At 72.8% G+C, this 115,343-nt stretch carries 92 protein-coding genes (2 of these 92 running past the window's edge); 54 read left to right on the plus strand and 38 right to left on the minus strand.

Translation table 11 applies throughout. From position 1 onward, the window contains the following. From EV372_RS17650 to aceB, 6 genes are all read right to left on the minus strand, one after another. A protein-coding gene (locus EV372_RS17650; RefSeq protein WP_130396871.1) for a CU044_5270 family protein crosses the window boundary here: on the minus strand, positions 1 to 652 show its 5' portion. Its footprint begins 431 nt before the window's first position; 652 of the gene's 1,083 nt are visible here — the first part of the coding sequence; its start codon is at positions 650 to 652; its stop codon lies off the left edge, out of view. After that, entirely contained in the window at positions 619 to 1,188 is a 570-nt protein-coding gene (locus EV372_RS17655; protein WP_013151731.1) for an RNA polymerase sigma factor, read from the minus strand. The genes EV372_RS17650 and EV372_RS17655 overlap by 34 nt, the downstream gene beginning before the upstream one ends. Before the next feature lie 111 nt (positions 1,189 to 1,299). After that, complete coding sequence (locus EV372_RS17660; RefSeq protein WP_130396872.1) at positions 1,300 to 2,622, minus strand: (Fe-S)-binding protein; 1,323 nt, start codon at positions 2,620 to 2,622, stop codon at positions 1,300 to 1,302. 27 nt (positions 2,623 to 2,649) lie between these two features. Next, positions 2,650 to 3,849 (minus strand): FAD-binding oxidoreductase, encoded by a 1,200-nt coding sequence (locus EV372_RS17665; protein WP_130396873.1) that lies wholly within the window; start codon positions 3,847 to 3,849, stop codon positions 2,650 to 2,652. A 34-nt stretch (positions 3,850 to 3,883) separates the two neighbouring features. After that, the gene (locus EV372_RS17670; protein ID WP_130396874.1) at positions 3,884 to 5,365 is read right to left on the minus strand and encodes an FAD-linked oxidase C-terminal domain-containing protein; all 1,482 of its coding nucleotides are present in this window, start codon (positions 5,363 to 5,365) and stop codon (positions 3,884 to 3,886) included. A 147-nt stretch (positions 5,366 to 5,512) separates the two neighbouring features. After that, positions 5,513 to 7,117: a malate synthase A gene (gene aceB, locus EV372_RS17675; protein ID WP_130396875.1), complete on the minus strand. Its 1,605-nt coding sequence runs from the start codon at positions 7,115 to 7,117 to the stop codon at positions 5,513 to 5,515. 330 nt (positions 7,118 to 7,447) lie between these two features. Between aceB and hflX the strand changes: the two genes are divergently transcribed. Together hflX and EV372_RS17685 are read left to right on the plus strand one after the other, a co-directional pair. Then, the gene (gene hflX / locus EV372_RS17680; RefSeq protein ID WP_013151736.1) at positions 7,448 to 8,986 is read left to right on the plus strand and encodes a GTPase HflX; all 1,539 of its coding nucleotides are present in this window, start codon (positions 7,448 to 7,450) and stop codon (positions 8,984 to 8,986) included. A gap of 445 nt (positions 8,987 to 9,431) precedes the next feature. Further along, positions 9,432 to 10,640: an amidohydrolase family protein gene (locus tag EV372_RS17685; RefSeq protein WP_130396876.1), complete on the plus strand. Its 1,209-nt coding sequence runs from the start codon at positions 9,432 to 9,434 to the stop codon at positions 10,638 to 10,640. A gap of 42 nt (positions 10,641 to 10,682) precedes the next feature. Here EV372_RS17685 and holA read toward each other — a convergent pair whose 3' ends face one another. The 5 genes from holA to EV372_RS17710 form a co-directional block, all read right to left on the minus strand. Then, positions 10,683 to 11,645 (minus strand): DNA polymerase III subunit delta, encoded by a 963-nt coding sequence (gene holA / locus EV372_RS17690; protein WP_130396877.1) that lies wholly within the window; start codon positions 11,643 to 11,645, stop codon positions 10,683 to 10,685. A 172-nt stretch (positions 11,646 to 11,817) separates the two neighbouring features. Beyond that, positions 11,818 to 14,163, minus strand: a complete 2,346-nt coding sequence (locus EV372_RS17695; RefSeq protein WP_130396878.1) for a ComEC/Rec2 family competence protein — start codon at positions 14,161 to 14,163, stop codon at positions 11,818 to 11,820. 6 nt (positions 14,164 to 14,169) lie between these two features. Then, positions 14,170 to 15,096: a ComEA family DNA-binding protein gene (locus EV372_RS17700; protein ID WP_486483993.1), complete on the minus strand. Its 927-nt coding sequence runs from the start codon at positions 15,094 to 15,096 to the stop codon at positions 14,170 to 14,172. Positions 15,097 to 16,062: 966 nt separating this feature from the next. Beyond that, positions 16,063 to 16,332, minus strand: a complete 270-nt coding sequence (gene rpsT / locus EV372_RS17705; RefSeq protein ID WP_013151741.1) for a 30S ribosomal protein S20 — start codon at positions 16,330 to 16,332, stop codon at positions 16,063 to 16,065. 337 nt (positions 16,333 to 16,669) lie between these two features. After that, complete coding sequence (locus tag EV372_RS17710; RefSeq protein ID WP_130396880.1) at positions 16,670 to 17,644, minus strand: hypothetical protein; 975 nt, start codon at positions 17,642 to 17,644, stop codon at positions 16,670 to 16,672. 293 nt (positions 17,645 to 17,937) lie between these two features. Here EV372_RS17710 and lepA point away from each other — a divergent pair, with 293 nt between their 5' ends. Next, on the plus strand, positions 17,938 to 19,779 hold the full coding sequence (gene lepA, locus EV372_RS17715) for a translation elongation factor 4 (RefSeq protein ID WP_130396881.1): 1,842 nt from the start codon (positions 17,938 to 17,940) through the stop codon (positions 19,777 to 19,779). Between the two features lie 93 nt (positions 19,780 to 19,872). Here the strand turns inward: lepA and EV372_RS17720 are convergent, their stop codons facing one another. The 4 genes from EV372_RS17720 to EV372_RS17735 all read right to left on the minus strand — a co-directional run bounded on the left by EV372_RS17720 (position 19,873) and on the right by EV372_RS17735 (position 25,874). Continuing rightward, the gene (locus EV372_RS17720; protein WP_130396882.1) at positions 19,873 to 20,778 is read right to left on the minus strand and encodes a sugar ABC transporter permease; all 906 of its coding nucleotides are present in this window, start codon (positions 20,776 to 20,778) and stop codon (positions 19,873 to 19,875) included. Next, a complete protein-coding gene (locus EV372_RS17725; protein WP_130396883.1) occupies positions 20,778 to 22,385 on the minus strand; it encodes an ABC transporter permease subunit in 1,608 nt (535 codons plus the stop codon). Before EV372_RS17725 ends, EV372_RS17720 begins: the two co-directional genes overlap by 1 nt. Before the next feature lie 2 nt (positions 22,386 to 22,387). Further along, entirely contained in the window at positions 22,388 to 23,629 is a 1,242-nt protein-coding gene (locus EV372_RS17730; protein ID WP_130396884.1) for a sugar ABC transporter substrate-binding protein, read from the minus strand. Between the two features lie 643 nt (positions 23,630 to 24,272). After that, positions 24,273 to 25,874 carry a glycoside hydrolase family 13 protein gene (locus EV372_RS17735; protein WP_130396885.1) on the minus strand — a complete coding sequence of 534 codons (1,602 nt, stop codon included), beginning with the start codon at positions 25,872 to 25,874 and terminating at the stop codon, positions 24,273 to 24,275. Positions 25,875 to 25,970: 96 nt separating this feature from the next. On the opposite strand from EV372_RS17735, the gene EV372_RS17740 reads away from it, so the two are divergent. After that, positions 25,971 to 27,041, plus strand: coding sequence for a LacI family DNA-binding transcriptional regulator (locus EV372_RS17740; protein WP_130396886.1), 1,071 nt, complete (start codon positions 25,971 to 25,973; stop codon positions 27,039 to 27,041). 192 nt (positions 27,042 to 27,233) lie between these two features. Continuing rightward, on the plus strand, positions 27,234 to 28,466 hold the full coding sequence (gene hemW / locus EV372_RS17745; RefSeq protein ID WP_130396887.1) for a radical SAM family heme chaperone HemW: 1,233 nt from the start codon (positions 27,234 to 27,236) through the stop codon (positions 28,464 to 28,466). A gap of 79 nt (positions 28,467 to 28,545) precedes the next feature. Here hemW and EV372_RS17750 read toward each other — a convergent pair whose 3' ends face one another. The 3 genes from EV372_RS17750 to EV372_RS17760 form a co-directional block, all read right to left on the minus strand. Next, positions 28,546 to 29,181, minus strand: a complete 636-nt coding sequence (locus EV372_RS17750) for a DUF4870 domain-containing protein (RefSeq protein WP_026337907.1) — start codon at positions 29,179 to 29,181, stop codon at positions 28,546 to 28,548. Positions 29,182 to 29,228: 47 nt separating this feature from the next. Continuing rightward, entirely contained in the window at positions 29,229 to 29,558 is a 330-nt protein-coding gene (locus EV372_RS17755; protein WP_130398975.1) for a DUF4870 domain-containing protein, read from the minus strand. 1,216 nt (positions 29,559 to 30,774) lie between these two features. Then, positions 30,775 to 31,614 (minus strand): DUF3097 domain-containing protein, encoded by an 840-nt coding sequence (locus tag EV372_RS17760; protein ID WP_130396888.1) that lies wholly within the window; start codon positions 31,612 to 31,614, stop codon positions 30,775 to 30,777. Between the two features lie 180 nt (positions 31,615 to 31,794). Between EV372_RS17760 and hrcA the strand changes: the two genes are divergently transcribed. The 3 genes from hrcA to EV372_RS17775 are packed head-to-tail and all read left to right on the plus strand — an operon-like array spanning position 31,795 to position 34,686. Then, on the plus strand, positions 31,795 to 32,808 hold the full coding sequence (hrcA, locus tag EV372_RS17765) for a heat-inducible transcriptional repressor HrcA (protein WP_013151753.1): 1,014 nt from the start codon (positions 31,795 to 31,797) through the stop codon (positions 32,806 to 32,808). Between the two features lie 4 nt (positions 32,809 to 32,812). Then, positions 32,813 to 33,952, plus strand: a complete 1,140-nt coding sequence (dnaJ, locus tag EV372_RS17770; protein ID WP_013151754.1) for a molecular chaperone DnaJ — start codon at positions 32,813 to 32,815, stop codon at positions 33,950 to 33,952. Then, complete coding sequence (locus EV372_RS17775; protein WP_130396889.1) at positions 33,949 to 34,686, plus strand: 16S rRNA (uracil(1498)-N(3))-methyltransferase; 738 nt, start codon at positions 33,949 to 33,951, stop codon at positions 34,684 to 34,686. The genes dnaJ and EV372_RS17775 overlap by 4 nt, the downstream gene beginning before the upstream one ends. 131 nt (positions 34,687 to 34,817) lie before the next feature. On the opposite strand, the gene EV372_RS17780 is transcribed toward EV372_RS17775, so the two are convergent. Beyond that, complete coding sequence (locus tag EV372_RS17780) at positions 34,818 to 35,585, minus strand: hypothetical protein (RefSeq protein WP_130396890.1); 768 nt, start codon at positions 35,583 to 35,585, stop codon at positions 34,818 to 34,820. After that, entirely contained in the window at positions 35,582 to 36,112 is a 531-nt protein-coding gene (locus EV372_RS17785) for a SigE family RNA polymerase sigma factor (RefSeq protein WP_013151757.1), read from the minus strand. The genes EV372_RS17780 and EV372_RS17785 overlap by 4 nt, the downstream gene beginning before the upstream one ends. 324 nt (positions 36,113 to 36,436) lie before the next feature. Here EV372_RS17785 and EV372_RS17790 point away from each other — a divergent pair, with 324 nt between their 5' ends. From EV372_RS17790 to era, 6 genes are all read left to right on the plus strand, one after another. Further along, positions 36,437 to 36,787 (plus strand): histidine triad nucleotide-binding protein, encoded by a 351-nt coding sequence (locus EV372_RS17790; protein WP_013151758.1) that lies wholly within the window; start codon positions 36,437 to 36,439, stop codon positions 36,785 to 36,787. A 281-nt stretch (positions 36,788 to 37,068) separates the two neighbouring features. Next, entirely contained in the window at positions 37,069 to 38,178 is a 1,110-nt protein-coding gene (locus EV372_RS17795) for a PhoH family protein (protein WP_130396891.1), read from the plus strand. A gap of 194 nt (positions 38,179 to 38,372) precedes the next feature. Further along, positions 38,373 to 38,861, plus strand: coding sequence for an rRNA maturation RNase YbeY (ybeY, locus tag EV372_RS17800; protein ID WP_130396892.1), 489 nt, complete (start codon positions 38,373 to 38,375; stop codon positions 38,859 to 38,861). After that, a complete protein-coding gene (locus EV372_RS17805; protein WP_130396893.1) occupies positions 38,858 to 40,255 on the plus strand; it encodes a hemolysin family protein in 1,398 nt (465 codons plus the stop codon). The genes ybeY and EV372_RS17805 overlap by 4 nt, the downstream gene beginning before the upstream one ends. Next, positions 40,252 to 40,596 carry a hypothetical protein gene (locus EV372_RS17810; protein ID WP_013151762.1) on the plus strand — a complete coding sequence of 115 codons (345 nt, stop codon included), beginning with the start codon at positions 40,252 to 40,254 and terminating at the stop codon, positions 40,594 to 40,596. Before EV372_RS17805 ends, EV372_RS17810 begins: the two co-directional genes overlap by 4 nt. 9 nt (positions 40,597 to 40,605) lie before the next feature. Continuing rightward, positions 40,606 to 41,574 (plus strand): GTPase Era, encoded by a 969-nt coding sequence (gene era, locus EV372_RS17815; protein WP_130396894.1) that lies wholly within the window; start codon positions 40,606 to 40,608, stop codon positions 41,572 to 41,574. Positions 41,575 to 41,713: 139 nt separating this feature from the next. Here the strand turns inward: era and EV372_RS17820 are convergent, their stop codons facing one another. Then, on the minus strand, positions 41,714 to 42,448 hold the full coding sequence (locus EV372_RS17820; protein ID WP_130396895.1) for an IclR family transcriptional regulator: 735 nt from the start codon (positions 42,446 to 42,448) through the stop codon (positions 41,714 to 41,716). 285 nt (positions 42,449 to 42,733) lie between these two features. Between EV372_RS17820 and EV372_RS17825 the strand changes: the two genes are divergently transcribed. Continuing rightward, complete coding sequence (locus EV372_RS17825; RefSeq protein WP_130396896.1) at positions 42,734 to 44,038, plus strand: DUF6986 family protein; 1,305 nt, start codon at positions 42,734 to 42,736, stop codon at positions 44,036 to 44,038. Between the two features lie 5 nt (positions 44,039 to 44,043). Further along, the gene (allB, locus tag EV372_RS17830; protein ID WP_130396897.1) at positions 44,044 to 45,393 is read left to right on the plus strand and encodes an allantoinase AllB; all 1,350 of its coding nucleotides are present in this window, start codon (positions 44,044 to 44,046) and stop codon (positions 45,391 to 45,393) included. A gap of 60 nt (positions 45,394 to 45,453) precedes the next feature. On the opposite strand, the gene alc is transcribed toward allB, so the two are convergent. From alc to uraD, 6 genes are all read right to left on the minus strand, one after another. Continuing rightward, positions 45,454 to 46,581, minus strand: coding sequence for an allantoicase (alc, locus tag EV372_RS17835; protein ID WP_130396898.1), 1,128 nt, complete (start codon positions 46,579 to 46,581; stop codon positions 45,454 to 45,456). Between the two features lie 89 nt (positions 46,582 to 46,670). Next, positions 46,671 to 47,597, minus strand: a complete 927-nt coding sequence (locus EV372_RS17840; RefSeq protein ID WP_130396899.1) for a LysR family transcriptional regulator — start codon at positions 47,595 to 47,597, stop codon at positions 46,671 to 46,673. 107 nt (positions 47,598 to 47,704) lie between these two features. Further along, positions 47,705 to 49,213: a nucleobase:cation symporter-2 family protein gene (locus tag EV372_RS17845; protein ID WP_130396900.1), complete on the minus strand. Its 1,509-nt coding sequence runs from the start codon at positions 49,211 to 49,213 to the stop codon at positions 47,705 to 47,707. A 430-nt stretch (positions 49,214 to 49,643) separates the two neighbouring features. Further along, positions 49,644 to 50,540, minus strand: coding sequence for a factor-independent urate hydroxylase (pucL, locus tag EV372_RS17850; RefSeq protein WP_130398976.1), 897 nt, complete (start codon positions 50,538 to 50,540; stop codon positions 49,644 to 49,646). 234 nt (positions 50,541 to 50,774) lie between these two features. Then, positions 50,775 to 51,113 (minus strand): hydroxyisourate hydrolase, encoded by a 339-nt coding sequence (gene uraH / locus EV372_RS17855; protein WP_019606914.1) that lies wholly within the window; start codon positions 51,111 to 51,113, stop codon positions 50,775 to 50,777. Next, the gene (gene uraD / locus EV372_RS17860) at positions 51,110 to 51,658 is read right to left on the minus strand and encodes a 2-oxo-4-hydroxy-4-carboxy-5-ureidoimidazoline decarboxylase (protein WP_130396901.1); all 549 of its coding nucleotides are present in this window, start codon (positions 51,656 to 51,658) and stop codon (positions 51,110 to 51,112) included. The genes uraH and uraD overlap by 4 nt, the downstream gene beginning before the upstream one ends. 411 nt (positions 51,659 to 52,069) lie before the next feature. Between uraD and EV372_RS17865 the strand changes: the two genes are divergently transcribed. From EV372_RS17865 to EV372_RS17880, 4 genes are all read left to right on the plus strand, one after another. After that, positions 52,070 to 52,867, plus strand: coding sequence for a TIM barrel protein (locus EV372_RS17865; protein WP_130396902.1), 798 nt, complete (start codon positions 52,070 to 52,072; stop codon positions 52,865 to 52,867). A gap of 83 nt (positions 52,868 to 52,950) precedes the next feature. Next, a complete protein-coding gene (locus EV372_RS17870) occupies positions 52,951 to 53,841 on the plus strand; it encodes a 2-hydroxy-3-oxopropionate reductase (RefSeq protein WP_130396903.1) in 891 nt (296 codons plus the stop codon). Positions 53,842 to 54,065: 224 nt separating this feature from the next. Next, positions 54,066 to 55,781: a glyoxylate carboligase gene (gcl, locus tag EV372_RS17875; RefSeq protein ID WP_130396904.1), complete on the plus strand. Its 1,716-nt coding sequence runs from the start codon at positions 54,066 to 54,068 to the stop codon at positions 55,779 to 55,781. A 227-nt stretch (positions 55,782 to 56,008) separates the two neighbouring features. Continuing rightward, positions 56,009 to 56,359 carry a hypothetical protein gene (locus EV372_RS17880; RefSeq protein WP_130396905.1) on the plus strand — a complete coding sequence of 117 codons (351 nt, stop codon included), beginning with the start codon at positions 56,009 to 56,011 and terminating at the stop codon, positions 56,357 to 56,359. 40 nt (positions 56,360 to 56,399) lie between these two features. Here EV372_RS17880 and EV372_RS17885 read toward each other — a convergent pair whose 3' ends face one another. Beyond that, entirely contained in the window at positions 56,400 to 57,662 is a 1,263-nt protein-coding gene (locus EV372_RS17885) for a M14 family metallopeptidase (protein WP_130396906.1), read from the minus strand. 321 nt (positions 57,663 to 57,983) lie between these two features. Here EV372_RS17885 and EV372_RS17890 point away from each other — a divergent pair, with 321 nt between their 5' ends. Further along, positions 57,984 to 59,045: an alkene reductase gene (locus EV372_RS17890; protein ID WP_130396907.1), complete on the plus strand. Its 1,062-nt coding sequence runs from the start codon at positions 57,984 to 57,986 to the stop codon at positions 59,043 to 59,045. Between the two features lie 442 nt (positions 59,046 to 59,487). Then, complete coding sequence (gene leuA, locus EV372_RS17895) at positions 59,488 to 61,188, plus strand: 2-isopropylmalate synthase (protein WP_130396908.1); 1,701 nt, start codon at positions 59,488 to 59,490, stop codon at positions 61,186 to 61,188. Positions 61,189 to 61,255: 67 nt separating this feature from the next. Here the strand turns inward: leuA and EV372_RS17900 are convergent, their stop codons facing one another. Further along, entirely contained in the window at positions 61,256 to 61,966 is a 711-nt protein-coding gene (locus EV372_RS17900; protein ID WP_130396909.1) for a DUF2625 domain-containing protein, read from the minus strand. Positions 61,967 to 62,139: 173 nt separating this feature from the next. Between EV372_RS17900 and EV372_RS17905 the strand changes: the two genes are divergently transcribed. Next, positions 62,140 to 64,338, plus strand: a complete 2,199-nt coding sequence (locus EV372_RS17905) for a TerD family protein (protein ID WP_130396910.1) — start codon at positions 62,140 to 62,142, stop codon at positions 64,336 to 64,338. Positions 64,339 to 64,592: 254 nt separating this feature from the next. On the opposite strand, the gene EV372_RS17910 is transcribed toward EV372_RS17905, so the two are convergent. After that, positions 64,593 to 65,468, minus strand: a complete 876-nt coding sequence (locus EV372_RS17910) for a CAP domain-containing protein (protein WP_486483994.1) — start codon at positions 65,466 to 65,468, stop codon at positions 64,593 to 64,595. Between the two features lie 320 nt (positions 65,469 to 65,788). Here EV372_RS17910 and recO point away from each other — a divergent pair, with 320 nt between their 5' ends. The 4 genes from recO (at position 65,789) to EV372_RS17930 (ending at position 69,043) form a co-directional block, all read left to right on the plus strand. Beyond that, positions 65,789 to 66,520, plus strand: a complete 732-nt coding sequence (gene recO / locus EV372_RS17915) for a DNA repair protein RecO (protein WP_013151781.1) — start codon at positions 65,789 to 65,791, stop codon at positions 66,518 to 66,520. Next, positions 66,517 to 67,338 (plus strand): isoprenyl transferase, encoded by an 822-nt coding sequence (locus tag EV372_RS17920; RefSeq protein ID WP_130396911.1) that lies wholly within the window; start codon positions 66,517 to 66,519, stop codon positions 67,336 to 67,338. The genes recO and EV372_RS17920 overlap by 4 nt, the downstream gene beginning before the upstream one ends. Further along, positions 67,338 to 68,135, plus strand: coding sequence for an SGNH/GDSL hydrolase family protein (locus EV372_RS17925; RefSeq protein ID WP_094801400.1), 798 nt, complete (start codon positions 67,338 to 67,340; stop codon positions 68,133 to 68,135). Before EV372_RS17920 ends, EV372_RS17925 begins: the two co-directional genes overlap by 1 nt. 95 nt (positions 68,136 to 68,230) lie before the next feature. Then, on the plus strand, positions 68,231 to 69,043 hold the full coding sequence (locus EV372_RS17930; protein ID WP_197044275.1) for an SGNH/GDSL hydrolase family protein: 813 nt from the start codon (positions 68,231 to 68,233) through the stop codon (positions 69,041 to 69,043). A gap of 241 nt (positions 69,044 to 69,284) precedes the next feature. Here the strand turns inward: EV372_RS17930 and EV372_RS29465 are convergent, their stop codons facing one another. Next, positions 69,285 to 69,416, minus strand: coding sequence for a hypothetical protein (locus EV372_RS29465; protein ID WP_486483995.1), 132 nt, complete (start codon positions 69,414 to 69,416; stop codon positions 69,285 to 69,287). Between the two features lie 87 nt (positions 69,417 to 69,503). On the opposite strand from EV372_RS29465, the gene EV372_RS17935 reads away from it, so the two are divergent. Both EV372_RS17935 and EV372_RS17940 read left to right on the plus strand, forming a co-directional pair. Next, entirely contained in the window at positions 69,504 to 70,238 is a 735-nt protein-coding gene (locus EV372_RS17935) for a hypothetical protein (protein ID WP_130396913.1), read from the plus strand. 148 nt (positions 70,239 to 70,386) lie between these two features. Next, a protein-coding gene (locus EV372_RS17940; RefSeq protein WP_486483996.1) for an IS5 family transposase occupies positions 70,387 to 71,267 on the plus strand; the annotation gives its coding sequence in 2 pieces (ribosomal slippage) (positions 70,387 to 70,758 and positions 70,761 to 71,267; 879 coding nt in all). Positions 71,268 to 71,282: 15 nt separating this feature from the next. Here the strand turns inward: EV372_RS17940 and EV372_RS17945 are convergent. The 4 genes from EV372_RS17945 to EV372_RS17960 form a co-directional block, all read right to left on the minus strand. Further along, entirely contained in the window at positions 71,283 to 71,654 is a 372-nt protein-coding gene (locus tag EV372_RS17945; RefSeq protein ID WP_013151786.1) for a Fur family transcriptional regulator, read from the minus strand. Beyond that, positions 71,651 to 72,553, minus strand: coding sequence for a metal ABC transporter permease (locus EV372_RS17950; RefSeq protein WP_130396914.1), 903 nt, complete (start codon positions 72,551 to 72,553; stop codon positions 71,651 to 71,653). Before EV372_RS17950 ends, EV372_RS17945 begins: the two co-directional genes overlap by 4 nt. After that, the gene (locus tag EV372_RS17955; RefSeq protein WP_019606927.1) at positions 72,546 to 73,379 is read right to left on the minus strand and encodes a metal ABC transporter ATP-binding protein; all 834 of its coding nucleotides are present in this window, start codon (positions 73,377 to 73,379) and stop codon (positions 72,546 to 72,548) included. The genes EV372_RS17950 and EV372_RS17955 overlap by 8 nt, the downstream gene beginning before the upstream one ends. 72 nt (positions 73,380 to 73,451) lie before the next feature. Continuing rightward, on the minus strand, positions 73,452 to 73,823 hold the full coding sequence (locus EV372_RS17960; protein ID WP_130396915.1) for a DUF6703 family protein: 372 nt from the start codon (positions 73,821 to 73,823) through the stop codon (positions 73,452 to 73,454). A gap of 325 nt (positions 73,824 to 74,148) precedes the next feature. Between EV372_RS17960 and EV372_RS17965 the strand changes: the two genes are divergently transcribed. The 6 genes from EV372_RS17965 (at position 74,149) to EV372_RS17990 (ending at position 82,655) form a co-directional block, all read left to right on the plus strand. Further along, positions 74,149 to 77,838: a CDP-glycerol glycerophosphotransferase family protein gene (locus tag EV372_RS17965; RefSeq protein WP_130396916.1), complete on the plus strand. Its 3,690-nt coding sequence runs from the start codon at positions 74,149 to 74,151 to the stop codon at positions 77,836 to 77,838. Positions 77,839 to 78,009: 171 nt separating this feature from the next. Then, positions 78,010 to 78,306, plus strand: a complete 297-nt coding sequence (locus tag EV372_RS17970; RefSeq protein WP_130396917.1) for an antibiotic biosynthesis monooxygenase family protein — start codon at positions 78,010 to 78,012, stop codon at positions 78,304 to 78,306. 244 nt (positions 78,307 to 78,550) lie between these two features. Further along, on the plus strand, positions 78,551 to 79,939 hold the full coding sequence (locus EV372_RS17975; RefSeq protein ID WP_013151792.1) for a glycine--tRNA ligase: 1,389 nt from the start codon (positions 78,551 to 78,553) through the stop codon (positions 79,937 to 79,939). Positions 79,940 to 80,065: 126 nt separating this feature from the next. Next, a complete protein-coding gene (locus tag EV372_RS17980; protein ID WP_130396918.1) occupies positions 80,066 to 80,626 on the plus strand; it encodes a pyridoxamine 5'-phosphate oxidase family protein in 561 nt (186 codons plus the stop codon). A 272-nt stretch (positions 80,627 to 80,898) separates the two neighbouring features. Then, entirely contained in the window at positions 80,899 to 81,273 is a 375-nt protein-coding gene (locus EV372_RS17985; protein WP_130396919.1) for a PadR family transcriptional regulator, read from the plus strand. Further along, positions 81,273 to 82,655, plus strand: a complete 1,383-nt coding sequence (locus tag EV372_RS17990) for a permease prefix domain 1-containing protein (RefSeq protein WP_130396920.1) — start codon at positions 81,273 to 81,275, stop codon at positions 82,653 to 82,655. The genes EV372_RS17985 and EV372_RS17990 overlap by 1 nt, the downstream gene beginning before the upstream one ends. A 207-nt stretch (positions 82,656 to 82,862) precedes the next feature. On the opposite strand, the gene trhA is transcribed toward EV372_RS17990, so the two are convergent. Beyond that, entirely contained in the window at positions 82,863 to 83,669 is an 807-nt protein-coding gene (gene trhA / locus EV372_RS17995; RefSeq protein ID WP_130396921.1) for a PAQR family membrane homeostasis protein TrhA, read from the minus strand. Between the two features lie 420 nt (positions 83,670 to 84,089). Here trhA and ppdK point away from each other — a divergent pair, with 420 nt between their 5' ends. The 14 genes from ppdK to mmsB all read left to right on the plus strand — a co-directional run bounded on the left by ppdK (position 84,090) and on the right by mmsB (position 103,530). Continuing rightward, positions 84,090 to 86,786: a pyruvate, phosphate dikinase gene (ppdK, locus tag EV372_RS18000; protein WP_130396922.1), complete on the plus strand. Its 2,697-nt coding sequence runs from the start codon at positions 84,090 to 84,092 to the stop codon at positions 86,784 to 86,786. A 370-nt stretch (positions 86,787 to 87,156) separates the two neighbouring features. Continuing rightward, a complete protein-coding gene (locus EV372_RS18005) occupies positions 87,157 to 88,266 on the plus strand; it encodes a YdcF family protein (protein ID WP_130396923.1) in 1,110 nt (369 codons plus the stop codon). A 51-nt stretch (positions 88,267 to 88,317) separates the two neighbouring features. Then, positions 88,318 to 89,568 carry a deoxyguanosinetriphosphate triphosphohydrolase gene (locus EV372_RS18010; protein ID WP_130396924.1) on the plus strand — a complete coding sequence of 417 codons (1,251 nt, stop codon included), beginning with the start codon at positions 88,318 to 88,320 and terminating at the stop codon, positions 89,566 to 89,568. Between the two features lie 174 nt (positions 89,569 to 89,742). Beyond that, the gene (locus EV372_RS18015; RefSeq protein ID WP_130398978.1) at positions 89,743 to 90,753 is read left to right on the plus strand and encodes a LacI family DNA-binding transcriptional regulator; all 1,011 of its coding nucleotides are present in this window, start codon (positions 89,743 to 89,745) and stop codon (positions 90,751 to 90,753) included. 92 nt (positions 90,754 to 90,845) lie between these two features. Then, the gene (gene araB / locus EV372_RS18020; RefSeq protein WP_130398979.1) at positions 90,846 to 92,519 is read left to right on the plus strand and encodes a ribulokinase; all 1,674 of its coding nucleotides are present in this window, start codon (positions 90,846 to 90,848) and stop codon (positions 92,517 to 92,519) included. After that, a complete protein-coding gene (locus EV372_RS18025) occupies positions 92,516 to 93,208 on the plus strand; it encodes an L-ribulose-5-phosphate 4-epimerase (protein WP_130396925.1) in 693 nt (230 codons plus the stop codon). The genes araB and EV372_RS18025 overlap by 4 nt, the downstream gene beginning before the upstream one ends. A 72-nt stretch (positions 93,209 to 93,280) precedes the next feature. Then, positions 93,281 to 94,717, plus strand: coding sequence for an L-fucose/L-arabinose isomerase family protein (locus tag EV372_RS18030; RefSeq protein ID WP_130396926.1), 1,437 nt, complete (start codon positions 93,281 to 93,283; stop codon positions 94,715 to 94,717). A 94-nt stretch (positions 94,718 to 94,811) separates the two neighbouring features. Then, on the plus strand, positions 94,812 to 96,131 hold the full coding sequence (locus EV372_RS18035) for an extracellular solute-binding protein (protein ID WP_130396927.1): 1,320 nt from the start codon (positions 94,812 to 94,814) through the stop codon (positions 96,129 to 96,131). A gap of 11 nt (positions 96,132 to 96,142) precedes the next feature. Beyond that, a complete protein-coding gene (locus EV372_RS18040) occupies positions 96,143 to 97,081 on the plus strand; it encodes a carbohydrate ABC transporter permease (protein ID WP_130396928.1) in 939 nt (312 codons plus the stop codon). A 6-nt stretch (positions 97,082 to 97,087) separates the two neighbouring features. Continuing rightward, the gene (locus EV372_RS18045; RefSeq protein ID WP_130396929.1) at positions 97,088 to 97,963 is read left to right on the plus strand and encodes a carbohydrate ABC transporter permease; all 876 of its coding nucleotides are present in this window, start codon (positions 97,088 to 97,090) and stop codon (positions 97,961 to 97,963) included. A 26-nt stretch (positions 97,964 to 97,989) separates the two neighbouring features. Beyond that, complete coding sequence (arfA, locus tag EV372_RS18050; protein ID WP_130396930.1) at positions 97,990 to 99,513, plus strand: arabinosylfuranosidase ArfA; 1,524 nt, start codon at positions 97,990 to 97,992, stop codon at positions 99,511 to 99,513. Positions 99,514 to 99,566: 53 nt separating this feature from the next. Beyond that, positions 99,567 to 100,661, plus strand: a complete 1,095-nt coding sequence (chvE, locus tag EV372_RS18055) for a multiple monosaccharide ABC transporter substrate-binding protein (protein ID WP_130396931.1) — start codon at positions 99,567 to 99,569, stop codon at positions 100,659 to 100,661. A gap of 44 nt (positions 100,662 to 100,705) precedes the next feature. Continuing rightward, positions 100,706 to 102,235, plus strand: coding sequence for a sugar ABC transporter ATP-binding protein (locus EV372_RS18060; protein WP_130398980.1), 1,530 nt, complete (start codon positions 100,706 to 100,708; stop codon positions 102,233 to 102,235). After that, entirely contained in the window at positions 102,232 to 103,530 is a 1,299-nt protein-coding gene (mmsB, locus tag EV372_RS18065; RefSeq protein ID WP_130396932.1) for a multiple monosaccharide ABC transporter permease, read from the plus strand. Before EV372_RS18060 ends, mmsB begins: the two co-directional genes overlap by 4 nt. 28 nt (positions 103,531 to 103,558) lie before the next feature. Here the strand turns inward: mmsB and EV372_RS18070 are convergent, their stop codons facing one another. Both EV372_RS18070 and EV372_RS18075 read right to left on the minus strand, forming a co-directional pair. Beyond that, complete coding sequence (locus EV372_RS18070; protein ID WP_197044276.1) at positions 103,559 to 105,202, minus strand: VWA domain-containing protein; 1,644 nt, start codon at positions 105,200 to 105,202, stop codon at positions 103,559 to 103,561. Positions 105,203 to 105,235: 33 nt separating this feature from the next. Further along, positions 105,236 to 106,402, minus strand: coding sequence for a hypothetical protein (locus tag EV372_RS18075; protein WP_130396933.1), 1,167 nt, complete (start codon positions 106,400 to 106,402; stop codon positions 105,236 to 105,238). 210 nt (positions 106,403 to 106,612) lie between these two features. Here EV372_RS18075 and dnaG point away from each other — a divergent pair, with 210 nt between their 5' ends. From dnaG to EV372_RS18100, 5 genes are all read left to right on the plus strand, one after another. After that, on the plus strand, positions 106,613 to 108,484 hold the full coding sequence (gene dnaG / locus EV372_RS18080) for a DNA primase (protein WP_130396934.1): 1,872 nt from the start codon (positions 106,613 to 106,615) through the stop codon (positions 108,482 to 108,484). A 119-nt stretch (positions 108,485 to 108,603) separates the two neighbouring features. Next, positions 108,604 to 109,698, plus strand: a complete 1,095-nt coding sequence (rpoD, locus tag EV372_RS18085) for an RNA polymerase sigma factor RpoD (protein WP_130398982.1) — start codon at positions 108,604 to 108,606, stop codon at positions 109,696 to 109,698. A gap of 169 nt (positions 109,699 to 109,867) precedes the next feature. Continuing rightward, on the plus strand, positions 109,868 to 111,187 hold the full coding sequence (locus tag EV372_RS18090) for a glycoside hydrolase family 18 protein (RefSeq protein ID WP_253797073.1): 1,320 nt from the start codon (positions 109,868 to 109,870) through the stop codon (positions 111,185 to 111,187). A gap of 181 nt (positions 111,188 to 111,368) precedes the next feature. Further along, positions 111,369 to 114,332, plus strand: a complete 2,964-nt coding sequence (locus EV372_RS18095) for an FAD-binding and (Fe-S)-binding domain-containing protein (RefSeq protein ID WP_130396935.1) — start codon at positions 111,369 to 111,371, stop codon at positions 114,330 to 114,332. Between the two features lie 292 nt (positions 114,333 to 114,624). Beyond that, positions 114,625 to 115,343, plus strand: partial view of an endo alpha-1,4 polygalactosaminidase gene (locus EV372_RS18100; RefSeq protein ID WP_130396936.1) — the 5' portion only. The gene runs 169 nt beyond the window's last position; 719 of the gene's 888 nt are visible here — the first part of the coding sequence; it begins with the start codon at positions 114,625 to 114,627; the stop codon falls past the right edge of the window.

Genomic DNA, 115,343 nt, shown 5'->3' on the forward strand with positions numbered 1-115,343 from the left:
CGGTGGGCAGCTCCTCGGGGAACAGCAGGACCGGATCCAGCCTCTCCTCCACGTCCTCGGCCTGCCGGTCGAGAAACTCCCGGTGCTCCTCCGCGTCGCCGGCGGTGTCCTCGGCCGCGCCCGGGGTGCTGACCGCGCGGGTGCCGCCCTCGGGGTCCTGCCAGTGCTGCCACTGGTAGGGGATGAACCCCGCGCTGTGCAGGTCCTCGTCGCTGGGCTCCTCACCGGTGTAGCTGGTGACGGCGAGCAGTTCCACACCGGAGGAGGAGACGTAGGCGACGTCGCCCTCGCCCGGGGCGTCACCGCCGTCGCGGGCGGTCTCGGCCAGGGCGAGCAGCCGCTGCTCACCGGGTTCGGGGGCGGAGCCGACCACCTCCAGGGGGGTGGGCGGCGCGGCGTAGGCTGCGGGGACGCCGACGGGGTCCCCGGAACCGGTGCCGAGGACGAGCACGGCGGCGGTGGCGGCGGCCGTGAGGGCGGCGGCGCCGGCCAGGGCCGGGGGGCGGAGCCACAGGGGGCGGCGGGCGGGGGTGTCGTTCATCAGGGTGATGGCCTTCGTCCGTGCGCGCTGGCGGTCGGCGTGGCCGACCGTCTCCCCGGCGCGCGGGTCGGTGTCGTTCAGGAGCGTGCGAAGCGCGGTGACGTCGTCCACGAGGCGTCCTTCCTGTCCTCGGCGGGGTGTGCGGTGTCGTCCATGAGCGCCTGGAGGCGCTTGCGGGCGCGGTGCAGCCGTCCGCGCGCGGTCACGGGTGAGCAGCCCACCACGCGCGCGGCCTCGCGGCTGCTCAGGCCCTCCCAGGTCACGAGCATCACGAGCTCGCGGTCGGTGCCGGAGAGCCGGGCCAGGGCGCTCAGGGCCGTCTGGCGGCGGACGACGCGCTCGGCGTCGTCCTGGGAACCGCCCCAGGCCTCCTCCGGGGGAGGGGGGACCTCACCGCGCTTCCTGACCTCGCGCAGCTTGGCGAGGGTGATACGGCGGGCGCAGGCGTACAGCCAGGGCAGTTCCCGGCCCTCGGGCACCCCCGTCCGCCGTCGCCAGGCGACCGCGAAGGACTCCGAGGCCACGTCGTCGGCCAGATCGGGGCCGACCCTGCGGCGGGCGTAGTCGTACACCGCGTCGTAGTACCGCTCGAACAGCGCGTTGAACGCCGTGTGGTCGGGTGGGTCGCTGTTGTTGTCGCGCACCATCGGCAGCTCCTCTCTCCCCCTTGTGTCGCCGGAGCGGCCGTTGTTCGGGGGGAGGACGGGAAAACCGCCGGAAGACATGTGGTGTGCGTCACAAGGGCGGGTCGGGTCGCCTCAGCGAGATCCCAGCAACCGCGCCACGGTCAGCCCCCGCAGGGAGGCGTCCAGCACCCGGGCGGTGTGGGTCACCGCCACCGGAGAACCCGCGCGGTCCATGGCGGAGGCTATCTGGAGCGAGCACCCCGGGTTCCCCGACACCAGGACGTCGGCGCCGGTGGAGGCCACGTCCCGCCCCTTGCGGTCGCCGAGCTCGCGGGCGGCCCCGGGCTTGAGCAGGTTGTACACCCCCGCCGAGCCGCAGCAGATCTCGCCGTTGGGCAGGTCGGACACGCGCAGCTCCGGAATCCCCGCGAGCAGGGCCCGGGGCGGCCGGGTGACGCCCTGGCCGTGGGAGAGGTGGCACGCGTCGTGGTAGGCCACGTGCAGGGGGAGGGGATGGCGCTCGGCCCGCGGTCCCAGCTCCACCAGGAATTCGGTGAGGTCCGCGACCCGCTCGGCCTGGGCCCGCCCCCGACGCACCCAGGCCGGGTCCGCGCCCGCCTCGGTCAGGGTGCGGTCGAAGTGCTTCATGCTGGACCCGCACCCGGCCGAGTTGACCACGATCCGGTCCACTCGCTCGCGTTCGAACACCTCGATCAGGCTCCGGGCGAGGTCGGCCGACTCCTCCATCCGCCCGGCGTGCCCGGACAGGGCCCCGCAGCAGCCCTGGGCGCGGGGGATCACCACGTCGCAGCCCTCCAGAGCCAGCACCCGCGCGGTCGCGGTGTTGACCTCGGGGAAGAACGCCCCCTGCACGCAGCCCACCAGCATGCCCACCCGGGCCCGCGCCCGCCCCACCGCGGGCACCAGCTCCGGCAGCGCGGGAGGGGGAGACGACAGCGGCGGCGAGATGCGCTCCATGGTGGCCAGGGCGGGGGAGACCCGCTCCAGCAGCCCCGTGCGCCGCACCAGCGAGGAGACGCCGCTGGCCTGGTAGGCGCGCAGCGGCCCGCGCAGCAGCCCCAGCCTGCGCCGGTACGGGAACAGCGCGAAGATCGCCCCGCGCAGCGCCCGCTCGCCCGCGGGCCGCTCGTGCTCCCTCTCCACCCGGTGCCGGGTGGTGTCGATGAGCGCGTCGTAGGCCACCCCCGACGGGCAGGCGGACACGCACGCCAGGCAGCCCAGGCAGTTGTCGAAGTGCCCGACCGCGGTCTCGGTCAGCACGTCCTCGGTGTGCGTCTGCGCCATCAGGTGGATCCGCCCGCGCGGCGAGTCCATCTCCTGGCCCCACAGCACGTGCGTGGGACAGGTGGGCAGGCAGAAACCGCAGTGGACGCAGTCGTTGAGCAGGTCGGAGAACAGCCGGTCGCGCTCGTCCGCGGTCGTCGGGTCGGTCACGGGCCCTCCCAGGGTGTTCGCACGTGTTCAGATACCGCCCGCGAAGCGCCCGGGGGCCAGGCGGTGTCCGGGGTCGAGGGAGTCCTTGACCGCCCGCATCAGCGGGAGTCCGGGCACCTCGCCCCACAGGTCCACACCGGCGGCGTGGACGTGCGGTTCCGCGCGCAGCAGGGTCATCGTCCAGCCGGGCGCCGAACGCACGCCGTCGAGCACGGCCGCCACCTCGGCGGCGCCGGCGCCCGGCGGGAAGGACGCGTACAGCGCCCCCGCCCGGGCCGAGCCGCTGACGCCCGCGCCGGACAGCTCGTGCACCCGCACCGCGGCCCGGACGCTCTCGGCGGGCGGCACCGACACCAGGGCGAGCGTGCCCTCGGCGGGCAGCACGCCCCAGCCCTCGGGCAGGGCGTCGGCCACGTCGGGCTCCGTGCCGGTGGCCGCGGCGATCTCGGCCGTCCGCGCCCCGAGGCCGTCCGGCGTGCCCTCCAGCACCACCCGCAGACTCGCCGAGGGCCAGTCCAGTTCGACCGCCGCGGGCGTCGCCGTGCACCCGCGCAGCGCCCTCAGCAGGCGCTCGGCGTGCTCCGCGCGGGACGCCCGGAGGGTCAGCACGCGCAGGGCCCGGGGGAGCGGGTGCAGGCGGAAGGCCACCGAGGCGATCACGCCCAGGGTGCCCAGGCCGCCGGTGTGCAGCTTGGCCAGGTCGTACCCGGCCACGTTCTTGACCACCCGGCCCCCGCTGCGCGCCACCACGCCGTCGGCGCGCACCACCGTCATCCCGATGACCAGGTCGCGCAGCGCCCCGGTGAGCAGGCGGCGCGGACCGCTCACGCCCGTGGCCACCATCCCGCCCACGGTGCCGCCTGTGCGCACGGGGTCCGCCGACAGCCGCTGTCCGGCGGCGGCCAGCACGTCGTACAGCTCGGCCACGGGGGTCCCCGCGCCCGCCTCCACCACCAGGTCGCCCGCGATGTGCTCGATCCACGACAGGTCGGCGGTGTCCACGAGCAGGTCCAGCCCGCGCGGGAGGCCGCCCCAGTCCAGGGCCGTGCCCCCGCCGCGCGCGACGACGGCCAGCCCCTCCCGGGCGGCGGACGCCATGACCCGGGCCAGACCCCGGGTGTCGGCGGGACGCGCCACGCGCGCGGGGACCAGGCCGCCCACCGCGTCGGCGTCGGTCCCCTCCCGCAGGGCTCCGCCCCGGGCGTCCGGCCCCTCGACGAGTGTCACGCGTCCTCCCCCGTGCTCGCGGTCCGTCCGCGCCTCAGAACTGCTCGGCCCTTCCCGCCTCCACCAGCGGGTGCACCCCCGTGCGCACTCCGGGCCGCTCGCCGCACAGGCGCGGGGTGGGCAGCAGCTTGTCCGGGTTGGCGATCCCGTCCGGGTCCAGGGCCCGGCGGAACAGGTCGAAGGTGGCCAGGTCGTCGGGGCCGTACATGCGCGGCATCTTGCACGCCTTGTCCACGCCCACCCCGTGCTCGCCGGTGATGGAGCCGCCGTGCTCGATGCACAGGTCGAGGATGGCGCCGGAGACCTCCTCGGCCCGCTCCGCCGCGCCCGGCTCGGCGTCGTCGAAGAGCACGAGCGGGTGCAGGTTGCCGTCCCCGGCGTGGAAGACGTTGGCGACGCGGATGCCCGAGGCGGCCGACAGTTCGGTGATGCGCCGCAGCACCTCGGGCAGGGCCGTGCGCGGGACGACGCCGTCCTGGACGATGTAGGCGGGGCTGATCCGGCCGACGGCGGCGAAGGCCGACTTGCGGCCCTTCCAGATCCGGGCGCGTTCGTCGGCGTCGCTGGCGGTGCGGGTCTCGAAGGCGCCCGCCTCCGCGCACAGCCGGGTGACCTCGGCGAGCTGGGCCCCGACCTCCGCGGCGGGCCCGTCCAGCTCCACGACCAGCACGGCCGCGGCGCCCGCGGGGTAGTCGCAGGCCACGGCCCTCTCGGCGGCCTCGATGGCCAGCGCGTCCATCATCTCCACGGCCGAGGGCAGCACTCCGGCGGAGATGATGGAGCTGACCGCCCGGCCTCCCGCGTCCATCGAGGCGAAGGCCGACAGCAGGGTGACGGTGCGTTCGGGCGACCGGGTGAGGCCGACGGTGATCCGGGTGGCCACGCCCAGGGTGCCCTCGGAGCCGACGAAGGCCCCGACGAGGTCGTAGCCGTGCGCGCCGGGGTTCTTGCCGCCCAGGCTCACCTGCTCGCCGGAGGGGGTGACGATGTCCAGGCCGCGCACGTGGTTGACGGTGAACCCGTACTTGAGGCAGTGGGCGCCGCCGGAGTTCTCGGCGACGTTGCCGCCCACGGAGCACACCTGCTGGCTGGAGGGGTCGGGCGCGTAGTAGTAGCCGTGGGGCGCGGCGGCGCGGGTGACGTCCAGGTTGGCCACACCGGGTTCGACGACCGCGCACTCGTTCTCGACGTCGATCTCCAGGACGCGGCGCATGCGCGAGGTGACCAGCAGGACGCCCTCGGCGTGGGGGAGCGCTCCCGCGGACAGGCCGGTGCCCGCGCCGCGCGGGACGAAGGGCACGCCGTTCTCGGCGCACAGGCGCACGACGGCGGCGACCTGGTCGGCGGTGGTGGGCAGCACCACGACGCCGGGAAGGGCGCGGTGGTGGGGCAGCCCGTCGCTCTCGTAGGTGCGGCGCTGGGCGGCGTCGGTGAGCACGCCGTCCTCGCCGCAGATCCGGCGCAGCCGCGGGACGAGCCCGGCCACGGCCGCCTGGGCCGTATCGGTCTCGGACATGGGCGCCTCCCGGTTCCACCTGCGCGGACACGGACGGTCCCGCCCGCTGGCGGACGCGACCTCGCAAGGTGAACGTACGACTGCACCCCTCGCCTAGGCAAGGGGTGCAGTGGAAGTTGCCTTCCGTCTTATGAAATCAACACCGGGCTACGGCATGCGCTCGTAGGCGGGCAGCGTCAGGAAGTCGACGTACTCGTCGGCCAGGGCCACCTCGGTGAACAGTTCGCCGGCCTGCTGGTACAGGTTTTCGTCGAAGTCCGCGCCCAGCTGCTCGCGGATGGCGGCGAGCTCCTCGTCGATGATCCCCCGGACCAGGTCGGCGGTGACCTTGGGGCCGTTGTCGAGCGTGATGTCGTTGTGCAGCCACTGCCAGACCTGGGAGCGGGAGATCTCGGCGGTGGCGGCGTCCTCCATGAGGTTGTGGATGGCCACCGCGCCGTTGCCGCCCATCCACGTCGCCAGGTACTGCAGGGCGACGTTGACGTTGCCGCGCAGGCCCGCGAGGGTGACGCCGCCCGGGGTCCTGTCCACGGCCAGCAGGTCCTCGGCCGAGACCTCGACCTCGGGGCGCTGCTTGTCGATCTGGTGGGGGCGCTCGCCCAGGACGCCGTCGAAGACCTCCATGGCCACCGGGACCAGGCCCGGGTGGGCGACCCAGGAGCCGTCGAAGCCGTCGCCGGACTCGCGGGACTTGTCGTCGCGGACCTTGGCGAAGGCGGTCCTGTTGACCTCCTCGTCCCTGCGGGAGGGGATGAAGGCCGCCATGCCGCCGATGGCGTGGGCGCCGCGCTTGTGGCAGGTCTTGACCAGCAGTTCGGTGTAGGCGCGCATCATCGGCGCGGTCATCGTGACGGCGTTGCGCTCGGGCAGCAGGAACCTGCGGCCGCGGGTGCGGTGCGTCTTGATGATGCTGAACAGGTAGTCCCAGCGGCCCGCGTTGAGGCCCGCGGAGTGCTCGCGCAGCTCGTAGAGGATCTCCTCCATCTCGAACGCGGCCGGGATGGTCTCGATGAGGCAGGTCGCGCGGATGGTGCCGCGCGGGATGCCCAGGCGCTCCTGGGCCAGGACGAAGACGTCGTTCCACAGGCGCGCCTCGAGGTGGCTCTGCATCTTGGGCAGGTAGAAGTAGGGCCCCCTGCCCTTGTCGATCTGGCGCTGGGCGCAGTGGAAGAAGTAGAGGGCGAAGTCCAGCAGGCCGCCGCTGACGCGCTGGCCGTCCACGAGGACGTGCTTCTCGTCCAGGTGCCAGCCGCGCGGACGCACGACGACGGTGGCGAGCTCGCCGTCCTCCTTCAGGGCGTAGGTCTTGCCCTGGGGGGAGGTGAAGTCGATGGTGCGGTCGAGGGCGTCGCGCAGGTTGAGCTGGCCCCCGATCATGTTCTCCCACAGCGGGGTGTTGGCGTCCTCGAAGTCGGCCAGCCACACCTTGGCGCCGGAGTTGAGCGCGTTGATGGTCATCTTGCGGTCGGTGGGGCCGGTGATCTCCACGCGGCGGTCCGTGATGCCCGGGGCGGGAGGGGCGACCCGCCAGCTGTCGTCCTCACGGATGTGCTTGGTCTCGGGGAGGAAGTCGAGGTCGGCCCCGGCCGAGATCTGCTCCTGCCTGGCCACCCGGGCTTCGAGGAGCTCCTGGCGGCGCGCCTCGAAGGCGCGGTGCAGTTCGGCGACGAGGGCGAGGGCGTCCTCGGTGAGGATCTCGTCGAACCGTTCGTGGAGGGGGCCGGTGATCTCGACCCCGTGCGTGGCGCCCATGGAAAACCTTCCGCAATACGAAATAAGCTTTTGGTATGTGGAAAACGAAGCTACCGTCCGGTTCGCGGACGGTCAACGTCGCGCGTGTCTCACCGACCGGGGAGTTTCCCTGGACGGGAAGGTCGCGAAAACTTCTCCCGCGACGTCGGCGCCCGTCGTCGGGACGGACACCGGACCCGGCCCCGGTCCCATGGAGTGTCGTGCCCGCCGTGCCCTGCGATAATTCAGGTGCCCTCGCGAAGGTGAGATGCCACCATCGACAGGGCGCCCGCCACCGCCCGGTCGCGGGAAGAATCGCGGCGGCGGCCACGTTGACCCACCTGGAGGGATATGAATACAGCTGACACCCGCGGAAGCGTTCACGACGGCCACGAGGCCGAGGACGCGTTCCGCGAGGCGATCACCGTCGGGGACGGGGTCGACGCACACGACGCGTCCCGCGAGGCCAAGGCCACCGGCGGCGACCGCTACGACGACCCGGACAACGCCCCCGACCAGGGCGAGATGGAACTCGCCGAGCGCCACGCGCTGCGCCGGGTTCCGGGACTGTCCACCGAACTCACCGACGTCACCGAGGTCGAGTACCGCTCCCTGAGGCTGGAGCGCGTCATCCTCATCGGCGTGTGGACCAGCGGCTCACAGGCCGACGCGGACAACTCGCTCACCGAGCTCGCCGCCCTGTCCGAGACCGCGGGCGCGCTCGTGCTGGAGGGGGTCACCCAGCGCCGCTCCAAGCCCGACCCCGCCACCTACGTCGGCAAGGGCAAGGCCGCCGAGCTGCGCGACATCGTGGAGGCCACCGGCGCCGACACCGTGATCTGCGACGGGGAACTCACCCCCGGCCAGCTGCGCCAGCTGGAGGACGTGGTCAAGGTCAAGGTGATCGACCGCACGGCTCTGATCCTGGACATCTTCGCCCAGCACGCGCGCAGCAGCGAGGGCAAGGCCCAGGTCGAACTCGCCCAGCTCAGCTACCTGCTGCCGCGACTGCGCGGCTGGGGTGACGCCCTGTCCCGCCAGGCGGGCGGCTCCGGCGGCGGTGGCGCGGGCGGCGGCGTGGGCCTGCGCGGCCCGGGTGAGACCAAGATCGAGACCGACCGCCGGCGCATCAACGACAAGATGGCCAAGCTGCGCCGCCAGCTCGCCCACATGCGCACCGCCCGCGACGTCAAGCGCGACGTCCGGCGCACCCGTTCGGTGCCGTCCGTGGCCATCGCCGGGTACACCAACGCGGGCAAGTCGAGCCTGCTCAACCGGCTGACCGGCGCCGGGGTCCTGGTCGAGAACGCCCTGTTCGCCACCCTGGACCCGACCGTGCGCCAGGCCCGCACGCCCGACGGCCGCGGGTTCACGCTCAGCGACACCGTCGGCTTCGTCCGGCACCTGCCGCACCAGCTCGTGGAGGCATTCCGCTCCACCCTGGAGGAGGTCGCCGACTCCGACCTGGTCCTGCACGTGGTCGACGGGTCCCACCCCGACCCCGAGAGCCAGATCAGCGCGGTCCGGCACGTCTTCGCCGACATCGACGCCGGTGACGTGCCCGAGCTCATCGTGGTCAACAAGGTGGACGCCGCCGACCCCGACGTGCTCAAGGCGCTGCGCACCCGCTACCCGGACATGGTCGAGGTGTCGGCCCGTACCGGCGAGGGCGTTCCCGCGCTGGTGGAGGCGGTCGCCGCGGCGCTGCCCGAGCTGGCGCACGAGGTGCGGGCGCTCGTCCCGTACTCGCGGGGCGACCTCATCGCCCGGATCCACGAGGAGGGGCGCATCCTCAGCGAGGAGCACACCGCCGAGGGCACGGCGATCCACGCCTTCGTGCCGGCCCTGCTCGCGGGCAGACTCGACGAGTACACGCCCAGCACGGCCTGAGGCACGCGCGGTCCGCCGCGCACGGCCGGGGCGCTCCCCACGGGGCGCCCCGGCCTCGCCGTGTCCGGGGCGGGCCCCGGCGGCTCACGGACGCGCCCCGGTGAGGCGGGCACACGCCAACACCCAGATCACCGAGGTCGCCGGTGGCACCGATCACCCGGTGTGCCCGCGGTCTTTGTTGGGAGAGCGTCCTATTGGTCCTCCCGGGGAGGTGTACACGGAGTCCGCGGATGGACTACGGTTTTGGAGCACTGGCCGACAGTGGCCGCTGTCCCGCGACAGCCGACCCCTCTGCCACTGTCACGGCACCGCGGCGGCCGCAGGCCGCTCCCCACCGGCTCTGTCGGACCGCTCCAGATACGAGGTCGCCATGTCCGCCCGTGTATCCCACGACCGTGTCCCGCAGCCGCACCGGTGGACCTGACCGGCGAGGGCGGACGACCCCATGACGGCGGTACTCCTCAGCAACATCGGCCGGCTGTGGACCGGGAGCGAGCTGATCACCAAGGCCGCGCTCCTGATGGACGACGACCGGGTGGCCTGGGTCGGGCCCGCCGCCGAGCTCCCCCAGAGCATCCCGGGCGTGGTGGACGACCTCACCGACGTCGACGACGTCGTCAACATCGGCGGCGGCATGATCACCCCCGGGCTGATCGACGCCCACTGCCACCCGGTGTACGCGGGGGACCGCTACGCCGAGGTCAACATGTGGGCCAAGGGCGCCTCCAAGGGGGACATCTTCGCGGCCGGGGGCGGTGTCTCCACCACCGTCACCATCACCCGGGGAACCGACCCCTGGACCCTGTGCAACGCGGTCCGCGAGCGGCTCCGGCACTGGGTGCTGACCGGCACCACCACCGTGGAGGCCAAGACCGGCTACCACCTGACCAGGGACGGCGAACTGGCCGACGTGCGCCTGCTGCGCTCCCTGGAGGAGGAGCCGGGCATGCCGCGCCTGCACGTCACCTTCTTCCCCGCGCACGGGGTGCCGCCCGAGTTCTTCGGCAGACCCAGGGAGTACGCGGCCACCGCCGCCTCCTGGCTCAGCGACGCCGCGCTGGCCGGTGCCGACGGGGTGGACGTGTACTGCGACAACCAGCAGTTCACCACCGAGGACGCCCGCATGCTGCTGGGGGCGGGCCAGTCCGCGGGGCTGCGCACCACCCTGCACGCCTGCTCGCGCCCCCGGCACGGCGCCGTGCGCATGGCCGCCGAGATGGGCTGCTCCTCGGTGGACCTGCTGCACGAGACCGACGAGCAGGACGTCCTGGCGCTGGCCGCCACCCGCACACCGGTGGTGGCCTGCCCGACGACCTCGCTGCACGAGCGCCGCACCCCGCCGGTGCGGGCGCTGCTCGACCACGGCGTGCCCATCGGGCTGGGCACCGACCACAACCCCGGCCAGTCGGGCACGATGTCGATGCCGCTGGTGATCTCCCTGGCCATCTCCATGTTCGAGATGACCGTGCAGGAGGCCCTGTACGCCGCCACGGTGGGCAGCGCACGCGCCCTGGGCCTGACCGACCGGGGCGTGCTCGCGCCCGGCAGCCTAGCCGACCTCGTCCAGTGGGACGCCGACCACGAGGGCGCCTTCGCCTGGTCGATGGGCCTCAACACCCTGCGGGTGTGGCAGGGCGGCAGGACCATCCGCTGAGGCGCCGCCGCCGACACCCCAGGCGGCCCTTCGAGCCCGCCGCTAACGCGTGCCGCGGGCCCGGGCGATCTCGATGACGGCCCGCTCCAGCGCGTACTCGGGGTCGCGTCCGGCGCCCTTGATGAGCGCGTCGGTCTCGGCGACCACCGCCATGGCCCGGGTGACCCCCGCCGGGCTCCACCCCCGCGCCTGCTGACGCAGGGTCCGCAGCTTCCACGGCGGGACCTTGGCGCGCTTGGCCAGGTCCGCCTCGGACATGCCGCGCGGCGGCTGGGCGGCCACGGCGATGCCGCGCACCGCACCGGCCAGCGCGCTGTTGATGAGCACCGGGGCGGTACCCACCGCCAGCGACCAGCGCAACTGCTCCAGCGCCTCGGGCAGGCGCCCCTCCACGGCGCGGTCGGCCACGGTGAACCCCGAGGCCTCCGCCCTGCCGGAGTGGTACCTGGCCACCGCCGCGGCGTCCACCCGGCCCTCGGTGTCGGCGATCAGCTGGGTGCAGGCCGCCGCGATCTCGCGCAGTTCACTGCCGACCGCGTCCACCAGCGCCTGCGCGGCGTCGGCGGTGATCTGGCGCCCCGCCTGGGAGAACTCGCCCCTGACGAAGGCCACCCGCTCGGCGGGTTTGCCCGGCCCCTTGCAGTCCACGCGGTGGGCGCCCGCCTTGACCGCGGCCTGGAGCAGGGCCTTGCCCTTGTTGCCGCCCGCGTGGGTGAGCACGAGGTTGACGTCGTCGGCCGGGTCCTGGAGGTAGTCGGTGACGGTCGCCGCCAAGTCCTTGGTCAGGTCCTGGGACGAGCGCAGCACCACCACCCGCCGATCGCCGAACAGCGAGGGCGAGGTCACCTCGACGAGCGTGGACATCCCCACCTGGGCGGGGACCAGGTCGTGGACGTCCACGCCGGGGTCGGCCTCGCGGACCGCCGCGACGACGGAGGCGACGGCCCGGTCGACGAGGAGTTCCTCGTCCCCGACGATGATCGTGAGCAGGGCGGGTGCAGGCATACACAGAGGATGCCACGCCCCACCGACCGGCCGGGCGCCCGTCGCGCGGTCGGCGGACGCTCTCACGCCCCGTGGCCCGCACCGCCCGTGACCGGTGAGCCCCGTGCCCGGTGCCTCCCGTGGCCCCCTGCCGTGCTGTCCTCCGCCGCGCCGCTTTGCGCGGCGCCGTCTCCTACCGTGCGGGGTCGGGCCCGCGCACCACGGCCTGCCCGGGCCCGGAAGCGCCGCCGTCCAGCACGGCCACGTCCCCGTCCCGGTCGGTGCGCAGGTTCACCCGCGCCACCCGTTCCAGGATGTTCCACGTGAACGGCGCCGGATGCCCGTAGGTGTTGTCCGCGCCCACCGAGGTCACCGACACCACCGGGCCGGTGGCCTCCAGGAAGGCCGGTTCCTGGCTCCCCGCCCCGTGGTGGGGCACGGCCAGCACGGTCACCCGCAACAGGTCGGCGTCCGGTCCCTCCAGCAGCCTTCTCTGCGCCTCCTCCTCGATGTCACCGGTCAGCAGCACCGTCAGCGCCGCCCCGTCCGCCCGGACCACCACCGAGGCGTCGTTCACCGAACCCGTGAAGCCGGGCTCGGGCCACAGCACGCGCAGCAGCCACGGCCCCACCCGCAGCCGCTGGCCCCGCGCGGCCTCCAACAACCGCACCCCGGCCCCGGCCAGCAGCCGCCCCGTGGCGCTCTCCCCGAACCCCGGCGGCGCCAGCGCGGCCCCCACGCTCCGGTGCCGCAGCACCCCGGGCGTCCCGTCCACGTGATCGGCGTGGTCGTGGCTCAGGATCAGCAGCGCGACCTCGCGCACCCCCAGCCGCCCCAGGCAGTCGTCCACCCGGTCCGGGTCCTCGCCGGTGTCGGCGACCACCGCCGAGCCCGGGCCCGCCGACAGCACGAACGCGGTGCCCTGGCCCACGTCGCACGCCACCAGGGCCCACCCCGGGGGCGGCCATCCGCCCGGCACGCACCGCGCGGCCAGGGCCAGCAGCAGCACGGCCGCCACCACGGCGGCCACGACACGGCGCAACCGCCCGTGCGTGAACACCAGCGCCGCCAGCACGACGGCCAGGACCAGCCCTCCCACCAGGTCCGACCGCCACGCCAGCGCGCCATGCGGTACCCGCGCGCCCGCACCGGCCACCGCCGCGATCCACGACACCCCCAGCCCGGGCAGGTGCGCGGCCACCGCCGCCGCCCCCGGCCACACCACCGCCAGGGCGGCCACCGCAGTCCCCGCCACCGTCACCGCAGCGACCACCGGAGCGGCCAGTACGTTGGCCGGAACCGCGATCCACGACAGCTCGCCCGAGAGCAGGACCAGCACGGGCGAGACCGCCACCTGCGCGGCCAGGGCCACCGCCAACGCCTCCGCCACCGGACGCGGCAGGCGCGCCGACCACGCCCGCGTCCACGGCGGCACCAGCAGCAGGATGCCCGCGGTCGCCAGCACCGACAGCGCGAACCCGAAGGAGGCGGCCAGCCCCGGTGCGACGAACAGCACCCCGACCACCGTGACGGCCAGCGCACCGAGCCCCGCGTGGGCGCGCCCGGTGGCCAGCGCCAGCAGACCCAGCGACCCCATGAACGCCGCGCGCACCACGCTCGGCTCCGGGCGGCACACCAGGACGAACACCCAGATCACCGCCGCGCCGCCCGCCACCGAGCACCACGGGGGCGCCCGCAGCAGCCGGGCGAGCGCCAGCACGAAGCCGGTCAGCACCGCCAGGTTGGCCCCCGAGACGGTCAGCAGGTGCGTCATCCCGGTCTCCCGGAAGTCCTCGGCGGTCTCCGGCGGCACCCCGGACGCGTCGCCGACGATCAGCGCGGGAAGGAGCCCGGCCTCGGGCTGGGACAGTCCCGAGGAGGCCTCCCGCAGCCGCTCCCGCACCAGACCGGCGAAGCTCTGCAGACCGCCGGGCGGCCCCACCTCCTCCGGCGGCCCGCGCACCAGGACCAGGGCGGCGGTGAGGGGGTCGTCCTCCGTGCCGAGGAAGACGCCCCGCGCCCGGAAGGTCTGCCCGGGCAGCAGTTCGCGCCACTCCTCCTCCGAGGCCAGGACCACCACCGGCGCCGAGGACACCCGCTCGCTCCCCCCGGACCGCACCCAGGCGGTGCGGGCGTCGATCACCCAGGCCGCCCTGCCCGGCCGGGGAGTCCCCGACCGCGGGCGCGGATCGGACGTCACCACCGCCTCGAACTCGGCCTCGCGCCCCTGCTCCGCCGCCTCCCCGGCCGCGCTCCGCTCCACCCGGTGCACCTGCACACCGGCCACCGCCGCCACCGTGGCCACACAGGCCAGCGACGCCGCGGCGGTGAGCGCCACCGCCTCCAGCGGTGGACGCGCCGCCGCCAGGAGCACCACCGCCGCGCCGGTCCCCGCGACCCCGGCCAGGGACCAGACGGCCCACGGCGGGGCGGAGAGCGCCGCCAGCGCGGCCAGCCAGGCCGTCGCCGCGGGCGCCAGCAGGCGCAGGTCGGGCGGCTCGTCCAGCCCGTAGGCGTCCGTTCCCAGCCATGTCGTCACCGCCGCTCACCCCACCGTCACGTGGGGTCGGAGGTCGGCGAGGGTCTTGTCGCCGATCCGGTCCACGTCGAGCAGGTCGTCGACGCTCCGGAAGGGGCCGTGCTCCTCGCGGTAGGAGACGATGTTGTCGGCGATCACCGCGCCGATCCCGGGCAGGGTCTCCAGCAGGGCCCGGTCCGCCCGGTTGATGTCCACCAGCCCTCCGGTCCCCTGGGCGCCGCTCCCGGTGGCGCCCGCGCCCGCGGGCACGGGGACGCCCACCAGGACCTGTTCGCCGTCGACCAGCGGACGGGCCAGGTTGAGCAGGTCGAGGTCGGCGTCGGGCAGCGCGCCACCGGCCTCCTCCACGGCATCGGCCACCCGCGACCCCGACGGGAGCGTGTACAGCCCGGGGTCGGACACCTCACCGCCCACGTGCACCACGAGGTCCTCCTCCGGCGCCGCGTCCCCGGCCGTTCCGGCGTCCGCGTCCCCGGCCCGCGCCCCCGCCTCCAGCGCGGGGGACCGGGCGCCGTCGCCCTCCGCCGCGGGTACGGGCGCGGCACGAGTGACCATCTCGGGTGCGGGCACCGTGGTCGGCCGGTGGTACAGCGTCAGCACCAGCACGACGGCCAGGGCGCCCAGCACGGCCAGGACGATCACCGCCCGCCGGGACAGCGCCGCCCGTGGCGGCCATCGCAGGGCCAGCCGTTCCAGGAGTGAACCGGACGGCTCGGGGTCGAACTCCGCGTACCCCGACGGCGGGCGCTCCGGGCGCCGGTGCCGTCCTCCCGCCGGGTCGGGCCACGGATCCGCACCGGGCGCGCCCTCCGACGCGTCGGCACGACGGGAGGGCGGGGCGGTCCCGCGGTCCGCGTCCTCCCCGGTGCCCCGCTTGACGGGCCCTGCGGTCCTCGCGCCCCGGTTCTCCCCGGAGGGCCGCGGTGCGGGCACGGTCGCCTTCGCCTCCCGGTTCACCATGGAGGGCCGCGGTGCGGTCGCTGTGGCCCTCCCGTCTCGGTCCCCTTCCGAGGTCCGTGGGACGGGCAGGCCCGCCTGTCCGCCCCGGTTCTCTCCCGAGGTCCGTGGGACGGGCGCCGTCGCCTTCCCAGCTCGGCTCCCCTCGGCCGGACCCCGCACGGCCGGAGACCTGCTCGGGGAGGAACGAGGGGGATCGGCCACGCCGAGCCGGTCGTCGGGGTGGCGCTCGGGCCAGGCCTTCGAGGGCACGGGACCCGTGCCGGGAGCGGGCGGCGCGTCCGGAGGACGGTGGGTACCGGCCTCGGCGCTTCCCGGGGTCCGACGCCTTCCAACCGGACCCGGGGCGGGCCTGGCCGAGAAGCGGCCTTCTTCCCCGGGGGCGGTCGTCCCTGGGGCGTTCAGCCTGGCCTGCCTTCGCCCCGGGCGGTCGCCGGAGGCGTTCCCGCCCCGCCGCTCTGGGGCAGGAGCCCAGGTCACGGTGCCCTCGTGGGCGTCCGGCCGCTGAGGACCGGTGGCCGGACCTCGACGGGGCGCGGCCTCGGGGCGGCCCGTGCCCTCCGGGCGGTACGGGGCGTGCGTCCCGGCCACCGCGTACGGCGCGCTCGGGATCGCCGGGACGTCACGGGGAGGCGGCGCGGACTGCGCATGCGGGCGGGGGATACGCGCGCGCAGGCGCCGGGCGGCCGGTGAGGCGTCCAGGGTGAGCGCGCGGAGCCGGTCCTGCTGGTCGGTCGAGGGGGAGTGGCGCCGGTTGCGGCGCTGAACAGTCATAAGACCACGTTAGGAAGCCGGAAACGCTGTGTCAGCAGCAGATTCCACGCTGTGGACAACTCCCGTCCGGGCCTCCTCGACCTGCGCGGACGAAGGTGGGCGGCATCGCCCGGCGCACGAAAAAACCCGGCCCGGTGCGTGCGCACCGGGCCGGGTCGAGCCTCAGTCTCAGGCGGACTGCAGGGAGTGCAGACGCTTGGCGATCGCGCTCTTGCGGTTCGCGGCCTGGTTCTGGTGGATGACGCCCTTGCTGGTGGCCTTGTCCAGCGCGCGAGCGGCGGCGCGCTGGGCGACGGTGGCCTTCTCGACGTCCCCGGCCTCGGCAGCCTCACGGAACTTGCGGACGGCCGTCTTCAGCGAGGAGCGCACCGCCTGGTTGCGGACACGAGCCTTCTCGTTCTGCCGAATGCGCTTCTTCTGCGACTTGATGTTCGCCATGCGAAAACGTGCTCCAGTTGATCTTGGTCATCGCGCCGACCGGACCAGGCGGCCAGACCCGCGGGCAGCCGTTCCGCGAGGGGCCGGCGTGGGCGCCGACGCAGGGTGTGTGAGTCCACAGGGCCCGAGGCCAATGTGGAAGTCCGAGACACGGACTTCCAGTATGCCTCACACGGGGTACCGCTCAGGCACCACGTGCGCCCCACGGGTGTTCGTTATGGCACTCGGAAGTCGTTTCTGGGGGTTTTCTACGCACCGTGGTGGTTCCATGCGGCATGCGCGCGGAGCGGCGGCGGCAACTCCACCGCCCCGCTCACGGGTCTTCGGCGAACGCCGCTCAGGACGGCAGCCACCCCTCCGTGTAGGCCGTCACGTCCTCCTCGGTCGCCTCGTCCCCCAGGTAGAAGGCCACCCCCAGGGTCATCCCCTCCGGCGGATCGGCCTCGGTCACGCCCAGCCGGACGGCCGTCAGCGCGGTCGCCAACGACTCGTCCGCCTCCTCCGGCGCCCACTCGCCGCCGCCGTACGTGGGCAGCCCGAACCGCACCGTCACGCCCTCACGCGCGCGCAGGGCGGTCACCGCCTCGGTCACCTGCCGCACCATGAACCCGCCGTACAGCGCGTCGCCGGGCATTCCCGCGCCCACGCCCGGCAGCACCACCTCGTCGGCGTGCTCGGTCACCCGGTCCAGGTAGCCCTTGGACCAGTACCTCTCCTCGCGCTCCACGACGAAGGAGGGCACCCGCCCGCCCGGCACCAGCTCCACGTGGTGGGCCTGCACCGACAGCACGGGTTCCCCGCCCAGCTCCTCGCGCACCATCGACATGAGCGTGGGGATCGACGGGTCGTTGACGGTCACCGGGCGGATCTCCAGGTGCACGCCCGCGAACCCGTCCGCGGCCACCTCGGCGACCGCCGGGGCGAGCGCCGCGCGGGCCTGTTCGTCGAGCCGGTCCCGCAGCAGCGAGGACCCGCTCTCCACGTGCCGCAGCCACGCCAGCGCGCGCACGTCGGGGTACTCCCGCTCCAGCCAGGACAGCAGGGAACCGGTGTCCTCCACCCGCTCGACCGCGCCCTCGGCGTCGATCTCGCCCGCGTACACGTACACCGTGTCCACCCCGCCGGTGTCGAGCACCCGCGCCAGGGGACCGGTGTCCTCCCAGGAGCCCACCCAGGCCGCGTCGGAGCCCCGGGAGACCGCCCACGGCGCCGGTTCACCCGAGAACTGGAAGGCCAGCAGGGCACCCGCGCCAGCCACCACGACCGCGATCGCGGCCACACCCGCCAGCAACCGTGTCAACAGCCACTTCAACCGCCCGCTCCTCCCACGTCCCGGACCGCGGGCGCTCCCCGCCCGCCACCGCCCTCAACGGCGGCGGCGCGCGCCCGGTACCTGCCAGCACGGCCCGTTCCCGGTCCCGGGTCACATAATCTGGACACCAGACCCGCGCCCGCGCCCCATACTGCCGCACGGGCCGCTGCCGTCACCGAGAGAGGGCACCCGGCCGCCGTGGGATGATGGACGACGCCGTCGGCCTCCGCCGCGGCGGGGCGACACCGCCGCGAGGCGCACACGACCCGGACCCGACCTGTGAACGGAGCACGGTGGCACAGCCGAACTGGACCGATCCCGCGCTGATCCGCAACTTCTGCATCATCGCGCACATCGACCATGGCAAGTCGACGCTGGCCGACCGGATGCTCCAGATCACCGGTGTCGTCGAGGACCGCCAGATGCGCGCCCAGTACCTGGACCGCATGGACATCGAGCGCGAGCGCGGCATCACCATCAAGTCGCAGGCGGTGCGCATCCCCTTCACCGCCGTCGACGACAAGACCTACACGCTCGACCTCATCGACACCCCCGGGCACGTCGACTTCACCTACGAGGTCTCGCGCTCCCTGGCCGCCTGCGAGGGCGCCGTCCTGCTGGTGGACGCCGCGCAGGGCATCGAGGCGCAGACCCTGGCCAACCTGTACATGGCCCTGGAGAACGACCTCACCATCATCCCGGTGCTCAACAAGATCGACCTCCCGGCCGCGCAGCCGGAGAAGTACGCCGAGGAGCTGGCCGGGATCATCGGCTGCGAGCCCTCCGACGTGCTCAGGGTCAGCGCCAAGACGGGCGAGGGCGTCGAGGAGCTCCTCAACGAGATCGTCAACCAGATCCCGCAGCCCGTCGGCGACGCCGACGCCCCGGCCCGCGCGATGATCTTCGACTCGGTGTACGACACCTACCGCGGCGTGGTCACCTACGTCCGGGTCATCGACGGCAAGCTCAGCCCGCGCGAGCGCATCCAGATGATGTCCACCCGCGCCTCGCACGAGATCCTGGAGATCGGCGTCAGCTCGCCCGAGCCCACCAAGTGCGACGGGCTGGGGGTGGGGGAGGTCGGCTACATCATCACCGGCGTCAAGGACGTGCGCCAGTCCAAGGTCGGTGACACCATCACCGCCCTCAACCGGCCCGCGACCGAGATGCTGTCCGGGTACCGCGAACCCAAGCCCATGGTGTTCTCGGGCCTGTACCCGATCGAGGGCACCGACTACCCGGTGCTGCGCGACGCCCTGGAGAAGCTCCAGCTCAACGACGCCGCCCTGGTCTTCGAGCCGGAGACCTCCGCCGCCCTGGGCTTCGGCTTCCGCTGCGGCTTCCTGGGCCTGCTGCACCTGGAGATCACCCGGGCCCGCCTGGAGCGCGAGTTCAACCTCGACCTCATCTCCACCGCGCCCAACGTCATCTACCGGGTGGACATGGAGGACGGCACCGAGCACGTGGTGACCAACCCCAGCGAGTTCCCCGCCGGGAAGATCGACTCCATCTACGAGCCGATGGTCAAGGCGACCGTGCTCAGTCCCGCCGACCACATCGGCCAGATCATGGAGCTGTGCCAGGAGCGGCGCGGCGACCTCCAGGGCATGGACTACCTGTCCGAGGACCGCGTGGAGATGCGCTACACGCTGCCCCTGGCCGAGATCGTCTTCGACTTCTTCGACCACCTCAAGTCCCGCACCAAGGGCTACGCGTCACTGGACTACGAGCCCACCGGGGAGAAGGCCTCCGACCTGGTCAAGGTGGACATCCTGCTCCAGGGCGAGGCCGTCGACGCCTTCTCCGCCATCGTGCACAAGGACAAGGCCTACGCCTACGGCGTGGAGATGACCAAGAAGCTGCGCGAGCTCATCCCCCGGCAGCAGTTCGAGGTGCCCATCCAGGCCGCCATCGGCGCCCGGGTGATCGCCCGCGAGAACATCCGCGCCATCCGCAAGGACGTGCTCTCCAAGTGCTACGGCGGCGACATCAGCCGTAAGCGCAAGCTGCTGGAGAAGCAGAAGGAGGGCAAGAAGCGGATGAAGATGGTCGGCCGGGTCGAGGTGCCCCAGGAGGCCTTCATCTCCGCTCTGTCCACCGACACCGGCGGCGCCGACGACAAGAAGAAGAAGTAGCGGCAGCCCCGTCCTCACGCGCTCGCGCGCGGGGACGCGGAAGGGGGCGCCCCGGCCCGGGGCGCCCCCTTCCGCGTCCTCCTCGGTACCGCCTCAGCCCTTGACCGCTCCCGCGGTCAGGCCCTCGGTGATGTAGCGCTGGAGGAACCAGAACACCGCCAGGGTGGGCAGGGACAGCATGATGGCACCCACCGCGAACATCCCGAAGTTGGCGTTGCGCTGCGAGGCCACCAGCTGGTACAGCCCCAGGCCCAGCGTCTTGGCGTCGGTGTCGCGCAGGAACACGCTCGCCATCAGGAACTCGTTGATGGTGGAGATGAACACCAGCAGGCCCACGATCGCCAGCACCGGCGTGACCAGCGGCAGCATGATCCGGAAGAACACCTGCGCGTGCGAGGCCCCGTCCATCTGCGCGGACTCGTCCAGCTCCTTCGGCACGGTGTCGAAGAAGCCCTTCATCAGCCACGTGTTGATGCTCAGCGCGCCGCCCAGGTAGACCAGCAGCAGTCCCCACCGGGTGTCGAAGCCGATCGCCGGGTAGTACTCGCCGATCGTGGAGAACATCAGGTAGATCGCCACGATCGCCAGGAACTGCGGGAACATCTGGATCACCAGCAGCCCGATCAGCCCCACCCGGCGTCCCCGGAAGCGCATGCGGCTGAACGCGTACGCGGCCAGCGCCGACAGCAGCACCGTCACGGCGGCGTTGGTGAAGGCGAAGAACAGCGAGTTCGCGTACCAGGTGGTGAACGGGGTGTTGCTGAACAGGTCGACGGCGTTGTCCAGGCTGGCCCCGGTCGGCCACAGCTGCGCGCTGGACAGCGTGCCCAGCGGGTTGAGCGCCGCCGACACCACGAACAGCACCGGGAAGAGCGCGAACGCCACGACCACCAGCATCACCATGTGGCGCCAGCCGTACCTGCGGGCCCACAGGCCCAGACGGACTCCGGTACCGCGCCGGTGGGGCGCGCGTACCGCTTCCGGGGTTGCGACCGCCATCAGTCCACCTCCTTGAGGGCCTTGCTCCTGCTGAGGCTGACCACCGACATCACCGACACGATCAGGAAGATCATCACCGACAGCGCCGCCGCGTACCCGTACTGGGCGGTGGCCTCGTTGAAGGCGAGCCGGTAGGTGTAGGTGATGAGCAGGTCGGTGGCCCCGGCCGTCGGGCTCGCCGGGGAGAAGGGGCCGCCCTGGGTGATCAGCCACACCGCGTTGAAGTTGTTGAAGTTGAACGCGAACGTCGAGACCAGGATCGGCGTCATCGCCACCATCAGGAGCGGCAGGGTGACGTTGCGGAAGGCCTGCCAGGGGCCCGCGCCGTCGATCTGCGCCGCCTGGCCCAGCTCGCGCGGGACGGCCTGGAGGGCCCCCGTGGACACCAGGAACATGTACGGGTAGCCCAGCCAGACGTTGGCCAGGATCACCGCCGCCCGGGCCGACCACGCGTCGCCCAGCCAGTCCACCTCCAGGCCGAGCACCCGGTTGAACAGGCCGAAGTCGGTGTTGAACATGTCCCGCCACAGCAGGAACATCGCCAGCGAGCTCATCGCGTACGGCAGGACCACCAGGATCCGGTACACGACTTTGCCGCGCAGCCCGGGCACGTGCAGGGTGAGCGCGATCGCCAGGCCCACCACGAACACCAGGAAGGTGACGGAGGCGGCGAAGGCGATGTTCCACACCAGGATGCTGAAGAACGACGACGCGAAGGTCGGGTTGAACAGGAAGCGGGCGAAGTTGTCGAAGCCCACGCCGACCTGCCAGCCCTGGGCGAGCCGCTCCCCGTCCTCGTTGTAGAACGCGCCGCGCTCGTTGTCCGCGTGGTAGACGATCCCGGTCTCGGCGTCGGTGACGCAGTCGCACCCCGCGTCGTAGGCGCGGGTCGCGGTCCCCTCGAAGGCGGTGGACAGGCCGCTGGAGCGGATGCCCGTGCCGCTGCCGGTGGGCACCGCGAACGCCTGGAGTTCGTCGCTGCGCGCGTTGACCTGGGTGGGGGACAGGATCGTGTACCCGAAGGCCTCGGTGACCTTGCCCGAGGGCTCCACGGTCGCGCCGTCGAGCTCGGTGAGCCCCTCCTCGGTTCCGGCGTAGGCCCGGCCCTCGGGGTCGGTGAGCAGGAAGACCAGCTCACCGGTCTCGGGCGAGCCGGTGACCGCAACGGTCAGGGTGTACTCCTCGGCCCCGTCCGGGCTGCTCACCGAGTAGGCCTCGATGGAGGCGATGGCCTGTTCCTTGTCGCCCCGGTGGCCGTCGCTGAGGTTGGTCACCGAGGTGCTCATCGTGTAGAGCACCGGCAGGATCTGGAAGGTGAGCAGGAACAGCACGCCCGGGACCAGGTACTTGACCGGGACGGTGCGCTTGGACAGGTAGACCCAGTAGACGAGGCCGACCACGGCCACGACCAGGCCGATGCCCCACCAGTTGCCCGCCACGTACAGGGGCAGCACCGCCCACACGCCCAGGGCGGTGAACAGGCCCAGCAGGGCGATCTTGACCAGCTGCCCGGCCAGTGAACCGTTCCCGGCGAACCGGCCGCCCGGCAGGGGCGTGCGGGCGGGCGCCCCCGGTGAGGGAGCGCCCGCTGTCTTCTTGGACGCCACCGCTACTCGCCGATCTGCGAGGCGATCGTTTCGTGGGCGGCCTCCATGGCCTCGCGCACGTCCTCACCGGCGATGACGGCGGCCTGGGCGATGCCCAGCGGCTCCCACGTCTCACCCATCTCCGGGATGGAGGGCATCGGCATGCCCTCGGCCCCGGCCTCGGAGATCGCGGCGATGGTGGGGTCGTCGGCCGAGACGCTCTCCAGGGCCTCGGTCTGCACCGGCATGCGGGGGTCGGCCTCGTAGAGGCTGAGGACGAACTCGGTGTCGGTGACGTAGTTGGTCACGAACTCCTGGGCCAGGGCGCTGTTGGCGCTGCCCTCGGTGACGAAGAACGCCTGGTAGCCGATGTAGGGGCTGGCGGGCTCCTCTCCCTCGAAACCGGGGATGGGGCTGATCTCGTAGTCGACGCCCGCCTCGTTGGCGTCGGCGACGTTCCACGGGCCCGCGACGAAGAAGGGGGCCTCGCCCTCGTAGAACAGGGAGGCGTCGTTCTCCAGGGTGATGGAGCGGCGCAGCACGCCCTCCCCGGCCTCGCCGTACTCGGCGACCTTCTCCATGGCCTCGATGGACTCGTCGGTGCCCACGCCCAGGTCGGTCGGGTCCCAGGTGCCCTCCTCGTCCTGGCCGAAGAGGTAGCCGCCCGCGGAGGTGAACAGGGCGTTCATCCGGTAGGGGTCGCCCTCCTGGCCCACGGCCATGGACAGGACCTCGCTGGTCTCACCGGAGTCCTTGAGCTCGGTGCCGACCTCGACCATCTCCTCGAAGGTCGCGGGGGCGTCCGGCGCCAGGTCGGTGTTGCGCATGAGGAAGATGTTCTCCTGGGAGTAGGGAACACCGAAGAGCTGGCCGTCGTAGTTGAGGGCCTGCAACGAGGTCTCGTCCAGGCCGGAGGCGCGGTCCTGGGGCAGCTCGATGGGCTGGACGGCGCCGTTGCGCACGAGGTTGCCCGTCCAGTCGTGGGCGCCGATGAAGACGTCGGGGGCGTTTCCGGCCTGGTGGGCGTTGAGCACGTCGCCCTGGATGTCGCCGAAGGTCAGGCCCTGGACCTCGACCTCGATGCCGTTGGTCTCGGCGAACTCCTGGGCGGCGGCCTTGATGGCGTCGGCGCGCTCGGGGTCGGACCAGATGACGAGGCTGCCCTCGGCGGCGGTCTCCCCGCCCTCGTCGCCACCACTGCACGCGGTCGCCATCAAGGCGATCGCGGCGATGCCCGTGACCGCTCGTGCGCTGCGGAATCTCATGCTGTCTTCCTTCCGGGAGGCCGTGCTGAGGGGGTCGCGCATGCGTTCCGGCCGTCGAGGGCATGCGTGGTGATGTGACGCTAGCAATAACTTGCAAGCTTTGAAAGAGTTTGCGGATCTCCCGCATAAAGATGTGGAAACGCCGCGGAAACGGGCGCGTGACATCGTGCGCTGGGTAGCGGTGCGGTGACCGTTCGCTGATAGATCCTGTGATGAGCAGCGATTTCGTAACACCATTGAACACGCCGTCGCGGACCACTCGAACCCCGTTCGGGTCCGGCCCGCCTCAGGGGGTCGGCGGGGAGCGTGCCGGTGACGGCGTCCAGGCGCCCGTGGGGCGTGGGCCGGTGGTGCGCCGCAGGGGGCGGGCCTTCGGGGCGATCTCCGTCAGGCACCGGTCAAGCGTGCGGGTTCCACGCCAGCCCTCCCCGGGGGGCGTCGTGGTGGGCACTGGCGGCAACGGCCAGTGCCGGGGGCGGGAACCGGCTGAGAGCACGTTCGCCCAGCGAACGTGCCGAAGGGGATCCCCGTGCCAGCAGGACAGCGCCGACCCGCCCCGACCCGCACCGCGTGCGGTGCCGGACACGGGGTCCGGCACCGCACGCGCGGGCTCAGCCGCTCAGCCCTGCAGTCGCGCGGCCTCTCAGCCGCGCAGCCACACCGCCGTCTCGGCGGGCAGCGCCAGGGTGCCCCCGGCGGGCTCGCCGACCGGACCGCTGGCCACGAGCACCTCACCGTCGGCCGCCAGCTCCACGGCCTCCCCGGTGAGGTTCACCGCGACGCGCACACCCGGTTCGCGCTCGAAGTACAGCACGCCCCCGGGCGCGTCCAGCCAGGCCATCGAGCCGTCGCCGAGCGCGTCCAGCTCCCGGCGCAGGCGCAGCGCCTTCGTGTACAGCTCCAGCGTGGAGCCCTCCACCCCGCGCTGGGCGGCGCGCGACAGGGCGCCCCAGCCCTCGGGCATCGGCAGCCACGGAACGCTGCCCTCGGGGCCGAACCCGTACGGCGCCTGGTCGCCGCCCCACGGCAGCGGCACCCGGCAGCCGTCCCGGCCGCGGTCGGTGCGGCCCGAACGCTCCCAGGTCGGGTCCTGCAACGAGTCCTCGGGCAGGTCGGTGACCTCGGGCAGCCCCAGCTCCTCGCCCTGGTACAGGTACACCGAACCCGGCAGGCCCAGCATCAGCAGCGTCGCCGCGCGCGCACGGCGCAGCCCCTGCTCACCGCCGCCGAAGCGGGTCACGTGGCGGGTCACGTCGTGGTTGGACAGCACCCACGTGGTGGTCGCGCCCACGGCGGTGTTGGCGGCCAGGGACACGTCGATGACCTCGCGCAGGCGCCCGGCGTCCCACGGCGCGGTCAGGTACTCGAAGTTGAACGCCTGGTGCAGTTCGTCCGGGCGCAGGTAGCGGGCCACCCGCTGGGCGTCCTCCACCCACGCCTCGGCCACCAGGGCGCGGTCACCCGGGTACTCGGCGGCGATCCGCGCCCAGCGGCGGTAGATCTCGTGCACGCCGTCCTGGTCGAAGTAGGGCAGCGAGGTGCTGCCGTCGAGCATGTCGGCCTTGGCGCCCTCGGCGATGTCGGGCATCGCCGGGTCCTTGACCATGCCGTGCGCGACGTCGATGCGGAACCCGTCCACGCCCCGGTCCAGCCAGAAGCGCAGCACGTCGTCGAACTCGTCGTGCACCTCCTGGTTGGTCCAGTCGAAGTCGGGCTGCTCGGGGTCGAACAGGTGCAGGTACCACTGCTCGGGGGTGCCGTCGGGCCGCTTGAGGCGGGTCCAGGCCGGGCCGCCGAAGATCGACTTCCAGTTGTTCGGCGGCTCCTCCCCGTCGGGTCCCCTGCCGTCCCGGAAGACGTACCGCGAGCGGGCGTGCTCGCCCGGCTCGGCGGCAGCGGCCTCCTTGAACCACCGGTGGGCGGAGGAGGAGTGGTTGGGCACCACGTCGATGATCAGGCGGATGCCCATCCCGTGGGCGGTCTCCAGGAGGGCGTCGAAGTCCTCCAGGGTCCCGAAACGGGGATCGACGTCGCGGTAGTCGGCGACGTCGTAACCGCCGTCGGCGAGGGGGGAGACGTAGAACGGCGTCAGCCAGATCGCGTCCACACCGAGTTCGGCCAGGTGGGGGAGGCGCTCGCGGATGCCGGCGAGGTCGCCCTCACCGTCACCGTTGGAGTCGGCGAAGCTGCGGACGTAGATCTGGTAGATCGCCGCGTCACGCCACCAGTGCGACTGAGGCTCCATCAGCGGGGGTCCTTCCCTGTGACGAGTGCAATTTCTTGCGCAAGATTACCGTCAATTTTCGGCCATGTGACGACGATCTCGACTAGAGTTGCGCCCATGGGTCCACGACTTGCCGACATCGCGCGGCACGCAGGCGTCAGCGAGGCCACCGTCTCGCGGGTGCTCAACGACAAGCCGGGCGTCGGCAGCGACACCCGCAAGGCCGTCCTGACGGCGCTGGACGTCCTCGGCTACGAGCGCCCCGCCCGGCTGCGGCAGCGCTCCGCCGGACTGGTCGGCATGGTCATACCCGAACTGGAGAACCCCGTCTTCCCGATGTTCGCCCAGGCGGCCGAGGGGGCGCTCGCCCAGCGCGGGTACACGCCGGTGCTGTGCACCCAGACCCCCGGTGGGATAACGGAGGACGAGTACGTGGAGCTGCTGCTGGAGCGCAACGTCTCCGGCATCCTCTTCGTCTCCGGGCGCCACGCCGACACGACCGCCCCCCACGAGCGCTACCACGCCCTGGTCTCGCGCAGACTCCCGATCGTGCTGGTCAACGGGTACGCCGACGCCATCCCCGCCGCCTTCATCTCCTGCGACGACCGGGAGGCCGGGCACCTGGCCGTCAACCACCTGGTCGCCCTCGGCCACACCCGCATCGGGTTCACCAGCGGCCCCGAGCGCTACGTTCCGGTCCGCCGCAAGCTCGACGGGTACCACCGGGCCCTGGCGCAGCACGGCCTGGACGGTGAGGACCTCGTGGAGCTGTCGCTGTTCGGCGTGGAGGGCGGCCACGCCGCCGCCACCCGGCTGATCGAACGCGGCGTCACCGCGATGGTCTGCGGCTCGGACATGATGGCCCTGGGCGCCATCCGCGCCGCCCGCCAGCGCGGCCTGAGCGTCCCCCGGGACTTCTCGGTGGTCGGCTTCGACGACTCCCAGCTCATCGCCTTCACCGACCCCCCGCTGACCACCGTCCGGCAGCCGGTCAACGCCATGGCGCTGGCCGCCGTGCGCGCCCTGTGCGACGAGATCGCCGGACACCCCGTCTCCCACACCGAGTACGTCTTCGACCCCGAACTGGTCGTCCGAGGCTCCACCGCCATCGCCCCCGCCAGGAACCCCGCCCCCGTCACCCGGGTCGACGCCCCCGCGCACGCCCGGGCGGAGCGCCCCCGGGTCTGACCGGGCCGTCCTCCCCGCGGCCCTCCCCGCCTGATCCCCGCACCCCGCGTCCCATCCCGATCTCCCGACCCCTGCTCCCCGATCCCCCAACCCCCCGCTTCCCGACCTCCGATCCCGCACTCCCGTCCCCGAGCCCCCGCGTGCCCGACACGGGGGACCAGGGCACACCGGCCGGTCGGCGACACTGGAGGCATGCCTTCCGTTGCCCTCGACGGCGATCCCGTACCGAGCACCGGCGAACTGCCCGGGCCGTCCCTCGCCGAACTCGGCGGGCGGCCCCTCGGGTTCTACGTCCACGTGCCCTTCTGCGTCACCCGCTGCGGTTACTGCGACTTCAACACCTACACGGCCGAGGAACTGGTCTCCCGCGACGGCACCGCCACCGCCTCCCGCGAGACCTACGCCGACCAGGCGATCGCGGAGGTCGCGCTGGCCGACAGGGTCCTGGCGGGGGAGCGCCCGCCGGTCAGCACGCTGTTCGTCGGCGGCGGCACTCCCACCCTGCTGTCGGCCGAGGACCTGGGCCGCGTCGTCACCGCCGTGCGAGAGCGCTTCGGGTTCACGCCCGACGCCGAGCTGACCACCGAGGCCAACCCCGAGACGGTCACCCCCGACTACCTCGCGCGGCTGCGCGAGGCCGGGTTCACCCGTGTGTCCTTCGGCATGCAGAGCGCCCGCGAGCACGTGCTGCGGGTGCTGGAGCGCGGCCACACGCCCGGACGCCCCGAGCAGTGCGTGGAGTGGGCGCGGCGGGCCGGGTTCGACCACGTCAACCTCGACCTGATCTACGGCACTCCCGGGGAGGGCGACGAGGACTGGCGGGCCTCCCTGGAGGCCGCGGTCTCCGCCGGACCCGACCACGTCTCGGCCTACTCCCTCATCGTCGAGGAGGGCACCCGCCTGGCCGCCCGCGTGCGCCGCGGCGAACTCGCCGAGCCCGACGACGACACGATGGCCGACCGCTACCTCATGGCCGAGGAGGTCCTCACCGAGGCCGGGTTCAGCGCCTACGAGGTGTCCAACTGGGCGCGCACCGAGCAGGGCCGCAGCAGGCACAACCTCCTGTACTGGACCGGCGGCCACTGGTGGGGCGTGGGCCCGGGCGCGCACAGCCACGTGGGCGGCACCCGCTGGTGGAACGTCAAGCACCCGGCCGCCTACGCCGCCCGCCTGGCCGCCGGGCACAGCCCCGGCCTGGCCCGCGAGGTGCTCACCGAGGAGGAGCGCCGCTTCGAACGCGTCCTGCTGGAACTGCGGGTGGAGGGCGGGTGCCCGCTGGACCTGCTCGAACCGCACGGCCGCGACGCGGCCAAGCGGGCCGTCGCCGAGGGACTGCTGGACGCGGACGCCCACGAGGAGGGCCGCGCGGCCCTCACCCTGCGCGGGCGCCTGCTCGCCGACGCCGTGGTGCGCGACCTCACCTGAGCCCCTCCGTCCGGGCCCGGACACGGCGAGGGGGCCCGGCCGTCGGGCCGGGCCCCCTCGCGTCCGCCGAAGCGCCGGACTACTTGATCCAGCTGACGTTGAACGGGTAGCGGTACCACTCGCCCCGGTTGGCGGCCACACCGCCGATGATGCCGAGGGCGACGGCCGCGATCCAGCAGATGAACCAGGTCAGGAACCCGATGATGACGATCATCAGGACGCTGGAGATCAGGTAGCCGATCAGGATCAGGAGCTGGAAGTTCAGCGCCTGCGCGGCCTGGTTGCGGACGAACGGCGACTCGTCCTTCTTGACGAAGAAGATGATCAGCGGCACGAGCCAGCCGATGACGCCGCCGCCCACGTGGGCGAACATCGCCATCTGTCGCTCGTCCGGACTGGGCTGGCCGGTCGTGGCCGAGGAGGGGCCGTAGGCGCCGTGCGGGGGCTGGCCGTAGCCGCCCTGCTGGTAGTGGGACTGGTAGCCGCCGGTCTGCTCGTACCCGGGCTGGCCGGGGTAGCCGCCGGGCTGGCCCGGATATCCGCCGGACTGCTCCTGGTACCCGGGCTGGCCGGGCGGGAGCGGGTAGCCGCCCTGCTGGTACCCGGGCTGGCCACCGGTGGGGTAACCGTGCTGGGAGGGGTAACCGCCGGAGTCCTGGCCGGGCTGCTGGCCCTGGCCGTAGGGGCCCTCGGGAGGGTTGCTGGGATAGGACATGTTGGGTTCCTTCGTGCGGATGCGCTCGGACTGCGTGCGGGAGCGGATCACTTCAACAGACGGATGCTCACCGGGTAGCGGTACCACGTCCCCTTGTTGGCGCCGTTGGCGCCCAGGACGCCGAACACGATAGCGACGACCCAGATCAGGGCGACCAGGAGGGATCCGATCCAGGACAGCTCTGGGAAGAAGATACCCAGGCCGATGAAGGCCACCCACGCGAAGAGGTAGGGGATCAGCAGGGTGAGCTGGAAGTTGGCCGCCTCGGCCGCGTGGTGGCGGACGAACGGCGACTGGTTGCGCTTGGCGAAGTAGATGGCCAGCGGCGGGATCCAGCCCAGGCAGGCGATCACGAAGCCCGACAGGTGGGCGAGCATGGCCACGAGCGTGCCGTTGTCGCCGCCCGGCGCACCCTGCTGGGGCTGGCCCGGAACACCCGGCTGCCCGTACGCCGCGGGGGCGCCCGGGTAGGGCTGCTGCTGGCCCGGGGCGGGCTGGCCGTAGACCCCCTGCTGGGGCTGGCCGTACTCGCCCTGCTGGAGCTGTTGGGGCTGGCCGTAGGGCTGCTGTCCGTACTCGGGCTGCGGTGCGTAGCCGGGCTGGGCTCCCGAGGCCTGCCCGTACCCGGGCTGGGCGCCGGAGGGCTGTCCGTAACCCGGCTGCGCGCCCGGTGCCTGGGCGTAGCCCTGCTGCCCCTGGTCGGGCTGCGGTGCGTACGGGGACTGCGCGCCGGAGGGCTGGCCGTAGGCGGGCTGCGCACCCGAGGGCGGCTGGCCGTAGGCCGCCTGCTGCCCGTAGCCGGGCTGCTCGGGGGCGCCTTCCGGCGGGGCGAAACCGGGCTGCTGTCCGGCCGGGGGCTGGCCGTACTCGCCCTGCTGGGGCTGTTGGGGCTGGCCGTAGGGCTGCTGTCCGTACTCGGGCTGCGGTGCGTACCCGGGCTGGGCGCCGGAGGCATGCCCGTACCCGGGCTGCGCGCCCGGGGCCTGGCCGTAGCCCTGCTGTCCCTGCTCGAACTGCGGCGCGTACGGCGACTGCGCGTCCGAGGGCTGACCGTAGGCGGGCTGGCCCTGTCCGGGCTGGGGCGCGTACGGCGACGGGGCGCCGGGGGGCGGTGCGAAGTCGGGCTGCGCCCCCGGGGTCTGGCCGTAGCCCTGGTAGCCCTGGTCGGGCTGCGGTGCGTACGGGGACTGCGCGCCGGAGGACTGGCCGTAGGCGGGCTGCGCACCCGAGGACGGCTGGCCGTGGTCCTGGTCGGGCTGCGGAGCGTAGGGCGGCTGCGCCCCGGACGGCTGCCCGTAGGAGGGCCGCTGGCCGGGTTCCGGCTGCGGGGGCTGCTGTCCGTACTCCTGCTGACCGTCCTGCCCGTGCTCCGGCTGCTGTCCCCGGTGGGGGTCCTCCGGGGGCGGGGGGTTCGTCGGGGTCTGGCTCATGCTCTTCCTTGGCTCCGCTGATGAGAGGGAGGTTCCTGTACTACCGTGCTGTACCGACGACCGCGCGGGCCGGAGGCGGGCGACCTCGGCACCGGACACGGGGACCGGCGCCTCGCCCGGGTCAAATCCTAGGTCCTGCCGCTCCTCCCGCGCGCAGCGCTCGCTAGGGAGCGTCCGGGTGCGGCCCGGTGACGAAGTCGATCAGCTCCTCCACCCGGCCGAGCAGAGCCGGCTCCAGATCAGCATAGGTACGGACCGACCCCAGGATCCGGCGCCACGCCTCTCCCGTCTCCATCCGCCAGCCCAGGGCGCTCACGACCCCCTCCTTCCAGGGGACGCCGCGCGGCACCTCGGGCCAGGCCCCGATCCCCACGGAACCCGGCCGCACCGCCTGCCAGACGTCGACGTAGGGGTGCCCGGCCACCAGCACGTGCTCGCCGCGCACCCGCTCGGCGATCCGCGTCTCCTTGGAACCCGGCGCCAGGTGGTCCACCAGGACGCCCAGCCTCCTGCCGGGCCCGGGCGAGAACTCCGCCACGATCGAGGGCAGGTCGTCGACACCCTCCAGGAACTCGACGGCCACCCCCTCCACGCGCAGGTCGTGGCCCCAGACCTTCTCCACCAGCTCGGCGTCGTGGACGCCCTCCACGTAGATCCGGCTCTCCCGGGCCGTGCGCGCCCGCGCGCCCGGCACCGCCACCGACCCGGAGGCGCTGCGCAGCGGCCCCCGCGGAGCCGCGGAGGGGCGCACCAGGGTCACCGGCTCGCCGTCGACCAGGAACGCGGCTGGGGCGAGGTCGAACACGCGGCGGCGGCCGTGCCGGTCCTCCAACGTGACGGTGGCCTTGTCCCAGGCCACCACCGCCCCGCAGAACGCCTCCTCGGCGTCCTCCACGACCAGTTCCCTTTCCAGGGGCACCTCGCGGACCGCCTTCTTCTTCGGGCGGCGCCAGTCCCCGGCGAGCACGTCGCGGCCGTAACGGCCGGTTCCCTTGGTAGCCACGGTGGTGCAGTCTACTGGTGGCGCGCGCCGGCGCCCCGTCGGCCGCGGCGCGTGCCCCGGGCCCGGCGGGAACAGGGGCGACACGGCCGCGCCGGGCTTCACCACCCGCGGGTAACCGTCAGGGTTTGCGGCCGGGCATAGACTTAGCACTGAGGACCATGGAGTGCCAGGAGGTGACGAGTGCTGGATGAGCGCAAGCTCGCGGTCCTGCGTGCCGTCGTCGAGGACTTCGTCAACACCAACGAGCCCGTGGGTTCCAAGGCCCTGGCCGACCGGCACCGGCTCGGAGTCTCCCCGGCGACCATCCGCAACGACATGGTCGCCCTCGAGGAGGACGGCTACATCGCGCAGCCGCACACCAGTGCCGGACGCGTTCCCACGGACAAGGGGTACCGGCTCTTCGTCGACCGGCTCTCCTCGGTCAAACCGCTCTCCAGCGCGGAGCGGCGCGCCATCGAGTCCTTCCTCACCGGCGCCGTGGACCTCGACGAGATCGTCGCCCGGACCGTGCGGCTCCTCGCGCAGCTCACCCGCCAGGTCGCGATCGTCCAGTACCCGTCGCTGACCCGCTCGTCGGTGCAGCACGTGGAACTGGTCCCCCTCGGGGGGCAGCGGATCATGATGGTCGTGATCACCAACACGGGCCGGGTCGAGCAGCGCGTCATCGACGGCCTGGGAGAGGTCCACGAGGCCGCCGTCAACGACCTGCGCGCGATGTTGAACCGGGCCATCGCCGGACGCCACCTCGGCGACGTGCCCGACGCGGTGGAGGACCTGCCTCCGCAGGTGGCGCCCGAACACCGCCAGATGGCGGTGTCGGTCCTCTCCGTCCTGCTGGAGAGCCTCGTCGAACGGCACGAGGAGAAGATCGTCCTCGCGGGGACGGCCAACCTCGCCGCCGTCGACTTCGCCGCCAGCCTCAGGGACGTCCTGGAGGCACTGGAAGAGAACATGGTCCTCATCCGTTTGCTGGGAGAGGCCAAGGACCCGTCGATGCTCACGGTGCGCATCGGCGCGGAGAACTTCCACGAGGGCCTGAGGTCCACCTCCATCGTGTCGGCGGACTACGGTGTGGGAAACCAGTCGCTCGCCAAGATCGGTGTGGTGGGACCCACCCGGATGGACTATCCGGGGACGATGGGAGCAGTACGCGCCGTGGCTCGCTATGTCGGACAGATTTTGGCAGGACAGTAACCCAGTGGCCAGAGACTATTACCAGGTTCTCGGAGTGCGTCGCGACGCGTCCAAGGACGAGATCAAGAAGGCCTACCGGCGGCTCGCGCGCGAACTCCACCCGGACATCAATCCGGACCCCGCAACCCAGGAGCGCTTCAAGGAGGTGACCCAGGCCTACGAGGTCCTCTCCGACGAGAACAAGCGCCGGATGTTCGACATGGGCCAGGACCCCTACGCGCCCGGCGGCGGCGGGGCCGGGGGCTTCGGCGGCGCGGGCGGGTTCGCCTTCGACGACATCATGAACGCCTTCTTCGGCGGCGGCCAGCCCGGCGGGCGCGGCCCCCGGGAGCGGGTCCGACGCGGGCGCAGCATCAAGATCCGCGTCGAACTCGACCTGGTGGAGACCGCGTTCGGGGTCAGCAAGGAGATCACCTTCCCCACCGCCATCCTGTGCGAGACCTGCCAGGGCGAGGGGACGGCGGCCGGTTCGCACCGCACCACCTGTGAGATGTGCCACGGTCAGGGCGAGGTCTCCCAGGTCACGCGGTCCTTCCTCGGCCAGGTCATGACCTCCCGCCCCTGCCCCCAGTGCTCGGGCCAGGGCTCGGTCATCACCAACCCCTGCGGCGACTGCGCGGGCGAGGGCCGGGTGCGCGAGAAGGTCACCCGCACCGTCAAGATCCCCGCGGGCGTCGACGACGGCACCCGCATCCAGCTCGCCGGGGAGGGCGAGGTCGGCCCCAACGGCGGACCGCGCGGCGACATCATCCTGGAGATCATCCAGCGCCCGCACCCCACCTTCGAACGCCGCGGCGACGACCTGCACTGCACGGTGACCGTCCCCATGACGGCCGCCGCGCTGGGCGCCTCCTTCGCCTTCGACACCCTCGACGGCACCGAGAACATCGACCTGCGCCCGGGCACCAACTCCGGCCACGTCATCACCCTCCCCAACAAGGGCGTCAGCCACCTCGACGGCGGCGGCCGGGGCGACCTGCGCATCCGCGTCGACGTGGAGACCCCGAGCAGGCTGGACGAGGAGCAGGAGGCCCTCCTGCGCAAGTTCGCCGAACTGCGCGGCGAGGACCAGACCCCGGGACGCTTCAGCCCCGGACACGGCGGGTTCTTCTCCAAGATCCGCGACGCCTTCGGCGCCAAGTGACACCGCCGGTCTTCCTGGTCGAGGCCGCCGATCTGGCGGCCGACCGGGTGACGGTGGACGGCGCCGAGGGCCGCCACGCCGCCGTGGTGCGCCGCATCCGGGAGGGCGAGACCGTCGACCTCTCCGACGGACGCGGTCTGCGCGCCCGCTGCACGGTGACCGCCGTGGGCAGGGACCACATCGTCTGCGCGGTGGTGGAGCGCCGGGAGGAACCGGCGCCCCGCCCCCGCCTGACCGTGGTCCAGGCGCTGCCCAAGGGCGACCGGGGCGAACTGGCCGTGGAGATGATGACCGAGGCCGGAGCGGACGCGGTCGTGCCCTGGGCGGCGGAGCGCTGCGTCACCCGCTGGAAGGGCGACCGCGCCGCCAAGGCGCTGGCCAAGTGGCGTGCGACCGCCCGTGAGGCGGCCAAGCAGGCCCGGCGCGCGCGGCTGCCCGAGGTCGCCGACCTCGCCGACCGCACCGCCGTGGTCGGACTGCTGGCGGAGGCGGACCTGGGCGTCGTGCTGCACGAGGACGGCGCCAGCCGCCTGTCACAGCTGGAACCGCCCGCCGGACAGGGCGCCGGCGTCGTCGTGGTGGTCGGCCCCGAGGGCGGCTTCTCCGACGCCGAACTGGAGGCGTTCGACGCCGCGGGCGCGGTCCGGGCGCTGCTGGGGCCGAGCGTGCTGCGCACCTCCACCGCGGGGGTCGCCGCCCTGTCGGTGCTCCAGGCCCGCACCGGCCGCTGGTAGGGCGCACGGCCCGACACCGGACATACGAGAGGCGCCCGGACACGTCCGGGCGCCTCTCGTATGTCCAGCGGGTGACTCCTGCGCGGGACCGGCCCCGACGTGTACGGGGACGGACCTCCGGGAGGGGCGTGTCAGCTGCTGGGAGCCGTCTTGGCGCCGTTGTCGCCTCCGGTGGTGCCGCTGCCGCCCGTGCCGGTTCCGTCGCCTCCGGTCCCGCCGCCCTCGCCGCCGGTGCCGCCCTCTCCGCCGGAGGGCTCCTCACCACCGGTTCCACCGCCGTTGTCGCCGCCGCCCTCCTCACCGGTGGACCCGTCGCCGCCGCCGCTGCTCGGCTCGTCGCTGGGCTCGCACTCCTCCTCGGAGGCGGCCTTCTCGCCCTTCTCCACCTCGGAGCTGGACGGGGCGGGGGAGGCGGGCTCCTCGGGCGTCGGACACGTGGTGGCGGCCGTGACGCCCTCCTCGGAGGGAGCGGGCTCCTCCTCGTCGTCCTCCGGGGTGGGGGAGGAAGCCGGGTCGCGCGGCGGCTCCTCCTCCTGCTGGGTGGTGCCGTCCACGGAGCCGGTGGAGGGGTCGGGAGCGATCACACCACCGCCCTCACCCTCCTCCTCGGCGGGCGCGCCCTCGCGGTCGGCGCCCGCGGGGACGATCTCCAGCACGTGGTCGCGGACCTGGGGGCTGGAGATGACCACGGACCCGGCGATCAGGGCGGCTCCCGCCACCGCCACCGCCGGACGTAGCCAGGGCATACCGAACCAGGCCGAGCCGCGGCTGCGCTCGGTGCGCTCACGGATCAGGTTCAACGCCTCGGGAGAGGCCGTGACCGTGTCGGCCTCGGCCTTGAGCAGGCGGCGCAGCTGCTCCTCGAACGGATCGTTCGTGGGGTTCGTGGGGCTGGTCATGTCGTTTGCTCCAGAACAGAGCGGAGCGCGGAGATACCGCGGGACGTGTGGCTCTTCACCGCACCCCGGCTGATCCCCATGGCGTCCGCGATCTGTGCCTCGGACAGGTCGCCGTAGTACCGGAGCACGATGGCCTCTCGCTGACGGGTGGGTAGTTTGCGCAGGGCACGGATGACGGCTTCGCGCTCCAACAGGCTCAGCGCGCCGTGTTCCGCGCTGGGGGCGTCGGGCAGGGCCTTGGGCGCGTGCTTCTCCACGACCGCCCTGTGGCGGAGAACGGACCGGGCCTTGTTCACCACGGCCTGGCGCAGGTAGGACAGGGCCTTGTTCGGGTCGCGCAGGCGGCGCCACGCTCCGTGCATGGCGACGAACGAGTCCTGGACGACCTCTTCCGCGGTCGCGTGGTCGCGGACCAGCAGGGCGGCGAGCCGAACGAGCGGACGGTAGTGCTCCCGGTAGAGCTCCGTCACGGCGTGGTCGGCGTCCCACTCCACCGAGAGCGGTGCCGTGGTGGCACCGGCCACCATGGTTTCTGTCGTCACATCAGTTCGACGCACACCCTTGTCGCGGGGTTTACGAAAGGGCATACCTCTTCTTTTCCAGGTAGACGTGCGTTTCAATCCGAACACGCGGGAATATGGCCGGGGCCGGACGGAGCCGACGACCTGACGCGCACGGGTGGAAAGCCTATCGCGCCCGGGGCGCCGGGCGTCGCCGAATCCGCTCGCCCACAGCGCCTCCCAGCCCTCCGCCGTGGGCCCGCCCGACGGCGACCTGCGGCATCATGGTCCCGGACGAACCCGATACGGCGGCCCTTTCGGCGGTCGCGCAGACGCAAAAAAAGGTGAGCGATGGCCCAGGACGACTGTCTTTTCTGCAAGATCGTGAAGGGGGAGGTGCCCGCCGAGATCGTGCGCGAGAGCGAGCGCGCGGTCGCCTTCCGCGACATCAACCCCCAGGCGCCCACGCACGTGCTGGTCATCCCGCGCGAGCACCACCCCAACGCCGCCGAGGCCGCGGCGGCGGACACCGGCCTGCTCGACGAGATCGTCCGGGTGGCGCACGAGGTGGCCGTGGACGAGGGCGTCGCCGACCAGGGCTACCGGCTGGTGTTCAACACCGGCAGCGGCGCCGGGCAGACGGTCTTCCACCTCCACGGGCACCTGCTCGGCGGCCGCGGGCTCAACTGGCCCCCCGGGTAGGAGGCGCGCGACCGGTCCCGCGCGCGGACGCCGACGCCCCCGACCCCACCCCTCCCGCACGCTGTCCACAGGCGGAAATAACGGATCGAGTCGGGCGGAGGCGCCTTGGTAGACTCGTCGCTGTGGGCTTCGAGGGTTCGGTGTGACCATGGGGAACACCGGCGCGCAAGCTCCGACCGGGCGCCGTCCGCGGCGCCGGGACCGTCCACCAGGCGCGCCTCCCGCAGGGGTCGGGCAGGCGCCCGACCGAAGGGTAGGGACAGCGGCCGCACGGCCTCACCATGTCCGAGACAACGCACACGCACCCGCCACGGGACACCCAGGTCAAGGTCGTGGTGCCCGACGAGCACACGATGGTCAGCCTGCTGGGCTCCAGGGACGAACTCCTCAGGGCGTTGGAGCGGGCCTTCGACAGCGACATCCACGTGCGCGGCAACGAGTTCACCATCAGCGGCTCCCCGGAGGAGACCGCCGTCGTGGTCCGCCTCGTCGAGGAGCTGATCGAACTCGCCAAGAGCGGCACCCACGTCACCCCCGACACCATCGAACGCATGGTCCACATGCTGCGCTCGCCCGGTGCCGAGCGCCCCGCGGACGTGCTGACCACCAACATCCTGTCCAACCGCGGCAAGACCATCCGCCCCAAGACGCTCAACCAGAAGCGCTACGTCGACACCATCGACCAGCGCACGGTGGTGTTCGGCATCGGCCCCGCCGGTACCGGCAAGACGTACCTGGCCATGGCCAAGGCGGTCAAGGCGCTCCAGGACAAGGAAGTCAACCGGATCATCCTCACCCGCCCCGCGGTGGAGGCCGGTGAGCGGCTGGGCTTCCTGCCCGGCACCCTCTACGACAAGATCGACCCCTACCTGCGCCCGCTCTACGACGCCCTGCACGACATGCTCGACCCCGACTCCATCCCCAAGCTCATGGCGGCGGGGACCATCGAGGTCGCACCGCTGGCGTACATGCGCGGCCGTACCCTGAACGACTCCTTCATCATCCTGGACGAGGCCCAGAACACCTCGCCCGAGCAGATGAAGATGTTCCTCACCAGGCTCGGGTTCGGCTCCAAGATCGTGGTCACCGGTGACGTCACCCAGGTCGACCTGCCCGGTGGACAGACCAGCGGTCTGCGCACCATCGAGTCCATCCTGAGTGACATCGACGACATCGCCTTCTGCCGCCTGAGCAGTGAGGACGTCGTCCGGCACAAGCTGGTCGGCAAGATCGTGGACGCCTACGGGCGCTACGACGCCGCCCAGGGCGACGCGCGGGACGGCAGGGGATCCGCCGGAGGCGGCCGCCCCCGCCGCGGGTCCGCGCGCCGCGTCGCCCCCGACACCCCGGCGGAGCCGGGGAGCACCGGTGACGGGGAACGGGCAGACTGAGACAGGGGTGTTCCGCCGAGGGCCTTCGGTTCCGAGACGGCCCGAGGAACACGACCCCACGGCGTTCGAACCGGTGGGTCCGCCGCAGGCGGGTCCACCGGTTCGGTTGCCGAGGGCGCGCCGGACCGGCGCGCCGCACCACCGGCCGGGCACTCCGCCCGGCCCCGCGATCCCTAGGTAAGGCAGCCGCAACCATGAGTATCGACGTCGCCAACGAGTCCGGCGTCACCAGCGTGGACGAGGAGAGGCTCTCCCGTCTGGCCCGTCACGTGCTCGACGCCATGCGCGTCCATCCGCTGGCCGAGCTGTCCGTCGTGCTCGTGGACGAGGAGCCGATGGCCGACCTGCACGTGCGGTGGATGGACGAGCCGGGCCCCACCGACGTGCTCTCCTTCCCGATGGACGAACTGCGCCCCGGCGGCCCCGGCCGCACGAGCGAGCCGGGCGTCCTGGGGGACGTGATCATCTGTCCGCAGGTCGCCGAGCGTCAGGGGGAGAAGGCCGGGCACGGCACCGAGGCGGAGATCGACCTGCTGTGCACGCACGGCATCCTGCACCTGCTGGGCTACGACCACGCCGAGCCCGAGGAGCACAAGGAGATGTTCGGGCTCCAGGGCGAGATCCTCGCGGCCTGGCGCGAGCGCGAGGCGGCCGCGGCCGAAGGGGATGAGAGCGCCCGATGACTCCGTCGGCCTGGCCTGACATCGCCCCGTTGACCACCGGTGAGCCCGTGGAGTGGATCAGCGCGTTCGCGGTGGCCCTGGTGCTGACCGCCGTCGCGGGCTTCCTGGTGGCCGCGGAGGTCGCCGTCACCCGTGTGATGTCGGTGGGCCTGCCCGAGGCGAGTTCCGGTGAGCGCGTGGCCAAGGCCGGGCGCCGCTGGGAGCGGGTGTCGGCGGACCCCACCCGCCACCTCAACGTGCTGCTGTTCCTGCGCGTGGTGTGCGAGGTGTGCGCGGTACTGGCCGCCGCCGTGGGCATGGTGTTCCTGCTGGGACTCGGCTGGCCCGCACTCGGGTTGACCGCCGCGGCGATGGTCGTGGTGGAGTCGGTGCTGATCGCGATCGCGCCGCGCATCCTCGGCCGCCAGTTCTCCGGGGCCTTCGCACGCGCCAGCGCCGCGGTGGTCTACCCGGTCCAGCTCGTGGTGGGCCCCATCGCCCAGCTGTTCGTGGGGGCGGGCCGCGCGCTCACCCCGCGCGCCAAGGGCGACCGCGAGGGCCCCTTCAGCACCGAGGTGGAGCTGCGCCAGCTCGTGGACCTGGCCGAGCGGGGGGAGGTCATCGACCCCGAGGAGAGCCAGATGATCCACTCGGTGTTCAAGCTCGACGACACGCCCGTGCGCGAGGTGATGGTGCCCCGCCCCGACATCGTGTTCACCAGCCGTGAGGCCGACGCCGACGCGGTGCTGACCCTGGCGCTGGCCAGCGGGTACTCGCGCATCCCGGTGACGGGTGAGGACGAGGACGACGTGGTCGGCATCGTCTACCTCAAGGACCTGGTGTACCAGCTGCGCGACCGCTGGGCGGCGGCCGCGGGCACCGACGACGAGGTGCCGCTCACGGCGGGCGACGTGATGCGCCAGGCGAACTACGTCCCCGACACCAAGCCCATCGACGAGCTGCTGCGCGAGATGCAGCAGCAGCGCAACCACGTCGCGGTGGCCATCGACGAGTACGGCGGCACGGCGGGCCTGGTGACCCTGGAGGACATCGTGGAGGAGATCGTCGGTGAGATCACCGACGAGTACGACCACGAGATCCCGCCGGTGGCCTGGCTCGACGCGGACCGGGTGCGGGTGACCGCCCGCCTGCCGCTGGGCGAGCTGGACGAGCTGTTCCCGGACCGGGACCTGGACGTGGCGGACGTGGAGACCGTCGGCGGACTCGTGGCGTTCGTCCTGGGCCGGGTGCCCGGTGGAGGGGACCGGGCCGAATACGCTGGTCTGCGACTGACCCTCGAGGGCAAGAGCAGCCGCCGGAGCCGGATGACCACGGTCCTGGTGGAGCGCCTGCCCGCCGACGCCGAAGGGGCGTCGGAGGAGGACAACGACGACGTGAGGAGCACGGAGCAGTGACGGAGACGACGGGGCTCGGCCCCGAGGACGGCAAGCTCATCACGCTCGCGCGGGCCTCCCGGGCCCGCAACGCGGCGGCGGAGGGCGCGGCGGTGCGCGACGAGACCGGGCGCACGTACGTGGCCACGACGGTGTCGCTGCCCTCGCTCCGGCTGTCCGCGCTCCAGGCGGCCGTGGCCGCGGCGGTCTCCGGTGAGGCCACCGCGCTGGAGGCCGCCGTGGTGGTCACCGAGGCCGCGGAGCTGACCGAGGACGACCGCGCGGTGGCGGAAGACCTGAAGACCCAGGTGGTGGTGATCGCGGCCCCCGACGGGGTGCCCGCGAGCATCACCCGGAGCTGAGAAGGACCCATGAACGAGCTCGACCTGGAGAGGCTGCGCGTACCGCTGGAGATGCCCTCCCACCCCGAGGGCTTCCGCAGCGGTTTCGCGTGCTTCGTGGGCCGCCCCAACGTGGGCAAGTCCACCCTGATGAACGCGCTGGTCGGGCAGAAGGTGGCGATCACCAGCAACCGGCCCCAGACCACGCGGCGCACGGTGCGCGGGATCGTGCACCGGCCCGACGCGCAGCTGATCATCGTGGACACGCCCGGCCTGCACAAGCCGCGCACCCTGCTGGGCGAGCGGTTGGACTCGCTGGTGCGGTCCACCCTGGTCGAGGTGGACGTGATCGCGTTCTGCCTGCCCGCCAACGAGCCGATCGGGCGGGGCGACACCTACATCGCCAAGGAGCTGGCGGAGCAGACCAACACCCCCGTGGTCGCCCTGGTCACCAAGACCGACCTGGTGGACCGGGACGCCGTGGGCCGTCACCTGATGGCGGTGAACGAGCTGGGCGACTGGGCCGACATCGTCCCGGTCTCGGCCCAGGGGGGCTTCCAGCTGGAGACCGTCACCGACGTGCTGTGCTCGCACCTGCCGGAGGGGCCGCCGCTGTACCCGGACGGCGACCTCACCGACGAGCCGGACGAGATGCTGGTGGCGGAGCTGGTGCGCGAGGCGGCCCTGGAGGGTGTGCGCGACGAGCTGCCGCACTCCATCGCGGTGGTCGTGGACGAGATGTACGAGCGCGAGAACACCCGTCCGGGCAAGGAGCTGGTGGACATCTACGCGTCGCTGTACGTGGAGCGCTCCAGCCAGAAGGCGATCGTGATCGGGTCCAAGGGCTCGCGCCTGCGCGACGTGGGCTCGCGGGCCCGCAAGCAGATCGAGGCCCTGTTGGGCCGACGGGTGTTCCTGGACCTGCGGGTGCGGGTGGCCAAGGACTGGCAGCGCGACCCCAAGCAGCTGCGCAAGCTGGGCTTCGACCAGCCCACCTGAGGCGCCGACCGGAAGCGCTTCCGGTGTCGGGTGCGGGGCTCCGGCCCGCGGCGGTCCCGCGGGGTTCGGGCACCGCCGTCGGCTGCGGGCACGGGAGCGCCGAGAACGGGCCGGGCCGGGATCATCCCGGCCCGGCCCGTCACGTCTGGTTGTTGAGGTCGGTGGCCAGCAGGGTGGCGCAGCGCCGCACGATGGGGGCGGCGCGGTCCACGAAATCCCAGCTCACCCGGGCCTCGGGGCCCGACACCGACACGGCCATCCCCGAGGGCGCGCCCGCGACGGGGACCGCCACGCAGCGCACGCCGACCTCCTGCTCGCCGTCGTCCACGGCGAAGCCCTGTGAGCGGACCCGGCGCAGCTCGGCGAGGAAGGCGTCGGGGTCGGTGATGGTGCGGTCGGTGGCGGCGGGCATGCCGGTGCGGCGGACCGTGGCCAGCACCTCCTCGTCGTCGAGCTGGGACAGCAGTGCCTTGCCCACGCCCGCCGAGTGCGGCAGCACGCGGCGCCCCACCTCGGTGAACATGCGCATGGAGTGCTGTGAGGGCACCTGCGCGACGTAGACGACCTTGTCGCCGTCGAGCATGGCGAGGTTGGCGGTCTCGCCCAGGTCCTCCACCAGCTGCGCCAGGTGCGGGCGGGCCCAGGTGCCCAGCATCTGCGAGGCCTTGTCGCCCAGGCCGATCAGCCGGGGCCCCAGCGCGTAGCGGCGGGAGGGCAGTTGGCGCACGTAACCGTTGCCGACCAGGGTGCGGATGATGCGGTGGATGGTCGGCAGGGGGAGCCCCGAGGAGTCGGCCAGCTGGCTCAGCGAGGTCTCGCCGCCCGCCTCGGCCATGATCTCCAGCAGTGAGAAGGCGCGGTCGAGGGACTGCACGCCGCCGGAGCGTCCGCGTTTGCCCTGTTCGTCAGGGTGGAGAGAGGTCTGTGGGGCTGACAAGGATCGTGCTCCCATGCTGAGGGCCGTGGGTTCGGGGTCCTGCCTCCGCGCGGGGAGGACGGTTTCCGGCTCACTGTCTTCTATAGCACGTGCGACGGCGGTGTTCCGGTGCTCCGGGAACCTGCGTCCAGGGATCTTGGGCACGCCGGGCTCCCTTGTTATTCCGGATAGCAAAAGTTACTATCCACGATAGGAAAAACTAGCCTGGGAGGGGACATACACGTGCAACAGGACCGGTCCGAGAACCGCCGCAGGGAACCCGATCTCGGCCTGGACGTGCTCACCGCGGGACTGAACGCCCGCCTGGCCGACGCCGACGCCCGGCTCGTCCGCGACTACCCGGGCTCCTCCGGCGCACGCCAGCCGGTGCACACCGTCTACGTTCCGGCGGACCGCGTCCGGGCCGGACTGGTCCGGGAGTGGGGCGAGGCGGCCCTGCGCAGTCTGGACGAGTACGCGCCCGACGCCGCGGCCCTGGCCGCCGCCACCGGCGTGGACGAGGACGCCGTGGCCGGGGTCCTGCCCCGCCTGCGCGACAAGCTCGTCCGCGAGCCGGTCGAGGACCTGCGCGTGGACCTGGAGGACGGCTACGGCGACCGCGGCGACGCGCAGGAGGACGGCGACACCGTCGCCGCCGCCCGCGCCCTGTGCTCCGACATGGAAGCCGGACAGGCACCGCCCGTCCTCGGCGTGCGGATGAAGGGCATGGAGGCCGCCGGACGCGCCCGCGGGGCCCGCAGCCTCGCGCTGTTCCTGCACACCCTCCTGGAGGAGCGGGGCGGCCTGCCGGACGGGCTCGCGCTCACCCTGCCCAAGATCACCTCCGTGGAGCAGGTCGAGGCGATGGTCTGGCTCACCGAGGAGCTGGAGCGGCGTCTGGAGCTGCCCGAGGGGCGGCTCCGCTTTGAGCTGCAGATCGAGACCCCGCAGTCGGTCCTGCTCCCCGACGGCACGGTGGCCGTCGCCCGCATGATCGGCGCCGGACAGGGGCGGGTCAGCGCCCTGCACTACGGCACCTACGACTACAGCGCCGCCTGCGGGATCACCGCCGCCTACCAGAGCATGGCCCACCCGGTCGCCGACCACGCCAAGGCCGTCATGCAGGTGGCCGCCGCCGGAACGGGGGTGTGGCTCTCCGACGGCTCCACCAACGTGCTGCCCGTGGGCTCGGCCGAGGAGGTGCACGCCGCCTGGCGCCTGCACGCCTCCCTGGTCCGCCGCTCCCTGGAGCGCGGCTTCTACCAGGGCTGGGACCTGCACCCGCACCAGCTGCCCACCCGCTACCTGGCCACCTACGTCTTCTACCGCGAGGCCTTCGCGCCCGCTGCCGCGCGCCTGCGCGCCTACCTCGGCGCCGTCGCCGGGGGCGTGCTGGACGAGCCCGCCACCGCCCAGGCGTTGGCCGCCGCCCTGGTGAGCGGGGTACGCTGCGGGGCGCTGGACGAGGCCGAGGTGGCCGACGCCGCCGGAACCGACACCCGCACACTCGTCGGCCTGGCCAGCCGGCGGGTGGGACAGGAGCAGTGAAACCGATGACCCAGCACGATCTCGCCGTCCGCGCCCGCCGCGCCCTCACCCCCGAGGGGGAGCGGCCCGTCACCGTCGGGGTGCGCGACGGGCGCGTGGTCAACGTCCTGGAGGGGGAGTCCGCGCCGCTCATCGCCCGCCGCGAGATCACCCTGGCCGGGGACGAGGTGCTGCTGCCGGGCCTGGTCGACACCCACGTGCACGTCAACGAGCCCGGGCGCACCGAGTGGGAGGGTTTCGCCACCGCCACGCGGGCCGCCGCCCTGGGCGGGATCACGACCCTGGTGGACATGCCGCTCAACAGCGTGCCGCCGACCACCACCGTCGCCGGGCTCGACGCCAAGCGGGCCGCCGCCGAGGGCAAGCTCGCCGTGGACGTGGGCTTCTGGGGCGGGGCGGTCCCCGAGAACAGCCGCTCCGGCGCCACCAAGGAGCTCGCCGCGCTCTGGGAGCGCGGGGTGTTCGGGTTCAAGGCGTTCCTGTCCCCGTCGGGGGTGGAGGAGTTCGGCCACCTGTCCCCGGAGGAGCTGTACTCGGCCGCGGAGGCGATCGGGGAGTTCGGCGGACGGCTCATCGTGCACGCCGAGGACCCCGGCGTCCTGGACGGGGCGCCGCCCGCGGCCGGGCGCGACTACGCCTCCTTCCTGGCCTCGCGGCCCGACACCGCCGAGAACGAGGCGATCGCCCGGGTGATCGACGTGGCCAGGGCCACCGGCACCCACGCGCACGTGCTGCACCTGTCCAGCGCCTCCGCCCTGCCGCTGATCGCCCGGGCCAGGGCCGAGGGCGTGCCGCTGACGGTGGAGACCTGCCCGCACTACCTCACCCTGGAGGCCGAGGGCGTGCCCGCGGGGGCCACGCAGTACAAGTGCTGCCCGCCCATCCGGGACGCGGCCAACCGCGACCTGCTGTGGCGGGCGCTGGCCGACGGGCTGATCGACTGCGTGGTCAGCGACCACTCGCCCAGCACCCCCGACCTCAAGGACCTGGACACCGGCGACTTCGGCACCGCGTGGGGCGGGGTGTCCGGCCTCCAGGTGGGCTTCTCCGCGGTGTGGACCGAGGCCCGCCGCCGCGGCGGATCCCTGGCGGACGTGGTGCGGTGGATGTCGTCCGGGCCCGCCCGGGTGGCCGGACTGCGCGGCAAGGGCGCCATCGCCGAGGGCGCCGACGCCGACTTCGCCGTGGTCGCCCCGGAGGAGGCCTTCCGGGTGGACGTGCGCGCGCTGGAGCACCGCAACCCGGTGAGCCCCTACGACGGGGCCGAACTGCTCGGGCGGGTGCGCCGCACCGTCCTGCGCGGTCGGGACGTGGGGCCCGGGGACAGGGCCGGGCGGATGCTCGTCCGCGGGTAGGAACGGCGACGGGCCGCCGCCGGGAACATCCCGGCGGCGGCCCGATCGTTCGCGCGGGGGTCAGCCCCCCAGCTCGCTCCAGCGGTCGCGGAGGTGGTCGGCCCCGGCCCCGGTCAGGGAGCCGAAGACGTTGAGGCGCGCGATGCCGCCGTCGGGGTACACGTCGGTGCGCACGTGGGTGGCGGTGACCGGGGTGTCCAGGACGAAGCGGTGGGCGCTGTCGGGCTCCAGCCGGGTGCGGGGGACGATCTCGAACCACGCGTCGGGGGCGTCGGAGTGCGCGTCGCGTCCCATGACCGCGACCCAGCCCGCCGAGTTGCCCTTGAGGTAGGCGGTGTCCAGTTCCAGGGCGCGGACGGTGGCCTGGGCGGTGAGGCGGAAGCGCACCCAGTCGTGCTCGGTGTCGCGGCGGCGCCGGTTCTCCCAGCCGTCGTCCATCTTCTGCGAGCGGCCGGGGGCGATGATGTTGTCCGGCGAGGAGTAGAAGCGGTCCGAGGCGTCCTCGACCATGCCGCCGTTGACCAGGGCGGCCACGTCGAAGCCGCCGAGGGCGGTGAGCCAGTCGGGGTCGGGCACGGGCTCGCCGTACACGCGCAGGCGGGCCACGCCGCCGTCGGGGAACTGCTTGAGGCGCAGGTGGGTCCACCGGCGCCGGGCCTCCACCTCGAAGGCGTTGGCGGCGTGCCCGTACACGAAGGCGCGGGGGACGATCTCGGTCCACTCCGCCTTGAGCAGCTCGTCCGTGGTGGGGGTGCCCTCCAGGTGGACGGCCTCGACGCTGACCTCGCGGGGGTGGTTGCCGCGGAAGTGCGCGGTGTCCACCACCACGCCGCGCACCAGGCCGGGCAGGCCGAGGCGGACCAGGGCCCAGTCGTGGTCGTCGGCGGCGGGGTGGGGCTGGTCGCCGCTCACGCCGCGGCGCCTGCGGGTCTCCCAGCCGTCCATCACCTTGCCCTTGTGCCCGAAGGCGTGCGGGTCGAACACGGCCGGTCCGGGCAGCAGCAGGTTCTCGCGCTGGGCGAAGAACTCGTCGTTGGCCGCCACGACCCCGGCGCCCAGGCGCCGGTCGGCCAGGTCGACCAGGGCCGAGAAGTCGAGGTCGGTGCCTCGGTAGTCGGCGTAGGGGTCGCCGCCCGCGTAGGGCCGGGCGTTGTAGGCACGTGGATCGGTGGGCTGGGCCCCGCTCATGTTTCTCCCGAAAAAAGTGGACGTGTCGGACATGTCCAGAGTCCCAAGAGAAAACGATTACTTCCAGCGAAACTTTCTGATCATTCTGTTCAGCTGCACTGAACAGAAGGGACGCCCAGGTCCGCGGCGGTGTCGGCCAGGGCGCGCAGCACCACCGCGACCTGGGGGCGCCCGCCCGCCCCGGAGCGCACGGCGGAGACCACGTGGCGGCGGGGCTGGTCGGAGCGCAGCACCCGCAGGCTGACCCCCGGGGTGTCGTCCGCGGCGGCCAGCCGGGGGATCAGAGCGACGCCCATGCCCGCCGCCACCATGTCCAGGATGGCCCTCCAGTCGGAGGCCGCGTGCGCCTGTTCGGGGACGAACCCCGCCTGCGCGCACGAGGCGACGGTGATGTCGCGCCAGGGGCCCGAGGCCCCGTAGATCCACGGCTCCCCGGCCAGGTCGCGCAGGCGCAGGGCGCGGGCGTCGGCCAGGCGGTGGTGGGCGGGCAGGGCCGCGTCCAGGGGGTCGGTGAGCAGCTCGCGCCGGTCGTAGCGGCCGTCGTGGCCGGTGGGGGCCTGGGCGGCCAGGGACAGGCCGACGTCGATCTCGCCCGCCGACAACAGGTCGTAGACCTCGGCCGCCTCGGCCTGGTGCACCCGCGTGGTCAGGCCGGGGTGGGCGCGCCGCAGGGCGCCCAGCGCGGGCACCACGAGACTGGGGATGGCGGTGGCGAAGGCGCCCACCCGCACGTGCCCGGCCTCGCCCCGGGCGAAGCCCTCCAGTTCGGCCTCGGCCCGCTCCAGCTGGGCCAGGACGATGTCGGTGTGGCGCAGCAGGGCGTGCGCGGCGTCGGTGAGGCGGACCCGCCGCCCGTGCGCCTCCAGCAGGGCGACCCCCACCTGCTGGGAGAGGGAGGACAGCTGCTGGGACACGGCGGAGGGGGTCATGCACAGGGCCTCCGCCGTGGCCCGGACGGTCCCGAACTCCTCCAGGGCGCGCAGGACGCGGAGTTTGCGAAGATCCCAGTCGGTCACCCTGTCAGGAATACCATTCAGCCGCCCTGAACGGTAGCGCCGGTGCCCGCGGGGGTTCCGCGGACACCGGCTCCGGGGGCGGGGGCGCGGCCCCCGCCCGTCGGCGGTCACGCCCGGGGCTTGTCCAGGGGCCCGGCGCCCCCGTCGCGGTAGGCCTCCCGGGCCTGGTCGGTGTACTTGGCCTCCCCGGGGCCGGCGCTGCCGATCTCCTCGGCGTCGATCTCGGCCGGGGCGGCGGAGCTCCCGCGTCCGATCACGTTGAAGCACACGTTGAGCACGATCGCCACGACGGCCGCGCCGATGATGCCCGAGTGCGCCACCAGCTCCACCGACTCGGGCAGGAACGCGTAGAAGGTCGGGTAGGCCAGCGGGATGACCGCCACGCCCACGGAGGCGGCCACCAGCACCAGGTTGAGGTTGTTGGTGAAGTCCACCTTGGCCAGGGTCTTGACGCCGCTGGCGGCCACGCTGCCGAACAGCACCAGGCCCGCGCCGCCGAGCACGGGTGTGGGGATGGCCGCCATGGCGCCGCCCAGCACCGGGAACATCCCCAGTGCGACGAGGATGCCCGCGCCGGTGGCCACCACGTAGCGGCTGCGCACCTTGGTCAGGGCCAGCAGTCCGATGTTCTGAGCGAAGGAGCTGGTGGGGGTGGCGCTGAAGATCGGCCCGATGATCGACCCGCTCACGTCGGCGCGCAGGCCCGCCGAGATGCGCTTGGCGTCCACCTTCGAGCCGGTGATCTCCCCGACCGCGATGATGTGCGAGGCCCCCTCGGTCAGGACCACGAGCATGATGACGCACATGGTGACGACCGCGGCGACCTCGAACCGGGGCGCGCCGAAGTAGAACAGCGAGGTCGGGTCGAACACGATGTCGGCCTCGCCCACCCGGCTGAAGTCGGTCATGCCCAGGGGGACGGCGACCAGGGTGCCCGCGATCAGGCCCAGGAGGATGGACAGCCGACCCCAGATGCCGGGGAGGACCCGGGAGCCGAGCACGATCACCCCGAGGGTGAGCCCGGCCAGGCCGAGGTTGGCCAGGGGCGCGGCCGGGACCGCGGAGCCGTCCTCCAGGGTGCGGGCGCCGCCGTCCATGATCCACCGCGCCGCCACCGGCATGAGGCTGACGCCGATGACGGTGATGATGGTGCCCGTGACGATCGGGGGGAAGAAGCGGATCAGCTGCCCGAAGAACGGCGTCAGCGCCAGGGCGAAGACTCCGGCGGCGAGCGAGGCGCCGAAGGCCACGGGCAGGTTCTCGCCGTCCTGCCCCGCGGCCAGGGAGGTGATGGCGCTGACGGGGACGAAGGAGCAGGCCACCACGATCGGCATCTGCGCGCCGACGCGCCGGTGGCCCACGGTCTGCATGAGGGTGGCGAACCCCGCCACGAGGAGCGCGCCGCTGACGAGGATGCCCATGGCGGCAGGGTCGTTCGCGAGCCCGGCGGCGGCGCCGATGACGAGGGCCGGCGCCACCGCGCCGGCGTACATGGTGAGGATGTGCTGGAGCCCGTAGACCAGGAGCAGCCGCGCGGGCAGCTTCTCGTCCTCGGGGCGGGGGGAGGAGGCGGCGTTCGTTGTGGCCGAGTCCTTCGCGGACGGACTGTTCGACATGGCCAGTTTCCAGCCTTTGCGATCGGCGGCCACCCCGGAGGGGGCCGAACTCTCGGGCACGGGGCCCGGTGGTGTCGCACCGGTCCGACACCTCCGTCAGGGGGCGCCGGGGCCGGGGGAGGGCCCGCCGCGGCGGGCCAGGGCCCGTGGCACGGCTGTGCGCGCGGGTCACGGGGGTGTCGGTGCGCGTGCCCGGCGGGGAGCCGGGGCCGCGGACGGGACCGCGAGGAGAGGGCGGTCCCGCCCGCGGGGCACCTGCCGGAGCGCTCACCGGGGAGCGCCCGGACACGGGGCGGGGGCAGGGCTTTCTCCGTCGGGGACGCCGTCCGGACGCCGGGGTCCCCCTCGGCGCGCCCGGACGCGCGGGACGGTCGCGGACCGCCCGGGGACGGGAGGGCGGCGTGCGGCGGCGTCCCGGGGAGGGCGGCTTCTAGACGAAGCCGGGGACGGTCTTCCAGGCGTCGCCGGGCTCGGGGGCGTCGTCGCGCTCCACGGTGGCCTCGATCTTGCCGTAGGGGCGGTCGGCGGCGAAGAAGACCTCGTTCGGGTTGTCCAGGCCGAACGGGGACAGGTCCACCAGGAAGTGGTGGTTGTTGGGCATGGAGAAGCGGATCTCGGCGATCTCCGGGTGCGCCTCCAGGACGGCCCTGCCCATCTCGTAGAGGGTCTGCTGCAGCGCCAGGCTGTGGGTCCGGGCGAAGGCGTCCAAGCACAGGGCGCGGACCGAGGAGTAGGCGCTGTCGAAGTCGTGCTCCACGCCCACGTAGCGCCAGCGGGCGGTGACGTCGGTGGCCAGGATCCGGTCGGTGGTCTCGGGCAGCGTCGTGTACTTGGTCTTGGGGTAGCCGTGGAACTCCGAGCCGGTGGACTTGAGCACGGACAGGCCCTCGAAGCCGGAGACCACCCACTCCCGGTCGCCCGTCTTGGTGACGACGGTGGTGCGGGTCTCGGCGCCCTTGCGCGAGAACGCGTGGTCGTGCGGGCCGGAGGAGGTCTGGATCCGCTCCCAGGAGTACTCCTGCACCTCCTGGCGGGCCCCGTGCACGTACTCGTGCTCGTCCACGAAGTGGCGGGCCAGGCGCAGGGCGAAGTCCTCGACGGCGCCGACGCCGCCCCACTCGCGGGCCTTGGCGTAGACGGTGTTCTTCTGGGTGTCGGTCGGCAGGCAGGTGCTGTTGTCGCCGAGGGTGTGCACCGTCTCCAGCTCTCCGCGCAGCTGGGAGGTGACGTTGACGTCCTTGATCCGGTGGACGTCGGTGTCGCGGTCGACGTGGACGAGGCGGACCTCGGCCTTGCCGTACTGGTTGTCTCCGAGTCGGATGCCCATCAGGGTGAACTCCATCCGTGTGATGCGTGAAATCGTCATCGTTCGCGCCGTGGCGCAGGTGCTACGAGGGAGGACCGCTGTGGTCGTGCGGAAGGACCTGTCGCGCACTCGAAGATTCAGGTGTGCCCTGGCCGGCGAGGATCTCCTGCCCGCCGCTCCCTTCCCGGTCGGCCGTGCCGCCGCGGTGGTCTGTGTGGGTGGTGTCCAGGGGGAGGGCGCGTGGCGCCCGCCCGGCTAGGAGCCCCGGTAGGTCGAGTAGGCGAACGGGCTCAGCAGCAGCGGGACGTGGTAGTGGGCGTCCTCGTCGGCGAGGTCGAACACGATGGCGACCTCGGGGTAGAAGCCGCGCTGGCCGGTCGCCCCGAAGTAGGCGGCGGTGTCGAAGACGATCCGGTGGAAGCCCGCGGGGAGCCGGTCGGGGCCCAGGTCGGGCACGCGCCCGTCGTCGTCGGTGCGCCCCTCGGCGACCGTCCGCCAGGCGCCGGGGCCGTCGGCGGCCTCCAGCCGCACGGGCACGCCGCGGGCGGGGCTGCCCAGGGCGGCGTCCAGGACGTGGGTGGTGACGTGGCTCATGCGTCCTCCAGGAGTTTGACGAGGCGGAGCCCGGCGATCCGCCGCAGCTCCCCGCCGACCACGGCCAGTTCGGTGGCGCGGTCGTTGGACAGGCGCGCGACCAGGTCGGCGAGGAGTTCGCGGCTGGAGCGCCCGCTCGCGCAGACGAGGTAGATCTGCCCGAATCTGTCCTCGTACTCGCGTTGGGCGTGGGCGAAGATCCGCTGGACGCGCACGGAGGCGTCGTCGGTGTCGGAGGCGAAGGCGGACTGCTCCCCGCGCGACCAGGCGGCCTCGGTGCCGGCGCCCTCGGCCTTCTCCCCGATGCGGGGGTGGCGGGCCAGCGCGGAGGCGACCTCGTCGGCGGTGACGGCGCGCGCGTGCCCGTCGGCCGAGGCCAGCAGGGCCGCGCGGTCGGAGAAGGGCGCCTCGGACGCGACGGCCGCGACCCAGCGGTCCACGTCCAGGCACTGCGCGAGCGCGGCGCGCAGCTCCTGTTCGGGCAGCGCGTTCAGGCGGGCCAGGCCGGGGTCGGGCCCGCTCTCCGGCTCCTCCGGGGTGCTCATGTGGTCTCCCGTGACTTGGCGCGAACCCCGGGTCCCCGTCCGTGGGACGGCGTACCGCCGCAGCCCCCGCCAAGAATTTTCGTAGTGCAGATAGCTAATTCCGTATTACGGATTGGAGGGACTCTAGTTGATGCGAGTGTGACCTTGTCAACACTCGCAAGGGGAGATCTGCGAAAAATAACCCGTTCTGTGCCCGAGCACAAAGAAGGTCCGACCTTCTCGCCGTCACGCAGAGTCCGCGACGGGTTTCGGGGGGTTCGCGGGGTTGGTGCGCCTGGAGTGGCGTCCGGGGTGGGGGAGGGCCGGGTCCGGGGGTGGTTGACAAGCGGGGGTGCCCCGGCACACACTTCAATCATTCCTTAAAGCGAAAACTACTTTCCACATAGTGGAAGTAGATGCTGGAGGCAAGGTATGAGCCACACCCTGGGGTACACGGTGAACTGCTCGCTGCTGTTCACCGAGCTCCCCCTCAACGACCGCCCCCGGGCGGCGCGGGAGGCGGGTTTCGACGCCGTCGAGTTCTGGTGGCCGTTCGAGAGCCCGACCCCGCCCAAGGACGAGATCGACGCCTTCGTCTCCGCCCTGGACCGGGCGGGGGTCCGTCTCAGCGGCCTCAACTTCTTCGCGGGCCAGCTGCCCGGCCCCGACCGGGGCGTGCTCTCGCACCCCTCGCGCAGCGCCGAGTTCCGCGCCAACATCGAGGTCGTGGTGCGCATCGCCGAGCGCACGGGCGCCACGGGCTTCAACGCCCTCTACGGCCTGCGCCAGCCGGGGGTGGACCCCGGCGAACAGGACCGGACCGCCCTGGAGAACACCGTCGCGGCGGCCGAGGCCGTGGCGGCGGTCGGCGGCACCGTCCTCATCGAGCCCATCAGCGGGGCCGAGAGCTACCCCCTGACCACGGCCGCGGACGGGCTCGCGTTCGTCGCCCGGGCCGGGGAGGCGGGCGCGGACAACGTCGCCCTCCTGGCGGACCTGTACCACCTCGCCGTCAACGGCGACGACTTCGCCGCCGCGGTCCGCGACCACGCCGCCGAGTTCGGACACATCCAGATCGCCGACACCCCCGGACGCGGCGAGCCCGGCACCGGACGGCTGCCCATCGAGGAACTGCTCACCGCCGCCCAGACCGGGGGCTACCAGGGGCTCGTCGGCCTGGAGTACAAGCCGACCGTGCCCAGCGCCCAGAGCTTCGGCTGGCTCAACTGACTCCCCAGCCGCGCACCCCGCCACCGGCCACACGGCACCCGCAGCACAGCACCAGCAGCACACCAGTCACGAAGGGGGCCCTCGTGCCCGTCAAGAAGATCGCCTTCATCGGCCTGGGGATCATGGGTCTGCCCATGGCCGTCAACCTCGTCCGCGCCGGGTACACCGTGACCGGCCACAACCTCTCCCCCGAGCGCGTCGACGCGCTGGTCGCCGAGGGCGGCCTGCGCGGGGGCGGCGTCGCCGGGGCCGTCGCCGACGCCGACGCCGTCATCACCATGGTCCCGGACTCCCCGGACGTGGAGGAGCTCATGCTCGGCCAGGGCGGCGTCTTCGAGAACGTCAAGCCCGGCACCCTGGTCATCGACATGAGCACCATCCGCCCGGACGTGTCCCGCGCGGTGGCCGAGGCCGGGGCCGAACGCGGCCTGCGCGTCCTGGACGCCCCCGTCAGCGGCGGCGAGGCGGGCGCGGTCGAGGCCAAGCTCTCCATCATGGTCGGCGGCGCCGCGGAGGACTTCGAAGCGGCCCGGCCGCTCTTCGACGTCCTGGGCACCACCCCGGTCCTGGTCGGACCGAACGGCTCCGGCCAGACCGTCAAGGCCGCCAACCAGCTCATCGTCGCGGGCAACATCCAGCTCCTGGCCGAGGCCCTGGTCTTCCTGGAGGCGCACGGGGTGGACACCGAGTCCGGCCTGGAGGTCCTGGGCGGAGGGCTCGCGGGCAGCACCGTGCTCCAGCGCAAGGGAGCCGCCATGCGCAAGCGCGACTTCACCCCGGGCTTCCGGATCGCGCTGCACGACAAGGACATGCGCATCGTCACCGACTCCGCGCGCGCCGCCGGGGTCGCGATCCCGCTGGGCTCCCAGGTCGCGCAGTACGTCGGCGCGCTCAAGCACCAGGGCCACGGCGGCCTCGACCACTCCGCGCTGCTGAAGATCGTCGAGCAGCTCTCCGACCGCTCCGAGAAGTAGCGGACCGGCCCTTCACAGGCCAGGGTCCGCACCCGGCCCCGCGCCGTCCCTCCCCGGTGTTGGCCGCACCGGCGGACACGGCCCGCGCGCCGTCCGGACCCACCTGCGGGCTCGCCCGCACCCCAGCGGCACCCCGGCACCACCCCTAGCACACAGCGTCATCACGACACAGAGTCACCACCACACAGCCACCAGCACCCCCAGCACTGAAGGGTTCGCTTCCCATGCCACAGATGCCCGCGATGAACGCGGTCGTGGAGGTCCTCAAGGACGAGGGCGTCGACACGGCCTTCGGCTGCCCCGGCGCGGCCATCCTGCCCCTCTACAAGGCGATGGAACAGGTCGGCGGCATCGAGCACCTGACCGTCCGCCACGAGGAGGGCGCCACCCACATGGCCGACGGCTGGTCCCGGACCACCGGCAGGGTCGGCGTGGCCATCGGCACCTCCGGCCCCGCCGGGACCAACATGATCACCGGCCTGTACACGGCCATCGCGGACTCGGTCCCGATCGTGTGCATCACCGGCCAGCAGCGCACCGACCTGCTGGACAAGGAGGGCTTCCAGGCGGTCGACATCGTCGAGATCGCCAAGCCCGTCACCAAGTGGGCGGTCCAGGTCAAGGAGGCCGCCACCGCGCCCTGGATCTTCCGCGAGGCGTTCCGGATCGCCCGGGAGGGGCGCCCCGGCCCCGTCCTGGTGGACATCCCCGTGGACGTCGCCCAGCAGCTGATCGACTACGACCCCGCCATCGACGCGCCGCTCAAGGTCAACGCCGTCGAGCCGCACCAGCCCCGGGTGGAGCGCGCGCTGGACATGCTGCTGGAGGCCGAGCGCCCCCTGATCCTGGCCGGAGGCGGCGTGATCACCGCCGAGGCCTCCGACGACCTGCGCGCGCTGGCCGAGCACCTCCAGGTCCCGGTGCAGGTCACCCTCATGGGCAAGGGCTCCTTCGACGAGGACTCGCCGCTGTACTCGGGCATGACCGGTGTGCAGACCTCCCAGCGCTACGGCAACGCCTCCTTCCTGGAGTCGGACCTGGTCCTGGCCGTGGGCGCGCGCTTCGCCGACCGCCACACCGGGCAGATCGACGTCTACCGGGGCGAGCGCAGGTTCATCCACGTCGACATCGAGGCCACCCAGATCGGCCGGGTCTTCGAACCCGACCTGGGCGTGGTCTCCGACGCGCGGCTGTTCCTGCGCGAGCTGCTCGCCGCCGCACGCGCCCGCGGCGCCAAGGCCCAGGTGCGGCCCTGGATCGACCGGGTCGCCGAGCTCAAGGCCACCCTGACCCGCCGCGAGGACTTCGACACGGTCCCCGTCAAGGCGCCGCGCGTCTACAAGGAGATCAACGAGGTCTTCGGCGAGGACACCTACTTCGTCACCGCGATCGGCCTCTACCAGATCTGGGGAGGCCAGCACCAGAAGGCGTACAAGCCGCGCCACTACCAGATCTGCGGCCAGGCGGGCCCGCTCGGCTGGGAGATCCCCGCCGCCATCGGCGTCAAGAAGGCGCTCAAGCACACCGAGCCGGACGCGGAGGTCGTCGGGATCGTCGGCGACTACGGGTTCCAGTACATGGTCGAGGAACTGGCCGTGGCCGCCCAGTACGACGTGCCCTACGTCATCATCATGCTCAACAACGAGTACCTGGGCCTGATCCGCCAGGCCTCGATCCCCTTCGACATGAACTACCAGGTGGACATCCACTACGACGAGTACGGCACCGACAACGTCAAGCTCATGGAGGCCTACGGCTGCTCCGGGCGCCGCGTCGTGGAACCCGGGGAGATCCGCGAGTCCCTGGAGTGGGCCCGCAAGCAGGCCCAGGCCACCTCGCGGCCGGTGCTCGTGGAGATCATGATCGAGCGCGAGGCCAACACGCCGCACGGGCCCGCGATCGACGCGGTCCGCGAGTTCGAGCCGGTCCCGGGGGTCTGAGAGCGCGTGTGCCCCGTGCGGAACGCCTGCCACAGTGGACTAAACGGGGCACACCGGACACAGGTGAACCCGCCGTTACGGGGTTGTGTCCGGAGTGTTTCGCGACGTGTGTTTTCTCCGGCCCGCACCTGCGTAAACGTGGACTCACCTTGACGACGGATCCGCCGTGCCAGGGAGCGGGATAACGCAACGGAGCCGTCGTCGGCACTCTCGGAAGTTGGAAAAGCATGTCCCCCCACGCGCGTTTCCTCTCTGCGGCCGCCATCGCGGCCGTCGCGCTCGCCTCCTCCGCCTGTTCCTCCCAGAACGGCTCCGAGGAGGAGTTCCAGGAACTCCTGGTGGAGAGCGGTCTGCCCGGTGACGAACTCAGGATCACGGCACCGGACTCCGAAGGGTTCTGGTGGGCCACCTACGAGGCCACGGACGACTGCCAGCTCCAGTTCAAGTGGAACGGCACCGACCCGGTGCTGGTCTACGGGGCCCAGACGGACGGCTACCTGGAACTGGCCCCGGACGAGACCTACGTGGAGTCCTTCGGCCAGGGCAAGGTCCAGCAGGCCTGCCAAGGGGAGTTCTGACCGCCTCCGGCCCCGGGCTCGCCGCCCGGGGCCGGAAGCCTCAGCCGCAGTGGTCCGCCTCCGCGCCGATGATCCGGTACGGGCAGTCCGCGTAGTCGAGCAGGCGCAGCACGGCCTCCTCGTTGCGGGCGGTCTCGCGCCCGACCACCGAGGAGGGCGGGTAGAAACCGCCCTCCCAGGCGCTTGCGGGGTACATCTCGAAGGTGAAGTTGACGATCCGCTGGTCGCCCCAGAGCCAGTCGCCGATCGACCCGTCGGTGACGTAGAGGTCGCTCGACTGCTGGGGTGTGTACCCGTTGGCCTCGGCCATGTACTCGCCCAGCGCCTCATGGGTCCGGTACTCCTGGGCGGTCATCCCGTCCACGACGGCCCCGTAGGTGTAGCCGAACGGCCACAGGATGAGCTCGCTGTAGGTGTGGAAGTCCACGGCGGCGGTGATCTGCTGCTCCCCGCCGACGACCCGTCCGCGCACGAAGTCGGCGACCGCGCGCACCTCGGTCGCCGACTCGGGCGCGGAGCCGCGGTAGGTGAGGCTGCTCGGGTTGCCCGAGGAGCCGCCGCAGCAGCCCCACATGTAGTCCCAGTTGCGGTTGAGGTCGGTCCCCAGGGCGGAGGAGCCCGTGTTGGGCTGCCGGTTCTTGCGCCAGTTGCGCCAGTTCGAGCCCGCCATGTCGTACTCGCCGCCGTCGGGGTTGACGTTGGGCAGGATCCAGATCTCGCGGCCGTCGACCAGTTCGGTGATCCGGTCGTCGTCGCCGTACCCCTCGGTGAGCATGCGCATGAGGTGGACGGCCATCTCCACGGTGAGGTGCTCGCGCGCGTGCTGGGCGTGGACGAACAGGACCTCTGGCTCGTCCTCGTCCACGGCGGCGTTGTCGCTGATCTTGACCGCGACCAGCTCGCGCCCCTCGTGGGAGCGGCCGATGACCGACCTCGCCGCGATGCCGGGGTTGGCGGTCACGACCTCGTCGATGACGTCGAGCAGCTCGGGATAGGTGGTGTAGCCGGGGTCGGGCGAAGCCAGGGGCCGGGGCGGGTCGAACACCTCGACGTCGTAGCCGAGACCGGTGATCTCCGCGGCGTCGTCGGGGGTGGCCGTGACCAGGACCGAGTCGTCCCCTACCTGGTCGATGGCGGCTCCGGTGGCGGCGATCCCGGTGCGGTCCCGAGCGGTGACCGCGCCGTGGACCTCGTAGAGGCCGTGGGAGGGCTCGGCGGCGGCGGCGCCCGAGGCCAGCGTGCTCAACAGGAGCGCGCCGACGGTCGCGGGGGCGAGGACTCTGAGTGGGGTGAGGGTTGCCACGATGCCTCCGTAAGTGGGGGTGAGGCGTCGAATATGTGGCGTTATTGCAAGAGAGAACCGTACTTACTGTCAATACGACTAACTTTCGGTGACGAAAGTGGCGAACTGACTTGTTTAGCGCTCCAAGCAGGTGAAGCCCGCTTCCGCTCCGTGCGCGAGTGGTCACCGTATGGCCGGATGTGGCCACACGGTGGTCGCGTCCGGCGGGTGCGGGCGGTCCGCCGGAGAGTACCCGGTCAACGGTCCCGCGGCGGGTCCTCCTAACGTGAGGGCGTCCCCGAGGGCATGACCCCTCTCGACCCGCACACCACGGAGCCCGCCTTGAGCGACCTGTTCGATCCCGTCCGGATCGGCCGCCTGCACCTGCCCAACCGCCTGTTCATGGCCCCGATGACGCGCTCGCGCTGCCGAGGGGGCGTGCCCGGCGACCTCGCCGTCGAGTACTACGCCCAGCGCGCCTCCGCCGGGCTGATCATCACCGAGGGCATCCAGCCCAGCGTCCGAGGCCAGGGCTACACCGACACCCCGGGGCTGCACAGCGACGAGCAGGTCGCGGCGTGGCGGCGCGTCACCGACGCCGTGCACGAGCGCGGCGGACACATCTTCGCCCAGCTCATGCACGCGGGCCGGGTCGGACACCCCAGCCTCTACCCCGACGGCGGCCTGCCCGTCGGCCCTTCCCCCATCGCCTCGGGCGCGTCCATGTACGACGGCAAGCAGAAGCTCGCGCACCCGGTGCCGCGTGAGATGACCGCCGCCGACATCGACCAGACCCTCGCCGACCACGCCGCGGCCGCGCGCAACGCGATCGCCGCCGGTTTCGACGGGGTGGAGCTGCACGGCGGCAACAGCTACCTCATCGAGCAGTTCCTCTCCGACGGCAGCAACCGGCGCACCGACGGGTACGGCGGCAGCGCCGCCAACCGCGCCCGCTTCGCCCTGGAGGCCGTGGACGCGGTCGTCGAGGCCGTCGGCGCCGACCGCACCGGCCTGCGCGTCTCCCCGGCCAGCAGGCTCAACGGCATCAGCCAGAGCGACCCCCTGGAGCAGTACCTCGCGCTCCTGGACGGGCTGCGTAGCCGTCCCGGGCTGGCCTACCTGCACCTGACGGAGTCGGCCTCGGCCGAGTACACCGACGCGCTGCGCAAGGAGTGGCCGGGGACCCTCGTCCTCAACCCCGCCTCCGGCACCGACACCGGACCCGCCACCGCGGCCCTGGCCGAGGAGCGGGCGGACGCCGTGGCGATGGCCGCGGCCTGGATCGCCAACCCCGACCTGCCGGCCAGGATCAGGACCGGCGCTCCCGTCGCGGTTCCCGACCGGGCCACCTACTACGGCGGCGACCACCGCGGCTACACCGACTACCCGGCCCTGGACGCCTGACGCGAAATCCCGTCGACGGGACCGGCCCGGCCGCCGGCGCGCGGTGACCGCGCTGCCGGCGGCGGTCCCGGGTGTTGGCCGCACCCCGGGCCCCGTCGACGGGATCTGGAACAACCCCCCTAGCACTGAAGGGTTCACCGAAAATGTTACAGACACCCCGCCGGTCTCTTGAGGTCGAGGTACCGGTAAGGGGGTGAATCCCGCCGTGCGCGCCCTCCGTGAGGAGGATCCCCAGGTCATGTGACGCCCGTCCCAACATATGGACACCGGGTACCAGTTCCGACGGGCCGTCTGCTAGCGTGAGGACCGTTATGCTGCGCGAGCTGCTTCTCCTTAGCGGCCGCGGCGGGGGTCGTTAAAAGGTCGGCTCCCTCGCCGCGGGACTTCGGCTTGTCCTGGTCGACCATGACCAAGCGCCAGATCCACCCGAGGAGCCACCGAGATGGTGCCGCAGCAAAAGCCCAGCCCCATGCCCTTCCACCGCTACAAGCCCTTCGCGCCGGTGGACCTGCCCGACCGCACCTGGCCCTCCAAGAGCATCACCGAGGCCCCACGCTGGCTGTCCACGGACCTGCGCGACGGCAACCAGGCGCTGATCGAGCCGATGGACCCCGCCCGCAAGCGCGAGATGTTCGAGCTGCTGGTGCGGATGGGCTACAAGGAGATCGAGGTCGGCTTCCCCGCAGCCAGCCAGACCGACTTCGACTTCGTCCGGTCCCTGATCGAGGGCGACGCGATCCCCGACGACGTACAGATCTCGGTGCTGACCCAGGCCCGTGAGGACCTCATCGAGCGCACCGTGCAGAGCCTGGTCGGGGCCAGGCGCGCCACCGTGCACCTGTACAACGCCACCGCGCCCACCTTCCGCCGCGTCGTCTTCCGCGTGGACCGCGAGGCCTGCAAGGACATCGCCGTCCAGGGCACCCGGCACGTCATGCGCTTCGCCGAGCAGTACCTGGGCGAGACCGAGTACTTCGGCTACGAGTACTCGCCCGAGATCTTCGTCGACACCGAACTGGACTTCGCCCTGGAGGTCTGCGAGGCCGTCATGGACGTCTGGCGGCCCGGCCCGGGCCGCGAGATCATCCTCAACCTGCCCGCGACCGTCGAGCGCTCCACGCCCAACGTCTACGCCGACCAGATCGAGTGGATGAGCCGCAGCCTGTCCCGGCGCGAGCACGTGGTCGTCTCGGTGCACCCGCACAACGACCGCGGCACCGGCGTGGCCTCGGCCGAGCTGGCCGTCATGGCCGGGGCCGACCGCGTCGAGGGCTGCCTGTTCGGGCACGGCGAGCGCACCGGCAACGTCTGCCTGGTCACCCTGGGCATGAACCTGTTCAGCCAGGGCGTGGACCCCCGGATCGACTTCTCCGACATCGACGAGATCCGCCGCACCGTCGAGCACTGCACCCAGCTGCCGGTCGCCCCGCGCCACCCCTACGGCGGCGACCTGGTCTACACCGCCTTCTCCGGCTCCCACCAGGACGCCATCAAGAAGGGCTTCGTCGCCCAGCAGGAGGCCGCCGACGCCGCGGGGACCCCGGTGGAGGAGTACGTCTGGGACGTGCCCTACCTGCCCATCGACCCCAAGGACGTGGGCCGCAACTACGAGGCCGTCATCCGGGTCAACAGCCAGTCCGGCAAGGGCGGCGTCTCCTACATCATGCAGCGCGACCACTCTCTGGACCTGCCGCGCCGCCTCCAGATCGAGTTCTCCCAGGTCATCCAGAAGTTCACCGACGCCGAGGGCGGCGAGTTCGCCGCCGGGCGCATCTGGGAGATCTTCTCCCAGACCTACCTGGCCGAGGGCGGCCCGGTCGCGGTGCTGGCGCACCGCTCCACCACCGGCAGCGACGGCACCTACCGGATCGAGGCCGACGCCCGGGTCAACGGCGAGATCCGCGAGCTGACCGGCACCGGCAACGGCCCCATCTCCGCGTTCTGCGACGCCCTGACCGACGTCGACGTCAAGGTCCGCGTCATGGACTACGTGGAGCACTCCATGGGCGGGGACGGCGACGCCCGCGCGGCCGCCTACGTGGAAGCCGAGATCGACGGCCGCGTGGTGTGGGGCGTGGGTATCCACAGCAGCATCACCACGGCCTCGCTCAAGGCGCTGTGCAGCGCCATCGCGCGCGTCTGACGCGCGCACGCCCGGGGGCGTGCGGGGCCGCGACCGCCGGTCGCGGCCCCGGCCCGTCTCCCGGCCGCTAGAGCAGGCCGAACGGCCCGGGGTCGGGCAGGCCCAGGGTGGCGCACGACTCCCGGTGCGCGCCGGTCAGCTCGCCCAGCGCGACCGGCCTGCGCGAGGTGGCGGCCATGTCCTGGCGCGCCTCGGCCGTCCAGGGGAAGGGGTGCAGCGACAACCCCCGCGTCGGGTCCAGCGCCTCGGCCTCCTCGCGCCAGCCCGGCCAGCGCAGGGCGCGGTAGAAGTCCTCCAGGTGGCCGTCCAGCAGCCACAGCATCCAGCCGGAGTAGGCCGTCTCCAGCGGTTCCCACTCCAGGGAGTCGGGCGCGAAGTAGACCATCTCCCCGGGCCTGCCGGGATAGTCCCCGCCCTCGGCCGCGGGCCCGTTGAGGGCGAACACCCCGCCCAGCACGTCGTGGGCGACCACCAGCCGCGGCGGCGGGCCGTACACCACCGCCGCGCTCAGGTCGTTGACCTCGCCCAGACCGGGCAGCTCCGCCCCGCCGCCGCCGTGCACGCGCAGCCACCCGCCGTCGAGGAGCAGGCCGCCGGACTCCAGAGCCATCGCGCCCAGGAAGGAGCGCGCGGTCACCTGGAGCCGGTGCAGGCACGTGCGGCCGCGCTCGGGGTCGACGGGCAGGGCGCGCACGGCGGCCCCGCCCCGCTCCAGGCGTTCGGACAGCAGCGGCCAGGCGGGTTCGTCCACCTCGACCAGTTCACTCAGCTCGCGCACAGGGCCACCTCCCGTCGGGCCGCGAGGGGTCGCGACGGCGGTCCACACTACCGGTCGGCGCCGACGCGTTCGCCGAGGACTCCGGGACCGCGGCGGTAGGCGCGGACGCTGTCCGCGCACGGGGTGACGGAGCGGGCAAAAGCCGTGGCGCGGGCGGTCGGGGGAGTGCCACGATGCCGTGCATGGTGTACGGCGAGATCATCCGGAGAACCCTGCGCGTCCCCGAGCCGTCCGGCGAGCCCGGAGACGGCGGCGCCGCGACCAGGCGGCTCGACGCGGCGCTGCTGTCCGTGGGCTTCACGCTCACCGGCGGGCTGCGCGCCCGCCTCGAAGGCCTCGCCCCCGAGGCCGTGCTGCGCGAGGCCGGGCCCCTCCTGGACGCGGTCCGGCGTCTCGTCGGAGCCTCCGCCGAGCACAACGTCTACTTCCGCGACTTCCCCGACAACGTCCCCGACACCGTCGAGTTCTGGGCGTGGTGCCTGGCCACGGCGATCGGGGATCCGGCCGGTCCGGTCCACCTGGCGCTCCCGCAGGGGCGGATCAACCTGCTCGACCTGCCCTCCTACGGCCGCTACCAGCACACCTACGCCGAACTCGCCGCCGCCCGCGACGCGTTCGCCCCCGGGGCCAAGGACCGGCTCACCCCGCTCCACCTGGGCGCGCCCCTGGCCGAGGAGACCCGCGCGCTGTACGAGGACCTGGCGGGGAGCCCGGTCCCGCTCGGGGAGGCCGACCTGGCGCTCCTGGCCGTGCTCGCCGACGAGTGCGCCGATCGGGAACCGCCGCGGGTCATCCCCGTGCGGGAGAACCGAGCCGTGGTCAACGCCGCCCGCGTGCGGGCCGGACACGCCCCGCGCGTGGACACCGCCACCGACGTGCTGCGCCTGGCCCAGGCCCTCTCCGGGGGCGACCCCGCCCTGGCCCGGCCCGCCCGCCCGCGCTCCTTCCGCCGCCGCGAACGGCGTGCGCTGCTCGCCGCCCTGGACGCGGTGATCGCCGACAACCCCGGCAAGCTCGCCGACGTGGGCCGCCACACCGAGGCGTGGAAGCGGCTGGGGGAGGGGCTGCACCCGCACGAGTACCCGGTGTGGGAGCACGCCCGCGAGGTGTTCGCGGTGGCGCGCGGCGACCGCCGTGTGCGCACCTTCGACGCCCGTGTGGAGGCGGCCTTCCTGGACGGCGACGTGACCGCCGCCGTGGACCTGCTGGCCACCGCGCCGGGAACGCTGGTGCGCGCTCTGGACCGGATCCTGGCGGCCGGCGGGGCCGGTACCGGGGAGCCGCTGGCCGCGCGTCTGCGCGAGGTCGGCGACCGCGTCTCCGGCCGGGTGCTGGTCTCCGCGCGCGAACAGCTCGCCAACCGGGACGTTCCCGGCCTGGTGCGCCTGTTCGCCAACCAGTCCGCTCGCGGGTACACGGCCCCCGACAGCCGACCGCCGCTGCCCGGGGCCGACACCGCCGCCGTGCTGGAGGCCCTGGACGGCCTGATCGCCCGGCGCCTGCCGGTCCACGACCTGCTCCTGGTGGACCCCGCCGTGCTCCCGGTGGCCGTGCCGCGTTCGGGGAGGGGAGCCGCCAAGGGTATGGGCGTGCTGCCGCGCGGCAGCCGCACCGGGGTCGAGGGGGACCGGCTGCGGTTCTTCGTGCACTGGACGCAGACGCCGACCCGGGAAACCGACCTGGACCTGTCGGTGGAGCTGCTCGACCAGGACTTCGCCCCGGTCGGCCAGGTGTCCTGGACCAACCTCGGCCAGGGCGCGACGACCCACTCCGGCGACCTGGTGGCGGCGCCCGCGCCGGACGGCGCCACCGAGATGATCGACCTGGACCTGTCCGCGCTGGACGAGCGGGTGCGGCACGTGGTGCCGCAGGTGCTCGTCTACGAGGGAGACCGGTTCACCTTCCTGCCGGAGGCCTTCTTCGGTTACATGACCCGGGACGGAGACCAGCGCGGCATGCCCTTCGAGCCGCGGACCGTGCGCGTGCGCTCGGACCTGGAGGGCGAGTCCCGGGTCCTGGTCCCGCTGGTGTTCAGCCGGGGGAGCGGCGGCCGGTGGAGCGCCTGCTGGACGCACCTGTTCCTGCGGGGGCGCCAGCACTTCAACCGGGTCGAGGAGACGGGGGCGTCCGCCCGGCTGATGGCCCGCGCCGTGGTGGAGCGCCGCTACCTCACCGTCCGGCACCTGGTGGACCTGATGGCGGGCGCGGGCGCCGAGGTGCGGGAGTACCGGGAGCCGCCCACCGCCGAGGAGGTCGCCGGGCGCCGGGTGGCCTACCTGGGGCTGGAGCGCCCCGAGGGGCTGCCCGAGGGGGTCCGGGCGACCGCGCTGGCGGACCTGCCCTCCCTGCTGCCCGACCCCGAGGCGGTGTGACCGCCCGGAAAACCGTGTGGCGTCCGTGGCAGGAGCGGGTTAGCCTTCTCCCCGGGCGGCACAGCGGAGGCTTCCTTCTCGGGGTTCGAATCCCCTTTTCACACGGTACGCAGCCTCCGCGCTCTCCGCCCGCCCCGGCGAGGCACAGCGGCGGCTTCCTTCTCCACTAGAGCCCAGCCGCCGCGCTCTCCTCGCGCACGTCGGGCCGCCCTCCCCTCCCGGGAAGGGCGGCCCGACGCGTGCGGGCCGGGGGGCTACTCCCAGCCGAACATCTGGGTCCAGGCGTTGCCGGACTCGCCGACGCCGATCGCGACCAGGGCGCAGTTGAGGATGTTCCTGCGGTGCCCGTCGCTGTTCATCCAGGCGTCCATCACCTGCTGGGGGCTGGTCTGCCCCTTGGCGACGTTCTCCGCGCCCCAGGCGTCGTAGCCGTGGCGGTCGGCCCGGTCCCCGGGGCCCTCGCCCTCGGGGCTCTCATGGCTCATGTAGTCGCGCCGGTTCATGTCCTCGCTGTGCTCCTGGGCGGCGGCGGTCAGCCGTGAGTCCACCCGCAGCGGGCCGCAGCCGGCGTCCGCGCGCTGGGCGTTGACCAGGGTCACGACCTGCTCGGTCACTCCGCCGGAGGGGGCGTCCGAACCGCTGTCGCCGCCACCGCCGCCGTTGCCGCCACCGCCACCGCCGCCTGAGCCCCCGCCGCCGGACTCCGAGCCGCCACCGCCGCTGCCGCCGCTGCCGCTGCCACCGCCGCCGGTGTCCTCGTCCCCGCCGTCCTCGGGAACGGAGGAGGCCTGCGCGCTCTGCGGCTCGACGCCCTCCCCGGAGGGCGCGGGCTCGCGCTGCGGCGTCGCGGTGGGCGAGGCGAAGAAGTCGGCGTCCTCGGAGGCCTCGGGCACGAGCGAGTCGTCGGTGACCGCGGTGCCGAGCCCTCCCTCCTGCGCCTGGCCGTCCGCCGTGTTCTGGAAGGGGTTGAGGCCGGAGTCCGCACCGGTGAACAGCAGAGCGCCCGCCACGACCAGGCCGACGGGGACCGCGGCCATGGGGACCGCGAGCGGTATCGAGCGCAGTCCGCGCCCGGTACGGCGGTGTCGGTCGGCGCTCTTCCTGCGCCTGCCTCGGCGACCACGCGCCATGGGGCCCTCCTCGGGAAGTGGGACGTCGGGGCACGGGCGCGACGGGGCGCCGCTCGCGCGGGGTCCGCGCTCAGGCCGGCCCTCGCTCGTGCCCCGCGGGTCTCGGGTGAACCCGTGTCGGGGAGCGCGCGGGATGCGCGCGGCTGCTCCGGGAGAGTGCCGCGGGGGAAGGGCGGCGGGCCCGACGCGGAGCGCCTAGCGCGTGAGAGTAGAGCAAATGTCGCAAAAAGGGAAACCAAACTGTAATAAAGCTGGTCATAGAGGGGTTTCGTGCTCCACCGTCCGCGTGGACGGTCCGTGGTATCCGCGACAATGGGGATGTGAGTCTCTACCGCGACGAGGGTGTCGTCCTGCGCAACCAGAAGCTGGGCGAGGCCGACCGCATCATCACCCTCCTGACCCGGCGCACCGGCCTGGTCCGCGCCGTCGGCAAGGGGGTGCGCCGCACCAGGTCCCGCTTCGGCGCCCGGCTGGAGCCGTGCACCCACGTCGACCTCCAGCTGCACGCGGGCCGCACGCTGGACGTGATCACCCAGGCCGAGACCGTGCGGGCCTACGGCGAGGCGGTGGTGTCGGACTACTCCCGCTACACCGCCGCCACCGCGATGCTGGAGACCGCCGAGAAGGTCGTCTCGGTCGAGAAGGACCCGGCGCTGCGCCAGTTCCTCCTGCTCATCGGCGCGCTGCGTACCCTGGGTGAGGGAAGCCACGACTCCCGGCTGGTCCTGGACGCCTACCTGCTGCGCTCGCTCGCCGTCGCCGGGTACGCGCCCTCGCTGGCCGAGTGCGCCCGCTGCGGCAGCCGGGGGGAGCACCGCGCGTTCGCGGTCCACGCCGGAGGTATGGTCTGCACGGTGTGCCGTCCCCACGGCTCCGTGCACCCGTCCCCGGACACGCTCCGACTCATGTCGGCACTGCTCGGAGGGGACTGGGAGAGCGCGGACGCCAGCGAGGACAGGCAGCGCTCCGAGTGCAGCGGGCTGGTCGCGGCCTACCTACAGTGGCACCTGGAAAACGGAATCCGATCACTGCGCCATGTGGAGCGTTCTTGAGTCTGTTCAGCTTCGACACCGGTAAACGGCGGGAGTACGCCGCGCCCGTTCCGCACCCCAGCGGCGCGCGTCCCCCCGAGCTCCCCGCCCAGCTGGTGCCCCGGCACGTGGCCGTGGTCATGGACGGCAACGGCCGTTGGGCCAAGGAGCGCGGGCTGGCGCGCACCGAGGGGCACAAGGCCGGTGAGTCCTCGCTCTTCGACGTGATCGAGGGCGCCCTGGAGATGGGCGTGGCCAACCTGTCCGCCTACGCCTTCTCCACCGAGAACTGGAAGCGCTCGCCCGACGAGGTGCGCTTCCTCATGGGCTTCAACCGCGACACCATCCGCAGGCGCCGCGACGAGCTGCACGCGCGGGGGGTCCGCGTCAAGTGGGCCGGGCGCGCGGGGCGGCTGTGGAAGAGCGTCATCCGCGAACTCCAGGACGCGGAGGAGATGACCAAAGACAACACCGCGCTCACCCTCCAGTTCTGCGTGAACTACGGCGGCCAGGCCGAGATCGTCGACGCCGCGCGCGAGCTGGCCCGCAGGGCGGCGGCGGGTCTGCTCTCCCCGGAGAAGATCACCGAGGACACCCTCGCCCAGCACCTCTACGCCCCCGACGTGCCGCCCGTGGACCTGTTCGTGCGCTCCTCCGGCGAGCAGCGCACGTCCAACTTCCTCCTCTGGCAGTCCGCCTACGCCGAGTTCGTCTTCCTGGACACGCTCTGGCCCGACTTCGACCGCCGCGACCTGTGGCGGGCCTGTGAGATCTACGCGAGCCGGGACCGCCGCTACGGCGGTGCCGTGCCCAACCCCGTGTCGGAGGAGAAGAAGTGATGGCAGGTTCGGACGGTCCGCTGCTCAGGCCGGGCATGTCGCTCGTCTCGGTGGGCGACAGCTTCACCGAGGGCGTGGGCGACCCCTACCCGGAGCCGGGCGCGGGTTTCCGCGGCTGGGCCGACCGGCTGGCCGAGCACCTGGCCGACGACCTGGGCGAGGTCCTGTACGCGAACCTGGCCGTGCGCGGCAAGCTCATGCGCCAGATCGTCACCGACCAGCTCCCGCCCGTCCTGGCGATGGCCCCGGACCTGGTCACCCTGAGCGCGGGCGGCAACGACCTGCTGCGCCCGGGCGGGGACCCCGAGCGGATGGCCAGGATCCTGGACCACACGGTGGGCCGCCTGCGCGCCGCGGGGAGCCAGGTCGTGCTCTTCACCGGCGTCAACATCACCACGGGCTACATGCGCGGCACCATCGGCCTGTTCGCGCGCTACTACATGCACGTGCGCGCCGTCGCCGACAAGCACGGCTGCCTCCTGGTGGACCAGTGGCCGATGAGGGTGCTCACCGACCCCCGCGCCTGGGACGAGGACCGGCTGCACATGTCCCCCGAGGGGCACCGCCGCCTGGCGCTGCGCGTGGCCGAGGTGCTGGGCGTGCCGGTGACGGAGCGCTGGGACGAGCCGTGGCCGCACAGCGAGCCGGTCGGCTGGACCCGTGCGCGCCGGGAGGACCTGACCTGGGTCAGGGAGTCGCTCGGGCCGTGGATCGGCCGCCGCCTGACGGGGCGCTCCTCCGGCGACACGGTCACGGCCAAGCGCCCGGAGCTGACCCGGATCACCAAGGACCGCTGACCGCCGCCGTCCCGGTGTGAGGTGGCTCCCAAAACGCCGGAAACGATCAACCTACTGTCGCGTAACCCTGGCGCGGAGTTGGATGATCGGGCATTATGAGCGGCTTTGGGACGAACTTGGTGCACCAGGACATCCTGTCCTACGTCGCCCTCGGTGACAGCTTCACCGAGGGCATGAGCGACCCCTACCCGGACGGCGGCGGCGCGCCCGACGGCCGCTACCGGGGATGGGCCGACCGCCTGGCCGAACACCTGGCCGACCACGTCGCGGAGGTGCGCTACGCCAACCTCGCGGTGCGCGGCAAGCTCATCGGCCAGATCGCCGAGGAACAGGTTCCCCGGGCGGTGGAGCTCTCGCCGGACCTGATCACGCTGTGCGCGGGCGGCAACGACATCATCCGCCCCGGCAGCGACCCCGACGCCGTGGCCGTGGCCTTCGCCGCGGCGGTGGAGGAGCTCAGCCGGACCGGCGCGCGCATCGTGGTCTTCACCGGGTTCGACACCAACTGGCAGCCCGTGATGCGCCACATGCGCGGCCGGATCGCCACGTACAACATGCACCTGCGGGCCATCGCCGACCGCTACGGCTGCGACGTGGTGGACGTGTGGAGCATGCGGGTCCTGGACGACGCCCGCGCCTGGAGCTGGGACCGCCTGCACCTGTCCCCGGAGGGCCACCGCCGCATGGCGCTGCGCGTGGCCGAGGTGCTCGGGGTGCCCGTGGAGGGCGACTGGAAGCAGCCGTGGCCGCCCGCCGACCCCCGCGACTGGCGCTCCGCTCGCCAGGAGGACCTGCACTGGGCGCGCGAGTTCCTGGTGCCGTGGATCGGCCGCCGCCTCACCGGTCGCTCCTCGGGGGACAACGTCAGCCCCAAGCGCCCCAGCCTGGACCCGCTGCGCCGGGAGTGACGCCCCGCGGGGCGCCGCGCGCACGACGCGTCGGCGCTCCGGGCGTGGTTCTCCGGGGCAGACAGCCCCGACCGGGCCGGGATGACGACGCGGGCAGGCCCCGGCTGCGCTCGGTCGGCCGCACCCACCCCGGCGACCGGGCCGGGTGGCGTGCGATGGTCCGCGACATCCGCGCCCTGTGGAGCACCCGGGGGAGCGGCGCCGCCCACGAGGAGGACACCTTCGAGGCGGCCGTGCGCCGCTACCACGCGCGCTGGCCCTCGCCCCGGCGCGGATCGACGGGATCGCCCCGGCGCGGATCGGCGGCCTCGGCGCGCTCCGGGTTCTCCGAGGCGGGGGAGGGCGACGCCGACGGGAGGTCAGCCGACGGCACGGCCCGTACCCTGCGGGTGAGCGCCCCCGGCACCGCGCCCCGCCCTCTTCCGCCCCGCTCGGCGCCGAGGCGTTCACCGCCGCCGTGGTGTGGGGTTCGAACCGGTGGGCCGACCGCGCCTGGCACGTCCGCGCCGTGGTCCGCGACGGGGCCGGACAGGTGTCGGTGAGCCGCGCCGAGGGCGTAGCCAGAGCAACACCCGACCTGGTGTGGTTCCACGACGTCCAGGACTGGTGGACGCGCGAACCAGTCGCGGTCCGCCATGTGCAGCGCGTGCTGGGGTGGTCCTCGCCCTGGGAGGAGGAGCCCGACCTGGTCCCGAACCTGCCCGGTCCGCCGGTCTGCGCCTCCGCGGACGGCACCGCCGGTGGGCGGTCGGCTCCCGCCCCCACCGGAGGCCCGGACGCCGGGCCGCAGGAGCCCGTCTCCGAGAGCGGTACGGACCCAGGACAGGGGGCATCCGCTCCCGAGGACGTCATCGGGGCGGAGCGGGCGGTTCCCGCCGCCGCAGGCGGTCCGGCCTCCGACGCCCCGCCCTCCCCTTCCAGCGCGGTGCGGCGGGTATGGGTGCGCCTCAGGTACCGGGACGCCGACACCGCGCTCATCTGCGTGGACGGCATCGAGCTGGGCACCCTGTGGCGCGGCGGCGGGTACGGGTGGGAACTGCTGGTGGACGGCTCCGGGCCGGACCACTTCGTGCCCCTGGAGTCCGCCTACGACCGGACCGACCTCGGCGAGGCCCTGCCCGAGCTGCTGGCCGAGCACTTCGGCGAGCCGGTCACCGTGTTCTCGGTCATCACCGAACGGGCCCACCGGCCGTGACGGCCGCTGCGCCTAGGGGCTGTTTGGGAACCCTCGCGGGAGCGGGTGAAAGCACCAAAGCAGTAACAACGGGCATGTCGCCCAGCACACGAACGAAGCCTCCGGTAGACGGGTCAACGACCAAGAAGACAAGTCCGCCGGAGGCTTCGTGCCGACCCTACCCGGACCCGGGCGCGGTGACCTCACCGACGCCCAGTGGGCCCTACTCGAACCCCTGCTGCCCGCCTCCTCAACGGGCCGCCCGCCCCAACGCTGCAAGCGCACCCTGATCAACGGCATCCGCTGGCGGGTGCGGGTCGGCGCTCCCTGGCGCGATCTACCCGAACGCTACGGCCCCTGGCAGACGGTCTACGACCTGTTCCGCCGCTGGAGCCTGGACGGCACCTGGGCGCAGATCCTGGCCTCTTTGCAGTCGATCGCCGACGCGGCGGGCCTGATCACCTGGCAGGTCAACGTCGACTCCACCATCGTGCGCGCCCACCAGCACGCCGCCGGGGCCGCGAAAAAGGGGAGCAAGAAGATCACGGAACGGATGAGCCCGCCGACCACGCCCTGGGACGCTCACGCGGCGGGTGGACCACCAAAATCCATCTGGCCTGCGAACAGGCTCAAAAGCCCGTGTCCGTGGTGATCACCGCCGGTCAGCGTGGAGACGCTCCCCAGTTCGAGCCCGTCATGGGCCGTATCCGCGTCGTGGGGCGGGGGCGCAGTGGTCCGGCGCGCACCCGGCCGGTACGGGTGCGCGCCGATAAGGCCTACAGCTCGAAGAAGATCCGCTCCTACCTGCGCGCACGCAAGATCAAGGCGACGATCCCAGAGCCTGCCGACCGGGTTCGCAATCGCGAACGCAAGGGACGGCGCGGGGGACGTCCTCCCGCTTTCGACAAGGCCGACTATCGGGCCCGTCACGCGGTGGAGTGCGGGATCAACCGGCTCAAACGCAATCGGGCGGTGGCCACGCGCTATGACAAGCTCGCGCTTCGCTACGAGGCCACCGTCCAGATCGCGGTCATCAACGAATGGCTCTGACTTACCAAACAGGCCCTAGGAGCAGTTGGCGCAGGTCCCGAAGACCTCCACGGTGTGCGTCACACCGGTGAAGCCGTACCGGGCGCCCATCTCGGCGGCCCACTTCTCCACCGTGGGCCCCTCGATCTCCACCGCGGTCGCGCACACCCGGCACACGATGTGGTGGTGGTGGCTCTCGGTGCCGCACGCCCGGTAGACGGCCTCGCCCTCGTCGGTGCGCAGCACGTCCACCTCACCGGAGTCGCTCAGCGCCTGGAGCGCCCGGTAGACGGTGGTCAGGCCGATCTTGGAACCGTCGGCGCGCAGGTCCGCGTACAGGTCCTGGGCGCTGCGGAAACCGTCGGAACCGGTCAGCGCCTGGCGGACCGCCTCGCGTCGTGTACTCATGGTCTCACCTTCCCCCGCTCAGTCTGGGGCATCGTACCGGTCGAACTCCCGCCAACGGGATCGAAGGCCGCCGCGGAGCGGCGCCCCGAGGTGCGGCGCAGCACGCCGCCGACCGCCACGGCCACGCCGAAGACGGCCAGGGCCAGCAGCACGATCGTCGCGCCGGGGGAGAGTTCGGCGTAGAAGGACGTGGTCAGGCCGCCCACCGAGGACAGCAGTCCGATCAGCACGGCCAGGAGCATCGTCACCCGGAAGCTCTTGGTGAGCTGCTGGGCGGCGGCGACCGGGACGATCATCAGCGCGCTCACCATGAGCACGCCCACCACGCGCATCGCGATCACCACCGTCAGCGCGGCGGTCACGGCCAGCAGCACGCTCAGGAAGCGCACCGGCAGCCCGTGGGCCCGCGCCACCTCCTCGTCCTGGCACAGCACGAACAGCTCGCGGCCGAACACCGCCACCACCGCGATCACCCCGGCGGCGAGCACGCCCACCACCCACAGGTCGGACTCCTCCACCGTGCTCACCGAGCCGAACAGGTAGGAGACCAGCGTGGCGTTGCTCGCCCCGGGCGTGAGCCCGATGAGCAGCACACCACCGGCGATGCCGCCGTAGAACAGCAGCGCCAGGGCCACGTCCCCGCTGGTGCGGGCGCGCACCCGCACCAGCTCGATGAGGACCGCGCCCAGCGTGGCCACCACGGCCGCGGTGAGCACCGGAGAGGTGCTGGTGAGCAGGCCCAGGGCCACCCCGGTCAGGGCGACGTGGCCGATCCCGTCGCCCAGCAGGGCCAGGCGCCGCTGGACGAGGTAGGTGCCGATGATCGGGGTGACCAGGCCGACGAGCACCGCCGCGACCAGCGCGCGCCGCATGAACTCGTAGTGGAGCAGCTCAGTCACGGCCGGGTACCTCGAGTCGGATCATCTCCGCGGCCGTGGTGCCCGCGGAGTCGGGAGCGTTGGGGTCGGGGTGGGGGTGCTGGTGCTCGTGTCCGGGCCGCGCGCACTCGCCGGTGGGCGCGGGCGCGGCGCCGTCGTGCACCACGCGGCCCGACTCCAGCACCACGGCCCGCTCGATCACGTTCTCCAGCGGGCCCAGTTCGTGCAGGACCAGGACCACGGTCGCGCCGCGTTCGCGCAGACGGGTGATGGTCCCGGCCAGCGCGCGCTGGTTCTCGGCGTCCACCCCGGCCATGGGCTCGTCCATGACGAAGGTGTCGGGCCGCCCGGCCAGGGCGCGGGCGATGAGCACGCGCTGCTGCTGGCCGCCGGAGAGCTCGCGTACCGCGTCGCGGCCCCGGTCGGCCAGCCCGACGGTCTCCAGGGCCTCGTCCACGGCCGCGCGGTCGGCGCGGGTGGGCAGGGACAGGCGGCGGCGCGAGGCGACCTGCCCGGAGGCGACGATCTCGCGGACGGTGGCGGGGACGGCGCCCCCGGCGGTGAGGCGCTGGGGCACGTAGCCGATCCGGCGCCAGGCGCGGAACCTGCGCAGCGGGACGCCGTGCACCAGGACCTCGCCGGAGGTCAGGGGCACGATGCCCAGCATCGAGCGCATCAGGGTGGACTTGCCGGAGCCGTTGGGCCCCAGGACGGCCATCGTCTGGCCCGCGGGCACGTCGAGGCTCACACCGTCGAGCACGGGGACGCCGTCGTAGGCGACACGCGCGTCGACGGCCTGGAAGGCGGGCGGCGCGTCGCCCGCGACGGCCTTGAACTGGTCAGACACCGTTCCATTATCACGAAAACGAAAATGATTGTCAAAATATGGCGGATTCGTGATCTTTTCGGTGTCGTCGTGTCAGTAACCCAGGATCCGCGCCACCGCCAGCACCAGCACGACCACCACCATGAGCACCCGCGCGGCCCGCGGCTGGCCGCCGAGGGAGGGCCAGGTCAGGAACGCCAGCCACGCCACGAACGCGGCCACCAGCAGCAGGCACACCGCGCCGACCGGTCCTGGCGCCACCAGCCCCGCGATGAACAGGGCGCCCACCACCAGCGGCGCCAGCCACCGGGGGCCCTGGTGCAGCCACACGAGCGGCACCGCGCTGCGCTCCTCCACCGCCCTGCGCAGTCCGCCCGTCCTCCTCGCGCGGGGGGAGTCCCCCTCGCGCCGGGGTCGGTCCTGGTCTGGACGCCGCTTCTCGTCACCGTGTTCGGGAGGGGCCATGCTGTCCGTGTCCGCTTCTGGTCCGTGCCGCCGCCGGACAGGCCCGCGCGGGGGCGCGCCCATCCCGAAAAGGTGGGCGGTGGGGCCGCCGGGCCTGTGATACTTGTGTCCTGAACCCTAGTGCAGGACCCCGGCCCGCCGCCGGGCGCCGGTGCGGCTGCGCCGAACACCCCCTCCCGTCTTCCGCACGGCGCACAGCCATCGGTACCGTGTTGACTCTGAGTCACAAAATCCACACTCGCAGTCGTCAGTCATCTGATGCACGCGGCCAGCGCGCCCAGTCGCCCGCGCGGCCCGTCGAACCCTCCGGAGGGTGTCAACTTCCGTGCCCGAAGCCACTGTCATCGTGACGTTCGACGTCACCGAGCCCCACCTGCAGCACTGCCTCGACTCCCTGGCCCGCCAACGCGACGACGGCGGGACCGGCGAGCCCCGGGCGGACGCGCAGGTGGTCCTGGTCCCCGTCCGCGACGGTGACCGCCTCCGCGCCGACGGCGCCGAGTCCGCGGCCGGGTCCGGCCCCGAGAACACCGACGCCGACAACGGAGGCGACGAGGACGCCGCCGAGAACACCGAGGGCGACACCCGAGGGGAGGAGAACGAGCAGGGGGACGAGGCCGTCGAACCCGCCCGCGAGGACGCGCTCGCCCTCGCCGCCGCGTTCGCCGCCGCACCGCCGCCCGGCCTCACCGCCACGCTCCTGACCGGCGAACCCGCCCCCGACCGCCCCGCCGCCCGCGCCCGAGGCGCCGCCGCCGCGCACGGCACCCACCTGCTCTTCCTGGAGGGCTCCGACGCCCTCACCGGCTACGCCCTGGCCTACCTCCTGCGCAGCGCGGGCGACACACGCTCGGACCTGGTCGTCGGCAACGCGTACAGGTTCGACGAGCTGGGCGCCTCCCCGTCCAAGGCGCACCGCAGGTACTGCGGCAGGCACCGCATGGCCGAGGACCCCCGCGCCGTCCCCGGGCTCGCCGCGGACGCCACCCTGGGCAACAAGCTCTGGCGCAGGGAGTTCTGGAACTCCCTGCCCGACCACTCCCTGGACCCCGAGGACGCCGACCTGGGCCTGCGCCGGGCCGCCCTGTCCGCGGAGACCGTGGACACCCTGCCCGGCCCCGTCCTGCTCATGCGCCGGCGCGAGGCCGCCCGCCGGCCCCTGGACAAGGCCGCGCTCACCCGGCGCCTCACCGCGATGGGCGACCTCGCCGCCGGACTCGCCAGCGCCGACCGCGAGCTGTGGGACCGCACCCTGCTCGGCGGCGAGCTGCACCAGCTCCTGCTGCGCCTGGACGACGCCGACGAGGAGACCCGCGAGACCGCCGTCGACCTGCTCAACGCCTACCTCGACCACGTGCCCGCGCGCCTCCTGCGCGGCCTCAACGTGCTCGACCGCCTCCTGTACCACCTGGTGCGCAAGCGGCGCACGGCCGACGTCCTGGAGGTCGCGACCTTCGCCAAGAGCGTCGAGATCAAGAAGGCCACCGTCGTGCGGCGCGGCCTGGGCTACTACGTCAGCTACCCCTTCTTCGAGTCGCGGGACCCCGACCGGGCGGTGCCGCGCGAGGTGTACCGGCTCGGCGAGGACATCCGGGTCCGCCAGAAGACCGAGGACGTCCGCTGGTCGAACGGGCGCCTGCACGTCAGCGGCCGCGTCGGCATCCGCCACCTGCGCGCCCGCAGACGATGGCAGCAGCACCTGGCGGCCTTCGCGGTCAACACCGCCACCCGTCGCCGCGTCCGCGTGCCCGTGCGGGTGCGGCTCGCCGCCGAGTACCGCCTCCCCGACGTCATCGACGCCGCCCGCCACGACCACGGGGGCTTCACCGTCATCGTGGACCCCCGCAAGCTGCGGTCCTCCGGCGGTTGGGAGCCCGGCGACTGGAAGCTGGAGCTGGTCGTCCTCAACCGCGGGATCACCCGCCGCAGGATCGTCGCCAACCCCGTCCCCGGCCCGTCCGAGCGCCCGGGCTACCACCGCGTGGACGGGGACGTGTGGGTGCGCCCCCACTGGAGCAGGGACCGCCAGCTGCTCATCAGCGTCGAACCGGCCCGCGCGCGCGTGGCCGAGCACCGCTTCGACGCCCGCACCGGTGAGCTGGAGCTGGAGGGCGAACTGGTGTCGGCGCCCGCGGCCGAGGCCACCGGGCTGCGCCTGACCCGCCGCCCCGGCACCGCCGCGCTCACCTACCCGGCCACCGTCCACGGCGGCCGCGTCACCGCCCGCGTGCGCGCCGACGAGCTCTTCGACCGCAGCGTCACCGAGTGCGGCGGCGTGATCCGCCAGGAGGAGTGGGACGTCCACCTGGTGACCCCGGACGGGCAGGCCGTCCCCCTGATCCTGCCCGACGAGACGGCCACCGCCGCCTACGCGGCCGAGGACGGCCACCGCGAGCTGGCCGTGCTGCGCACCGCGACCGGCCACCTCAAGCTGCGCGCGGGGCACGCCCGGCCCGTGGTCGACCGCGCCCGCTGGGAGGGCCGCGCCCTGCTGCTGGAGGGGGAGTTCTCCGCCGACGCCGAACTGGACTTGGTCGCCCGGGCGCGCGGCCGCGACGAGGAGCACCCGCTGCGGGTGAAGCGCTCCGGCAGCCGCTTCACGGCCCGCTTCGCCCCCGCCGACGTCCCCACCCTGTCCGGCGAGCTGTCCCTGCCCGCGGGCGCCTACCAGCTGGGGGGCAGGGTCAGCGAGGCCGCCGGGGACGGCGCCGACGCCACGGACGTGGGAGTGGAGTTCTCCGACGCGCTCATCCCCGGCCTGCCGCTGGAGATGCAGACCGGCGAGCGCGCCTACACCCTCTCCTGCCAGGGGCGCGGTGTCCCCGTGCTCCAGGTGGGCAGCGACCTGCGCCCCGCCGAGCGCGGCGCCTTCGCCCAGCGCGAGCTGCGCGAGCGCCACTACCCGGCCCGGCGCCGCGAGCCCGTCACCGAGGGCGTGCTCTTCGACAGCTACACCGGCCGCCAGTACTCCGACAGCCCGCAGAGCGTCTACGCGGAGCTGCGGGGGAGGGCGCGCTGGGCGCGGTACCCGATGTCGTGGCTGGTCGCCGACGGCCAGGTGCGCCTGCCCGACGACCTGACCGCCGTGCGGCACCGGGGCCGGGAGTACTACGAGGCGCTGGCCCGCACCCGCTACCTGGTCACCAACTCCCGCCAGCCCCCGTGGTTCCACCGCCACCCCGACCAGGTGGTCGTGCAGACCTGGCACGGCTCGATGCTCAAGCGCATCGGCTTCGACGTCGAGAACATCCGCGGCAAGTCGCGCGACTACTTCGACAAGCTCGCCTGGGAGACCGCGCAGTGGGACTACCTGGTCTCGCCGAGCCCGTGGGCGACCCCGATCCTGCGCAGCGCCTTCCGCTTCGAGGGCGAGGTGCTGGAGACCGGCTACCCGCGCAACGACATCTTCTTCGCCCCCGACCGCGAGGCCGTCGCCGAGCGCACCCGCCGCAGGCTCGGCCTGCCCGAGGGCAGGAAGGTGGTGCTGTACGCGCCGACCTGGCGCGACGACAAGTACTACACGCGCGGCAGGCACAAGCTCGACCTGCACCTGGACCTGCGCCGGATGTACGACAAGCTCGGCGACGACCACGTGCTGCTGGTGCGCAGGCACCCGCGGGTGGTGGACAGCGTGCCGATCGTGGGCAGGGACTTCGTCCACGACGTGTCCCTCTACCCGGAGATCATGGAGCTCTTCCTCATCACCGACGTGCTCGTCACGGACTACTCGTCGATGATGTTCGACTTCGCCAACACCGGGCGGCCGATGCTCTTCTTCACCTACGACCTGGAGAGCTACCGGGACAACCTGCGCGGGTTCTACTTCGACTTCGAGGAGACCGCGCCGGGCCCGCTGCTGACCGAGTCCGACCAGGTGGTCGAGGCCCTGCTCGACATCGACGAGGTGGCCCGGCGCAGCGGGGACGCCTACCGCTCGTTCGTGGAGCGGTTCTGCCCGCTCGACGACGGCCGGGCCGCGGCCCGCGTCGTGGACCGGGTCTTCGGCCGGGAGTGATCCGGGGCCCGTGTCCCGGGGGCCGCGCGTCCCCGGGACACGGGCCCGGGGCGCGCGTCGGGCCTGCGGGGGCCTTCCGGGGTCAGCACCCCCGTGAGGAGGGCCGCCCGGAGCGGGATCCGCGCCTGTGGACAACCGTCCGGGGCCTCCCGGGTGGGCCACAATGGGACCGTGATCGTCATCACCCGCTACTCCGTGCCCGAGGCCGACACCGCGGCCTTCCAGACCGACGCCGCCGCCGCGATCGAGGTGCTCTCCCGCCGCCCCGGCTTCCGAAGCCACCGGGTGGGCCGCGCCGCGGACGACCCCTGCCTGTGGACCGTGGTCACCGAGTGGGACGGCGCCGGCTTCTACCGCAGGGCCCTGTCCGACTTCGACGTCAAGGTCAACGCGGTGCCGCTGCTCTCGCGCGCCATCGACGAACCCACCGCGTTCGAGATCGTGACCGGGGGTGGGGCCCCGGCCTGAAACCCGTCCGGGCGGCTTCCGCACGCTTGGGGACGGTTTCGTCCTTCCCGGGGCCGGTTCGCGCACCTCCGACGGGGGCCACCGTGCCCGTGAAACGTGCGTGCGCGCACCCCCCGGTGCTCTAGCCTGGATGGACGCGGTCGTCGCCGTTGCCGCTCCCTGGTTTCGGCGGCGCCGCATTTCCACACCAACCGATGTATCGCGCACGCGATCCACCGACACCCAGCCGGATGGAGAGTTCCCCATGGCCGCCAAGTCAGAGGCGATGGACGCACTGGTCAACCTCGCCAAGCGCCGAGGTCTGGTCTACCCCTCCAGCGAGATCTACGGGGGTCTGCGAGCCGCCTGGGACTACGGCCCCCTCGGCGTCGAGCTCAAGAACAACGTCAAGCGCCAGTGGTGGCGCTCCATGGTGCAGGAGCGCGACGACATCGTCGGCCTGGACTCCAGCGTCATCCTGGCCCGCGAGGTCTGGGAGGCCTCCGGCCACGTGACGGCCTTCGTCGACCCGCTCACCGAGTGCCAGTCCTGCCACAAGCGCTTCCGGGCGGACCACCTCGTCGAGGCCTACGAGGAGAAGCACGGCCACGAGCCCGCCGAGGGCCTGGCCGCCATCGCCTGCCCCAACTGCGGCGCCAAGGACTCCTTCACCGAGCCGCGCATGTTCAACGGTCTGCTGCGCACCTACCTGGGCCCGGTCCAGGACGAGAAGGGCCTGGCCTACCTGCGCCCGGAGACCGCCCAGGGCATCTTCATCAACTACAAGAACGTCGAGCAGAGCGCCCGCCGCAAGGTTCCCTTCGGCATCGGCCAGATCGGCAAGTCGTTCCGCAACGAGATCACCCCGGGCAACTTCATCTTCCGGACCCGCGAGTTCGAGCAGATGGAGATGGAGTTCTTCGTCAAGCCCGGCAGCGACGAGGAGTGGCACCAGCACTGGATCGACATCCGCCACCAGTGGTACGTCGACCTGGGCATCGCCAAGGACAACCTGCGCCTGTACGAGCACCCGCAGGAGAAGCTGTCCCACTACTCCAAGCGCACCGTGGACATCGAGTACCGCTTCAACTTCCAGGGCTCCGAGTGGGGCGAGCTGGAGGGCATCGCCAACCGCACCGACTACGACCTGCGGACGCACTCCGAGGCCTCGGGCGTGGACCTGTCCTACTTCGACCAGGAGAGCAACGAGCGCTACATCCCCTACGTCATCGAGCCCGCGGCCGGTGTCGACCGGGCGGTGCTCACGTTCATGCTGGACGCCTACAACGTGGACGAGGCGCCCAACGCCAAGGGCAAACTGGAGAAGCGCGCCGTCATGCGCCTGGACCCGCGCCTGGCCCCGGTCAAGGCCGCGGTGCTGCCGCTGTCGCGCAACGCCGACCTCTCGCCCAAGGCCCGCGACCTGGCCGCCAGGCTGCGCAAGCGCTGGAACGTGGAGTTCGACGACGCCGGGGCGATCGGCCGCCGCTACCGCCGCCAGGACGAGATCGGCACCCCGTTCTGCGTGACGGTGGACTTCGACACCCTGGAGGACGACGCGGTGACCGTGCGCGAGCGCGACACCATGTCCCAGGAGCGCGTGTCCCTGGACCGCGTGGAGACCTACCTGTTCGAGCGCCTGCCCGGCTGCTAGCCACCGGCGCGGCGAGGGCCGTCCGTCCCCGATCGGGGCGGGCGGCCCTCGTGCTTCGGCGGGGCCCGTATCCTGCGGCGGGGGTGAGCCGGAGCGCGGAACCGGCGGGGTGGGAGGCTCGGTGCCATGGGAAAAATCCATGAGGCCATCAACGACCGGCTCGCGCGCTTCCTCCTCGCCCAGCCGGTCTTCTTCGTCGGCACCGCACCGCTCGCCGGAGACGGCCACGTCAACGTCTCACCGAAGGGGATGAGCGGGACGTTCGCCGTGCTCGACGATCACCGGGTGGCCTACCTCGACTACACCGGTTCCGGTGTCGAGACCATCGCCCACCTGCGGGAGAACGGTCGGATCGTATTGATGTTCTGCGCCTTCGACGGGCCGCCGAACATCGTCCGCCTCCACGGCACCGGCCGGGCCGTGCTCCCCGAGGAGCCCGGGTTCGACGGGCTGCGCGCGCACTTCCCCAAGGAGCGCACCCTCGGCCAGCGCGCGGTCATCGTGGTGGACGTCCGGCGTATCTCCGACTCCTGCGGGTTCTCCGTGCCGCTGATGGGTCTGCGCGGCGACCGGGACCTGCTGGACCGCTACCACGAGCGCCGCGACCCCGCCTACTTCGACGACCACCGGCTCACCCGCAACTCCGCCAGCGTCGACGGCCTGCCGGGTCTTCCGCCGGCCCCCTGAGGGGCGGGGGCGGGACCGCTGGCACGGCGAGACGGCCGGACCCGGGGGGATGGGATTCCGGCCGCCTCTTCGGCCCCCGGTCGCACACGACCGCGGGAACCGGTTCTCAACCTAGCGGTAGGGGGTGTGCGTTACGCGGTCGTTTGGTGTGTCTTGTCCTGTCGTGTGAGCGAATCGTGACACCGGTGGAGATTCAACTCGATACCTCACTCTTCTATGCCTAGGTCTGCTAGGGTAATCAACCCTAGCGGAACTAGGTATAGGAAGTGCGCGTGCACATCGACAAGGATCTGGTCGCGGCGTCGGCCACACCGCTCGTCCTGGGCATCCTGGCCGAGGGCGAGTCCTACGGATACGCCATCGTCAAACGCGTCAAGGAGCTCTCCGACGGTCGGATGCAGTGGACGGACGGCATGCTCTACCCCCTGCTGCACCGCCTCGAACGCAACGGCTACGTCCGGGCGTCCTGGGGCGTGTCCGAGACGGGGCGGCGCCGCAAGCACTACGCCATCACGGAGGCCGGGCTGGAGACGCTGGCCGAGCGGCAGAAGCAGTGGGACGTCGTCGCCGACGCCCTCCAGCAGGTGTGGCAGGCCGCGTCGCGGCCACCGGTCCTCGGGGACGCCGCGGCGGGGGGGATCGCCTGATGAGCGAGAACACACGCGGTGACGTCCTGGAAGAGCAGATCGACCAGTGGCGCGGCTTCGTGCGCCGCCGCCGGGCCATCTCCCCCTCCGACATCGAGGAGATGGAGGACCACCTGCGCGAACAGATCGCCGACCTGGGGGAGAGCGGCCTGGACGACGAGGAGGCCTTCCTCGTCGCGGTCAGGCGCATGGGCAACCTGGACGAGGTGTCGCGGGAGTTCGCGCGCGAGCACTCCCACCGGCTCTGGAAGCAGCTGGTCCTGGTCCCCGAGGCCGAGGACGGGGCGGGCGGCCTCGCGCGCTGGCGCGAGCTCGGCGTGGTGCTCGCCTTCGCGCTCGGCGCGGGGCTGGCGGTCAAGCTCCTGTTCACGGCGGTCGACGACGAGTTCGCGCAGTTGCGCAACGTCGCCTTCGTGGTGCTCCCGTTCCTGGCGGGGTGGTTCGCCTGGAAGCGGCGGGTCACCTGGCGCGTGTGCGCGGCGCTGGCCGCGATCGCGGCGGTACCGGCCCTGGCCGTGAACCTCTACCCGTTCGAGACGGCCTCCGGGCCGTTCCCGGGCCCCGGCATGACCGCCGTGCTCGCGTTCACGCACGCCCCGGTCCTGCTGTGGCTGCTCGTGGGCGTCCTGCACACGGGCGGGCAGTGGCGGTCCCACGACCGGCGCATGGACTTCGTACGGTTCGTGGGCGAGCTGGTGATGTACCTGGCGCTGATCGTGCTGGGGTCCGCGGTCCTGATCGGCCTCACCTTCGGGGTGCTCGCCCTGGTGGAGGTCGACCTGGAGCCGTTCATGGAGGACTGGCTGCTGCCGTTCGGCGTGCCCGGCGCGCTCCTGGTGGCCGCGTGGCTGGTGGAGGCCAAGAAGAGCGTGGTGGAGAACATCGCGCCCGTCCTGACCCGGGTCTTCACGCCGCTGGCGGTCCTGATGCTGCTCGCGGACCTGGTGGCGCTCCTGGTGAACGGCCCGCTGACCACGGTGGACCGCGAACTGCTCATCATCATGGACGCCGTTCTGGTGCTGGTGCTGTTCCTGCTGCTGTACTCGGTCTCCGCCCGCGCCCCGCTGTCCCCGCCGGGTGTGTTCGACTGGCTCCAGCTCGCGCTGGTCGGGGCGGCGCTCGCGGTGGACGCCGTCGCGCTGACGGCGATGCTGACCCGCATCGCCGAGTTCGGGTTCACCGCCAACAAGACCGCCGCACTCGGTCTCAACCTCGTGCTGCTGGTGCACCTGGCGTGGTCGGCGTGGCTGATGGCGGGTTTCGTGCGGGGCACCCGCCCCTTCGCCGCGGTCGAACGGTGGCAGACGGCCTACCTGCCGGTCTACGCGGTCTGGGCGGGGTTGGTCGTGCTGGTGTTCCCGCCGGTGTTCGGCTTCGCCTGATCCGGGCGGCGGCCACGCCCCCGTGCGCCGGGCCCCTCCCCGAGGGACCCGGCACAAGGGGGCGCGCGGCCTGCGGAGCGGGAGACGCGGTGCCCGGTCTTTCAATCCGTCGTGCAGACCGCGAATGACACCCCCGGTCGCGGTGCCCGGTCTTTCAGCCCGTGGTGTGGGCCGCGAAGGGCACCTCCGGTCGCGGTGCCCGGTCTTTCAGCCCGTGGTGTAGACCACGAACGACACCGCGACATAGTGGCAGACGAACGCCGCGATGGTCAGCGAGTGGAAGATCTCGTGGAAGCCGAACCAGCGCGGCGCCGGGTCGGGCCACTTGAGCCCGTAGACCACCGCGCCCACGCTGTAGAGCACCCCGCCCACCAGGATGAGGATCCACGTCGCCGGGTGGGTGCCGCCGATCAGCTGGGGGATGAACAGCACCGCCACCCAGCCGATGGCCAGGTACAGCGCGGTGGACAGCCAGCGCGGCGCGTTGAGCCACAGCATCTTGAAACCGACCCCGGCGATCGCCCCGCCCCAGATCAGCGCCAGCATGGCGGTGCGCAGCGTGCCTTGGAGCACGAGCAGCACGAACGGCGTGTAGGTGCCCGCGATGATCAGGTAGATGTTGGAGTGGTCCATGCGGCGCAGCACCTTCTGCGCGCCCGGCGACCAGTGCCCCACGTGGTAGACCGCCGAGGTGGCGAAGAGCATCACCGCGCTGAGCGCGTACACGGCGCTGGCGATCATGGCGGGCGCGGTGGGGGACAGGGACACCAGGACGACGCCCGCCGCCAGGGCGAGCGGCGCCGTCCCCAGGTGCAGCCAGCCGCGCAGCCGCGGTTTGACCGCCTCCAGCAGCTCCTCGGCCGCGGTCGCGGCCCTCTCGGGCACGGACGCGTCCGAGGGGGCGCCGGACTCCGGTCCCCGCCCGCCGTCGCGCGGGGCCCCGCGGTCCTTCCGGTCGGCCTCCGCGCGCCCGGTACCCCGCGCCTGTTCCTCCGACACGCTGCACTCCTCCATCCCACGGTCCGCCCGGCTGCGGGCCCACCCGAAGCCTAACCTACGGCTCCGTAGGTTACTCATTGGTAGTCCTGTGTTTCGCGGCACAGGCATTCTCCCGTGACGGATGTGGCGCAGGATTGGTCGTGTGCGTTCCCGTGGCGGCGTTCGCTGGGGAACCGGAGCCTTCGAGCGTATCGGCGCCTCCGTGACCAGCGATGTCGTCTGTGCCGGTGGCTCCACGCGTCGGATCGGGGTGTTCGGCGGCTTCCCTTTCTCTAAACCATTGGTATAGACCTCTTTAATAGCCGTGAACTGGGGAAATGACGAAAAAAGGGAGTTCATGGGCGAGTGATGATGCGGAGTGTGGATAGAGTCGCGCCCATCCGGGCACAGGCGCCGACCCAGCACTGCGCCGTCGAGAAGCGAGGGAGCACCCCCGTGGCCAAGTACGTCTACACGTTCACCGAGGGCAACAAGGACCTGAAGGATCTCCTCGGCGGTAAGGGGGCCAACCTCGCCGAGATGACCAACCTCGGCCTGCCCGTTCCCCCCGGGTTCACCATCACCACCGAGGCGTGCCGCCACTACCTCTCCCACGGCAGCACGCCCGCCGGACTCGACGCCGAGATCGAGGCCAACCTCCAGGAGCTGGAGAAGGCCATGGGGCGCCGCCTGGGCCAGGCCGACGACCCGCTCCTGGTGAGCGTGCGCTCGGGCGCCAGGTTCTCCATGCCCGGCATGATGGAGACCGTCCTCAACATCGGCCTCAACGACGAGTCCGTCCTGGGCCTGGCCGCCCGGGGCGGTGACGAGCGCTTCGCCTGGGACTCCTACCGGCGCCTGATCCAGATGTTCGGCAGGACCGTGCAGGGCATCGACGGCGAGCTCTTCGAGGACGCCATCGAGGAGGTCAAGGCCGCCAAGGGCGTCACCAGCGACCTGGACCTGGACGCCGCCGACCTGCGCCGGCTCGTGGACCGCTTCAAGGAGGTCGTGCGCGAACGCACCGGCGGCCCCTTCCCGAGCGACCCCCGCGAGCAGATGCTGCTCGCGGTCCGGGCGGTCTTCGACTCCTGGAACGCCCCCCGCGCCGTCCTCTACCGCCGTCAGGAGCGCATCCCCGCCGACCTCGGCACGGCCGTCAACGTCTGCTCCATGGTCTTCGGCAACCTCGGCATGGACTCGGGCACCGGCGTCGCCTTCACCCGCGACCCCGCCACCGGCCAGCCCGGCGTCTACGGCGACTACCTCCAGAACGCCCAGGGCGAGGACGTGGTGGCCGGGATCCGCAACACCGTCCCCCTCGCCGCCCTGGAGGGGATCGACGCCTCCAGCTACGGGGAGCTGATGGGCATCATGGACACCCTGGAGAACCACTACCGCGACCTGTGCGACATCGAGTTCACCATCGAGCGCGGCAGGCTGTGGATGCTCCAGACCCGGGTGGGCAAGCGCACGGCCGCCGCCGCGTTCCGCATCGCCGACCAGCTCGTGGACCAGGGCCTGATCACCCTGGACGAGGCGGTCCAACGGGTCACCGGCGACCAGCTCGCCCAGCTGATGTTCCCCCGCTTCGACGAGGAGGCCCTCTCCGGGACGGACGTCCACCGCCTCGGCCGCGGCATGAACGCCTCGCCCGGCGCCGCCGTCGGCAAGGCCGTCTTCGACTCCTACACCGCCGTCAAGTGGTCGCGCAGCGGAGAGAGGGTCATCCTGTGCCGCCGCGAGACCAACCCCGACGACCTGGAGGGCATGATCGCCGCCGAGGGCATCCTCACCAGCCGCGGCGGCAAGACCTCGCACGCCGCCGTGGTCGCCCGCGGCATGGGCAAGACCTGCGTGTGCGGCGCGGAGGAGCTCGACATCGACACCAAGAACCGGCGCATGACCGCGCCCGGCGGCGAGGTGGTCGAGGAGGGCGACGTCATCTCCATCGACGGCACCAGCGGCGAGGTCCTCCTCGGGGAGGTCCCCGTGGTGGACTCGCCCGTCGTGCGCTACTTCGAGGGCGAGATCGACCCCGCCTCCGACGAGGCCGACGACCTCGTGCACTCGGTGGACCGCCTCATGCACTACGTGGACGCCGCCCGCCGCATGCGCGTGCGCGCCAACGCCGACACCGCCGAGGACGCCGCCCGGGCCCGCCGCATGGGCGCGCAGGGGATCGGCCTGTGCCGGACCGAGCACATGTTCCTGGGCGACCGCCGCCAGCTCGTGGAGCGGCTCATCCTCGCCGACACCGCGGAGGAGCAGGAGCAGGCCCTCGACGCGCTGCTGCCGCTCCAGCGCGAGGACTTCGGCGGCATCCTGGCGGCCATGGACGGCCTGCCGGTGACCGTGCGCCTGCTGGACCCGCCGCTGCACGAGTTCCTGCCCGACATCACCGAGCTGTCGGTGCGCGTGGCCGTGGCCGAGGCGCGCGGGGAGAGCCACGAGAACGACCTGCGGGTGCTCCAGGCGGTGCACAAGCTGCACGAGCAGAACCCGATGCTGGGCCTGCGCGGCGTGCGCCTGGGCCTGGTCGTGCCGGGGCTGTTCACCATGCAGGTGCGCGCCATCGCCCAGGCCGCCGTCGACCGGATCGCCGCGGGCGGACGCCCCCGCCCCGAGATCATGATCCCGCTGGTCGGTACCGTGCAGGAACTGGAGATCATCCGCGAGGACGCGCTGCGCGTACTGCGCGAGGTGGGCCGGGAGAACGGCGTCGAACTCGACTTCCCCGTCGGCACGATGATCGAACTGCCCCGCGCCGCGCTGACCGCCGGGCAGATCGCCGAGAACGCCGAGTTCTTCTCCTTCGGCACCAACGACCTCACCCAGACGGTCTGGGGCTTCTCGCGCGACGACGTGGAGGCCTCCTTCTTCTCCGCCTACCTGGAGAAGGGCGTGTTCGGGGTCTCGCCGTTCGAGTCCCTGGACGTGGACGGCGTGGGCCGCCTCGTGCGCATCGCGGTGGAGGAGGGGCGCGCCGCGCGCCCGGGCATCAAGCTCGGGGTGTGCGGTGAGCACGGCGGCGACCCCGCCTCGGTGCACTTCTTCCACCGCGTGGGCCTGGACTACATCTCGTGTTCCCCCTTCCGGGTACCCGTCGCCCGCCTGGAGGCGGGCCGGGCCGCCGGACACACCGCGCCCTGACCGAGCCGAGGACGCACGCGGGTGCGGCGGTCCCCGCGGACCGCCGCACCCGCCCTTCTTCGTCCCCCAGAGCAGTGGAAGTCCCTGCCCAGAGGGGAAGCAGCGCCTCCCCGACGCCCTAGACTCGTCCCGGTCGGCGGCACGCGTGGAAAATGTGCTGTGATCTGTTCGTGATGTATTCTGACCGCCAGCCGGGCCACCACTTCCCCGCCCGCCTCCCCGTGCCCGCGGAACCGGGTACGGGGTGCGCTGACACCACCCTCCGCCACGGCCCTCCCACGGGCCGAATCGCTGAGAACCAGCGGTGGCCGGAGGCCGTCCCAGTGGGGGTGACACCCCCCCCGATCAGAGAATGTGCGGAGGTGAGCCGGTGCGAACGGCGAACGACGGCCGCGGCGACGAGCCGTGGGACGACCCGACCACCGCTCCCTCGTCCGACGACGAGGCCACCCAGGTCTTCTCCCGAGGGGCCTACTTCCCCGCGTCCTCCGGTGGCGAGGGCGCCGAGAGCACCCGCGCGTTCTCCGTCGATGACGCCACCCCCGGCTTCTCCGACGACGACGCCACCCGCGCGTTCTCCGACGACGAGACCACGCGGGAGTTCCGGCGCGACGAGGTCCTGACACCCGGGGCGACCGCCACCCAGGGCGTGCCCGCCGACCTTCCGGCGGCCGACGACGCCGTCTTCACCCGCCGCTTCGTCCGCGAGCGCCCGCGGCCCCGCACCCGCGTTTCCCCGCCCCCGGCGCCCGCACCACCCGAGGCGGGGGTCCCGGAGGAGGAGTTCCCGCGCGCCCCGGAGCCCGCGCCCCGCCGCCGCCCCGAACCGCCGTCCTTCTCCCGGCCGCGCCGCCGCGGCCGGCGCCGCTTCCGCCTGCGCTGGCTGGTCAGCCTGCTGCTGGTCACCGCCCTGGCCGTCCCGGTCGGCACCTGGGCCTGGGTCTGGTACGTGGCCCGCCAGGACGAGCGCACCCCCTCCGACGCCATCGTCGTGCTCGGCGCCAGCCAGTACAACGGCGTGCCCTCGCCCGTCTTCGAGGCCCGGCTGCGCCAAGCCCAGGCCCTCTACCTGGAGGGCGTGGCCCCGGTCATCGTCACCGTCGGCGGCAAGCTGCCCGGCGACAACTTCACCGAGGCCGCCTCCGGACGCAACTGGCTGATCGAGGTGGGCGTCCCCGGCGCCCAGGTCATCGCGGTGGAGGAGGGGAGCGACACCCTCCAGAGCATCGAAGCCGTCGCCGAGGTCTTCGAGGCCAACTCCTGGGACACCGCCATCCTCGTCTCCGACCCCTGGCACAGCCTGCGCTCCGAACGCATGGCCGCCGCCCACGGCATCGAGGCGGGCACCTCGCCCTCGCGGTCGGGGCCCGCGGTCATCGAGCGCCGCACCCAGCTGTGGTACATCACCAGGGAGACCGCGGCGCTCTGGTACTACTGGATCTTCAACGACAGCAGCGACATCCAGGTCGATGCCGCCTGACCAGTGCGGACGGCGCCCGGGTCGTAGCTGGGAAGTAGGCTCGCACACACGATGACGAACAATCCCCGCGAGGGCGGAGCGCTCGGCTACACCGACCAGGACACCGAGCGCATGGCCCTGGAGAACCGCAAGAACCGGGCCCGCGACCCCTTCGAGCGGGACCGGGCCCGGGTTCTGCACAGCGCCGCCCTGCGCCGCCTGGCCGCCAAGACCCAGGTCGTCCAGCCCGGTGTGAGCGACTTCCCGCGCACCCGCCTCACCCACTCCCTGGAGTGCGCCCAGATCGGCCGCGAACTCGGCCAGGCCCTGGGCTGCGACCCCGACCTGGTGGAGGCGGCCTGCCTGTCCCACGACCTGGGCCACCCGCCCTTCGGCCACAACGGCGAGCGCGCCCTGGACGAGGCCGCCGCCGACTGCGGCGGGTTCGAGGGCAACGCCCAGAGCCTGCGCCTGCTCGTGCGCCTGGAGGGCAAGGTCATCGACCCCGACGGGCGCAGCGCGGGGCTCAACCTCACCCGCGCCACCCTCGACGCCACCGTCAAGTACCCCTGGCTGCGGGGCGAGGGCGGCGACACCCACAAGTTCAACTGCTACCCCGACGACACCGAGGTGTTCGACTGGCTGCGCCGGGACGCGCCCCCGGGCCGCACCTGCTTCGAGGCCCAGGTCATGGACTGGGCCGACGACGTCGCCTACTCCGTGCACGACGTCGAGGACGCCCTGCACGCCGGGCTGGTGGACCCCGCGGCCCTGCGCGGCGCCGCCGAGCGCGCCGAGGTCGTGCGGATCGCCGCCGCCGACTACTGCGACGCCGACCCGGCCGAACTCGACGAGGTCTTCACCGGCCTGATCGCCCACCCCTCGTGGCCGCGCGAGTTCACCGGCGACCTCGCCTCGCTCGCCGCGCTCAAGAACCTCACCAGCGGGCTCATCGGCCGCTTCTGCCGGGCCGCGGAGGAGGCCACCCGCGCCGCGTACGGTCCCGGGCGCCTCACCCGTTACGGCGGCGACCTCCTCGTGCCCCGCCGCCCCCTGCTGGAGTGCGCCCTGCTCAAGGCGGTCGCCGCCCACTTCGTGCTCTCGCGGGAGGAGGCCCGGGTCTACCAGGCCGAGGAGCGCCGCCTGATCACCGAGCTGGTCGGCCTCCTGTGGAAGAACGCCCCCGAGGGCCTGGACCCGCAGTTCCGCGCCGCCTTCACCGGTGCCGCCGACGACTCCGCCGCCCTGCGCGTGGTCATCGACCAGGTCGCCTCGCTCACCGACACCTCCGCGACCGCGCTGCACGCCAGCCTCACGGGCTGAGCGCGGGGCCGCGCCCGCGTCCCCGGCCCCTTCCCCCGTTTCCACGACCGGGGTGAAGGGGGGTTGACTTCACTGATGTGAGCGCTAACAATGTTGCGCACATCACAGAAGTCCCCCCTTCATGCGCCCGGAGGTGTCGTCCCGGTGAAACCCCCAGGTGGCCGTACCCCCGTCATGGCGGACGTGGCCCGGCTGGCCGGAGTCTCCCACCAGACGGTGTCGCGCGTGGTCAACGGCCACCCCAACGTCCGCGAGGAGACGGTGCTCCGGGTGCGCGACGCCATCGAGGAGTTGGGCTACCACCGCAACTCCACCGCGCGCGCCCTGGTCACCCGCCGCACCAACGTGCTCGGCGTCATCGCCTTCGACCCCACGCTCTTCGGCCCGGCGCAGACCCTGGCGGGGATCGAGCGGGCCGCGCGCGAGGCGGGCTACTTCCTGAGCATGGTCAGCCTCGACGACGTGTCGCCCGAGGGCGTGGTCGCGGCCGCCGACTACCTGATCCAGCAGTCGGTCGAGGGCTGCGTGGCGATCGCCCCCCAGCGCGCCCTGGTGGAGGCGCTGGCCGCGCTGCCCGGCCCCGGGCCCCTGGTCGCGGTCGAGGGCGGCGAGGGCTCGGGCCTTCCCGTCGTCTGCGTCGACCAGGTCCAGGGCGCCCACGACGCCGTCCGCCACCTGCTCGACCTGGGCCACGCGACCGTCCACCACGTGGAGGGCGACCCCCTGTGGCTGGAGTCCGCGGCCCGGGTGGTCGGGTGGCGGCGGGCGCTGGAGGAGGCCGGGGTGCCGGTCCCCGAACCGCTCCAGGGGGACTGGAGCCCCCGGTCGGGCTACGAGCTGGGCCTGGCGCTGGTGCGCAGGCGCGCCTCGGGGGAGCGGGTCACGGCGATCTTCGTGGGCAACGACCAGATGGCCATCGGCGTGCTGCGCGCGCTGCACGAGGCGGACCTGCGCGTCCCCGGCGACGTCAGCGTGGTCGGCTTCGACGACATCCCCGAGGCCGAGTACCTGACCCCGTCCCTGACCACCGTCCACCAGGACTTCGCCCAGGTGGGCCGGGAGAGCCTGGCCCTGCTGCTCGCCGAGATCGCCCGGGAGGGACCGGCCGACCCCGCCGGGGCCGCGCGCCGGGTCGTCCCGGCGCGGCTGCGGGTGCGCGGCAGCAGCGGGCCCCCGCCGCCGTGACCCCCTGAAACCTCCCTGTCCGCCCCCCTCACGGAGGAGAACTTCCTTTGCCCCAGAATGTTAGCGTTAACAATTCACGTTCTCCCGATCCGGTGGTCGTCGGCGTCGACTTCGGCACCCTCTCCGGCCGCGCCGTCGTCGTCCGGGTCAGCGACGGCGCCGAACTCGGCTCCGCCGACTCCGTCTACCGGCACGGCGTCATCACCGCGCACCTGCCCGGATCGGCCGACCCCCTCGAACCCGAGACCGCGCTCCAGCACCCCGAGGACTACCGCGAGGTCCTGCGCACCGCCGTCCCCGAGGCGCTGCGCGCCGCCGGGGTCGCGCCGGAACGGGTCGTCGGCATCGGCACCGACTTCACCGCCTGCACGGTCCTGCCGGTGACCGCCGACGGCACGCCCCTGTGCGAGCTGCCCGACCTGGCCCGGCGCCCGCACGCCTGGCCCAAGCTGTGGCGCCACCACGCCGCCCAGCCCGAGGCCGACGAGATCAACGCCCTGGCCGCCGAACGCGGCGAGAAGTGGCTGGCCCGCTACGGCGGGAAGATCTCCTCCGAGTGGGAGTTCGCCAAGGCCCTCCAGGTCCTGCGCGACGACCCCGGCGTGTACGAGCGCGCCGACCGCTGGATCGAGGCCGCCGACTGGATCGTGTGGCAGCTGTGCGGACACGAGACCCGCAACGTCGCCACCGCCGGATACAAGGGCATCCACCAGGACGGGGAGTGGCCCTCGGCGGACTTCCTGGGCGCCCTGGACCCGGGCTTCTCCGGTTTCGTCCGCGACAAGCTCGCCCACCCCCTGTCCCAGCTCGGCGAGCGCGCGGGCGGCCTCACCGCCCGCGCCGCGGCCTGGACCGGGCTGCCCGAGGGCGTTCCCGTCGCGGTCGGCAACATCGACGCGCACGTCACCGCCGCCACCGCGCAGACCACCGGCAACGGCCGGATGCTCGCCATCATGGGCACCAGCACCTGCCACGTCATGAACTCCGACGTCCTCGCCGAGGTCCCGGGCATGTGCGGCCTGGCCCACGGCGGCATCACCCCCGGAGCGTGGGGCTACGAGGCGGGCCAGAGCGGCGTCGGCGACGTCTTCGCCTGGTTCGCCGACTCCTACGTGCCCCCCGCCTACCACGAGGAGGCCCGCGAACGCGGCCTGTCCGTCCACGACCTGCTCTCGGAACGGGCCGCCGGCGCCGCGGTGGGGGAGCACGGGCTCCTCGCCCTGGACTGGCACAGCGGCAACCGCTCGGTCCTGGTCGACCACGACCTGTCCGGCGTGCTCGTCGGCCTGACCCTGGCCACCCGGCCCGAGGAGGTCTACCGGGCCCTGGTCGAGGCCACCGCCTTCGGCACCCGCACCATCGTCGAGGCCTTCGCCGACGCCGGGGTCCCCGTGCACGACCTCACCATCGGCGGCGGCATGGTCCGCAACCCCTTCGTCCTCCAGGTCTACGCCGACGTCCTGGACCGGCCGCTGCGCGTCGTGGCCTCCGAGCACAGCTGCGCCGTGGGGGCCGCCATCCACGCCGCGGTCGCCGCCGGGGCCCACCCCGACATCCACGCCGCCTCCGCCGCCATGGGCGGGGTGCGCGAGGAGACGGTCGATCCCGACCCGGTCCGGGCCGCCGCCTACGACGGGCTCTTCGCCCTCTACACCGAACTCCACGACCACTTCGGCCGGGGCGGCAGCCGCAGCCTGCACCGCCTGCGGGCCCTGCGCAACGCCGCCCTGGCCGCCGCCGCGAGCGGCGGGGAAGGAGAACGATGACAGCCCCCACCCCCACGGCCGTGCCCGAGGAGCACCGGGAGGAGGTGGAGCGCCTGCGCGCCCTGGTGTGCGCCCTGCACGCCGAACTGCCCCGGTGGAACCTCGTCACCTGGACCAGCGGCAACGTCTCCGCCCGCGTCCCCGACGCCGACCTGATGGTGATCAAGCCCAGCGGCGTCTCCTACGACGACCTCTCCCCGGCCGACATGGTCGTCTGCGACCTGGACGGCCGCCTGGTGGAGGGCGCGCACAAGCCCTCCAGCGACACCTCCGCCCACGCCTACGTCTACCGCGCCCGCCCCGACGTCGGCGGCGTCGCGCACACGCACAGCCCCTACGCCACCGCCTGGGCCGCACGCGGCGAGGCCATCCCCTGCGCCATCACCGCGATGGCCGACGAGTTCGGCGGCGACATCCCCGTCGGCCCGTTCGCCCTCATCGGCGGCGACGACATCGGCAGGGGCGTGGTCGCCACCCTGGAGGGCCACCGCTCGCCCGCCGTCCTCATGCGCGGCCACGGCGTGTTCACCGTCGGGGCGGGCGCCAGGGCGGCGGTCAAGGCCGCCGTGATGTGCGAGGACGTCGCCCGGACCGTCCACATCGCCCGCCAGGGCGGCCCCCTCCAGCGCCTTCCCCAAGAGCACATCGACGCCCTCCACGACCGCTACCAGAACGTCTACGGCCAGTAGGGCGCCTCCAGCGGCACCCCGCCGCGCGACGACGGCTCCCGGCACCCACCGAACACGCCCTAAGGAAGCACCGTGACCGTACCCACGCCCCCCGCCACCGAGCACCCCCCCGTGCGCGCCCGCGCCCCCCGCGTCGGCCTGCTCGGCATCATGCAGCCGCTCTACGACGACATGATCCCCGGCATCACCGAGCACCAGGCGGCGTACGCGGCCCGGGTGGCCGAACGCCTCTCCGGCGTCGCCGAGTGGACCGTGGCCCCGCCGGTGCGCGGGCGCGCCGACGCCGAGGAGGCGATCCGCGGCTTCGAGGCCGCCGGACTCGACGGGGTCCTGGTCGTCATGCTCACCTACGGACCCTCCCTGCGCGTCACCCGCGCGCTGGCCCGCACCCACCTGCCCCTGGCGCTGGCCAACATCCAGCCCGACCCCGCGGTCAGCCCGTCCTGGGACATGGACGACATGACCTACAACCAGGGCATCCACGGGGCCCAGGACACCGCCAACGCCATGGTGCGGGCGGGGCTGCCCTTCGAGGTCCTCACCGGCGAGTGGCAGAGCCCGGAGTTCGCCGCGCGGGTGGACCGCTGGGCGCGGGCGGCCCGCGCCGTCACCGCTCTGCGCGGGCTGCGGGTCGGCGTGTTCGGCTACCCCATGAACGGCATGGGCGACGCCCGGGTGGACGAGACCGCGCTGCTGCGCAGGCTCGGCCCCGAGGTCCACGTCATCGCGCCCGGAGCCCTGCACCGGACCATGGCCGAGCTGCCCGAACAGGCCGTGCGCGACCTCATGGCCTGGGAGGACGGCGCCCTGGAGGTGGACGGCCGCCTGTCCAAGGAGGAGCGCGAGGACCACGCCCGCATGCAGCTGGGCATCGAACGGCTGCTGGAGGAGTCCGGGTGCGGCGCCTACTCCACCCACTTCGACGCGATCGGGGAGGACGGCCGTTTCGCCCGGCTGCCGATGGCCGCCGCCTCCACCCTGATGGCCCAGGGGTACGGGTTCGCCGGTGAGGGCGACGTCCTGGCCGCCTCGATCGTCTACGCCGGGCACCAGCTCGCCGGGGACGGCCACTTCACCGAGATGTACGCGATGGACTTCCCCAGCGACTCCATCCTCATGAGCCACATGGGCGAGGGGAACTGGAGGGTGGCCCGCGAGGACGAGCCCGTCCGGCTGGTCAAGCGCCCGCTGGGCATCGGCGGCCTGGGCGACCCGCCCACCATCGTGTTCCGCTACCGGCCGGGCCCGGCCACCCTGGCCTCCCTGGTCGCCCTCGGCGGAGAGGAGTTCCGCCTGGTCGTGGCCGAGGGCGAGGTCATCGACGCCCCCGAACTGCCGTCCCTGGAGATGCCCTACGGCCAGTTCCGCCCCGAGACGGGCGTGCGGGCCTGCATGGACGCCTGGCTCCGCGCGGGCGGCACCCACCACATGGTCATGAACACCGGGGCGCGCGCGCAGGACTGGCGGGTCCTGTGCGAGCTGTCCGGAATCGAGTACGTCCGGGTCTGACCCGGACGCCGAGCGCCCCGGCGCGTCCACACCCCCCAAGACGGGGAGGGCCCCGGGCGGGCCCCTCCGACCCCCCAAGCGCAAGGAGAACACCGTGCGCGACACCACCCCCCACCACCCCCCACCACACGCCGGGCCCGGTCGCCGGGCCCTGCTCACCGGCGCCCTGGCCGCGGCCGGACTGGCCGCCGCGGGCTGCGCGCCCCCCGACGCACTGCTGACCGGGGACACCCGCCTGCGGCAGTGGAACCTCTTCTCGGGCGGCGACGGCCTGCGGATGATCGAGATGCACGACGCCTACCGGGCCGAGCACCCGGAGGTCGACTTCCGGGCGACCACCTTCACCTGGGGCTCCCCCTTCTACACCAAGGTCGCGATGGGCGCGGCGGGAGGGCGCGGCGCCGACATCGCCACCGTGCACGTCTCCCGCCTGGAGAGCCTGGCCCCCGGGAGGCTGCTGGACCCGGTCGACCCGGCGCTGCTGGCCGAGGCCGGGATCGACGACACCGTGATCCCGCCCAACGTCTGGGAGAAGTGCTTCTTCGACGGGCAGCTGTACGCGGTCCCCATCGACACGCACGTCCTGATCCAGTACCACAACCTCGACGTGTGCCGCGAGGCCGGACTGCTCGACGCCGACGACCGTCTGGTCCAGGTCAGCGGGCTCGACGACTACATGGCCATGCTCCGCGAGATCAAGGCGGTCACCGGGGCCTACGGCCTGTCCATCGACACCTGGCAGCCCTGGCCCAACTTCTGGGCGCTCTACCGCCAGCAGGACGGGGAACTCCTCCTGGGCGAGGACGACTTCACCATGGACGACGACAAGGCCCTGGCGGCCATGGAGGTCATGTACCGGCTCTCCGAGGAGGAGCTGGCGCCCCGCCACTCGATGCTGGCCGACACCGCGGCCAACCTCTCCAACGGCAGGGCCGGGCTGATGATCCACGGCAACTGGGAGATCCCGACGCTGGAGGCCGCCGGAACGGCCTTCTCGGCGACCCAGTTCCCCGACGTCTTCGGCAACCGCCGCACCCGCGGCGACTCGCACTGCTACGTGTTCCCGCACCAGCGCGACCCCGACCCCGAGCGGATCCGGGCCGCCGTCGGATACGCCGCGTGGATGCTGCGCCACAGCCTCACCTGGGCCGGGGGCGGCCACATCCCCGCTTACCGGCCCGTGGTCGAGAGCGCCGAGTACGAGGCGCTGCACCCCCAGTCCGAGTACCGCGAGGCGGCCGAGAACGTGCAGTTCGAGCCCGAGGCCTGGTTCAGCGGCTCGGCCGGGCGCCTCCAGGAGGAGGCCAACGGCCCGCTCACCACCCTCCACCAGGGGACCCAGACACCCGAACAGGCGCTGGAACAGCTCAAGGGAGCCATCCGCGACCTGCTGACCGTGCCGTCACCGGTGTGAGGGAGCCCGCCATGACCGCCCAGAACCCGGCGCCTCCCAGGACCGCGGCCCCCGGCCCCTCCGGCCGCGGCCCCGTGGACGTGCGCCGCAGGCCCGCCGTGTGGACCGGACTGTGGTTCGCACTGCCCTTCCTCGCCTTCTACCTGCTCTTCCTCCTGTGGCCCGCCCTCGTCGGGCTCGTCTACTCCTTCACCGACCGCAGCCTGGCCGGGGGACCGGTCTCCTTCGTGGGACTGGACAACTGGCGGGAGAGCCTGACCGACCCCGACATGTGGGACGCGCTGTGGAACACCCTGTGGTTCACGGTGCTGAGCGTCCCCCTCATGGTCGCGCTGGCCCTGGCCCTCGCCCTGCTGACCGACCACGCCCGGCGCCTGGGGTGGTTCCTGAGGCTGTCGTTCTTCGCGCCGTTCGTGCTCCCGGTCGCGGTGATGACCCTCATCTGGAACTGGATGTACAACCCCAGCCTGGGCCTGTTCAACGGCGTCCTGGGACAGCTCGGGCTGGACGGCGTCGAGTGGCTCTTCAGCGAGGACACGGCGATGCTCTCGGTCGTCGTCGCCACCGCGTGGTGGCAGGTCGGCTTCAACTACCTGCTCTACCTCGCGGCCATGCAGTCGATCCCCAAGGACGTGTACGAGGCCGCCGCCATCGACGGGGCGGGGGCCTGGCAGCGCGTCGGCCGGATCACCCTGCCCCTGCTGGCGCGCACCACCGCGCTGATCGCCGTGCTCCAGCTCATCGGCTCCCTGCGCGTGTTCGAGCAGATCTACCTCATGACCTCGGGCGGCCCGAACTTCGCCACCAGGACCGCGATCCAGTACATCTACGACTCCGGATTCGTGGGCCTGCGCATCGGACTGGCCTCCTCGATGGCCTACGTCTTCATGGCCCTGGTCGTCGTCGCCTCCATCGCCCAGTTCCGCCTCTTCGCACGGAAGGAGGCCTGACCGGCCATGGCAGCCCCCACCGCCCCCGCCGCGTCCGCGCGGCGCGTCCACCGGCCCCGGCGCGCGCCCTCCCCCGGAACGATCGCCCTCTACACGGTCTCCGCCCTGGCCGGAGCCCTCTGGCTCGTCCCCCTCCTGTGGGCCTTCGCCACCTCGGTCAAACCCGAGGGCGAGACCACCGTCATGCCGCCCTCCTGGCTCACCGACAACCCCACCTTCGAGGCGTACTCCCTCGTGCTGGGGCGCGGGGACATCCTGCGCTGGACGGCCAACTCCCTCATCACCACGGTCATCGTCACCGCCCTCACCCTGGTGGTCTGCGTCCTGGCCGCCTACGGGTTCTCCCGCTTCGACTTCCGCGGCAGGCCGTGGCTGTTCACGCTCGTCATCGGCGGCATCCTCATCCCGCCGCAGACCCTGATCGTGCCGCAGTTCGTCCTGATGACCCAGCTCGGACTGGTGGACACCTACTGGGGTGTCGCACTGCCGCAGGTGGTCGCGCCGGTGTTCGTGTTCATCCTCAAACGCTTCTTCGACGCCATCCCCCGCGAGTACGAGGACGCCGCCAGGATGGACGGCGCCGGAGCGCCGCGCGTCCTGTGGAACGTGATCCTGCCCCTGTCGAGGCCGGTCCTGGCCGCGGTCGGCATCTTCGCCTTCATCGGCGCCTGGAACAACTTCCTGTGGCCCTTCCTGGTCACGAACGACCCCGAGATGATGACGCTCACCGTCGGGCTGGGCACCGTGGCCGGACAGTACGGGGTCCAGTACGCCCAGGTCATGGCCTCGGCCGTGCTGGGAGCGGTCCCGCTGCTGGTCGTCTTCCTGCTCTTCCAGCGCCACATCGTCACCGGTGTGGCCGGAGCGGGCATCAAGGGATGACCCCACCAACCACCCAAGGAGAACGCATGCTCCGAGCCTCCCTCACCGTCGACCCGGCGGCCATCGTCTCCCCCGTGCACCGCCGCACCTTCGGCTCGTTCGTCGAGCACATGGGCCGCTGCGTCTACACCGGCATCTACGAACCCGGGCACCCCACAGCCGACGCCGACGGCTTCCGCCGCGACGTCGCGGACCTGGTCCGGGAACTGGGCGTCACCACCGTGCGCTACCCGGGCGGCAACTTCGTGTCCGGGTACCGGTGGGAGGACGGCGTCGGCCCCCGGGACCGCCGACCGGTCCGCCGCGACCTGGCCTGGCACAGCATCGAGACCAACCAGTTCGGCCTCGACGAGTTCACCGCCTGGTGCCGGGGCCTGGACATCGAGCCGATGATGGCGGTCAACCTCGGCACCCGCGGCCTGGCCGAGGCCCTGGACCTGCTGGAGTACTGCAACCACCCCGGCGGCACCCACCTGTCCGACCAGCGCGCCGCCAACGGGCACCCCGAACCGCACGGCATCCGCATGTGGTGCCTGGGCAACGAGATGGACGGCCCCTGGCAGATCGGCCACCTCGACGCGCGCTCCTACGGACGCAAGGCCGGGCAGGTGGCGCGCGCCATGAGGATGGCCGACCGCGACCTCGAACTGGTCGTCTGCGGCAGCTCCGGATCGGCCATGCCCACCTTCGGCCAGTGGGAGGCCACCGTCCTGGAGGAGACCTACGACGCCGTGGACCACATCTCGCTGCACGCGTACTACGAGGAGCGCGACGGGGACCTGGCCGACTTCCTCGGCTCGACAACGGACATGGACCGCTTCATCGACTCCGTCGTCTCCACCGCCGACGCCGTCGGCGCGCGCCTGCGCGACCCCAAACGCATCCAGCTCTCCTTCGACGAGTGGAACGTGTGGTACCTGAGCCGCCACCAGGCCCGGGCCGCCGCACAGCCCGCCGACGACTGGCAGGTGGCGCCCCGCGTCATCGAGGACCGCTACAGCGTCGCCGACGCCGTCGTCGTGGGCAACATGCTCATCAGCCTGCTCCGGCACGGCGACCGGGTCACCGCCGCCAGCCAGGCCCAGCTCGTCAACGTCATCGCGCCGATCATGACCGAGCCCGGCGGCCCCGCGTGGCGCCAGACCGTCTTCCACCCCTTCGCCCTGACCGCTCGGGCCGCACGGGGCCGGGTGCTGCACACCGGCGTCACCGCGCCCCGGTACGCGACCGCCAGCCACGGCGAGATCCCGCTCCTGGACGCCGTCGTCACCTTCGACGAGGAGGGGGGCACCGCGTCGCTGTTCGCGGTCAACCGCTCCACCGACCAGCACCTCGCCCTCGACGCCGACCTGCGCGGCCTGGCCCCGACGGCCGTCACGGACGCCCGGACCCTCAGCGACGAGGACCCCTACGCCCACAACACCATGGACGCCCCCGACCGGGTCGTCCCGCGACCGGCCGGGGGCGTGACCCTGGACGGCGGCAGGCTCTCCGCCGTCCTGCCCCCCGTGTCCTGGTCCGTCGTCACCCTCTCGACCAGCCGGAACTGACCGAACCCCCCGGTGCGCGTCCGCGCCCGGACCACGCCCAGAAAGGCGAACGCATGACCCCCCGTCCCCGACGCACACCCCTTCTGGCCGCCGCGCTGTGCGGCACACTCCTGCTCACCGCCTGCGGAGGCGTCGGCGACGCCGCGCGGCCCGAGGGCGAGGCCGGCGTCGTCGGCATCGCCATGCCCACCCAGTCCTCCGAGCGCTGGATCAACGACGGCGAGAACATGGTCGCCGAGTTCGAGGCCCGCGGCTTCGGCACCGACCTCCAGTACGGCGAGGACGTCGTGGAGGACCAGGTCTCCCAGATCGAGAACATGATCACCCGGGGCGCCGACGTCCTGGTCATCGCCTCCATCGACGGCGAGGCCCTCGGCGACGTGCTCGACATGGCCGCCTCCAGCGACATCCCCGTCATCGCCTACGACCGCCTCATCCTCGGCAGCGAGCACGTCGACTACTACGCCACCTTCGACAACTTCCAGGTGGGCGTCCTCCAGGGCGAGTACATCGTGCAAGCCCTCGACCTGGAGAACGAGGAGGGCCCCTTCAACATCGAGCTGTTCGGCGGCTCGCCCAACGACAACAACTCCTCCTACTTCCTCGACGGGGCGATGTCGGTGCTCCAGCCCCACATCGACGACGGACGCCTCGTCGTCCGCAGCGGCCAGACCTCCATGGAGCAGATCGCCACCCAGGAGTGGTCCGGCGCCATCGCCCAGGACCGCATGGACAACCTGCTCAGCGCCCACTACTCCGAGGAGGAGGTGCACGCGGTCCTGTCGCCCTACGACGGCATGAGCCTCGGCGTGATCGAGTCCCTGCGCGCCGTCGGCTACGGCACCGAGGACCGGCCGCTGCCCGTCATCACCGGCCAGGACGCCGAGGCCGCCTCGGTCCGGTCCATCATCGCCGGGGAGCAGACCCAGACCGTCTTCAAGGACATCCGGACCCTGGCCACCCAGACCGTGGACATGGTCGAGGCCCTGGTACAGGGCGAGGAGGTCCCGGTCAACGACACCGAGAGCTACGACAACGGGGTCAAGGTCGTCCCCTCCTACCTGCTCGACCCGGTCTCGGTGGACGCCGACAACTACCACGAGGTCCTGGTCGAGAGCGGCTACTACGAGGAGTCCGAGCTCCAGTGACGACGCAGGAGAGGCGGCCAGCCCCCGGCGGGCCGCTCCTGACGATGCGCGACATCCGCAAGGACTTCCCCGGCGTGCGGGCCCTGGACGGGGTGTCGCTGACCGTCGGCCACGGCCGCGTCCACGCCCTGATGGGGGAGAACGGCGCGGGCAAGTCGACGCTGATGAAGGTGCTCAGCGGGGTCCACCCCACGGGCTCCCACGGCGGCGAGATCCTCATGGACGGGCAGCCCTGCTCCTTCTCCGGCGTGGCCGACAGCGAGCGCGCGGGCATCGCCATCATCCACCAGGAACTCGCCCTCATCCCGCAGCTGTCCATCAGCGAGAACGTCTTCCTCGGCCACGAACAGGCCCGCTACGGCGTCCTGGACTGGGGCGCCACCCACGCCCGGGCCCGCGAACTCCTGCGCCGGGTCGGCCTGGACGAGAACCCGGCCACGCCCGTCTCGGCGCTGAGCGTGGGCGCCAGACAGCTCGTGGAGATCGCCAAGGCCCTGGCCAAACGGGTGCGGCTGCTCATCCTGGACGAGCCCACCTCCGCGCTGAACGAGGCGGAGAGCACCCGGCTGCTCGAACTCCTCCTGGACCTGCGCGACCAGGGCGTCACGTGCATCCTCATCTCGCACAAGCTCGGCGAGGTGGTGCGCGTGTGCGACGAGGTCACCATCCTGCGCGACGGCCGCGCCGTCGAGACCCTCGCCGTGGAGCGCGACGCCGACGGCAACCCCTCGATCGACGAGGACCGCATCATCCGCGGGATGGTCGGCCGCGCGCTGGACCAGCGCCACCCCCCGCGCACCGGCGAGGTCGGCCGGGTGCGCTTCGAGGTCCGCGACTGGACGGTGGACCACCCCACCCAGGCCGGACGGCGCGTGGTGGACGGGGTCGACCTGACCCTGCGCGCCGGGGAGGTCGTGGGCATGGCCGGCCTCATGGGCGCCGGGCGCACCGAGTTCGCGATGAACCTGTTCGGCCGATCCTACGGGCGCCGCGTCCGCGGCACCCTGCTCAAGGACGGCGCCGAACTCGCGACCGCCAGCGTCGCCGACGCCATCCGCGGCGGCCTCGCCTACGTGCCCGAGGACCGCAAGACCCTCGGCCTGCTCCTCGACGACGACATCCGCCGCAACACCACGCTGGCGGCCCTGGACCGCGTGTCCGCGCGCGGCGTCCTCGACCCCGGCCTGGAGGTGGTGGAGGCCGCCCGGATGAGCCAGAGCATGCGGGTCAGGAGCCAGGGCACCACCCAGACCGTGCGCACCCTCAGCGGCGGCAACCAGCAGAAGGTCGTCCTGGGCAAGTGGATGTTCACCCGGCCCGAGCTGCTGATCCTCGACGAGCCCACCCGCGGCATCGACGTCGGCGCCAAGTACGAGATCTACCTCATCGTCCGCCGCCTGGCCGCGGAGGGCGCCTGCGTGCTGCTGATCTCCTCCGAACTCCCCGAGATCCTCGGCATGTGCGACCGGATCTACACGATGTGCGAGGGGCGCATCACCGGAGAGGTCCCCGGTGAGGGGGCCGACCAGGAAACCCTCATGAGACTGATGACGCGAACCGGGGGACACCCGTGAAAGAGCCCACCGCAACCTCCCGACTCTCCCGGCTCGGCGGCGCGCTGACCCGCGGCAACTCCCGCCAGTACGGCATGGCCGCCGCCCTGGTGGCCATCATCGTGCTGTTCCAGATCCTCACCGGGGGCCTGCTCCTCACCCCGCTCAACGTCACCAACCTGATCATGCAGAACTCCTACATCCTGATCCTGGCGATCGGGATGATGCTGGTCATCGTCACCGGCCACATCGACCTCTCGGTCGGCTCGGTGGTGGCCTTCACCGGCGCGGTGTCGGCGATCATGCTCACCTCCTGGGGGCTGCCCACGGTCGTGGTCGTGCCCGTCGCCCTGCTGCTCGGCGCGCTCATCGGCGCCTGGCAGGGCTTCTGGGTGGCCTACGTGCGGGTTCCGGCGTTCATCGTCACCCTCGCCGGGATGCTCGTCTTCCGCGGCGCGACCCTGGCCGTCCTGGGCGGGGAGTCCGTGGCGCCGCTGCCGCCCTCCCTGCGCAACATCGCCAGCGGGTTCCTGCCCTGGCAGGCCGGGGACGGCCTCCACCTGCCCACCCTGCTGCTGGGCGCGGCGGGGGCCGCCGCCCTGGTGTGGATCCAGTGGCGCTCGCGGTCCCGCTCGCTCGGGTACGGGCTCCCGGTCCAGTCCGCGCCGGTCACCGCCGCCTCCTCGGCCGTGATCGTCGCGGCCATCCTGGCGTTCACCTACGTGCTCGCCGACTACAACGGGCTGCCCGTCGTGGGCGTGCTGCTCGTCGCGCTCATCGCCGGGTACTCGTTCGTCATGCGCTCCACGACCATGGGCAGGCGGGTCTACGCCGTCGGCGGCAGCGAGCAGGCCGCCGCGCTGTCGGGGATCCGCACCCAGCGCACCACGTTCTGGGTGTTCGTCAACATGGGCGTGCTCTCGGCGCTGGCCGGGCTCGTCTTCACCGCCCGGCTCAACGCCGCCACGACCGGCGCCGGGACCATGTTCGAACTCGACGCCATCGCCGCGGCCTTCATCGGCGGCGCCTCCGCCTCCGGGGGCGTGGGCACCGTCGTCGGAGCCGTCATCGGCGCCCTGGTCATGGGCGTGCTCAACAACGGCATGTCCCTGATCGGCCTGGGCGTGGACTGGCAGCAGCTCATCAAGGGACTGGTGCTGCTCCTGGCGGTCGCCTTCGACATCTACAACAAACGCCGCGTCAGCGCAGGACCCGTCACCGTCTCCGTCCCCCCGCCCTCCTCCGGGGCGAGCCGGGGCGGGGACGGGGTCCAGGGCCCGCCGCCCGCGGCGGACCGGGCCCGGGCCTCCTCCTGAGGAGACCGCCTCCGGGAGGTCCGGGGCCCTACTGGTACCCCCGGATCTCCCGGAAGACCTGCTCCAGGTCCTGCTCGCGGGCGTCGAACACCCGGCCGCCCGTCAGCTCCGCCAGCTCGGTCATCTCCGGCACGTCCGACTCGCCGAACAGCACCGTGAACACCGGCACCCGCGCCACCGACTCCGACCGCGCCGCCAGCGACTCCCGGAAGCCCTCCAGCCCCACGCCCCGGTTCACCTCGCCGTCGGTCATCAGCACCACCGACATCAGGGGTCCACCGTCCGAGCCCGTGTCGCCCTCCAACAGCTCGTACGCCCGCACCAGGGCGTCGTAGGCGGCCGTGTCGCCCTCGGCCTCCAGCTCCTCCACCGCCGCGGACAGGTCCGCGTTGACCTCGTCCACCGAACCCGTCTCCACCACGAAGGTCCGCGGGTCGGCGGGCCAGGTGGAGAACGGCAGCAGCGTCACCACCTCCCGCTCCTGGAAGGCCTGCGTGCTCCGGGCCAGCGAACCGCCGTCCGCGCCGGTCAGCGCGCCCAGGGCCGACTGGAGCTCGGAGAGCCGGTCGCCCTCCATCGACCCCGACACGTCCAGCACGTACACGGTGCGCGCCGGACGGCGCAGCGAGGCCGAGTAGTCCGCCACCAGGCCGTCCACGACCTCCCGGCTCGCCGGGAACGGCAGCTCCACCAGCGGGGGCACCGGCGGGGACAGCTCGGCGCCGGCCGTGACCGGGCGCCGCCGCGTCCGGTCGGCGATCTGCTGCTGCGTCCCCTCCGACGTCAGGTCCCCCACCAGCCGCTCGTACCCGTCCAACGCCTGCTCGGAGGGGTCCGACAGCAGCGTCAGCGGGTAGTCGGCCGTCACCACGCCGTCGGCCGGGTACACGACCGTCAGGGGCTCCTCCAGCGTGCCGGAGGCGTTCAGCGACAGGATCACCGACTCGTAGTTGACCAGCCCGTCCACCGGCCTGCCGCTCTCCGCGCGCCGCACGAACGCGTCCGTGAGCCACCCCGACGACCCCGCCGTCACCTCCTGGCCCGCGAAGAACTCCGCCAGCTCCGGCCCCACCCGCTCCACGTCCTCCGACCGCAGAGCCGCGCCCGTGTCGGCCATCGCCGAGGCCACCCCGATCAGCGCGGAGAAGCCCGAGTTGGAGGCGCCCGGGTTGGTCATCCCGTAGGTGAAACCCTCCTCCGCGACCGCCCGGTGCACGTCCGACCAGGTCACCTCCGCGTCCCCGTCCCACCCCAGCTCCCGCGCGCGGTCGGCGGCCACGCCCAGCACCACGGGGGAGACCATGACCGGCGTCTCCTCGTGCACCGCCGACCGGCCGTCGCCGTCCAGGTTGAGGTAGCGGTTGGAGGCGAACCACACCGCGTCGTACTCCCCGCCCCCGCCCTGCCGGTCGCCCGCGGCGATCCGGGCCATGCCGTCCAGCGTGCCGGTGTACTCCAGCTCCACCGTCACCCCGGTGCGCTCCCCGGCCTCCTCCAGCAGCGGCTCCAGGTCGGCGATCTCGCTCCCGGCCAGGATCCGCAGCGTCACGTCCGGGTCCGACCCCGGGGCGGAGCAGCCCGTCGCCGCCAGGGCCGCCGCGAGCAACGCCGCGCACGCGCCGCGCACCCCGCGCACCCCGCGTCCCCTCCCGGTTCCCGTTCCAGCCGCCATCGCCGTCCCGCCTCCGTGTCCGCCCGCCATGCCCTAGCTCCCGCCCCCGGCGCCGTGCACCGACGCGTCGGGGGCGGGCGGGCGCATCCCGTTGCTGCTGTAGGAGTCCTCGATCCCCGTCAGCAGGGCCTCCAGGACCTCGTAGGTGGGCGTGTTCACCACGTCCGCGACCCGGGTGCGCACCGGCAGCCCGTGCTCGGCCACCAGGCCCTCGAACTGGGTGCCGCCCTCGGTGCGGAACCCGTGCGCGGCGGCCAGCTCCTGGAGCCGCGGGTCCTCGGTGAGGAGGCGGCCGACCGCGTCGCCCTCCTCCGTGAACGGCACGACGGTGTGCACCGCGTACACGGTCGGCCCGGGGTAGAGCACCACCGCGTCGTCGGCGAGCGCGGGCCCGCCGACCATCGCGTCCACGTACTGCGCCTCGTAGGCCCACAGCAGCGGCGTGTGCCCCGAGCCCAGGTCGCGGTACTGGTCGAAGGGCTGCTGGGAGGACTCCGGCGGCTGGCCCTGGGCCAGGAACAGGCGCGACAGCGTCCGGGTGAGCTCCTCGTCCACCCCGCCCGGCGCCACCACCTCCTCACCGTTGAGCAGGTAGGACAGGGCCGCCACGTGCATCGCCGCCGAGTTGGAGGTGCGCGGGTCGGTGGTGCGCACCAGCACCTCGTTGCGGTTGCTGGAGCTGACCGCGTCCCCGGGCAGGTCCCGCCAGCGGGTGCGCTCCTCGGTCAGCTCCAGGTAGGCGGCCAGGTCCAGCGACCACGTGCCGTCCCCGGCCTGCTCGGCGACCCCGGCGCCCTCCAGGGCGTCCACCATCGGCTGGTAGCTCAGCAGCACCATCGGGGTGCTGAAGGGCCGGTACTCGGCGGAGATCCCGTGCCGTTCACGCACGTGCTCGGAGGCCGGGCCCGAGCCGGGGGAGACGAAGTCGGCCCCCTCGGCGTCCTCGGCCATCAGTCGCGAGCCCCGGGGACGCACCCGCACCTCGTACCCCAGTTCGGCGAAGCGCTCCACGACCCGCTCGTCCTCGAACAGCTCCACCTTCTCCGAGCCGACCACGCCCTCCACGGGGACCGTGCCGCCGCCGGTCAGGCGGTCGACCACGACGAAGCCGAGCGCCACGGCCAGAACCACCGCGAGGACCGAGGCGACCACGACGAACCAGAAAGCGCCGCGGCCGGACGTGTGGGGGAGTCCGCGCACCTGTGCCGAGCCTCCTCGGGGAACCGGTCATCGGGGGAGCCCGATGATCCCAGAGCCCGCGGGCGCGGAGCCGACCGGCAGGTGGCCGTCCGGTGGCGCGGCGGGAAACCCCGGTGCCGGGGACGGAGGAGGGCGCGGGAACCGGCGGGACCGGGGAACGGACCGCGGACGGCGGTCGCGGCGTCGGCGGGGCGAACTACCCTGGAGACCGTGGCAGGCCGGATCAGAGACGAAGACATCGCCCTCGTACGCGAGCGCGCGCCCATCGCCGACGTGATCGGCGAGTACCTCCAGCTCCGCAACGCCGGGGGCGGGTCGCTCAAGGGCCTGTGCCCCTTCCACGACGAGAAGTCCCCCTCCTTCAACGTCACCCCCTCCAAGAACCTGTTCTACTGTTTTGGCTGCGGAGAGGGCGGGGACACCATCTCCTTCCTCCAGAGGATCGACAGCCTCAGCTTCACCGAGGCCGTCGAGACGCTCGCCCGCCAGGTCGGCATCACCCTGCGCTACGAGGAGGGCGGACGCAGCGCCGCCAGGCACGACACCGGCAAGCGCCAGCGCCTGCTCGACGCCCACCGCGCCGCCGCCGAGTTCTACGCCGAACAGCTCCTCTCCCCGGGCGCGGTCACCGCCCGGCGCTTCCTGGACGAGCGCGGGTTCAACCGCGCGCACGCCGAGCACTTCGGCCTCGGCTACGCCCCCGCCGGGTGGGAGAACCTCACCGCGCACCTGCGCCGCAAGGGCTTCACCGACGCCGAACTGGTCGAGGGCGGCCTGGCCAGCCAGGGGCGGCGCGGCGCCTACGACCGCTTCCGCAACCGGCTGCTGTGGCCCATCCGCGAGGTCACCGGCGAGGTGGTCGGGTTCGGCGCCCGCAAGCTCGACCCCGAGGAGGACGGGCCCAAGTACCTCAACTCCCCCGAGAGCCCCGTCTTCCACAAGGGGCGGCTGCTGTACGGGCTCGACCTGGCCAAGCGCAACATCGCCCGGGAGGGCAAGGCGGTCATCGTCGAGGGCTACACCGACGTCATGGCCTGCCACCTCGCAGGGGAGGACACCGCCGTGGCCACCTGCGGCACCTCCTTCGGCGAGGACCACGTCAAGATCCTGCGCCGCATGCTGCTGGGCCGCACCGGACAGAGCGGCAGGGTCGTGTTCACCTTCGACGGCGACAAGGCGGGCCAGAAGGCGGCCGTGCGCGCCTTCGCCGAGGAGCACGGGTTCGCCTCCGAGACCTTCGTCGCCGTGCAGCCCGACGGACTCGACCCGTGCGACCTGCGCCTCCAGCACGGGCCGCAGGCCGTGGTCGACCTCGTCAAGGACGCCGCCCCGCTGTACGAGTTCATGATCCGCAACGTCATGGAGAGCTACGACCTGTCCACCCCCGAGGGCAGGATGGCCGCTCTGGACGCCGCCGCCCCGGTGGTCGCGAGCATCCGCGACGAGGGCGTGCGCCGCGACTACGGCAGGAACCTGGACCGCTGGATCGGCATCCTGGACGAGGCCTTCGTGCTGCGCCGGGTCAACCAGCACATGCGCGGCGCCCGGGGCCGCGGTCCCGGGCCGCGGACGGCCCCCGCGCGGCCCGTGCCCACCCCGGACGCGCAGGAGGCGCCCTACAACCTGGGCGACCCCTCCGTGCAGCGCGAACGCCAGGCGCTCAAGATCGCCCTGCAGTTCCCCTCGCTGGCCGTGGGCTTCGACGCGTTCACCGAGGAGGACTTCACCGTCCCCCAGCACCGCGCGGTGCTGGGGCTCATCACCGCCGCGGGCGGAGTGGCCGCCGCGCACGACCCCGCCGCGTGGGTGAACGGCCTGCGCGAGGCCGCCCCCAATGACACACAGCGTGATTTCCTCACCCGTTTGGTGGTGGAACAGCTGGAGTTCTACGGAGAACTCGACGAGCATTACGCCCGGCAAATACTGGGCACAGTCAAGACTCATTCCATCAACCGGCGCGAGTCAAACCTGAGATCGGAACTGTCCCGCCTGGAGGGAACTCCCCAGGTGGAGGAACAACAGCGCTTGCTGACCGAACTCATGGCGCTCCAACAGCAAAAACGCGCTCTCCAGGAGATGTGACGGGGCGGTATGTAGCACCGGGGTGACAATAGTAGTTCTCCCTTCCCAGGTATCCGAAAGGGCACAATGGGCGGGTGGCTCCAACAGTTGTGACCAACGAAACGCCGTCCATTCGACAGGTGGTCCGGCTGCTCCCCGACACGGGGCCGGTCAGCCGCGGCGAGGTCGCCTCGGCCCTGGAGCGGCTGGACGCGCCCCCCGACTACCTGGACCAGGCGGTCGCCCACCTCGCCCGGATCGGCGTCGAGGTCTCGGGCCCCGAGGACACCGGTTCCGAGGACCCCGGCCCCGTCGCCGACGGCGGCAGGCGCTCCGGATCGGACCTGGTCCGCCTCTACCTGCGCGAGATCGGCCGGGTACCGCTGCTGAGCGCCGAGCAGGAGGTCGAACTGGCCAAGGCGGTCGAGGTCGGCCTCTACGCGCAGCACTGCGCGCCCGTGGAGGGCGTGCGCACCGCCGAGGAGCTGGCCTGCCTGGTCGAGGAGGGGCTGCGGGCCAAGAGGAGCCTGATCGAGGCCAACCTGCGCCTGGTGGTCTCCATCGCCAAGAGGTACATGGGCCGGGGCCTGCTCCTGCTCGACCTCGTCCAGGAGGGCAACCTCGGCCTGATCCGCGCCGTGGAGAAGTTCGACTACGGCAAGGGCTTCAAGTTCTCCACCTACGCGACGTGGTGGATCCGCCAGGCCATCACGCGGGCGATCGCCGACCAGGCGCGCACGATCCGCATCCCCGTGCACATGGTCGAGACGATCAACAAGGTCGTCCGGGTCCAGCACCAGCTGCACCAGCAGCTCGGCCGCGAACCCAGCGTCGAGGAGATCTCCTCGGCCGCCGGGTTCGTCGGCCAGCGGGTCCTGGAGATCCAGCGCATCGCCCGGGAGCCCGTCTCGCTCCAGTCGCCCATCGGCGAGGAGGAGTCCGACTTCGGCGACTTCATCGAGGACTCCGACGCGGTCGCCCCGGTCGAGGCGGCGGCCTTCACCGTCCTCCAGGAGCAGCTGGGGGCCATCCTCGGCGGCCTGTCCGACCGCGAGCGGCGCATCATCCGGCTGCGCTTCGGGATGGCCGACGGCCACCCGCACACGCTGGAGGAGGTGGGGCGCGAGTTCGGGGTGACCCGCGAGCGCATCCGCCAGATCGAGGCCAAGACCCTGGCCAAGCTCCGCCACCCCTCGCGGGCCGGGAGCCTGCGCGACTTCATCCGCACCGACTGAGCGGGGGCACGGGGCGTTCGGCGGGGCCGGACCGCGTTCGGACGGTCGGCGGTCACCACCAACGCGTGGGCCGCCCCCGGGGTTCCCGTCCGGCGGACGGTCGGCCTGATGTGGCCGAACCGGTGTCGATCCACCGCATCCGACACGCTCGGCGTCTACCGTCGTGGGTGTGAGAACCACGCCAGCCCCGCCGGACGGCGCGCCGCTCCCGAGGCGCCGACCCCTGCTCGTCCTGGGCGCGGTCGTGGCCGCCGCAGTGCTGATCACGGGGGTCTTCGTGGCCGCGACCGGAAGGAACCCCGAGCGCCTCGGGTACTTCGCCGACTGGAACGTGGCCAACCGCGGCTACACCGTCAAGGAGCTGGAGGACAGCGGAGCCCCCGAGCACCTGACCCGCCTGATGTGGGCGTTCGGCGACATCAGCTCCGAGGGCCTGTGCCACGTCCCGGGCACCCACGACCAGCCCTGGGAGCTGTACCAGCGGCGCTACGACGCCGACGAGAGCGTCAGCGGGCGGGCCGACGAGTACGAACAGGAGCTCGCGGGCAGCCTCAACCAGCTGCGCCAGCTCCAGGAGAGGCACCCCCGCCTGAGGGCCAGCCTGTCCCTGGGCGGCTGGAACTGGTCCACGCACTTCTCCACCGCGGCCCGCACCCCCGAGTCCCGGGAGGCCTTCGTGGCCTCCTGCCTGGACCTGTGGCTGCGCGGCGACCTGCCGGTGTTCGAGGACGAGCCGCAGGGCGGCGACGGGGCGGCCGCGGGGATCTTCGACGGCATCGACCTGGACTGGGAGTGGCCCGGGGGAGCGGGTCACCCGGACAACGTGGAGCACCCCGACGACGCCGCCAACTTCACCCTCCTGGCGGCCGAGTTCCGCCGCCAGATGGACGCGCTGTCCCGGGAGACCGGCGAGGAGTACGTCCTGTCCGCGTCGCTGCCCGGCGGGGCCGCGGCCAGCCAGGCCTACGACGCGCGGGTCTTCGAGTACCTGGACTTCGCCACCGTGCAGGGCTACGACTTCGCCGGCCCGTGGAGCGAGCGGACCGCCTACCACTCCAACCTGTACACCTCCGACGCCGACGCCAACAGCGTCGACCGGGCGGTGCGGCGCTACGTGGACCTGGGCGCGCCGCCGGACCGGCTCGTGATGGGCGTTCCGGCCTTCGGCCGCGGCTGGCGGCTGGAGGACCCCTCCGATCCCGGGCCGGGGCGGCCGGTCGCGGGACCCGCCGAGGACCGCTACGACGGCCCGACCACGGCCTTCTCCGAACTCCAGGAGATCGAGGGCCCCCGCGCCCTGGACGAGGAGGCGGGCGCCTCCTGGGTCCTGGACGGCGACGAGTGGTGGGCCTACGACGACCCCGAGGTGATCCGCCTCAAGGGCGAGTACGTGCTCGAACAGGGGCTGGGCGGGCTCATGGTGTGGAACCTGGACATGGACCCCCGCGGCGAGCTGGTGCGGGCCATGGACGAGTCCCTCGGGGGCTGAACCCCCGGGATGCCCGGCCCCGGCTCCGGGCTCCCGGCCCCCGCGTCCCCGACCAGGCTCCCGGGCACCGGCCCCCGACCCCGCGCTCCGGTCCCGGGCCGCGTGCTCCCGGCTCCGGACGGCGCGGCGGGGCAGCGCGGCACGCTTGCGGCGCCGCGGCCGCAGCCGCCACGCTGGCACCATGGCCGACCCGCACAGCACCACCACAGCCCGAACCGACGTCGCCGCCCTGCGCCGCGACCTGGAGAGCCGCGTCCGGGGCACGGTCGCCTTCGACGCGGGCACCCGCGCCCTCTACACCTCCGACGCCTCCAACTACCGCCGGGTCCCGCTGGCCGTGGTGGTCCCCGAGACCGTCGAGGACTGCGTGGCGGCGGTCCGCGCCTGCGCCGAGCACGGTGCGGCGATCGTGCCCCGGGGCGGCGGCACCTCCATCGCGGGCAACGCCATCGGCACCGGTGTCGTCATCGACACCTCCCGCCACCTGCGCGCCATCGAGCACATCGACCCCGTGGCGCGCACCGCCACCGTGCAGCCCGGCGTCATCCTCGACGACCTGCGCCGCGCCGCCGCCGAGCACGGGCTCACCTTCGCCCCCGACCCCTCCACCCACAGCCGCTGCACCGTGGGCGGCATGGTCGGCAACAACGCCTGCGGCTCCCACTCGGTCGCCTGGGGCACCACCGCCGACAACATCGTCTCCCTCGACGTGTTGCTCAGCGACGGGACCCGGCTCACCGTCGGCTCCAGCGACGGCGACGAGGAGCACCGCGCCCTGGCCGCGCGTCCCGGACGCGAGGGCCAGATCCACGCCGCCCTCGCCCGCCTCGTGGACGCCCACCGCGCCGAACTGCGCACCGCGATGCCCGACTTCCGCCGCCGCGTGTCCGGCTACTCCCTGGACCGCCTGCTGCCGGAGAAGGGCCGCGACGTCGCCGCCGCCCTCGTGGGCACCGAGGGCACCTGCGTGTTCGTCCTCGGCGCCACCGTGCGCCTGGTCGAGTCGCCGCCCGCCCGCGCCCTGGCCGTCCTCGGCTACCCCGACGCCCCCGCGGCCGCCGACGCCGTCCCCGACCTGCTCGGCCACAGCCCGCTCACCGTCGAGGGCATCAACCACCGCATGGTCGCCTCCCTGGACCGGTTCGGCTCCGGCTCGCGCGTACCGCTGCCCGAGGGCGGGGCCTGGCTCCTGGTGGAGGTCGCCGGGAAGGACCCCCGGGACGCCGCCGACGCCGCGCAGGGCATGCTCGCCGCCCTGTCGGGCGCCTCCCGGCCCCGCGACGCCCTCGTCGTCTCCGACCCCGCCCACCAGAAGGCGCTCTGGCGCATCCGGGAGGAGGGCGCCGGGCTCACCCAGCGCACGCCCTCGGGGGCCGAGGCCTGGTCGGGCTGGGAGGACGCCGCCGTGCCGCCCGAGAACCTGGGCGACTACCTGCGCGACTTCGAGGCGCTCATGGAGCGCCACGGCCGCTTCGGCGTGGTCTACGGCCACTTCGGCGACGGCTGCCTGCACGTGCGCATCGACTTCGAGCTCACCACCGAGCGGGGACGGCGCGAGTACCGGGAGTTCATGGAGGAGGCCGCCGACACCGTGGTCCGGCACGGCGGCTCCCTGTCGGGCGAGCACGGCGACGGACAGGCGCGCTCGGAACTCCTGGCCCGCATGTACCCGGCCTCCCTCCTCCGCGCCTTCGGCGAGTTCAAGCGGATCTGGGACCCCGCGGGCCTCATGAACCCCGGCGTCATCGTCGATCCGCTGCCGCTGGACGCCGACGTCCGGGTGGCCGCCGTCCCCGGCCCCTCCGGCCCCGGCCCGGTGCTGCCGCTGCTCTCGCGGGCCGAACTGGCCTACCGAGAGGACGGGGGCGACCTCGCCAAGGCGCTGCGCCGCTGCTCCGGGGTGGGCAAGTGCCGCCGCCAGGAGGGACCGGGCGTCATGTGCCCCAGCTACCAGGTCACCCAGGAGGAGAAGCACTCCACCCGCGGCCGCGCCCACCTGCTGTTCGAGATGGCCAGCGGCGACGTCATCACCGACGGCTGGCGCTCGGAGGAGGTGCGCGAGAGCCTGGACCTGTGCCTGTCCTGCAAGGGCTGCCTGAGCGACTGCCCGGTCAACGTGGACATGGCCTCCTACAAGGCCGAGTTCCTGCACCAGCACTACCGGGGCAGGGTCCGCCCGGCCGCCCACTACTCCATGGGCTGGCTGCCCCTCTGGGCGCGCCTGGCCTCGCTCGCCCCGGCCGAGGCCAACCGCGCCGCCCGGCTGCCGGGGGTGTCGCGCCTGGCCAAGAGGGTCGCGGGCGTGGCCGCCCAGCGCGACCTGCCGTCGTTCGCCCGCACCACCTTCACCCGCGCGTTCCGGCGCCGCGCCGCGCGCGGGCGGGCCCGCGCCGGCGGACCGAGGGTGGTGCTGTGGCCGGACACCTTCGGCAACCACCTCAACCCGAACGTGCCCGCGGCCGCCGTGCGCGTGCTGGAGGACGCCGGGTTCACCGTGGTGCTGCCCCGGGGGCAGGTGTGCTGCGGCCTGACGTGGGTGTCCACCGGCCAGCTGGACACCGCCCGCGCCGTGATGCGCCGCGCGGTGCGGGCGCTGGAGCCGCTGGTGGAGGAGGGGCTGCCCGTGGTGGGCCTGGAGCCCAGCTGCACCGCCGCGCTCCGCCACGACCTGGTCGAACTGCTCCCGGGCGAGAGCAGCGAGCGGGTGGCCGCGGCCGTGCACACCCTCGCGGGCTTCCTCAACGAGTACGCCCCGGACTGGCGGCCGCCCCGGATCGCGGCCTCGGCCCTGGCGCAGGTGCACTGCCACCAGCACGCGGTGATCGGCTTCGACGCCGACCGCGAGCTGATCGCCCGCGCGGGGATCGACGGAGAGGTGCTGGACTCGGGCTGCTGCGGGCTGGCGGGCGACTTCGGGTTCACCGAGGGCCACTACGAGGTGTCCGCGGCCATCGGCGAACGCGAGCTGCTGCCCCGCGTGCGCGGTGCCTCCCCGGACACGCTGGTGCTGGCCGACGGCTACAGCTGCCGCACCCAGATCGAACAGGGAGCGGGCCGCCGGGCGCTGCACCTGGCCGAGGTGCTGGCGCGGGGGCTGGCCGAACGCGACGCGCGGGAGTCGGCCGGGCGCCCCGACCTTGTGTGACTCCTGACGTGTCCTGGGAGGCGTGTGACCCTGCCGACACCCCCGGTGGGTTCCCGCAGTTCCGGGCCCTCCGGGGGACGCGTCCGGCTAGTGGCCCGGAGGCCGAGCCTTTCGCCGGACCGCGTCCGTGGCTAGGGTGACCGTGCGTTCCGGCGCGGGCCCCGCCCGTGACCCCCTCCGCGTCCCGCGGACCGGGCGCGAGCACCTACCGTAGGCGTCGTCCCGCCCGCGCGGCGGGACCGCCGACCACCAGGCGGCGGAACACCCCACCGCCGCAGAACGGGGTTCCTCCATGTCCACACCCACCGGACTCCGCGCGGTCGCGGCCGTCGGCCTGACGGCGCTCCTGGCCGCGGGCTGCGCGGGCCAGGGCGGAGGCGAACTCGCCTCGTCCGCCTCCTCCACCGGGGGCACCGCCGACACCGCCGCCGAGGCGGCCGCCTTCGAGGGCTTCCCCGAGGGCACGTTGGACTACCAGCTCGGCGCCTCCTACACCCCGCCCTCGGGCGTGGGCACGGTGGTGCGCGACTCCGCCTCCGAACCGGCGGAGGGGATGTACTCCGTCTGCTACGTCAACGGCTTCCAGACCCAGCCCGGCGACCTGGAGTGGTGGCTGGAGGAGCACCCGGACCTGATCCTGCGCGACGCCTCGGGCGAGCCGGTCATCGACGAGGACTGGGACGACGAGCGCCTCCTGGACACCTCCACCGAGGACAAGCGCTCCGACATCGCCGCCGTCCTCGGTGAGACGGTCGCCGGCTGCGCGGACAAGGGCTTCGACGCGGTCGAGTTCGACAACCTCGACTCCAACCTGCGCTCCCAGGGCCTGCTCACGATCGACGACAACCTCGCGCTGGCCGCCGAACTGGTCGAACTCACCCACGGACACGGCATGGCCGCGGGCCAGAAGAACGCCGCCGAGGTCACCGGGCGCGGCAGGGAGGAGGTCGGCTTCGACTTCGCCGTGACCGAGGAGTGCGCGGTGTGGAACGAGTGCGAGGCCTACACCGG

It is taken from the genome of Nocardiopsis sp. CNZ308 (assembly GCF_004217075.1).

Bases quoted from the DNA above. Each gene is read 5' to 3' on its own strand.
- EV372_RS17750 (WP_026337907.1), bottom strand. From the start codon at position 29,181: ATGTCCTATCCCAGCAACCCTCCCGAGGGCCCCTACGGCCAGGGCCAG.
- aceB (WP_130396875.1), bottom strand. From the start codon at position 7,117: ATGGGCGCCACGCACGGGGTCGAGATCACCGGCCCCCTCCACGAACGG.
- hflX (WP_013151736.1), top strand. From the start codon at position 7,448: ATGAATACAGCTGACACCCGCGGAAGCGTTCACGACGGCCACGAGGCC.
- EV372_RS17930 (WP_197044275.1), top strand. From the start codon at position 68,231: ATGAGCGGCTTTGGGACGAACTTGGTGCACCAGGACATCCTGTCCTAC.
- EV372_RS17720 (WP_130396882.1), bottom strand. From the start codon at position 20,778: ATGGCGGTCGCAACCCCGGAAGCGGTACGCGCGCCCCACCGGCGCGGT.
- gcl (WP_130396904.1), top strand. From the start codon at position 54,066: ATGCCACAGATGCCCGCGATGAACGCGGTCGTGGAGGTCCTCAAGGAC.
- arfA (WP_130396930.1), top strand. From the start codon at position 97,990: ATGCTCCGAGCCTCCCTCACCGTCGACCCGGCGGCCATCGTCTCCCCC.
- uraH (WP_019606914.1), bottom strand. From the start codon at position 51,113: ATGAGCCACGTCACCACCCACGTCCTGGACGCCGCCCTGGGCAGCCCC.
- EV372_RS17670 (WP_130396874.1), bottom strand. From the start codon at position 5,365: ATGTCCGAGACCGATACGGCCCAGGCGGCCGTGGCCGGGCTCGTCCCG.
- era (WP_130396894.1), top strand. From the start codon at position 40,606: ATGAACGAGCTCGACCTGGAGAGGCTGCGCGTACCGCTGGAGATGCCC.
- EV372_RS18070 (WP_197044276.1), bottom strand. From the start codon at position 105,202: ATGGCGGCTGGAACGGGAACCGGGAGGGGACGCGGGGTGCGCGGGGTG.
- EV372_RS17960 (WP_130396915.1), bottom strand. From the start codon at position 73,823: ATGGCCCCTCCCGAACACGGTGACGAGAAGCGGCGTCCAGACCAGGAC.
- EV372_RS17655 (WP_013151731.1), bottom strand. From the start codon at position 1,188: ATGGTGCGCGACAACAACAGCGACCCACCCGACCACACGGCGTTCAAC.
- EV372_RS17865 (WP_130396902.1), top strand. From the start codon at position 52,070: ATGAGCCACACCCTGGGGTACACGGTGAACTGCTCGCTGCTGTTCACC.
- EV372_RS17845 (WP_130396900.1), bottom strand. From the start codon at position 49,213: ATGTCGAACAGTCCGTCCGCGAAGGACTCGGCCACAACGAACGCCGCC.
- EV372_RS18095 (WP_130396935.1), top strand. From the start codon at position 111,369: ATGGCCGACCCGCACAGCACCACCACAGCCCGAACCGACGTCGCCGCC.
- alc (WP_130396898.1), bottom strand. From the start codon at position 46,581: ATGAGCGGGGCCCAGCCCACCGATCCACGTGCCTACAACGCCCGGCCC.
- EV372_RS17990 (WP_130396920.1), top strand. From the start codon at position 81,273: ATGAGCGAGAACACACGCGGTGACGTCCTGGAAGAGCAGATCGACCAG.
- EV372_RS17910 (WP_486483994.1), bottom strand. From the start codon at position 65,468: ATGGCGCGTGGTCGCCGAGGCAGGCGCAGGAAGAGCGCCGACCGACAC.
- EV372_RS17980 (WP_130396918.1), top strand. From the start codon at position 80,066: ATGGGAAAAATCCATGAGGCCATCAACGACCGGCTCGCGCGCTTCCTC.
- ybeY (WP_130396892.1), top strand. From the start codon at position 38,373: ATGAGTATCGACGTCGCCAACGAGTCCGGCGTCACCAGCGTGGACGAG.
- EV372_RS17780 (WP_130396890.1), bottom strand. From the start codon at position 35,585: ATGACCAGCCCCACGAACCCCACGAACGATCCGTTCGAGGAGCAGCTG.
- EV372_RS17925 (WP_094801400.1), top strand. From the start codon at position 67,338: ATGGCAGGTTCGGACGGTCCGCTGCTCAGGCCGGGCATGTCGCTCGTC.
- EV372_RS17790 (WP_013151758.1), top strand. From the start codon at position 36,437: ATGGCCCAGGACGACTGTCTTTTCTGCAAGATCGTGAAGGGGGAGGTG.
- EV372_RS18045 (WP_130396929.1), top strand. From the start codon at position 97,088: ATGGCAGCCCCCACCGCCCCCGCCGCGTCCGCGCGGCGCGTCCACCGG.
- EV372_RS17685 (WP_130396876.1), top strand. From the start codon at position 9,432: ATGACGGCGGTACTCCTCAGCAACATCGGCCGGCTGTGGACCGGGAGC.
- trhA (WP_130396921.1), bottom strand. From the start codon at position 83,669: ATGGAGGAGTGCAGCGTGTCGGAGGAACAGGCGCGGGGTACCGGGCGC.
- EV372_RS17880 (WP_130396905.1), top strand. From the start codon at position 56,009: ATGTCCCCCCACGCGCGTTTCCTCTCTGCGGCCGCCATCGCGGCCGTC.
- EV372_RS17945 (WP_013151786.1), bottom strand. From the start codon at position 71,654: ATGAGTACACGACGCGAGGCGGTCCGCCAGGCGCTGACCGGTTCCGAC.
- EV372_RS17905 (WP_130396910.1), top strand. From the start codon at position 62,140: ATGCCGTGCATGGTGTACGGCGAGATCATCCGGAGAACCCTGCGCGTC.
- chvE (WP_130396931.1), top strand. From the start codon at position 99,567: ATGACCCCCCGTCCCCGACGCACACCCCTTCTGGCCGCCGCGCTGTGC.
- EV372_RS18010 (WP_130396924.1), top strand. From the start codon at position 88,318: ATGACGAACAATCCCCGCGAGGGCGGAGCGCTCGGCTACACCGACCAG.
- EV372_RS17975 (WP_013151792.1), top strand. From the start codon at position 78,551: ATGGCCGCCAAGTCAGAGGCGATGGACGCACTGGTCAACCTCGCCAAG.
- EV372_RS18025 (WP_130396925.1), top strand. From the start codon at position 92,516: ATGACAGCCCCCACCCCCACGGCCGTGCCCGAGGAGCACCGGGAGGAG.
- EV372_RS17735 (WP_130396885.1), bottom strand. From the start codon at position 25,874: ATGGAGCCTCAGTCGCACTGGTGGCGTGACGCGGCGATCTACCAGATC.
- EV372_RS18015 (WP_130398978.1), top strand. From the start codon at position 89,743: ATGGCGGACGTGGCCCGGCTGGCCGGAGTCTCCCACCAGACGGTGTCG.
- EV372_RS17805 (WP_130396893.1), top strand. From the start codon at position 38,858: ATGACTCCGTCGGCCTGGCCTGACATCGCCCCGTTGACCACCGGTGAG.
- EV372_RS18040 (WP_130396928.1), top strand. From the start codon at position 96,143: ATGACCGCCCAGAACCCGGCGCCTCCCAGGACCGCGGCCCCCGGCCCC.
- pucL (WP_130398976.1), bottom strand. From the start codon at position 50,540: ATGGGCATCCGACTCGGAGACAACCAGTACGGCAAGGCCGAGGTCCGC.
- rpsT (WP_013151741.1), bottom strand. From the start codon at position 16,332: ATGGCGAACATCAAGTCGCAGAAGAAGCGCATTCGGCAGAACGAGAAG.
- EV372_RS17730 (WP_130396884.1), bottom strand. From the start codon at position 23,629: ATGAGATTCCGCAGCGCACGAGCGGTCACGGGCATCGCCGCGATCGCC.
- EV372_RS18060 (WP_130398980.1), top strand. From the start codon at position 100,706: ATGCGCGACATCCGCAAGGACTTCCCCGGCGTGCGGGCCCTGGACGGG.
- EV372_RS17740 (WP_130396886.1), top strand. From the start codon at position 25,971: ATGGGTCCACGACTTGCCGACATCGCGCGGCACGCAGGCGTCAGCGAG.
- holA (WP_130396877.1), bottom strand. From the start codon at position 11,645: ATGCCTGCACCCGCCCTGCTCACGATCATCGTCGGGGACGAGGAACTC.
- allB (WP_130396897.1), top strand. From the start codon at position 44,044: ATGACCCAGCACGATCTCGCCGTCCGCGCCCGCCGCGCCCTCACCCCC.
- EV372_RS17785 (WP_013151757.1), bottom strand. From the start codon at position 36,112: ATGGTGGCCGGTGCCACCACGGCACCGCTCTCGGTGGAGTGGGACGCC.
- uraD (WP_130396901.1), bottom strand. From the start codon at position 51,658: ATGAGCACCCCGGAGGAGCCGGAGAGCGGGCCCGACCCCGGCCTGGCC.
- EV372_RS17795 (WP_130396891.1), top strand. From the start codon at position 37,069: ATGTCCGAGACAACGCACACGCACCCGCCACGGGACACCCAGGTCAAG.
- leuA (WP_130396908.1), top strand. From the start codon at position 59,488: ATGGTGCCGCAGCAAAAGCCCAGCCCCATGCCCTTCCACCGCTACAAG.
- hemW (WP_130396887.1), top strand. From the start codon at position 27,234: ATGCCTTCCGTTGCCCTCGACGGCGATCCCGTACCGAGCACCGGCGAA.
- EV372_RS17755 (WP_130398975.1), bottom strand. From the start codon at position 29,558: ATGCTCGCCCACCTGTCGGGCTTCGTGATCGCCTGCCTGGGCTGGATC.